General features: G+C 72.2%; 102 protein-coding genes, 1 tRNA gene and 7 pseudogenes (2 of these 110 cut by a window edge). 42 read left to right on the top strand and 68 right to left on the bottom strand.

The genetic code is table 11. The features are described 5' to 3' along the window. On the top strand, positions 1 to 887 hold the 3' portion of the coding sequence (locus OG875_RS18990) for a helix-turn-helix transcriptional regulator (RefSeq protein ID WP_330175418.1). The gene continues 109 nt to the left of window position 1, outside the view; only the last 887 of its 996 coding nucleotides appear in the window; the start codon falls outside the window, past its left edge; the stop codon is at positions 885 to 887. A gap of 50 nt (positions 888 to 937) precedes the next feature. Here the strand turns inward: OG875_RS18990 and OG875_RS18985 are convergent, their stop codons facing one another. Continuing rightward, positions 938 to 1219, bottom strand: a complete 282-nt coding sequence (locus OG875_RS18985; protein WP_330175417.1) for a hypothetical protein — start codon at positions 1217 to 1219, stop codon at positions 938 to 940. A 2-nt stretch (positions 1220 to 1221) separates the two neighbouring features. Further along, on the bottom strand, positions 1222 to 2598 hold the full coding sequence (locus OG875_RS18980; protein WP_330175416.1) for an amidohydrolase: 1377 nt from the start codon (positions 2596 to 2598) through the stop codon (positions 1222 to 1224). A 288-nt stretch (positions 2599 to 2886) separates the two neighbouring features. Between OG875_RS18980 and OG875_RS18975 the strand changes: the two genes are divergently transcribed. Next, entirely contained in the window at positions 2887 to 3063 is a 177-nt protein-coding gene (locus OG875_RS18975) for a thiazolylpeptide-type bacteriocin (protein WP_189109547.1), read from the top strand. A 143-nt stretch (positions 3064 to 3206) separates the two neighbouring features. Here the strand turns inward: OG875_RS18975 and OG875_RS18970 are convergent, their stop codons facing one another. The 13 genes from OG875_RS18970 to OG875_RS18910 all read right to left on the bottom strand — a co-directional run bounded on the left by OG875_RS18970 (position 3207) and on the right by OG875_RS18910 (position 23974). Further along, positions 3207 to 5183, bottom strand: coding sequence for a TOMM precursor leader peptide-binding protein (locus tag OG875_RS18970; protein ID WP_330175415.1), 1977 nt, complete (start codon positions 5181 to 5183; stop codon positions 3207 to 3209). After that, complete coding sequence (locus OG875_RS18965; RefSeq protein ID WP_330175414.1) at positions 5180 to 6016, bottom strand: ABC transporter permease; 837 nt, start codon at positions 6014 to 6016, stop codon at positions 5180 to 5182. The genes OG875_RS18970 and OG875_RS18965 overlap by 4 nt, the downstream gene beginning before the upstream one ends. Before the next feature lie 64 nt (positions 6017 to 6080). After that, positions 6081 to 7085 carry an ABC transporter ATP-binding protein gene (locus OG875_RS18960; protein WP_330175413.1) on the bottom strand — a complete coding sequence of 335 codons (1005 nt, stop codon included), beginning with the start codon at positions 7083 to 7085 and terminating at the stop codon, positions 6081 to 6083. Positions 7086 to 7130: 45 nt separating this feature from the next. Further along, positions 7131 to 8270, bottom strand: coding sequence for a metalloprotease (locus tag OG875_RS18955; protein ID WP_330175412.1), 1140 nt, complete (start codon positions 8268 to 8270; stop codon positions 7131 to 7133). Continuing rightward, the gene (locus OG875_RS18950) at positions 8267 to 9478 is read right to left on the bottom strand and encodes a lantibiotic dehydratase C-terminal domain-containing protein (protein WP_330175411.1); all 1212 of its coding nucleotides are present in this window, start codon (positions 9476 to 9478) and stop codon (positions 8267 to 8269) included. Before OG875_RS18950 ends, OG875_RS18955 begins: the two co-directional genes overlap by 4 nt. Continuing rightward, a complete protein-coding gene (locus OG875_RS18945) occupies positions 9475 to 12270 on the bottom strand; it encodes a lantibiotic dehydratase (protein WP_330175410.1) in 2796 nt (931 codons plus the stop codon). Before OG875_RS18945 ends, OG875_RS18950 begins: the two co-directional genes overlap by 4 nt. A gap of 29 nt (positions 12271 to 12299) precedes the next feature. Then, positions 12300 to 13943 (bottom strand): nitroreductase family protein, encoded by a 1644-nt coding sequence (locus OG875_RS18940; protein WP_330175409.1) that lies wholly within the window; start codon positions 13941 to 13943, stop codon positions 12300 to 12302. Between the two features lie 74 nt (positions 13944 to 14017). Then, on the bottom strand, positions 14018 to 15949 hold the full coding sequence (locus tag OG875_RS18935) for a TOMM precursor leader peptide-binding protein (RefSeq protein WP_443079140.1): 1932 nt from the start codon (positions 15947 to 15949) through the stop codon (positions 14018 to 14020). Next, positions 15939 to 18323 (bottom strand): TOMM precursor leader peptide-binding protein, encoded by a 2385-nt coding sequence (locus OG875_RS18930; RefSeq protein ID WP_330175408.1) that lies wholly within the window; start codon positions 18321 to 18323, stop codon positions 15939 to 15941. The genes OG875_RS18935 and OG875_RS18930 overlap by 11 nt, the downstream gene beginning before the upstream one ends. Before the next feature lie 5 nt (positions 18324 to 18328). After that, positions 18329 to 20122, bottom strand: a complete 1794-nt coding sequence (locus OG875_RS18925) for a BTAD domain-containing putative transcriptional regulator (protein WP_330175407.1) — start codon at positions 20120 to 20122, stop codon at positions 18329 to 18331. Positions 20123 to 20132: 10 nt separating this feature from the next. Continuing rightward, positions 20133 to 20381, bottom strand: a complete 249-nt coding sequence (locus tag OG875_RS18920) for a hypothetical protein (RefSeq protein WP_330175406.1) — start codon at positions 20379 to 20381, stop codon at positions 20133 to 20135. 231 nt (positions 20382 to 20612) lie between these two features. Next, positions 20613 to 23189, bottom strand: coding sequence for an ABC transporter permease (locus OG875_RS18915; protein WP_330175405.1), 2577 nt, complete (start codon positions 23187 to 23189; stop codon positions 20613 to 20615). Then, positions 23186 to 23974, bottom strand: coding sequence for an ABC transporter ATP-binding protein (locus tag OG875_RS18910; protein WP_330175404.1), 789 nt, complete (start codon positions 23972 to 23974; stop codon positions 23186 to 23188). Before OG875_RS18910 ends, OG875_RS18915 begins: the two co-directional genes overlap by 4 nt. An 896-nt stretch (positions 23975 to 24870) precedes the next feature. On the opposite strand from OG875_RS18910, the gene OG875_RS18905 reads away from it, so the two are divergent. Next, a complete protein-coding gene (locus OG875_RS18905; RefSeq protein ID WP_330177802.1) occupies positions 24871 to 26496 on the top strand; it encodes an MFS transporter in 1626 nt (541 codons plus the stop codon). A gap of 36 nt (positions 26497 to 26532) precedes the next feature. Here OG875_RS18905 and OG875_RS18900 read toward each other — a convergent pair whose 3' ends face one another. The 3 genes from OG875_RS18900 to OG875_RS18890 form a co-directional block, all read right to left on the bottom strand. Beyond that, positions 26533 to 27489, bottom strand: coding sequence for a cellulose-binding protein (locus OG875_RS18900; RefSeq protein WP_330175403.1), 957 nt, complete (start codon positions 27487 to 27489; stop codon positions 26533 to 26535). 241 nt (positions 27490 to 27730) lie between these two features. Then, positions 27731 to 30223: an SUKH-4 family immunity protein gene (locus OG875_RS18895; protein ID WP_443079139.1), complete on the bottom strand. Its 2493-nt coding sequence runs from the start codon at positions 30221 to 30223 to the stop codon at positions 27731 to 27733. 5 nt (positions 30224 to 30228) lie between these two features. Next, positions 30229 to 31206: an SMI1/KNR4 family protein gene (locus OG875_RS18890; protein ID WP_330175401.1), complete on the bottom strand. Its 978-nt coding sequence runs from the start codon at positions 31204 to 31206 to the stop codon at positions 30229 to 30231. A gap of 429 nt (positions 31207 to 31635) precedes the next feature. Here OG875_RS18890 and OG875_RS18885 point away from each other — a divergent pair, with 429 nt between their 5' ends. Both OG875_RS18885 and OG875_RS18880 read left to right on the top strand, forming a co-directional pair. Further along, on the top strand, positions 31636 to 32097 hold the full coding sequence (locus tag OG875_RS18885) for a YwqJ-related putative deaminase (protein ID WP_330177801.1): 462 nt from the start codon (positions 31636 to 31638) through the stop codon (positions 32095 to 32097). A 7-nt stretch (positions 32098 to 32104) separates the two neighbouring features. Beyond that, complete coding sequence (locus OG875_RS18880) at positions 32105 to 32593, top strand: SUKH-3 domain-containing protein (RefSeq protein ID WP_330175400.1); 489 nt, start codon at positions 32105 to 32107, stop codon at positions 32591 to 32593. A 73-nt stretch (positions 32594 to 32666) separates the two neighbouring features. Here the strand turns inward: OG875_RS18880 and OG875_RS18875 are convergent, their stop codons facing one another. Next, the gene (locus OG875_RS18875; RefSeq protein WP_330175399.1) at positions 32667 to 34022 is read right to left on the bottom strand and encodes a sensor histidine kinase; all 1356 of its coding nucleotides are present in this window, start codon (positions 34020 to 34022) and stop codon (positions 32667 to 32669) included. A 199-nt stretch (positions 34023 to 34221) separates the two neighbouring features. Here OG875_RS18875 and OG875_RS18870 point away from each other — a divergent pair. From OG875_RS18870 to OG875_RS18845, 6 genes are all read left to right on the top strand, one after another. Then, positions 34222 to 34292, top strand: a tRNA-Gln gene (locus OG875_RS18870). 118 nt (positions 34293 to 34410) lie between these two features. Continuing rightward, complete coding sequence (gene glmU / locus OG875_RS18865) at positions 34411 to 35859, top strand: bifunctional UDP-N-acetylglucosamine diphosphorylase/glucosamine-1-phosphate N-acetyltransferase GlmU (protein ID WP_330175398.1); 1449 nt, start codon at positions 34411 to 34413, stop codon at positions 35857 to 35859. Positions 35860 to 35969: 110 nt separating this feature from the next. Next, the gene (locus OG875_RS18860; protein WP_330175397.1) at positions 35970 to 36947 is read left to right on the top strand and encodes a ribose-phosphate diphosphokinase; all 978 of its coding nucleotides are present in this window, start codon (positions 35970 to 35972) and stop codon (positions 36945 to 36947) included. 198 nt (positions 36948 to 37145) lie between these two features. After that, a complete protein-coding gene (locus OG875_RS18855; RefSeq protein ID WP_330175396.1) occupies positions 37146 to 37736 on the top strand; it encodes a 50S ribosomal protein L25/general stress protein Ctc in 591 nt (196 codons plus the stop codon). 337 nt (positions 37737 to 38073) lie between these two features. Continuing rightward, positions 38074 to 38670, top strand: a complete 597-nt coding sequence (gene pth / locus OG875_RS18850) for an aminoacyl-tRNA hydrolase (RefSeq protein WP_330175395.1) — start codon at positions 38074 to 38076, stop codon at positions 38668 to 38670. A gap of 108 nt (positions 38671 to 38778) precedes the next feature. Then, positions 38779 to 39249 (top strand): hypothetical protein, encoded by a 471-nt coding sequence (locus OG875_RS18845; protein WP_330175394.1) that lies wholly within the window; start codon positions 38779 to 38781, stop codon positions 39247 to 39249. Between the two features lie 195 nt (positions 39250 to 39444). Here the strand turns inward: OG875_RS18845 and ppc are convergent, their stop codons facing one another. After that, positions 39445 to 42141, bottom strand: a complete 2697-nt coding sequence (gene ppc, locus OG875_RS18840) for a phosphoenolpyruvate carboxylase (RefSeq protein ID WP_330177800.1) — start codon at positions 42139 to 42141, stop codon at positions 39445 to 39447. A 342-nt stretch (positions 42142 to 42483) separates the two neighbouring features. Between ppc and OG875_RS18835 the strand changes: the two genes are divergently transcribed. The 3 genes and pseudogenes from OG875_RS18835 to OG875_RS18825 form a co-directional block, all read left to right on the top strand. Further along, positions 42484 to 43668, top strand: coding sequence for an acyl-CoA desaturase (locus OG875_RS18835; RefSeq protein WP_330175393.1), 1185 nt, complete (start codon positions 42484 to 42486; stop codon positions 43666 to 43668). Continuing rightward, the gene (locus tag OG875_RS18830; protein ID WP_330175392.1) at positions 43665 to 44357 is read left to right on the top strand and encodes a TetR/AcrR family transcriptional regulator; all 693 of its coding nucleotides are present in this window, start codon (positions 43665 to 43667) and stop codon (positions 44355 to 44357) included. The genes OG875_RS18835 and OG875_RS18830 overlap by 4 nt, the downstream gene beginning before the upstream one ends. Positions 44358 to 44470: 113 nt before the next feature. After that, positions 44471 to 44794: pseudogene (locus OG875_RS18825) on the top strand (Uma2 family endonuclease); the annotation flags it as partial. A gap of 12 nt (positions 44795 to 44806) precedes the next feature. Here the strand turns inward: OG875_RS18825 and OG875_RS18820 are convergent. From OG875_RS18820 to OG875_RS18810, 3 genes are all read right to left on the bottom strand, one after another. Continuing rightward, positions 44807 to 45439 (bottom strand): Uma2 family endonuclease, encoded by a 633-nt coding sequence (locus tag OG875_RS18820; protein ID WP_330175391.1) that lies wholly within the window; start codon positions 45437 to 45439, stop codon positions 44807 to 44809. A gap of 127 nt (positions 45440 to 45566) precedes the next feature. Beyond that, positions 45567 to 45929: a VOC family protein gene (locus OG875_RS18815; RefSeq protein WP_330175390.1), complete on the bottom strand. Its 363-nt coding sequence runs from the start codon at positions 45927 to 45929 to the stop codon at positions 45567 to 45569. Beyond that, positions 45929 to 46771 (bottom strand): trans-aconitate 2-methyltransferase, encoded by an 843-nt coding sequence (locus OG875_RS18810; RefSeq protein WP_330175389.1) that lies wholly within the window; start codon positions 46769 to 46771, stop codon positions 45929 to 45931. Before OG875_RS18810 ends, OG875_RS18815 begins: the two co-directional genes overlap by 1 nt. A gap of 269 nt (positions 46772 to 47040) precedes the next feature. Between OG875_RS18810 and OG875_RS18805 the strand changes: the two genes are divergently transcribed. Then, positions 47041 to 47538 carry a MarR family winged helix-turn-helix transcriptional regulator gene (locus OG875_RS18805; protein ID WP_330175388.1) on the top strand — a complete coding sequence of 166 codons (498 nt, stop codon included), beginning with the start codon at positions 47041 to 47043 and terminating at the stop codon, positions 47536 to 47538. A 413-nt stretch (positions 47539 to 47951) separates the two neighbouring features. Here OG875_RS18805 and OG875_RS18800 read toward each other — a convergent pair whose 3' ends face one another. Then, positions 47952 to 48728 (bottom strand): response regulator transcription factor, encoded by a 777-nt coding sequence (locus OG875_RS18800; RefSeq protein ID WP_330175387.1) that lies wholly within the window; start codon positions 48726 to 48728, stop codon positions 47952 to 47954. A gap of 256 nt (positions 48729 to 48984) precedes the next feature. Here OG875_RS18800 and OG875_RS18795 point away from each other — a divergent pair, with 256 nt between their 5' ends. After that, positions 48985 to 49428 carry a GNAT family N-acetyltransferase gene (locus OG875_RS18795; protein WP_330175386.1) on the top strand — a complete coding sequence of 148 codons (444 nt, stop codon included), beginning with the start codon at positions 48985 to 48987 and terminating at the stop codon, positions 49426 to 49428. Between the two features lie 18 nt (positions 49429 to 49446). Here OG875_RS18795 and galK read toward each other — a convergent pair whose 3' ends face one another. The 3 genes and pseudogenes from galK to galT all read right to left on the bottom strand — a co-directional run bounded on the left by galK (position 49447) and on the right by galT (position 53299). Further along, complete coding sequence (gene galK, locus OG875_RS18790) at positions 49447 to 50637, bottom strand: galactokinase (protein WP_443079268.1); 1191 nt, start codon at positions 50635 to 50637, stop codon at positions 49447 to 49449. A gap of 647 nt (positions 50638 to 51284) precedes the next feature. Next, a pseudogene (galE, locus tag OG875_RS18785) lies at positions 51285 to 52238 on the bottom strand (UDP-glucose 4-epimerase GalE); the annotation flags it as partial. 14 nt (positions 52239 to 52252) lie between these two features. After that, entirely contained in the window at positions 52253 to 53299 is a 1047-nt protein-coding gene (galT, locus tag OG875_RS18780; protein WP_330175385.1) for a galactose-1-phosphate uridylyltransferase, read from the bottom strand. A gap of 269 nt (positions 53300 to 53568) precedes the next feature. Here galT and OG875_RS18775 point away from each other — a divergent pair, with 269 nt between their 5' ends. After that, complete coding sequence (locus tag OG875_RS18775; protein ID WP_330177798.1) at positions 53569 to 55239, top strand: sodium:solute symporter family protein; 1671 nt, start codon at positions 53569 to 53571, stop codon at positions 55237 to 55239. 19 nt (positions 55240 to 55258) lie between these two features. Continuing rightward, the gene (locus OG875_RS18770; protein ID WP_330175384.1) at positions 55259 to 55558 is read left to right on the top strand and encodes a hypothetical protein; all 300 of its coding nucleotides are present in this window, start codon (positions 55259 to 55261) and stop codon (positions 55556 to 55558) included. Between the two features lie 33 nt (positions 55559 to 55591). Here OG875_RS18770 and OG875_RS18765 read toward each other — a convergent pair whose 3' ends face one another. Next, on the bottom strand, positions 55592 to 56311 hold the full coding sequence (locus OG875_RS18765; protein ID WP_330175383.1) for a helix-turn-helix transcriptional regulator: 720 nt from the start codon (positions 56309 to 56311) through the stop codon (positions 55592 to 55594). Positions 56312 to 56688: 377 nt separating this feature from the next. On the opposite strand from OG875_RS18765, the gene OG875_RS18760 reads away from it, so the two are divergent. Then, a complete protein-coding gene (locus OG875_RS18760; protein ID WP_330175382.1) occupies positions 56689 to 56991 on the top strand; it encodes a hypothetical protein in 303 nt (100 codons plus the stop codon). Positions 56992 to 56995: 4 nt separating this feature from the next. Beyond that, positions 56996 to 57712 (top strand): hypothetical protein, encoded by a 717-nt coding sequence (locus OG875_RS18755; protein ID WP_330175381.1) that lies wholly within the window; start codon positions 56996 to 56998, stop codon positions 57710 to 57712. Positions 57713 to 57746: 34 nt separating this feature from the next. On the opposite strand, the gene OG875_RS18750 is transcribed toward OG875_RS18755, so the two are convergent. From OG875_RS18750 to OG875_RS18735, 4 genes are all read right to left on the bottom strand, one after another. Beyond that, positions 57747 to 58991: a PP2C family protein-serine/threonine phosphatase gene (locus OG875_RS18750; protein ID WP_330175380.1), complete on the bottom strand. Its 1245-nt coding sequence runs from the start codon at positions 58989 to 58991 to the stop codon at positions 57747 to 57749. A gap of 197 nt (positions 58992 to 59188) precedes the next feature. Further along, positions 59189 to 61006: an outer membrane protein assembly factor BamB family protein gene (locus OG875_RS18745; RefSeq protein ID WP_330175379.1), complete on the bottom strand. Its 1818-nt coding sequence runs from the start codon at positions 61004 to 61006 to the stop codon at positions 59189 to 59191. A 137-nt stretch (positions 61007 to 61143) separates the two neighbouring features. After that, a complete protein-coding gene (locus OG875_RS18740; RefSeq protein WP_330175378.1) occupies positions 61144 to 63036 on the bottom strand; it encodes an outer membrane protein assembly factor BamB family protein in 1893 nt (630 codons plus the stop codon). Positions 63037 to 63293: 257 nt separating this feature from the next. Beyond that, positions 63294 to 65117 carry an ABC-F family ATP-binding cassette domain-containing protein gene (locus tag OG875_RS18735; RefSeq protein ID WP_330175377.1) on the bottom strand — a complete coding sequence of 608 codons (1824 nt, stop codon included), beginning with the start codon at positions 65115 to 65117 and terminating at the stop codon, positions 63294 to 63296. 405 nt (positions 65118 to 65522) lie between these two features. Between OG875_RS18735 and OG875_RS18730 the strand changes: the two genes are divergently transcribed. Next, positions 65523 to 66668, top strand: coding sequence for a PQQ-dependent sugar dehydrogenase (locus OG875_RS18730; RefSeq protein ID WP_330175376.1), 1146 nt, complete (start codon positions 65523 to 65525; stop codon positions 66666 to 66668). A 200-nt stretch (positions 66669 to 66868) separates the two neighbouring features. Here OG875_RS18730 and OG875_RS18725 read toward each other — a convergent pair whose 3' ends face one another. Next, positions 66869 to 67477, bottom strand: a complete 609-nt coding sequence (locus OG875_RS18725) for a TetR/AcrR family transcriptional regulator (protein ID WP_330175375.1) — start codon at positions 67475 to 67477, stop codon at positions 66869 to 66871. A 114-nt stretch (positions 67478 to 67591) separates the two neighbouring features. Here OG875_RS18725 and OG875_RS18720 point away from each other — a divergent pair, with 114 nt between their 5' ends. Both OG875_RS18720 and OG875_RS18715 read left to right on the top strand, forming a co-directional pair. Further along, positions 67592 to 67984 carry an ester cyclase gene (locus OG875_RS18720; protein WP_330175374.1) on the top strand — a complete coding sequence of 131 codons (393 nt, stop codon included), beginning with the start codon at positions 67592 to 67594 and terminating at the stop codon, positions 67982 to 67984. A gap of 51 nt (positions 67985 to 68035) precedes the next feature. Next, positions 68036 to 68722 (top strand): SDR family NAD(P)-dependent oxidoreductase, encoded by a 687-nt coding sequence (locus OG875_RS18715; RefSeq protein WP_330175373.1) that lies wholly within the window; start codon positions 68036 to 68038, stop codon positions 68720 to 68722. Between the two features lie 9 nt (positions 68723 to 68731). Here OG875_RS18715 and OG875_RS18710 read toward each other — a convergent pair whose 3' ends face one another. The 3 genes from OG875_RS18710 to OG875_RS18700 form a co-directional block, all read right to left on the bottom strand. Then, positions 68732 to 70009 (bottom strand): type II toxin-antitoxin system HipA family toxin, encoded by a 1278-nt coding sequence (locus OG875_RS18710; RefSeq protein ID WP_330175372.1) that lies wholly within the window; start codon positions 70007 to 70009, stop codon positions 68732 to 68734. Further along, positions 70006 to 71748 carry a DUF262 domain-containing protein gene (locus OG875_RS18705; RefSeq protein ID WP_330175371.1) on the bottom strand — a complete coding sequence of 581 codons (1743 nt, stop codon included), beginning with the start codon at positions 71746 to 71748 and terminating at the stop codon, positions 70006 to 70008. Before OG875_RS18705 ends, OG875_RS18710 begins: the two co-directional genes overlap by 4 nt. 178 nt (positions 71749 to 71926) lie before the next feature. After that, positions 71927 to 72388 carry an ATP-binding protein gene (locus tag OG875_RS18700; RefSeq protein ID WP_330175370.1) on the bottom strand — a complete coding sequence of 154 codons (462 nt, stop codon included), beginning with the start codon at positions 72386 to 72388 and terminating at the stop codon, positions 71927 to 71929. 161 nt (positions 72389 to 72549) lie between these two features. Between OG875_RS18700 and OG875_RS18695 the strand changes: the two genes are divergently transcribed. The 4 genes from OG875_RS18695 (at position 72550) to OG875_RS18680 (ending at position 74545) form a co-directional block, all read left to right on the top strand. Beyond that, positions 72550 to 73404, top strand: coding sequence for a helix-turn-helix domain-containing protein (locus tag OG875_RS18695; RefSeq protein WP_330177797.1), 855 nt, complete (start codon positions 72550 to 72552; stop codon positions 73402 to 73404). A gap of 11 nt (positions 73405 to 73415) precedes the next feature. Beyond that, positions 73416 to 73613: a DUF397 domain-containing protein gene (locus OG875_RS18690; protein ID WP_330175369.1), complete on the top strand. Its 198-nt coding sequence runs from the start codon at positions 73416 to 73418 to the stop codon at positions 73611 to 73613. Positions 73614 to 73919: 306 nt separating this feature from the next. Then, entirely contained in the window at positions 73920 to 74300 is a 381-nt protein-coding gene (locus OG875_RS18685; RefSeq protein WP_330175368.1) for a hypothetical protein, read from the top strand. Positions 74301 to 74344: 44 nt separating this feature from the next. Beyond that, positions 74345 to 74545: a DUF397 domain-containing protein gene (locus OG875_RS18680; protein ID WP_330175367.1), complete on the top strand. Its 201-nt coding sequence runs from the start codon at positions 74345 to 74347 to the stop codon at positions 74543 to 74545. Positions 74546 to 74696: 151 nt separating this feature from the next. Here the strand turns inward: OG875_RS18680 and OG875_RS18675 are convergent, their stop codons facing one another. Then, entirely contained in the window at positions 74697 to 75338 is a 642-nt protein-coding gene (locus OG875_RS18675; protein ID WP_330175366.1) for a hypothetical protein, read from the bottom strand. A gap of 89 nt (positions 75339 to 75427) precedes the next feature. Then, entirely contained in the window at positions 75428 to 75862 is a 435-nt protein-coding gene (locus tag OG875_RS18670) for a VOC family protein (RefSeq protein ID WP_330175365.1), read from the bottom strand. 318 nt (positions 75863 to 76180) lie between these two features. On the opposite strand from OG875_RS18670, the gene OG875_RS18665 reads away from it, so the two are divergent. Beyond that, positions 76181 to 76432: a DUF6400 family protein gene (locus tag OG875_RS18665; RefSeq protein WP_330175364.1), complete on the top strand. Its 252-nt coding sequence runs from the start codon at positions 76181 to 76183 to the stop codon at positions 76430 to 76432. Then, on the top strand, positions 76416 to 76649 hold the full coding sequence (locus OG875_RS18660; protein ID WP_330175363.1) for a hypothetical protein: 234 nt from the start codon (positions 76416 to 76418) through the stop codon (positions 76647 to 76649). The genes OG875_RS18665 and OG875_RS18660 overlap by 17 nt, the downstream gene beginning before the upstream one ends. 33 nt (positions 76650 to 76682) lie before the next feature. Here the strand turns inward: OG875_RS18660 and OG875_RS18655 are convergent, their stop codons facing one another. Together OG875_RS18655 and OG875_RS18650 are read right to left on the bottom strand one after the other, a co-directional pair. Further along, positions 76683 to 77237: a YciI family protein gene (locus OG875_RS18655; RefSeq protein WP_330175362.1), complete on the bottom strand. Its 555-nt coding sequence runs from the start codon at positions 77235 to 77237 to the stop codon at positions 76683 to 76685. Between the two features lie 46 nt (positions 77238 to 77283). After that, positions 77284 to 77454, bottom strand: coding sequence for a hypothetical protein (locus tag OG875_RS18650; protein ID WP_330175361.1), 171 nt, complete (start codon positions 77452 to 77454; stop codon positions 77284 to 77286). Positions 77455 to 77465: 11 nt separating this feature from the next. Here OG875_RS18650 and OG875_RS18645 point away from each other — a divergent pair, with 11 nt between their 5' ends. Continuing rightward, complete coding sequence (locus OG875_RS18645; protein WP_330175360.1) at positions 77466 to 77738, top strand: hypothetical protein; 273 nt, start codon at positions 77466 to 77468, stop codon at positions 77736 to 77738. 52 nt (positions 77739 to 77790) lie between these two features. Then, the gene (locus OG875_RS18640) at positions 77791 to 78420 is read left to right on the top strand and encodes a DinB family protein (protein ID WP_330175359.1); all 630 of its coding nucleotides are present in this window, start codon (positions 77791 to 77793) and stop codon (positions 78418 to 78420) included. Positions 78421 to 78618: 198 nt separating this feature from the next. On the opposite strand, the pseudogene OG875_RS18635 reads toward OG875_RS18640, so the two are convergent. From OG875_RS18635 to rsmI, 10 genes and pseudogenes are all read right to left on the bottom strand, one after another. Then, a pseudogene (locus tag OG875_RS18635) lies at positions 78619 to 78918 on the bottom strand (DUF6281 family protein); the annotation flags it as partial. A 174-nt stretch (positions 78919 to 79092) separates the two neighbouring features. Next, entirely contained in the window at positions 79093 to 79797 is a 705-nt protein-coding gene (locus OG875_RS18630; protein WP_330175358.1) for a DUF4276 family protein, read from the bottom strand. Continuing rightward, on the bottom strand, positions 79794 to 80993 hold the full coding sequence (locus tag OG875_RS18625; RefSeq protein ID WP_330175357.1) for an AAA family ATPase: 1200 nt from the start codon (positions 80991 to 80993) through the stop codon (positions 79794 to 79796). Before OG875_RS18625 ends, OG875_RS18630 begins: the two co-directional genes overlap by 4 nt. Before the next feature lie 99 nt (positions 80994 to 81092). Next, a complete protein-coding gene (locus OG875_RS18620) occupies positions 81093 to 81794 on the bottom strand; it encodes an alpha/beta fold hydrolase (RefSeq protein WP_330175356.1) in 702 nt (233 codons plus the stop codon). A gap of 49 nt (positions 81795 to 81843) precedes the next feature. Then, on the bottom strand, positions 81844 to 82059 hold the full coding sequence (locus OG875_RS18615; RefSeq protein ID WP_330175355.1) for a hypothetical protein: 216 nt from the start codon (positions 82057 to 82059) through the stop codon (positions 81844 to 81846). Between the two features lie 166 nt (positions 82060 to 82225). Then, complete coding sequence (locus OG875_RS18610; RefSeq protein WP_330175354.1) at positions 82226 to 83164, bottom strand: 4-(cytidine 5'-diphospho)-2-C-methyl-D-erythritol kinase; 939 nt, start codon at positions 83162 to 83164, stop codon at positions 82226 to 82228. Then, on the bottom strand, positions 83161 to 84027 hold the full coding sequence (gene rsmA / locus OG875_RS18605) for a 16S rRNA (adenine(1518)-N(6)/adenine(1519)-N(6))-dimethyltransferase RsmA (RefSeq protein ID WP_330177796.1): 867 nt from the start codon (positions 84025 to 84027) through the stop codon (positions 83161 to 83163). Before rsmA ends, OG875_RS18610 begins: the two co-directional genes overlap by 4 nt. A 229-nt stretch (positions 84028 to 84256) precedes the next feature. Next, positions 84257 to 85201 carry a TatD family hydrolase gene (locus OG875_RS18600; RefSeq protein ID WP_330175353.1) on the bottom strand — a complete coding sequence of 315 codons (945 nt, stop codon included), beginning with the start codon at positions 85199 to 85201 and terminating at the stop codon, positions 84257 to 84259. Between the two features lie 121 nt (positions 85202 to 85322). Beyond that, positions 85323 to 85784 carry a hypothetical protein gene (locus OG875_RS18595; protein WP_330175352.1) on the bottom strand — a complete coding sequence of 154 codons (462 nt, stop codon included), beginning with the start codon at positions 85782 to 85784 and terminating at the stop codon, positions 85323 to 85325. Between the two features lie 129 nt (positions 85785 to 85913). Further along, positions 85914 to 86828 carry a 16S rRNA (cytidine(1402)-2'-O)-methyltransferase gene (gene rsmI / locus OG875_RS18590; protein ID WP_330175351.1) on the bottom strand — a complete coding sequence of 305 codons (915 nt, stop codon included), beginning with the start codon at positions 86826 to 86828 and terminating at the stop codon, positions 85914 to 85916. A 369-nt stretch (positions 86829 to 87197) separates the two neighbouring features. Here rsmI and OG875_RS18585 point away from each other — a divergent pair, with 369 nt between their 5' ends. Both OG875_RS18585 and OG875_RS18580 read left to right on the top strand, forming a co-directional pair. Then, on the top strand, positions 87198 to 88916 hold the full coding sequence (locus OG875_RS18585; RefSeq protein ID WP_330175350.1) for a dolichyl-phosphate-mannose--protein mannosyltransferase: 1719 nt from the start codon (positions 87198 to 87200) through the stop codon (positions 88914 to 88916). Positions 88917 to 89156: 240 nt separating this feature from the next. Next, positions 89157 to 90791: a penicillin-binding transpeptidase domain-containing protein gene (locus tag OG875_RS18580; protein ID WP_330175349.1), complete on the top strand. Its 1635-nt coding sequence runs from the start codon at positions 89157 to 89159 to the stop codon at positions 90789 to 90791. A gap of 263 nt (positions 90792 to 91054) precedes the next feature. Here the strand turns inward: OG875_RS18580 and OG875_RS18575 are convergent, their stop codons facing one another. From OG875_RS18575 to OG875_RS18565, 3 genes are all read right to left on the bottom strand, one after another. Beyond that, a complete protein-coding gene (locus OG875_RS18575) occupies positions 91055 to 91516 on the bottom strand; it encodes a VOC family protein (RefSeq protein ID WP_330175348.1) in 462 nt (153 codons plus the stop codon). Between the two features lie 74 nt (positions 91517 to 91590). Further along, positions 91591 to 92202: a DinB family protein gene (locus OG875_RS18570; protein WP_330175347.1), complete on the bottom strand. Its 612-nt coding sequence runs from the start codon at positions 92200 to 92202 to the stop codon at positions 91591 to 91593. A 96-nt stretch (positions 92203 to 92298) separates the two neighbouring features. Further along, positions 92299 to 93042, bottom strand: a complete 744-nt coding sequence (locus tag OG875_RS18565; RefSeq protein ID WP_330175346.1) for a VOC family protein — start codon at positions 93040 to 93042, stop codon at positions 92299 to 92301. Between the two features lie 125 nt (positions 93043 to 93167). Between OG875_RS18565 and OG875_RS18560 the strand changes: the two genes are divergently transcribed. The 3 genes from OG875_RS18560 to OG875_RS18550 all read left to right on the top strand — a co-directional run bounded on the left by OG875_RS18560 (position 93168) and on the right by OG875_RS18550 (position 95010). Continuing rightward, positions 93168 to 93686: a YbaK/EbsC family protein gene (locus OG875_RS18560; RefSeq protein WP_330175345.1), complete on the top strand. Its 519-nt coding sequence runs from the start codon at positions 93168 to 93170 to the stop codon at positions 93684 to 93686. Beyond that, positions 93683 to 94534 carry a DMT family transporter gene (locus OG875_RS18555; protein ID WP_330175344.1) on the top strand — a complete coding sequence of 284 codons (852 nt, stop codon included), beginning with the start codon at positions 93683 to 93685 and terminating at the stop codon, positions 94532 to 94534. Before OG875_RS18560 ends, OG875_RS18555 begins: the two co-directional genes overlap by 4 nt. Positions 94535 to 94599: 65 nt before the next feature. Beyond that, on the top strand, positions 94600 to 95010 hold the full coding sequence (locus OG875_RS18550; protein WP_330175343.1) for an ankyrin repeat domain-containing protein: 411 nt from the start codon (positions 94600 to 94602) through the stop codon (positions 95008 to 95010). Positions 95011 to 95361: 351 nt separating this feature from the next. Here the strand turns inward: OG875_RS18550 and OG875_RS18545 are convergent, their stop codons facing one another. From OG875_RS18545 to OG875_RS18540, 3 genes are all read right to left on the bottom strand, one after another. Then, complete coding sequence (locus OG875_RS18545) at positions 95362 to 96321, bottom strand: SDR family NAD(P)-dependent oxidoreductase (RefSeq protein WP_330175342.1); 960 nt, start codon at positions 96319 to 96321, stop codon at positions 95362 to 95364. A 398-nt stretch (positions 96322 to 96719) separates the two neighbouring features. Next, on the bottom strand, positions 96720 to 96914 hold the full coding sequence (locus OG875_RS31025; protein WP_443079138.1) for a CysS/YqeB C-terminal domain-containing protein: 195 nt from the start codon (positions 96912 to 96914) through the stop codon (positions 96720 to 96722). Positions 96915 to 96916: 2 nt separating this feature from the next. After that, entirely contained in the window at positions 96917 to 97138 is a 222-nt protein-coding gene (locus OG875_RS18540; protein ID WP_330175341.1) for a hypothetical protein, read from the bottom strand. A 390-nt stretch (positions 97139 to 97528) separates the two neighbouring features. On the opposite strand from OG875_RS18540, the gene OG875_RS18535 reads away from it, so the two are divergent. Further along, positions 97529 to 98578: an aldo/keto reductase gene (locus OG875_RS18535; RefSeq protein WP_330175340.1), complete on the top strand. Its 1050-nt coding sequence runs from the start codon at positions 97529 to 97531 to the stop codon at positions 98576 to 98578. Between the two features lie 88 nt (positions 98579 to 98666). On the opposite strand, the gene OG875_RS18530 is transcribed toward OG875_RS18535, so the two are convergent. Next, entirely contained in the window at positions 98667 to 99908 is a 1242-nt protein-coding gene (locus OG875_RS18530) for an NAD(P)/FAD-dependent oxidoreductase (RefSeq protein ID WP_330175339.1), read from the bottom strand. A gap of 526 nt (positions 99909 to 100434) precedes the next feature. Between OG875_RS18530 and OG875_RS31020 the strand changes: the two are divergent. The 3 genes and pseudogenes from OG875_RS31020 to OG875_RS18520 all read left to right on the top strand — a co-directional run. Beyond that, positions 100435 to 101004: pseudogene (locus tag OG875_RS31020) on the top strand (lyase family protein); the annotation flags it as partial. A gap of 516 nt (positions 101005 to 101520) precedes the next feature. After that, positions 101521 to 102327 (top strand): annotated as a pseudogene (locus tag OG875_RS31015) (3-carboxy-cis,cis-muconate cycloisomerase); the annotation flags it as partial. Between the two features lie 230 nt (positions 102328 to 102557). After that, the gene (locus OG875_RS18520) at positions 102558 to 104117 is read left to right on the top strand and encodes an MFS transporter (RefSeq protein ID WP_330175338.1); all 1560 of its coding nucleotides are present in this window, start codon (positions 102558 to 102560) and stop codon (positions 104115 to 104117) included. Positions 104118 to 104160: 43 nt separating this feature from the next. On the opposite strand, the gene OG875_RS18515 is transcribed toward OG875_RS18520, so the two are convergent. The 4 genes from OG875_RS18515 to OG875_RS18500 all read right to left on the bottom strand — a co-directional run bounded on the left by OG875_RS18515 (position 104161) and on the right by OG875_RS18500 (position 106869). Then, positions 104161 to 104874: an AAA family ATPase gene (locus tag OG875_RS18515; protein ID WP_330175337.1), complete on the bottom strand. Its 714-nt coding sequence runs from the start codon at positions 104872 to 104874 to the stop codon at positions 104161 to 104163. A gap of 142 nt (positions 104875 to 105016) precedes the next feature. After that, positions 105017 to 105376, bottom strand: a complete 360-nt coding sequence (locus OG875_RS18510; RefSeq protein WP_330175336.1) for a hypothetical protein — start codon at positions 105374 to 105376, stop codon at positions 105017 to 105019. Positions 105377 to 105480: 104 nt separating this feature from the next. Beyond that, positions 105481 to 106125: a dihydrofolate reductase family protein gene (locus OG875_RS18505; protein WP_330175335.1), complete on the bottom strand. Its 645-nt coding sequence runs from the start codon at positions 106123 to 106125 to the stop codon at positions 105481 to 105483. Positions 106126 to 106461: 336 nt separating this feature from the next. Further along, the gene (locus OG875_RS18500; RefSeq protein ID WP_330175334.1) at positions 106462 to 106869 is read right to left on the bottom strand and encodes a RidA family protein; all 408 of its coding nucleotides are present in this window, start codon (positions 106867 to 106869) and stop codon (positions 106462 to 106464) included. A gap of 97 nt (positions 106870 to 106966) precedes the next feature. On the opposite strand from OG875_RS18500, the gene OG875_RS18495 reads away from it, so the two are divergent. Next, positions 106967 to 107362, top strand: coding sequence for a winged helix-turn-helix transcriptional regulator (locus OG875_RS18495; RefSeq protein WP_330175333.1), 396 nt, complete (start codon positions 106967 to 106969; stop codon positions 107360 to 107362). A 26-nt stretch (positions 107363 to 107388) separates the two neighbouring features. Here OG875_RS18495 and OG875_RS18490 read toward each other — a convergent pair. Then, a pseudogene (locus OG875_RS18490) lies at positions 107389 to 107484 on the bottom strand (VOC family protein); the annotation flags it as partial. A gap of 152 nt (positions 107485 to 107636) precedes the next feature. On the opposite strand from OG875_RS18490, the pseudogene OG875_RS18485 reads away from it, so the two are divergent. After that, positions 107637 to 107744 (top strand): annotated as a pseudogene (locus OG875_RS18485) (type II toxin-antitoxin system prevent-host-death family antitoxin); the annotation flags it as partial. Positions 107745 to 107805: 61 nt separating this feature from the next. On the opposite strand, the gene OG875_RS18480 reads toward OG875_RS18485, so the two are convergent. The 6 genes from OG875_RS18480 to OG875_RS18455 form a co-directional block, all read right to left on the bottom strand. Continuing rightward, positions 107806 to 108618: an alpha/beta fold hydrolase gene (locus OG875_RS18480; protein WP_330175332.1), complete on the bottom strand. Its 813-nt coding sequence runs from the start codon at positions 108616 to 108618 to the stop codon at positions 107806 to 107808. Positions 108619 to 108698: 80 nt separating this feature from the next. Then, positions 108699 to 109460, bottom strand: coding sequence for an SDR family NAD(P)-dependent oxidoreductase (locus OG875_RS18475; RefSeq protein WP_330175331.1), 762 nt, complete (start codon positions 109458 to 109460; stop codon positions 108699 to 108701). Positions 109461 to 109569: 109 nt separating this feature from the next. Next, positions 109570 to 110790 carry a serine hydrolase domain-containing protein gene (locus OG875_RS18470; protein WP_330175330.1) on the bottom strand — a complete coding sequence of 407 codons (1221 nt, stop codon included), beginning with the start codon at positions 110788 to 110790 and terminating at the stop codon, positions 109570 to 109572. A 45-nt stretch (positions 110791 to 110835) separates the two neighbouring features. After that, complete coding sequence (locus OG875_RS18465; protein WP_330175329.1) at positions 110836 to 111684, bottom strand: energy-coupling factor ABC transporter ATP-binding protein; 849 nt, start codon at positions 111682 to 111684, stop codon at positions 110836 to 110838. Further along, the gene (gene cbiQ / locus OG875_RS18460) at positions 111681 to 112442 is read right to left on the bottom strand and encodes a cobalt ECF transporter T component CbiQ (RefSeq protein ID WP_330175328.1); all 762 of its coding nucleotides are present in this window, start codon (positions 112440 to 112442) and stop codon (positions 111681 to 111683) included. Before cbiQ ends, OG875_RS18465 begins: the two co-directional genes overlap by 4 nt. A 1-nt stretch (position 112443) precedes the next feature. Next, positions 112444 to 112665 carry the 3' portion of an energy-coupling factor ABC transporter permease gene (locus OG875_RS18455; protein ID WP_330175327.1) on the bottom strand. 870 nt of this gene lie beyond the right edge of the window, so only the last 222 of its 1092 coding nucleotides appear in the window; its start codon lies off the right edge, out of view; it ends in the stop codon at positions 112444 to 112446.

The following is a 112665-nucleotide window of genomic DNA, read 5'->3' as shown; positions in this document are numbered from 1 at the left end:
TCCACACTCCGCCGGACGAGGCCAGGCGCAGTCTCGACCGGCTGCGGGAGCTGGGGCTGCTCCATCCCGACAGTACGCACAGTCAGGTCTCCCCCGCCGACCCCGGGGTGGCGCTGGCGCGGCTGACCGACGCGCGGCTCAACCAGTTGCACGAGGAGCTGCGCCGGGTCATGCGGGCCCGCGACCTGGTCGAGGGGCTGCGCGCGGAGCAGGGGTCCCGGCTGCCGCCGGTGCAGGGGATCGAGCAGTTGGAGGGCTTGACGGAGATCCGGAACCGGATCGACGACCTGGCGTTCTTCGCGCGCGACGAGATCCTGTCCGTGGAGCCGTACCGGAAGCTCTCGGCGGAGAACATCGCGCGTTCCCGCCCGCTGGATCTGCGCTGTCTGCGGCGCGGGGTGCGTATCCGCAACGTGGTGCTCGCCGCCGCGCTGGACGACGGGCCGACCCACGACTATCTGCGTGAGCTGGTCAAGCGCGGGGCTCAGATCCGGGTCGCGAAGAACATCACGGAACGGATCCTGGTGTACGACGGCCGTACGGCCCTGGTGCCGGTCGACCCGAAGAACACCGCGCGGGGTGCGCTGCTGGCGCACAAGAGCGGGCTCGTCTCCAACATCATCGCCCTGTTCGAGAAGATATGGGCGCAGGCGGACGACCTGGTCAGCGTCACCGGGGAGGGTTCCGGCGAGGTGGACGGGCTCGGTGAGATCGAGCGGCGGGTGCTGATCTCGATGTGCACGGTGGGCAAGGACGAGGCGGGCGCGCGCGAGTTGGGCATTTCGGTCCGTACGTACCGAAGACACGTGGCCGACCTCCTTCAGGCGCTGGGGGCCGCGAGCCGCGCGCAGGGCGCGCTGCTGGCCCGTGAACGGGGCTGGATCTGACAGCCCGTTGACACGTGTCGCGCGGGGGCATGCCGATCCGGGCACGGGGGTCAGTCCTGTTCCGTCCAGCCCCACAGTGCCGTGTCCGCCAGCACCGCGCGGACCGCGCCGCGGATGTCGGTGTCGCTCGTCCCGCCGTCCCGCGCGATCCACAGCCGCACCCGGTCCCCCATGACCTCCGGAACACATCTCAGATGACCCGGCAGCAGACCCAGCAGGCGGACGGCGGTCGTCTCGGCGGAGGGAGCCGTGTCGTCCACGCGGACCGTCACCATCTCCAGATACGCGGGGGTCTCCGCGAGGTCCGCGCACCCGTGCCACTGGGCCGTCATCGTCAACGCGTCTCCTTGAACAGCTGCCTGGCGGCCGTCGCCATGGCCGCGACACCCGCCGGCAGGGCGGTGCGTACGTCGGGGGCGAACTCCGCCGAGTGGTTGGGCGGCACCGGCCGCCCCGCCGAGCGCGCGGCGCGCCACTGACGGGGGGACACCGTACCGACCATCCAGTATGCCGTCCGTACACCTTCGACGGCGAAACGCGGGAAGTCCTCGGTGGCCATGGAACCCGGCCAGTCGGTGACCCGCTGCGGGCCGAATTCCCGCTCGTGGGCGGCCCGGACGGCCGCCGTCACCGCCGGGTCGGGCCGCAGGGCCGGGGAGCGGGAGACCACGGTGAGGTCGGGGTCCCTGGGGCAGCCGGAGGCGGCGCACTCGGCCCGTACGATCCGCGTCGCCGCCGCCACGGCCCGTTCCAGGGCCTGGTCGGTGGCGGCGCGGACGGTGATGCTCAGTTCGGCGTCGTCGGGGACGACGTTGCCCCGGCTGCCCGCGTGCAGGGAGCCGACGGTGAGGACGACCTGGTCGGAGGGGGCCGTCTCGCGGGAGACGACCGTCTGGAGGCGCATGACGGTCGCGGCGGCGGTCACGACGGGGTCGACGGTGAGCTGGGGGGTGCCGGCGTGGCCGCCGTACCCGTGGATGACGACGTCCAGCGCGGCGCTCGCCGCCATGATCGGGCCCCGGCCGTGGGCGAGGGTGCCGGCCGGCAGGGGCGCGGTGTGCTGGGCGAGAACGGTGTCGGGGGTGCCGAACCGCTCGTACAGGCCGTCGGCGAGCATCGCCTCCGCGCCCTCCAGGGTCTCCTCGGCGGGCTGGCCGACGACCAGCAGCGTGCCGCTCCAGCTCGCGGCCGACCGTGCGAGCAGGGTGAACGCGCCCGCGGCGGAAGCGAGATGGAGGTCGTGGCCGCAGGCGTGCATGGTGCCGGGGACGGTGCTCTCGTACGCGAGGCCGGTGCGTTCGGTGAGGGGCAGGGCGTCGAGTTCGGCGCGCAGCATGAGGGTGGGGCCGGGGCCGTTGCGCAGGACGCCGACGACGCCGTGGCCGCCGACCCCGTGGGTCACGGTGGCGCCGTCGCCCCGGAGGTGGGCGCCGAAGGCTTCTGCGGTACGGGCCTCGGCGCCGGACAGTTCGGGGTGGGCGTGCAGGTCGAGGTAGAGCGTGAGGGCGGCCCGCAGGGTGTCGCGGGGGACGGCGGCGGGGCCGGAGGCCGGTGCCTCGTGCGCGGGCGGCGCGGGCACGGCCTCGGCCACGGGCGGCGCGGGCACGGCCGGGCCCTCGTGCGCGGGCGCGGGCGGAAGGCCCGGCGCCTGCGCCGATGCGCGGGCGCGTCCGGGCGCTCGGGGCGCGTCCTCGTTCAGCGCGTCGATCATGCGCCGTCCACCTCCCTGGCTGGAGTCCTGCTGAGTTCCGTTTCGAGCCGACGTCCGGTTCGAGCCCCGCCGGAGCCCTCGCCGAAGCATTCCATGCTTGAGCATTTCTTGAGGTTCGAGCGTGCGACAGGGCACGCGCATCTGGCACGCGCTCCGCTGACACGGGGTGTCAGCGGAGTGACAGCGAAAGCCGGGCCCAACTGACAGCGGCCACCGGTGCAATGGGTCCATCGCAACGGGGCGCTGCCGGACAGGCCGGTGAAGCCCCGCTGACACAAGGAGAACCCCATGGCCCCGAAGACCGGTCTCGCCACCCTCGCCGACGAGATCCTGGAGCTCGAGTCGGAGACCTTCGAGATCTCGGACTACTCGGACGCGGTCGAGGTCGTCCTCGCCGGTTCCACGTCGTCCTCCTCGACGTCGACCTGCTCCAGCACCACCAGCACCACCTCCTGCTCCGCCTGATCCGGCTTCGCAGCGAGCCGCCGGCCCCTTCCTCCGTGGGAATCACCCACCAGGGGAGGGGCCGGCTGCCGTGCTGCCCGGAACCGCCGAGTGCCGGGTGCCCGGGAACCTCCCCGGGCACACCGCTCAGGGCCACGCGGTGCCTAGGGAAACGGATGCGGGACCGCCTTGACGTCCGGCTCCGGGAGGTCGTCCGGGCGCCGCCCGGCCGCCCGCAGCGCCGTCCGCAGCCGGGGCATCAGCAGGGCCCGCTGCCGGGTCCACCCGAAGTCCAGCGGCAGCAGACCGGGCACGGTGGTGCTCACCGTGTGCAGTCCCATCCGGCGCTGTTCCGGCGTCGTCTGGTCCACGGCGATCACGTCGTATCCCGCGCCCGCCAACTCGTCGCGCAGCAGCCGCAGATCGTCCAGCAGGTCCCCGGTGCGCGGGCGCAGCGGCGCCCAGTCGGCGTACGTCTCGTCCAGCGACCGTACGGCGGTGGGCTCCAGGTACTCCCGGGCGTGGTGCGTCATCTCCGGCAGGCCGTACAGCTGCGCGTGGTCCTTCAGGTGCAGGACCTTGCGGTAGTCGGCCGCCATCTCCCGCAGCTCGCCCTCGCGTTCGGCGACCTGGTAGGGCAGGTGGGGGATGTAGGTGAGGACTTCGGAGAGCGCCGCGTCGACGGTGCCCTCCGGGTCGAACCCGGCGGCGGCGCTGAAGGAGAGCGTGCCGAGTCCGCCGTCGCGGCGCACCGCGAGGGCCGTGACGACGGGGACGGCGAGGTCCATCCGGGTGTCGAAGGCGTGCACGTCGTAGCCGTGCAGGGCGGCCCGGTCGAGCATGGTGCGGATGGTGCCGCCCCGGCAGGAGCCGAGGTCGATCTCGGTGAGGCGGGCGCGGCCGTACCAGGCGAGGAGGAACGCGTCGCGTTCGATCAGCTCCAGCAGGCCGAAGAGGATGGCCTCCTCCAGACTCCCGCCGGTGGCGCAGCCGTTGGAGCATTCGAAGACGAAGTTGTCGGCGTCGACGCCCGCGCTGTAGTGGGCGAGGCGGGCGGGTACGAGGATCGGGCGGTCGTCGCGCAGCGAGTGGCCCCAGACCCAGGGGATCGGCCGGTCCGGGTCGAACGGGCTGACCAGGTGGTCCTTCTCGTACGTCGCGTCCGCGTAGAAGCCGCAGTCGGCCGGGTTGAGGGCGTCGGCGGCGAGGTTGGTGTACGAGTCGAGGACCGGGCTGGTGCCCCGGCGGCGGTGGGTGCCCGCGTACCGTTCGAGCCCTTCCAGGAACGCGAGTCGGCGGCTGGTGGAGTAGCTGTTGGCCTGGCCGCTCCAGGTGACGTCGTTGAGCCCGGCGTACCCGCGTACGAAGTGGGTGCCGGCGACGGGCGCCGTGGTCGTGGAGGCCGGGTTGATCCAGGTGTCCGAACCGAGCGCGCCGCAGACGGGGTTGGCGAGCGCGGCGGTCGGCAGCGGGTACGCGCCGAGCGGGCGCAGCCGGTAGCCGTCCGGGTCGGGCTTGGGGCGGGCGACGAGATCCATGCGCGCGTCGTCGGCGGTGTCGGGGCGCTCGGGGACGCAGGAGGGGCAGAGCGGTTCCGGCAGCAGCGGGAAGGTCGCGGTGGCGAGGGTGCCGAGGTCGACGCGGGTGACCTGCGGCAGCGCGCGGTCGGCGGCGGTGTCGGCGGGCGGGGTGAACCCGCCGGTGCGGACGGCGAGATACGCCGCCCAGATCGCGTCCACCGCGTAGTCGGTGAGCAGCGGCCAGTCCTCGGCGCCGTGCGGTTCGTGGCCCAGTTCCAGCGCCTCGCGCTCGGAGCGGCTGCGCAGCCGCTGCCAGCGCATGGCGAGGCACTGGCCGCAGGCGCGCTGGTCCGTGCCGCCCCAGGGGCCGATCAGCGCGGCCCGCGCGGTGAGCTGGACGTTTGCCTCCGGGCGCAGGACGGCGTACGGGTCGGGGTGTCCGAAGCCGAGGACGTCGGCGCCGCCGAGCGGCACGACGAGCGGCGCGGGCAGCTCCCCCGGGCGGGCGGTGGCGGCGTCGTACCGTACGGTCAGCGCCTCCTGGAGGCGCGCGCGGCCCCGCTCCAGGGGGGCGCCGTCGGCGACGGCGACGCTCTCCCCTTCGGGCGTCCGTGTCGTCATGACTGGTCGCTCCAGCGGAAGGTCTTCAGCGCGATCGCGCAGAAGACGACGGCGAAGGCCGCGATGCCGCCGCAGGCCACCAGGATCTCGCCGCTGCCGCCGTCGCCGGTGATCGCGGCGGAGACACCGTCGTTGAAGTAGCGCAGCGGCAGTACCAGCGACACGTTCTGCATCCAGCCCGGCATGGCGTCGAGCGGGAAGAACGAGCCGGACAGGAACGCCATCGGCACCATCAGGCAGTTGGCGACGGCGGCGACGGCCTCGGGCGTCCTCGCGAACGAGCCGACGATGACCCCGACCGCGAGGAACGCGGTGATGCCGAGCACCAGGACCGGTATCACCAGCGGCCAGCTGCCCGCCGGTTCGAGGCCGAAGAACGGCAGCATCGCGACGAGCACGAACATCGCGGCCTGCACCGCGCCGACGGCGAGCGCCAGCACGTAACGCGAGCCGAGGACGGCGGGCAGCGGGGTCGGTGTCATCCGGATCAGCCGCAGGATGTCGTCGCGGCGCCACTGCATGATGACGAACCCGACGCCGAACACGGCGGCGTTGGCGACGCCCCACGACAGCACACCGGGCGCGATGTAGTTGATGTACGGGCGTCCGCTCTCCTCGACGGTCATGCCGTGGAAGATCAGTCCGAAGACGATCAGGAAGAGGAGGGGGAAGGCGAACGTGAAGAAGAGCGTCGTCCTGTCCCGGGTGTACGCCTGATAACCGGCCCGGGTCAGCGCGGAGTACGCGCTGGTGGCGCGCGGGCGGGTGCCTGTCGCCGTGGGCGTCGTGGGGGGTGTGGCGGGCGGGGGGCTCGCGGCGCTGGTGCTGCTCATGGTCGTTGCTCCGTCTCTGGGGTCTCGGTCGCGCGTCGGCGCCGGGTGTCGGGCGTGGCCTCGGTCACGGCTGCGCCTGGGGCTGCGGCTCCGGCTCCGGCCGGGACTCCGACTCCTGCTGCTCCTGCTGCTCCTGCTGCTCCTGCTCCGACAGCTGCGCGCCGCCGGTCAGTTCGAGGTACACGTCCTCCAGGCTGGCCGTGCGGGTCTGTACGCCCCGCAGCCCGGCGAGCGCGTCGACCGCCGCCAGGACCGGGCCCGTGTCCTCGGTCTCCAGCACCACCGAGTCGCCGTCCACGGTGGCCCGCAGCACCCCGGCGATGGCCTGTGCGTCGGCGAGCGACAGCCGGTCGGCGGGGACCAGCAGCCGGGTGACGGGGCTGCCGGCGGCGACGAGCCTGGCCGGGGTGTCCAGCGCGACGATCCGGCCGTCCACGACGATCCCGACCCGGTCGCAGAGCGCCTCGGCCTCGTCCAGGTGGTGCGTGGTGTAGACGATGGTCCGCCCGGCGCCCTTGAGCGCGCGCAGCACCTGCCACAGGGCGCGGCGGGCCTGCGGGTCGAGCGCGGCCGTCGGCTCGTCCAGGAAGATCAGCTCCGGGTCGTGGACCAGGGCGGAGGCGATGGCGAGGCGCTGGCGCTGGCCGCCGGAGAGGTCGTCCACCCGGACGTCGCCCTGTTCGGTGAGGCCGACGGCGGCGAGCCCGCGCGCGGCGGCCTCCCGGTCGCACCGGTAGAGCGCGGCGACCGTCTCCAGGTGCTCACGGGCCGTGAGCCGTACGAAGAAGGCGGACGCCTGGGTCTGGACGCCGAGCCGGGGCAGCAGTTCGGGGTCGCGGGGCCAGGGGTGCCGGCCGAGGACGGTGACGGTGCCCGAGTCGGGGCGGCGCAGCCCTTCCATGATCTCGACCAGCGTCGTCTTGCCCGCGCCGTTGGGACCGAGCAGCCCGAAGAACTCGCCGCGCGGGACGGTCAGCGAGATCCCGTCGACCGCGCGCTTCTCCCCGTACCGCTTGTGGATCGAGTCGAGGACGACGGCGGCGGCGTCGTCGGTGGGTGTGGGGGTCATGCGGGTCTCCTTGACAGCGGGGCGTGGTGTGCGGGGCGTACGGGCTCAGGTGGTGAGGAAGTGGAGGAGCAGGGCGACGACGGCCGCGACGAGCCCGGCGAGGACGAGCAGCGAGCCGGCCGTGTAGCCGAGGAAGGCGGTACGGGCGCGGCGCGGGTACGTCTTCGCGGCCGGGTCGCGCCGTACGGCGAGCCGTACGTACTCCCGGCTGGAGGCGGCGAGTCCGGTCGCGCCGCACAGCTGCGAGGCGATCTTGTACCCGTCGAGCGGCGGGAACGGGACGAGCATGGCCAGTGCCTGCACGCTGCCGAGGAGCAGCAGTCCGGCCAGCGCCTCGCCGGTGGCGTCGTCCACCGGGACGAACAGCCACACCGCGCAGAACGGCAGCAGCACCGCCAGGTTCATCACCGCGCCCGCGGCGGCGGTCGCGATCCGGTGCCAGCGGGTGCGCAGATAAAGGTAGTTGTCGACCGTGCAGTACATGATCACGACGGGCAGGCGCCAGCGCAGTCCGATCTCCGCGACCTGTCCGCCGTACCGTCTCGCCACCACTCCGTGGGCCAGTTCGTGCAGCGCGGTGCTGAACCAGAGCAGGACGGCGGAACCGGCGAGCAGGACCGGGTTGGTGAAGAGGGCGACCGCCCCGTCGAGGAGTTCGCCGAGGCGCGCGACGGCGACCGTCTCCATGGCGGCGATCAGCAGGAGCAGCGGGACGACGACGGGCGCGGCGAGCAGGAAGCCGACGGTGCGGTGGAGGCGTTCGGCGGTGGCGTTCGCGTCGGCGACCAGGGGGAGCGTGCCGCGCAGCAGGGTGCGCTTCGGCGGGTCGGCGGGGATGGCGGCCGGTTCGGCCGGGGCGGCCGGGGGGCCGCCCGCGAGCAGTCCGCGGGCGCCGAGCATGCCGAGCAGTTGCTGCCAGTTGGCGTCGCCCAGGCGTTTGCCGTACTCCGCCGCGTAGGCCGCGCCCAGGTCGTCCAGGCCGCGGGTGCCGTCCATGCGGGCGATCAGGAAGTGCTCCTTGGCCCCGACCTCGTAGGACTTGCCGCTCTCCGGCTCCTTGACGAGGTGCACGGTGCGGGGGCCGAGCAGGAACGCGTCGCTGACCAGCACGCCGGGGCGCAGCTCCGGCCGGTACCGGTCGGCCGGGGCGCCCCCGGCGGGGGCGCGGCCCGTGGGGGCGGTCATGGCGCGGCCACCGCCTCCGCCTCCGTCTCGCTGTCGGTCCTGGTTCCGGTCGCGGCCCCGGTCCGGGTCGCCGCGCCGGTCTCCGTGCCGGTCGCCGCGTCCGTCGTCGTCTCCGTGTTCGCGCCGGTCTTCACGTCCGGCTCCGCGTCCGTCTCCGGGGGCGCGACGGACTCCCGCAGCGTCCGGGCCAGGACGTGCGAGAGATACGCCTCGTCGCGGATTGTCACATGAAGCCGGTTGTTGGTCATGTGCATGTACGGGGACAGGAGCAGCGGCAGCGCGACCGCCGGGTCCGTCACCCGCTCGTCCCGCTCGCCGTCCCAGGACCGGAACACCAGGTCCCCGTTGGCGGCCGACTCACGTGCCCGGGTGTTCAGTTCGGCGCAGTGTTCGGCCCAGCCCGCGAGGAAGGCGGGCAGCCGGCCGGGTTCTCCGGCGCCCACGGCGGCCCGGACGCGGGCGAACCGGTCGGTGAGGCCGGGGGCCATCGCCGCGTAGTTCTTGTCGTACTCGGAGGTGCCGATGAAGCCGGTGCCGGGGAACGCGGTGTGCCAGAACTCGTAGTAGCTCTCCAGATATCCGGCGAGCTCCCGGTCGTCGGGCAGGAAGGTCCCCGACATGACCATCATCAGCTGGGCGGAGGTGCCGAGCAGCACGGTCCGCAGATGCAGGTTCTTGGTGCGCAGGGCCTCGATGACGAGATCGCTGGAGTGCCGGAAGTGCCACTCGGCCAGCTCGATCCCGGCGGGGCCGCCGTACTTGCCGTACTCCGGCTCGTACGGCTCGGCGCTGCGCGAGTTGTTGGGGCGCAGATTCATCCGGCCCTGGTCGTCCATGTAGTGGCCGCGCTCGCTGCCGGGGAACTCGATGTCGAACAGCGTGTTGTAGAAGTCGTTGAGGAAGCCGGAGTCGACCTCGTAGAGCGCGGGGCGCTCGGCGAGGAACGCGTCGATCGCCCGCTCGGTGCGGGCGCGTACGGCGGCGGCCGCCGCCTCGCCGGACGGCTTGAGGCGCAGCCGTACGTGCGGGCCTTCGAGCCAGTAGTTGATGAAGAAGTAGGAGTCGATCAGTCCGTCCGCCTCCAGCTCGGCGACGAGCGGGCGCACGCACTGGAGCAGGAAGGGCCGGGGGTTGGCGGCGTAGAAGACGTGCGTGGCCTGCCAGGCGCCGGGGGCGGACGCGGGTACGGGGGTCACGGGGCCGGTCATGGGGCGTCCCTCCGTGCGGGATCGGCGGACACGGGGTCCGGGGCGGGTGCGGGGGATGCGGGCGGGGCGGCGGTACCGGCCAGGGTCTCGACGGCCAGTTCGGCGACATGGCGGCCCCGTGCGGAGACGGCGTGCAGCCCGTCCTCGTCCGGGAGCGTCTCGCGGAACACCACCCGTGCCTCGTCCGTCTTGAGGAGCGCCTCGAACGCGGAGAGCGAGAGGGCGCTGTCGAAGTCCAGGTACTGCGGCTTGGCGCCCGTCGCGCCGCGCGCCCCGCTGTCCGAGACGGTCACGAAGACCCGGTCGGGCAGCCCGGTCGCGCGCCGGAAGCGGTGCCAGCCGAGGAACCACTCGTCGTCGGAGATCCCCGGTGCCTGGAGCGGGAGCCGGGCGGCGGGCGCGCTCCAGCTGCGCCTGCTCAGGACGACGCTGCCGTGCCGTACGCGCGGCCTGCGGGTGACGCCGCCGGCCGGCTCGCCCTCCGGGACGCCGCCCCACACGTTGAGCGGGGCCATCGAGGTCGGCGACAGGAGCAGCAGGGTGCGGGGCAGTTCGGGCAGGGCGAGCGGCACGAGATAGCCGAGGTAGACGGGGACGACCTCGCGGTCGAGCCGGGCCGAGCGCAGCACCAGCCGGTCGGCGGTCTCGTCGTGGACGAGGAACAGGTCGTCCAGCTGGATGCGGTACTCCTCCGGCAGCGTGCCGCTCTCGCCGGGGCAGACGATCTCGTACTCGGTGAGCCGCCCGTGCAGATTGAGATTGCTGGTCACCGGGCCGCCGGTGACCTCGGCGAACACCGCGCCGGGCGGGCACACCAGGTCCGCGCCGGCCAGCAGGTCGGCGTCGAGCCCGTCGAAGCACGGGGTGAAGCGGCTGAACGGGAAGGACAGGCCGCCGTACGAGCGGTTGAGCACCACCAGCGGGTCGTGCGGGCGGTCGGCGAGCTGGATGTGGTGGCTCATGGGGGCGAACGCCGGTGCGGCCGGGGCCAGTTCGGCGGCGACCTCGGCGAGGAAGTCCGCGTCCAGGTGCACGTCCGCGTCGGCGGCGCTGTCGTCGGCGGTGCTCGCGGCCCAGAGGGCGCGCATCCGTTCCACGAACAACTGCCGTGCCGTGTCGAGGGCCTTGAGCTGCGGCAGCCCGAGCCAGTTGACCTCGGGCACGTACTGCCCGTCCGCGTCGAACGCCGTCCGGCTCGCGGTGAACGTCATGTACTGGTCGAAGAAGTCCTCGTGGAAGTCGTGCACCAGCTTGAGGAGGTCGTCGCAGCGTCCGCCCTGCCCGTACCGGGCCAGGAAGAAGCCCTTGAACGTGACTCGCTGAGGGAGCGTCAGATCGAACGCGGGCAGCACGCTCTCCACCCGGCCGAGCGGCCGCGCCGTCAGCGCGCGCCAGGCCCCGAGGTCCATCACCGTCCCGCGCCCGGCCGCCGCGTCCTCGTACAGCAGGGTCTGCGGTACGCGCGGCTGTTCGGCGCCGAGCGCGGACTGGATGTCCCGCAGCGTGGTGCGCAGGGCGTCGATCACCTCGCGGCGCCCGCCGGGCGCGGACCCGGCGAACCGGTCGGTCAGCGCGACGGCCTCGTCCAGCCGCCCGGCCAGCTCCGCGGCCCACGGCCGGTCCAGCGCGCGCAGCGAGCGCTGGAAGGCGCGCAGCGGGTCGGTGTCGTGAACGGCCGTGCGCAGCGCGGGTACTTGGACCATGCCCAGGTCCAGGAGCGCGGCGAGGTACTGCTCCGCCTCGTCGGCCCCGGCTCCCGCGTCCTTCGCGAGCCAGGCGGCCAGCTCGCCGTAGCGGGGCGCCGGGTGCTCCTCGAAGAAGTCCAGCAGCCGGTCCAGGGTGCCGCTGCGGCGCAGGAAGAACAGCCGGTCCTTGACGGCGTCGAAGGTGACGGCCGTGTCGTCGTCGCCGGTGGTGACCCAGCGGCGTACGTACCGCACCCGGTCGTCGTCCTTGCCCCACCCGGAGGCGGGGGCGACGGGCAGGTCCGCGCGGCGTACCGGATCGGCGACGACGCACTCGGCGAGCCGGCCGAGCGCGACGACGTTGAGCCGCGCGTGGCCGGTCCACTCCTCGGCGACCCGCACCTCGAATCCGCCGGGCCGGTCCGCCCCCTCGTCGAACTCGCCCAGCGCGACCCCGGTGAAGGTGGAGAACGGGCTGGTCTTGCAGACGGTGCGGTAGAGGTACGAGAGCAGGGAGCGCTCGATCTTCCGGCGGCGCTTGTCGGGCCTGCCGTCGCCGCCCTGCGCGACGAAGGCGTCCAGCTGCGATTCGAGCGTCGGCGAGGCCAGCAGCAGCCCCTTGCGCAGCCGCTCCTCCCCCGCGATCCCGCGCAGCGCGGCGCGCGCCCCGGCGCTCTCGCCCGCGAACAACCCGGCTCCGGCGGCGCGCAGTCCGGCCAGTTCGCGCCGGTCGCGCAGCCAGTGCGCGAAGGTCTCGCCGGTGGCCGCGTCCCGCCCGGCGACCAGCGCCAGCGCGGCGTCCGGCCGTCCGGGCAGCCGGTTGTTGAAGACCTCGCGGCGCAGCTTCAGCAGGGCGCGCCGGTCGGCGGCCTCGCCGGGCGCGGCGTCCGCGCCGTCGCCGGTCCGCCCGACGAGGTCGTGCAGCAGGTCGCCGACGTGTTCCCCCGCCGCCCTCAGCCGCTCCTCCTCGGCGAGCACGGTGTCCGCCCAGCGGCGGCTCTCCGGGCAGCGCAGGGCGCGGACGGTGTCGATCGGCAGCCCCGCGACGCGCAGCATGAACGCGCGTCTCGGGTCCTGCCCGTGTGCGTGGTGCGCCTGGTCAGGCATCGTGCTTCCCCATCCGGTTGGTCATCGGCTCAGGCGATCTCGTACCGGAAGTCGGCGGGGGCGGGGCGCTCGTTGCCGACCATCATGATCAGGAGCGGGGCCTCGCCGGTGGCGTCGAGCCCCAGCTCCTCGATGTACGAGACGTTGTCGAAGCCGAGCGCGACGCCGCAGCCCAGGTCGAGCCCGGAGCACGCGGTGTAGAGGGACTGCGCGACGGCGCCGATGGTCGCGTTGACGAGGCGGTAGCCCCGGTCGCCGACGGCGTCGAGGACGGCGGAGGTGCGGATCGTGGGCACCAGGACGGCGCCGGCCTGCTCCAGGTTGTAGTTGGAGAGGAAGTAGTTGCGCTGGAGGAACTCGCCGGGGCGCCCGGCCTTGACCAGCCGCAGGTCACGGGCGTCGGGGTCGTACTCGTAGGCGCCCGGCTCCAGTCCCTCGACGTGGTTGACGAACGCGTACAGCTTCGTGAGCCGGACGCCGTCCGCCGCGCCCGTGCCGGTGTCGCCGCCGAGCCGGGAGCCCGCGTCCGCCGCGCCGAGGCAGGCCGCCAGTTGATCGCCCGTGACGGGGCGGGCGGCGTCGAAGCGGCCGAAGCTGCTGCGGCGGCGGCGCAGCGCGGTCCGCACGTCGACGGGCATGGGCCGCGCGGAAGGCAGCGGCGCCCCCGGCCGCATGGGGTCGGCCGGGGGCGCGGCGGCGGGTGCCAGCGCGCCGGGGGCGGGGCGCTCGGTGGCGTGCTCGGCGGTCGTGGCCTGCATCTTCAGCAGCGCGTCGAAGGTCAGGACCTCGCGGGAGCGCTCGATGTCCCGGTGGCGCACGGAGACGTCGGCGGGGGCGGCCTCGGCGGAGTGTGAACTCGCCTGCTGTCCAGTCCACTTGAGGGGGATGACCGCGAACACCCCTTCTTCCTCGGGCCGTACGCCGAGCAGCTTCTGGAGGCGCGCCTCGTCGAACCACATCACCGGTTCGACGGACAGCCCGCGCGCGCCGGCCCACATGCGCCAGGTACCGACGGCCGCGCCGAGGTCCATGCTCACGGCGTGGAACGAGAAGCTGTTGTACTTGAAGGCGTTCTGCCAGTACTTGATGCCCAGGACCAGGTACTGGTCGGTGTCCGCGCCGGGTCCGCCGAGCGCGGCGCGCACCTCGCCGGAGACGTCTCCGGTGAGCAGCCGCTGCATGGTGTGGTGGCGGGTGGAGTAGTAGTGGACGCCGGGGGTGACGGGGCCGCCCGGTCCGGAGACCCAGTAGACGCTCACGGGGTAGAGGCCGCCGCCGGAGGCGGAGCCGCGCGACCAGTTGGCGAGCGGGTAGAACGGCAGGGCGCTGAGGTCGGTGTTGGCCTGGACACCGAGCCGGCGGCCGGTGAGTCCGTAGGAGTCGAGGAGCATCCCGGACAGCGACGTCAGGTCGAACGCGCCGTCGGCCGGGGGCTGTTGCGTCCCGGCGTCGAACGGGGCGTCGTCTGCGGGCCGTTGGGCCCCGGCGGCGAACGCGTGGTCCAGGCGGGCGTCCGCCGGGTAGCCGGAGTCGGGCAGCGGCAGGCTGTCGACGCCCGGGTAGTACTTCGCCTTGCGCGGCCCGTCGGACCAGTTCGGCACGAAGTCGGCCGGTGCCATCGGGACCCGGCCCCGCTGCATGATCGCGGCGGCGTAGTCATGGGCGTACCCCATGGTGGGACTCCTCTCGGGGATGCGGGTCAGGGTGCGGGTCGGGGGTTCGGGGCCGGCCCTCGGTGCTCAGGGGCTCAGGGGAAGGGGTGCGGCGTCAGGTTCAGTTCGGCGTCGGTCAGGTCGTGGTCGCGAATCCCGGCCTCGCGCAGGGCGGTGCGCAGCCGGGGCATGCCGAGCGCGCGCTGCCGGGTCCAGCCGAAGTCGATGGGCAGCAGCCCGGGGACGAGCACCGAGACCGTCGTCAGACCGAGATCGCGCTGTTCGGGCATGGTCTGGTCGACCACGACCACGTCGAACCCCTTGTCGGTGACCGCCTCCACGCACCGGGCGAGGTCGTCGCGAAGGTCGTCCGAGACGGGCGGCACCGATCCGTCGCCGTACGCCTCCGCGAGGGAGCGGGTGCGGGTGCGGGGCGCGCCGGGCACGCCGATCAGGAAGTGGGCGTTGTTCCCCATCTCCGGGATGCCGTAGGCGAGCGGGTGGTCGTGCAGGGCGGCGACCTTGTCGTAGTCGGTGGCCATGGCGCGCAGCCGGGCCTCGTCGCGCCGGGTGCGGCCCTGGAGGTTGACGGCGTCGGTCGCGATCTCGCAGAGCGCCCCGGCCAGCGCGGACTCGGGGTCGAGTCCGGCGCCCGCGCCGAAGCACATGCGGCCCGGTCCGCCGTCGGGGCGGACGGCGACGCCGGTGACGACGGGGACGGGGAAGGTGATCCGGGTGTCGAAGAAGCGGGCCTCGTAGCCGTACATCTCCAGCCGGTCGACCATCTGCCGGGTGGCGGCGCGGGTGCTGGTGCGCGGGTCGAGTTCGGGCAGGGCGGCGCCGCCGTACCAGGTGAGGAGGAACGCGTCGCGTTCGACGACCTCCATCAGGCCGAAGTAGACGGCCTCCTCCATGCAGCCGCCGGACGCGCAGCCGTTGGAGCTCTCCTGCACGAACCGGTTCTCCAGACCGGGCGCGTGATAGTACGTCAGCACCTCGGGGACGAGGACGGGCCGGTGGTCGCGGAGCGAGTATCCCCAGACCCAGGGCAGTTCCCGGTCCGGGTGGAAGGGCGTGACGCGCGGGTTGGCGCGGTGGAACTCCTCGGAGTACAGGCCCACTTCGCGCGGGTCGACCACCTGCTGCCCGGCGGCGCGCAGCCCGTTGAGCGAACCCCGCGTGCCCGCCGTCTTGGCACGGGAGCGCATCCCGGCGTACCGCTCCAGACCTTCCAGCACCCCGATGCGCACGCTGTGCGCGAAGGTGTCGGCGTGGCCGCCCCAGAACGTCTCGCGCAGATAGTCGCCGCTGCGCATCGAGAAGCAGCCGATGGTCGCGGAGGTGGAGGGGGACGAGATGTCGTGCACGACGGAGGGGCCGAGGGAGCCGCAGACCGGGTTGGCGTACGGCTCCACGGACAGGTCGTACGCGCCGATGTCCCGGACCCGGAAGCTGCCCGGCCGGTGCTTGGGCGCGGAGTCCAGGGTGAGGACGGCCGCCTCGGCGGTGTCGTCCTCACCGCGCCCGCAGTGCGGGCACTCCGGGTCCGGCACCAGGGGGTAGTGCCGGACCTGGAGGGTCTCCAGGTCCACGAGGTGGACCGCCGGGAAGGGGCCGGCCGACGGCGCCTCCCCGGCGAGTCGGGCCGCCACGAGCCCGGCGAGGGCGTCGGCGGAGAACGGGGTGATGTACGGCGACTCGCCCGCCGCGCTGGTGCCGGAGCCCAGCTCCAGGGCCTCGCGCAGGGCGACGGAGCGCACGCCCTGCCAGCGGCGGGCGAGACAGCGGGCGCAGGGACGGTCGTCCGCGCCGGGGGCGGTGAAGGGGCCGACGACGGCGTGGCGGCCGTAGAACCGTACGGGCACCCCGCCGTCCCGCCGGGCCGGGCGCTCGTCGGTGAAGGCGTCGCGGACGCCGAGCGGCGCGACGTCGAGCACGGGGGCGGGCCCGCCGGGCGCGTCGAGACTGCGGCGCATCAGTGTGGCGAGGTCGCGGGCGGACCGCTCCCAGGGTGCGTCAGCCGGCATCGGGTGCGCCCTCCGCGTCGGCGCCGCCGGTGGAGGCGGTGGTGAGCAGGACGCGTGCGGTGCTGATGCCGCCGGAGGGCAGGTCGGCGGGGGTGGTGTCGATGTACAGCACGTCGCGCCCGGCGGCCCGCAGCCGGTCGAGGACCGCGTCGAACGTGGTGGCGGTGGCGTCGGCGGCGACCGGTCCGGCGGTCACCGGGACGGTCGCGGCGGCGAGGTCGCGCATCAGCGGGTCGCCGAGGTCGACGGCCGACTCCGGCTCCTCGGCGGCGAGTTGCACCTGGCCGAGGAGGTCGCGCAGCGCGGCGCACGCGGCGCCGGTACGGGACAGCCCGGCGGCCACGGCCCAGCGGCCCCGTCCTCCGGTGCCGTCGGCGCCGTCCGTCTCGCGGGCGAGGACGACATGGGCGCCGGAGTGCTCCCGCTCGCCGAGGTCGACGAGTTCGGCCCCGATGCCCACGTTCGGCACGGACTTGAGCAGGAACACCAGCTCCGGGTCGGCGTCCGGCTCACCGGCCGCCGGGGAGGTGACGAGCGCGCCGGGCGCCTCGCCGCGTACCGCCCGCAGCAGCGCGCCGTGGGCGAGCGCGGAGAGCAGCCCGCGGCCCGCCGCCTCCTGGGGGCCGGGGCCCGCGCCCGCGCCGGCGGTGGTCGGCTGGTGCAGGCGGTCGGCGTTGTACGGGCCGAACGGCCGTACGGCGGCGGCCGGTACGCGTACCGGCTCCTTGGTGAGCAGCGACGTCGCGGTGACCCAGGCGCGGACCGCTTCGGTGCCGGTCGTGGTGCCGCTGCCCGTGGTCAGCCGGTCGGGGCCGAGCGCGGGGATGCCGTCGGCGGGGTCACCGGCCCCGGGGACGACCGGGACGACGTGCTCGACGTACGTCTCGGCCGCCGCGTACAGGGCGCGCAGCCGGGCGCCGGCGAGGTGGTGCACGTCGAAGGCGGCGACGGCGCGGCGCGGGCCGTGGCCGACGGCGAGTTCGACGCGGCTGATCTTGAGGGGGGTCTGGGTGAGGCTCTCGTCGTCGTACCGGGCGAAGATGCCGGTGAAGGGGCGCACCAGGACCGAGCTGATCCGGTTGAGCCCTTCGACCAGGGCCTCCGCCTCGCCCGCGCTCTCCACGGTCGGGGTGACGGGGAGGGTCAGCCCGCCGGGGAGGGCGGGGCGCGGGGTACGGGCGGCGGGGGCGCACAGCGCGCAGCGGGGGTGCGGCTGGACGGGCTCGGCCATCACGTCGAGGGATTCGAGGTCCTGGACGAGGACCTGGCCGTCGGTCTCGGCGGGCAGGACGCCGGTGGTGAGGCGGAAGACCTCGTAGCCGAGGAGGTTGCCGGACATGGCGGCGACGGGGCCGGTCGGGGCGGACCGTCCGGAGGCGCCGGCGACGGCGCCTCCGGCGACCTCGCTCCAGATGTCGGCGGCCGTTCCGGCGTCGGTGTTGCCGCCGAGGCGCAGCACCGCGCAGGACCAGCAGCCGGCCGAACCTGCCCTGCTGAGCGGCCCGGTGACCGAGCGGCGGCCGAACGTCCAGGCGGGGATGAGGGTCGTGCCCTCGGGCACGCCCGCCGACAGCAGGGCGTGGGTGCGCGGGGAGGCGTCGGCGCCGGTGACGACGACGATGTCGTAGCCGTCGAGCGCGGGCCAGCCGGGGTGCGCGGGGAGGGTGTCGAGGGTCACCGGGCAGTCCTGCGCGGCCAGTTCGGCGATCTCGGCGGTCAGGACCGGGTCGCCGGCCGTCTCCGCGCCCTCGACGGCGAGGTGGGAGCCGCCGTTGCGGACGAGGCTGAGGGCGCACCAGCGGGCGACGGGGCCGGTGCCGAGGATCGCGACGCGGGTGGTGCGGTAGCGGAGGAAGCGGGCGGGGGCGCCGTCGGCGTAGTGGTCGGCGTACGCGATCTGGGCGGCGAAGCGGGTGCCGACCGCGTCGGTGAGGGTGTGGGCCCCGGCGGGAGTGCCGGGGGCCGCCTCGGGGGCGGCGGTCTCGTCCTCGGGGATGTCACGGGCGAAGCCGCGCTCGTACAGCGTCTTGACCAGTTCGGCGGCCATGGCGCGCTGCGCCGGTCCGAAGCCCTGGCAGATGTCGCCGAGCCGGTGGTGGCCCGCCAGGTGCGGCACCATCAGCGAGGCGAAGCGGTAGGCGCTGCGGCCGGTGAGGTGGAAGCCGCCGTCGGCGTTGTGGAAGAGGACGCCGCCGGGGGTCTCGGTGAAGAGGACGTCGCGGCGGACCCGGGGCCGGGTGCCGGCCAGGGCGTCGAAGGCGGACGCGGCGGCGGGCGCGGGGGTGGACGCGGCGGGCGCGGGCACGGCGGTGGGCTCCGCCGGTGCCTCCTCAGGCGCGACGGCCGTCGGAGTCGCGGTCGCTTCTTCAGCCATGGGATTCACACCTTCTGTATCGGTCTGGATCGATACGGCGCGGTTCTGCGCGCGTACACACGGAGCAGTTCGTGCACCCGGTACGGGCCGGGCGGCCCTTCTTCCAGCAGTCCGGCGTCGGCGAGCCGGTCCAGGACGTCGTCCGCCTCGGCGGGGGACATCCCGAGCACCCGCACCCCGTCCTCGGCCGTGAAGTGGTCGGGAATCTGCGCGGCGACCTTCAGGAAGGCGTCGGCGAGCGGCGGTTCGAGCCGGTCGAGCGCCTCCCCCAGCACACGGTGCACGGACAGGTCGGGCGAGTCGGCGAGCGAGAGCCGGGCCAGCGGGTCCTCCGCCAGCCAGCTCAAGGAGTCGGCCAGCCGCAGCGCGGGCCGGGTGAGCAGCCGGGCCGACATGATGCGCAGGGCGAGTGGGTGGTGGCCGCAGGCGGCGGCGAGTCGGCGGGCCGCCTCCGGTTCCGCCCCGACGCGTTCGGTGCCGAGGACGGCGACCAGCAGCGCGTACGACTCCTCCTCGGTGAAGGTGCCCAGCCGCAGCACCCACCCGCCGTGGGTGGCGACGAGCCCGGCGAGGCCGCGCCGGCTGGTGACGATCGCCGCGCCGTCCGCGCCGGACGGGAGCAGCGGCCGTACCTGGTCGGCGTCGACCACGTCGTCCAGCACGAGCAGGGCCCGCTCGCCGGGTGCCTTCTCGCGCAGCACGGCCGCCACCTCGGCCGCCGCGTCGTCGGACCTGCGCGGCGTACCGTCCGGGCCGACCATCCGCACCAGGAACAGACCGGCCGGGAAACGGTCCCTGACCTGGTGGGCGAGGTGCCGGGCCAGCGCGGACTTCCCGATGCCGGGGGCGCCGGACACCAGGAGCGTGACGGGGTCGTGGCCGGGCGCGGTCAGCCGCTCCAGGAGCGCGGCGCTCTCGGCGGCGCGCCCGGTGAAGGAGTGGACGGCCGTGACCGGTTCCACCGTCGCCGCCGGGGCCACGGCGGGGGCGACGGTCTGCCGCTGTTCACCGCCGCCGGAGACGTACGCGGAGTCGCCGGGGCGCCGGTCGTCGGCCGGTCCCAGGTCCTCACCGCGCAGGATGGCCATCTCCAGCCGGCGCAGCGCGGGTGAGGGGTCCACCCCCAGCTCGTCGTGGAGATAGTCCTTGACCAGCCGGTACTCGGCGAGCGCCTCGGTCTGCCGGCCGGTGCGGTACAGGGCCTCGATGAGCTGCTCCCGGAACCGCTCGTGCCCGGGGTGGGCCCGGCTGGCGCTCCACAGCTCCACCAGCGCCTCGCCGCAGCGGCCGAGCCGCAGTTTGAGGTCGCAGGCCCGTTCCAGGGTGCGCAGCCGCTCCTCGACGAGCCGGGGGACTTCGTCGCGGTGCAGCACGTCGGAGCGTACGTTGGCCAGGACGGAGCCCTCCCACAGTGCCAACGCCCCTTTGAGGACGTGCAGTTCGCTCTCCGGGTCGGGGAGTTCGGCGGCCCGCCGCACCTCCTCGCGGAAACCGATCAGGTCGAGATGGCGGGGCCCGGCCGTGATCCGGTAACCGCCGGGCACGGCCTCGATCGGGGTCTCGGTGACGCCGTGCTTGGTGAACAGCCGGCGCAGCCGCAGCACACAGGTCTGGAGTGCCGCGCGGGAGGTGGCGGGCTGTTCCTCGCCCCACATCGTCCGCTGCAAGTAGTCCGCGGAGACGACCGAGTTGGCATGCAGAAGAAGTGAGGCGAGGAGAATGGTGGGTTTCGACGGCTGGAGGACGACGGTGTCGGAGCCGTCGGTGATGCTGAGCGGCCCGAGGAGCTGAAACCGCACGGACCGGTCCTCAGTCCCAGCCGTTGACGAGCTTGCAGACGGTCGGGATCTCGCCGGAGACCGGCGCGGAGGTGGTGGCGCCGTCCGTCTGACACAGGGTCAGCGGGTCGGGGGCCGGGGCGGGTTCGGGGTCGGCGGCGGAGGCGGCGCCCGCGGAGAGGGTCAGCGCGGCGGTGCAGAGACCAAGAGCGAGCGCGGTGCGCGCGGTACGCGAACGGACGCTGGTTTTCCCGGAGTTGCCGTGCGGGACACCGAACACAATTCCCCCTGTTGAATCGTTCCGTAGGACCGGTTCGCTTCCGGTGGGACGACCATGGCAGCGGGTGTCTCGAAATGGGGTGCGGGGGCGTGTCAGCTTGCTGCATCTACGCGCGCAGCTTGTTGTCAGCACCGCCCTGAACTGGGAGAACGCGATCGGCTCCGGCGGGTGCGAGACGCACCCACCGGAGCCGAAAACCTACGGTGATCCACCTGTCCCGAGCGGAAGGACTCAGTCCGTCGCGATGGCGTTCAGCACGTTCATCCGGCCGGCCCGGAAGGCCGGGACGAGCGCGGCGAACAGTCCCACGAAGGCCGAGGCCACGAACACCCCGGTGATGGTCGGCCACGGGATCTCCAGCACCCCCAGGCCCTCCAGCGCGAGGATCTTCTGCGCGGCGGTGCCCCAGCCCATGCCCAGACCGAGGCCGAGCAGCGCGCCGAAGAGGGCGATGACCACCGACTCCAGCCGGATCATGCGGCGCAGCTGACGGCGCGACAGGCCGATGGCCCGCAGCAGCCCGATCTCCCTGGTGCGCTCCACGACCGACAGCGCGAGGGTGTTCACCACGCCCAGCACCGCGACGATGATCGCGAGTCCGAGCAGCCCGTAGACGATGTTCAGCAGCTGGCCGATCTGGTCCTTCAGATCCTGCTTGAAGTCCGTCTGGTCCTGCACGCTGTACTGCGGGTACGGGGCGAGCGAGTCCTTGAGCGCCGCGTACGCCTCCTTCTCCTTGCCGTCCTCGGCCGCCGCGAACATCAGCAGGTTCTTCGGCATCAGGTCGGCCGGCAGATACCGCTCGACGGTGGAGAGGGCCACGTACATGGAGCCCTTGTCGATCGACACGTCGTCGGAGGTGATCGCCGCGAGGGTGAGTTGGGCGTTCTCACCGCCCTTGAACGCGACGGTCAGCTCGTCCCCGACCCTCAGCGCGTGCTCCTTGGCGAAGCCCTCGCCGACGGACATCGCGTCCTTGCCGTAGGCGGCGGACAGGTCGCCCGCGACGGTCTCCCGGCGCAGATCCTCCGCGTACGTCGGGTCGGCCGCCGTCAGGTCGTCGCCGGTGGTCGTGCCGTCGGGCAGGGTCAGCGTGGTCTCGATCTGCTTGTACTCGGTGACGTGCGCGATGTGGGGTGTCCCCTCCATCGCCTTCTGGGCCTGCGGGACGATCGGCTGGCCGGTGCCGGACTCGACGATGAAGTCGGCCCCGACCGTGCGGTCCAGTTCGTCCGTCGCGGAGGCGACCATGGACGAGCCGACCACCGACAGACAGGCCACCAGGGCCAGACCGATCATCAGGGCGGCGCCGGTGGCTCCGGTACGCCGCGGGTTGCGCAGCGCGTTGCGCTCGGCCAGCCGGCCGACCGGGCCGAAGCCCCGCAGCACGACCGCGCTCAGCACCCGGACGAAGAACCCGGCGAGCAGCGGCCCGACGACGACGAAGCCGAGAAGCGTCAGCACCACGCCCGCACCGAGGAACAGGGAGCCCTCGCTCGCCTTCCCGGACCCGGCGGCGGCCAGCAGCGCGGCGGTGCCCCCGGCGGTGAGAAGCACGCCGATCGTGCCCCGGACCCGTCCGGCGCGGCCGTCGGCCGGCGTACCGGCGTCCCGCAGCGCCGCCATCGGCGAGACCTTCCCGGCCCGGCGGGCCGGTATGTACGCGGCGAGCACGGTGACGATCACGCCGAGCGTCAGCCCGATCACCGGGGTCGTCCAGTTCACGGTGAGGTCCTGGGTGGACAGCTCCATGCCCATGGACGACATGAGTTCCATCAGGCCCACGGCCAGTCCGACGCCCGCGGCGACACCGGCGACCGAGCCGACGACACCGAGCAGCACGGCCTCCAGCAGCACCGAACGGTTGACCTGCTTGCGGCTGGAGCCGATGGCCCGCATCAGACCGATCTCGCGGGTCCGCTGGGCGACCAGCATGGAGAAGGTGTTGACGATGAGGAAGATGCCGACGAGGAAGGCGATCCCGGCGAAGCCGAGCATGGCGTACTTCATCACGTCGAGGAACGAGCCGACGCTGTCCTTGCCCGCGTCCGTCATCTCCTTCTGCGTCTGGAGCTTGTACGCGCCCCCGAGCGACCCCGCGAGGTCCGCCTTCAGCTCCGTGTCGCTCACCCCCTGCTCCGCCACCACGTTGATCTGCGTGAACAGGCCGGTCCCGCCGAGGAGTCCGCGCTGGGCGGTCGCGGTGTCGAAGTAGACGACGGCGGCGCCCGGGTTGGTCACCTTGAAGGTGGCGATGCCGACGATCTCCGCCCGGAGGTCACCGGTGACGGTGATGGTGCGCAGTTCCTCGCCCAGCGCCAGGCCGTGCTTGTCGGCGGTGTCGGCGTCGACCATGACCTCGGTGGGGCCCCGCGGGGCGTGCCCGGAGGTGATCTCCATCGAACGGAGGTCGTTGGCCGTCCAGTTGCCCGCGATGGTCGGGGCACCGGTGGTCGACCCCATGTTCTTGTTGTCGGAGTCGACCACCGTGACGCTCATGCTGCCGACCGCGCCCTCGGCGGACTTCACGCCCGGCGACTTCTCGACGCGCTCGACCAGGGAGGCGGGCAGCGCGGCCGGCTTGCCGGTCCCCGGCGGCATGTCGTCGGCCGCCGCCGCGCCCTTGGGGCTGACCGTGACGTCGGAGGACGTCGCGGCGAACAGCTTGTCGAACGTGGTGTTCATCGTGTCGGTGAAGACGAGGGTGCCCGAGACGAAGGCCACCGACAGCAGGACGGCGACGGCGGAGAGCGCCATGCGGCCCTTGTGCGCGAGGAAGTTGCGCAGGGAGGTCTTGAGGACGGTCACGACGTCCGCCCGCGTGCGTCGAAGTTCTTCATCCGGTCGAGGACCTGCTCGGCGGTCGGGTCGCGCATCTCGTCGACGATCCGGCCGTCCGCGAGGTAGAGCACCCGGTCCGCGTACGAGGCGGCGACCGGGTCGTGGGTGACCATCACCATGGTCTGCCCCAGGTCGTCCACCGAGGTCCGCAGGAAGGTCAGCACCTCGGCGCCGGCCCGCGAGTCCAGGTTTCCGGTCGGCTCGTCACCGAAGATGATCTCGGGCCGGGCGGCCAGCGCGCGGGCCACGGCCACCCGCTGCTGCTGCCCGCCGGAGAGCTGGGTGGGCCGGTGCTTGAGCCGGTCGGCCAGACCGACGGTCTCCACGACCCGCCGGAGCCATTCGCGGTCGGGCTTGCGGCCCGCGATGTCCATGGGAAGCGTGATGTTCTCCAGGGCGTTCAGGGTCGGCAGCAGGTTGTACGCCTGGAAGATGAAGCCGATCCGGTCCCTGCGCAGCTGGGTGAGCTTCTTGTCCTTGAGCTTGGTGATCTCGGTCTCGTCGAGGTGGATCTCCCCCGAGGTCACGGTGTCGAGCCCGGCGAGGCAGTGCATCAGCGTCGACTTGCCGGAGCCGGACGGGCCCATGATCGCGGTGAACTGCCCCCGGGCGATGTCCACGTCGACATGGTCGAGCGCGAGAATCCGGGTCTCCCCGGAGCCGTACGCCTTGACGACCTGGCGTGCCCGCGCGGCGACGGCCAAGCGCCCTCCCGTGCCCCCATGCGTGGGGATGGTCATAGCCGTTGTCACGGTAAGTCTCCTAAGTCCGTTGAAATTCAGGCGTCGTGAGGCACGGTGCGCGCCTCGCGCGAAGCTGTGGTGGTTGGTTGTGCGGTGGTGGCAGGTGGTGCGGTGATCCGGCGTACGGTGACGCGGGTCGCGGGTGGCGCGGTCGTACGTGGTCGGTGGTGTGTCCGTGGTGCGGTCGTGCGTGGTCCGAGGTGCGGTCGTACGTGGTCGGTGGTGCTGCCCGGCCGGCGTACGGTCCTTCGCGGCGTCCGGCCCGGCGTACGGTCCGGTCCGGGCGGCGCAGGTCCGATTCTGGTCGCCCCGGGCCCTCCGGCGCGCTGGGGAAAGGCAGACACTTCCCCTCTGGTTTGCCTCGGGATTTCCTGGTGGTAGCCCCCCTCGGACCCCCGCTCCCCCGCACCGCCCGGCCCCCCCGACCGGCCCCCCGCGGTGTAGGACAAACGTAAGGAACGCGCCCCCTTCTTCTCGTCCTCCACGGGGACGAGCCGGCCCTGGCCGGAAGTAGGGAGACACCCCTAGGGTCTGTCGTCCGGATCAGGCCGGATCGGTGAGCGCCCGCCGCGTCGGCGGCCGATGTCACGTCGGTGCCGTGGATCGTGACGGCGGAGGAGGGAGGCACGGCGGAGGCCGTGCCTCCCTCCTCCGCCGTCAACGGCGGTGGGGCGTGGTGCCGGGGCACGCGAGCCCGGCTAGATCCAAACGACAGGCGCCGAGGGCTCTCCGCCTCAGGAGGGAGGGCGCGTGAGGGTCGCCGGCCGGGGCCGTCCCGCGCCCTGCCGTGCCCCGGGGGCCGGGTGAGAGGGTGTCCACGGGAGATACCTGCATAGGGAAGGAATCCTGTGACCGGCCCCACCACCCCACCGGAGCCCCGCCGCGGTCCCGTCGTCGCCGCCCTGATGCTCGGCATGGCGCTCGCCGCGCTCGACGGCACGGTCCTCGCCACCGCCGTCCCGCAGATCGTCGGGGACCTCGGTGGCTTCTCCGTCTTCTCCTGGCTGTTCTCGGGCTATCTGCTCGCCGCGACCGTGACGCTCCCGGTGTACGGCAAACTCTCCGACACCTTCGGCCGCAAACCGGTGCTGATCGCGGGCATCGTGCTGTTCCTCGTCGGCTCGGTGCTCTGCGCCACGGCGTGGAGCATGGTGTCCCTGATCGCCTTCCGCGTCGTCCAGGGTCTGGGCGGCGGCGCGATACAGGGCACCGTGCAGACCATCGCCGCCGACCTCTACCCACTGAAGGAACGCCCCAAGATCCAGGCCAAGTTGTCCACCGTCTGGGCCACGTCCGCCGTCGCGGGGCCCGCGCTGGGCGGACTGCTCGCGGGGTACGCGGACTGGCGCTGGATCTTCGTGGTCAATCTGCCGGTGGGCCTGCTCGCCCTGTACCTCGTCGTCCGCCACCTGCACGAGCCCGGCCGGACCGCGCCGGGCCGGGAGCGCGCCACGCGGCCCGCCGTCCAGGGCCGGGGCCGTACGGAATCCCGCACCCCCGCCCGTACGCGACCCTCCGCCCCGGCCCGGACCCGGCCCCGGACCCGGATCGACTGGGCCGGGGCGCTCACCGTCTTCGCCACCGGCACCCTCCTGGTGACCGCCCTCGTCCAGGGCGGCGTCGCCTGGCCCTGGCTCTCCGCCCCGTCACTCGCGCTCCTCGCGGGCGCCGTCCTGCTCGCCGGCCTCACGTTCCTCGTCGAGCGGCGCGCGGCCGAGCCGATCATCCCCGGCTGGGTCTGGCGCCGCCGCCCCGTCGTCGCCGTCAACCTGGCGCTGGGCGCGTTCGGTCTGCTGATGATCGCCCCGACCGTCTATCTGCCCACGTACGCCCAGACGGTCCTCGGTGCCGGCCCCGTGGCCGCCGGCTTCGTCCTCTCCGCGATGACCCTGACCTGGCCGATCAGCGCGGCCCTCTGCGACCGCGTCTACAACCGGATCGGCTTCCGGCGCACCGCCATCACCGGCATGTCCTGCGCGCTGCTGGTCCTGCTGGCCTTCCCGCTGCTGCCCTTCCCCGGCCAGGCGTGGCAGCCCGCACTGCTGATGCTGCTGCTCGGCGGGGCACTCGGACTGTTCCAACTGCCGCTGATCATCGCCGTCCAGGGGACCGTCGGCTGGGCGGAGCGCGGTACGGCGACCGCGTCGATCCTGTTCTGCCGTCAGCTCGGCCAGAGCGTGGGCGCCGCGCTGTTCGGCGCCCTGGCCAACGGCGTCCTGACCGGCCGGCTCGCCGGCGCGCCCGGCGCGGATCTCCCCCGCGACCTGGACTCCGTCGCCCACGCCCTGGGCGACCCGGGCGCCCTCACCGACCGCGCGGCGGACTTCCTGCGCCACGCGGTGGACTCGGCGGTCGACGCCGTGTTCCTGGGCGCGGCGGGGGCGGCCGTGCTCTGTCTCCTGGTGCTGCTGTTCGTGGCGCCGCGCCGTTTCCCGGTCCACCAGGACCCCGCGCCGGAACCGGCCCCTCCGGCGCCACCCGTACGGCGGCCGGCCCCGCACCCGGCCCCTCCCGAAGACGCCGCCTCCTGAAGAGGGTTCACCGCCTCCGCGTCCTCCTGAAGAGGCTCAGTCCCGGGTCCCGTTCACGGTGCCGGTCCCGGTCCCGGTCTCCGGCTCGTCCTCCCGGTCCGGTTCCGGGGGCATCCGGCCCGTCAGCGCCGCCAGGCTGTTGCGGACGTGCGTCATCCGCGCCCGTACCTCGTCACGGGCCTCGTCGTGCTCCCGCAGGACCCGCTCCGTCTCCCGTACGGTGCGCTCCTCGTCGGCCCGCGCCCGCGCGATCAGTTCCTCCGCGCGCGCCGCCGCTTCCTCCCGGATGCGCCGGGCGTTCTCCTCGCCCTCCGCGAACAGGCGTCTGGCCTCCGCCAGCCGGGAGTCCGAGCGGCTCTCCAGCTCCGACTCGCGCGCCACCGTCCGCGCCTCGGCCTCCGCGATGGCCCGGGTCGCGGCGGCCAGCCGCTGCGCGTGCTCCCGCGCCAGTTCGGTGAGCAGTTCCTCGGCCCGCCGGCGTATCCCGTCGAAACGGGCCAGCGCCGCCGCCCTTATCTCCTCGGTCTCCTGGCGCGCGGCCGTCCGCCGCTCGTCGGCCGCCGCCCGCGCCTCCGCCACGACCCGGGTCGCCTCCGCGTCCGCGTCGGCCGTGACCTCCTCCGCGACCGCGCGGGCCGCCTCGCGCACCCGGCGGGCCTCACCGTCCGCCGCCTCGCGCAGCGCCAGTTCCTCCTCCCGCACCGCCGCGCGGGCCTCTTCCGCCTCCTCGACGGCCAGCGCGAGGATCCGCTGGGCGCGCCTGCCCAGCGACTCGTACGTCTGCTCCGGCATCTCCTCGACCTGCCGGCGCAGCACCTCCGCCTCGGCCCGCAGCCGCTCCGCGAGATCGGCCAGCGCGCGCTCCCGCGCCTCGGCGTCCTCGTGGTCGCTCAGCAGTTCCGTGAGCCGCCGGTCCACCTGCTCACGCCGGTAACCGCGGCCCCAGGCCGAAACGGAGTCGAAGCCGTGCGCCGATGCCCGTGCGGCAGCCATCCCCTGAAGCCCCTCTCCGACCTACGGTGTGAGCCGGACGTCCCCGCGCAACGCCTCACCCGTTCATCCTGCTCAAGGATGCGGCATGTGACGCCGCACACCTGTTTCCGCTTCCGCGCCGAGGGCCCGGCCGACGTGATCCGGCCATCTCCCCACACGGGTACGGCGGAGGCGCCCCCTCGTTCGCCCGGGGGGCGCCTCGCGCCGTGGTGATACGCGCCGGCGCTTCAGCGCCGTACGGTCAGAGCAGTCCGTCCCACATCTGCTCCAGCAGCACCGACCACCAGCTCTCCGGCGACGACAGCGCCGCCGGGTCGACGGCCGCGAGCTGTGCCTGGAAATCGACGGTCCAACGGCCTGCCTGTTCCGGATTCAGTCCGAAACGCAGCCGCCACATACGCCCCAGCAGGGCCATCGAGCGGGTGAATTCCGGCAGACCGGTGTTGACGAACTGCGGCGGGACCGTCTGCCCGCCCGGACCCGTCTCCACCGACACGGCCATGATGTGCGCCGTGCCGTACTGGACACAGATGGCCCGCCCGAAGTCGCTGCCCACCACCAGGTACGAGCCCGCGTCCGCCGCCGGCCGCACCTGCCGCTGCGCGGCCAGCTCGGCCAGCGTCGGCACCACCGGCTGGGGCGGCTGCGCCCAGAAGAACGGACCGAAGTCGGCAGGCAGCCCCGCCCACACGAGCGTCCGCGCGACGATCTCCGGCACCCCCTGACGGGACACCGCCCGCTGGTCGAACCGGCACAGGCCCTGCGGCCCGAACGCGCCCGCCAGCTCCTGCGCGATCGCCTCCGGCGGGACCGGCTGCGCGGGCGGCACCTGCGGCAGCGGGGCCCGTACCGGCGCCGGACGCGCCGGACCGTCCGCGACCTGGTGCAGCTCGCCCTGGTGGGTCAGCAGATGCCGCATGCCCTGCTGGCGGCTGGCGTGGTCCCGGCCGTAGGGGGCGACGCTGGTGATCCGCACCTGCGGCCAGGTCTCGCGGATCATGCGCGCGCAGTAACCGCCGGGCAGTTCGCAGGACTCCAGCTCGGTGTGGAGTTCGAGCACCTGCTGCGGCGGCACGTTCATGGCGCGCAGTTCGTGCAGGATCTGCCACTCCGGATGCGGGGTACCGGGCGCCGAGCGGCGGATCAGCTGGGCCTCGGAGCCGTCGGGCGCGCGGTAGCGGAGCACGGCCTGGTAGCCGGGCCCGACCGTGGGCGCGCCGGTCTGCCGCGGGTAGCCGTACGCACCCGGCGGGGCGGCCGGGGGCGCGCCGGGAGGACCCGGAGGGCCGGGCGGCGGACCGGGTACGGGGCCGGGCCCGGCCAGCATCGTCGCGGCGTGGTGGACCCCACCGGGCGGCGGCATACCGGGAACACCGGGCGGACCCGGAGGACCCGGCGGCATACCGGGTCCGGGTACGGGACCGGGCCCGGCCAGCATCGTCGCCTCGTGGTGCGCCCCACCGGGCGGGGGCGTACCGGGAGGACCAGGAGGGGCCGGCGGACCGGGCGGGCCGGGATGGCCGCCCTGGCTCGGGCCGGCCAGCATCGTCGCGGCGTGGTGGACCCCACCGGGCGGCGGCATACCGGGAACACCGGGCGGGCCGGGAAGACCCGGCGGCGTGCCCGGAGCACCGGGCGGACCCGGCGGCGGCGGAACACCCGCACCGCCCATGCCACCCGCACCACCGGAACCGGCCTGCGGGGCGAGCTGCGTCGGCTGGTACCCGTCGGCCGGCACCCCGGCGCCACCCGTACCGGACCCCCGGCCCGTCGGAGGAGCGGGCGGCGGACCGGGCGGGCCCGGCGGCTGAGGCGGCTGAGGCGGACCCGACAAGCCGCCGCGCGGCGGCGTCACCCCGCCCGGACCCGCCGGAGCACCCTCACCCGGTACGCCGGAACCACCGGACGACGGCGAACCCACGCCGAGCCCCGGCGCGAAGGACGTACGCGGCAGCTGACTGCCCCCCGACATCAGCGCCGTCGGCGCCTCGGCCGCCAGCCCCGGCGGCGGAGTGTCGTCGTCGTCCGCCCCGGACAGCGGCGGCGCGAAGACCGTCGCCGGAAGCCCCACGGAACCGTCGTCGTTGGCGGCGTTGGTGTCCGTACCGGCCCAGGGCGTGGCGTCCGCCGCCGGGACCGGCACCGGACCGTGGTCACCGCTGCGGTCGGCGTCCGGCCACGGCGAACTGCTGCTCTGCGACGCCGAGACGACCGGGGCCGAGGCGGCCGGGCCCGAGGCGGCCGGGCCCGAGGCCACCGGGGCGGCACCCTGCCCGTACCCGCCGCCACCGCCGGAGGACCCCGTGCCCGCGCCCGCGCCGGAACCACCGGCCGTGCCCGCACCCGCGTCCGGCGACCCCGGGACACCCATCCGGTCCGCCGCCTCCTGCAACCACTCCGGCGGTGTCAGCAGGAACGACGTCTGATGCAGATCGATCCGCTGCGGCGCCCGCGCCGGCTCCGCCGCCTGCGCCCGCGCCCCGTACTCCTCCTCGTACCGCCGGATCACCTCACCCACCGGCAGCGCCGGCCACAGCGTCGCCTCACCGCTGTCCCTCGCGATGACCAGCCGCTGCGCCCCGCCGTCCGACCGCGGACCGTCCTCCCGGTCCTCCGCCCACACCACGAACCCCAGCTCGAACTCCCGCACCCGCACCTCACGGTGCTGATACGCGGGCATCTCGCCGTTGACCCACTCGTCCGCGCGCTCCTGCGCCTGAGCGAAGGTCACCATCGCGCTCATCCCTCCACCGGGACGGCGCGGGCGAAGCCACCGTCCACCATCAGGTTCGCCACCGTGTCCAGCTCCGGCGGACTGCCCGCCAGCCTCATGAGGAAGGCGTCGAAGTCGTCACCGCAGGGCAGCAGCAGCCGCTCCACCCGCTCCCGCACACTCAGCCCGTCACGGTCGCGCGCGTCGTCGTACGCGCAGAACCACACCGAACCGTGCCGCTCCCCGCGCACCTTCACCGCCAGGATGCCGCCCTGGACGAACGCCACGCCCAGATAGTCCTTGGTCAGATGGTCCCGCAGACACTTGTTGACATACAGCAGGTCGTTGACCGCCGCCTCCTCACGCACGGTGAAGAACGGCTGATCCACCAGCAGCCCCAGCTCCGGGTCCAGCGCGGCGCCCACCGGGGCGCAACCGCCCGCCGCCTTGAGGAAGGTGCGGTACGCGCCGGGCAGCCGGTACCCGAGATCCTCCTCCACCCCGAGCAACTGCTGCTCGGACACCGACACCTCGCCCTTCGGCAGCCCGAAGTGCGCCGGCCGCGTCTCCTGAAGAGGACGCGTCCCGCGCTTGTCGTGATCCACCGCCGTCGTCGCCAGCCCGCCGTGGTGCCGCAGCAGTGCCTTGACCTCCACCGGTACGAGCAGCAGCCGGCGCGACCGGGGGGCGTGATGCCAGGTCCAGCCGTGCGGGGTGGCCACCGCGGGGATCGTGTCCCACAGCTCGTGGCCCTCGGCGTGCAGCGCGGCGTTCGCGGACACGTAGTCGGTCAGCCGCAGTTCGTCAACGCCGAAGCCCTCCGGCGGCTCGGCGATCTCGGCGGCGGCGCGCGCGTACGGCGAGAAGTCCGGGAAGCCGTCGCCGTCCACCGGCACACCCCTGGGGTGGCGGGAGGCCCGGACCGGGTCCGGGAAATGCACGACCTGCCCGGCATAGGCCGCGTTCGGTGGCGCGGCTTGCTGCCCGAGCCGACCTGTCGTCATGACGGATGCCCCCTGCTGGCTTCTGACTTGTTCGAGACAGCCTATGCCGTGAGGCAACAGGGGACGCCGCCCCTCCGGGACACCGCCGGACCGCTCCGAACCACCCGTTCGGGTACCGGTGACAACCGGTCACCGCAGGTCACACAGGAGCGACACCACCCCCTGATACCGCCCCGGCTTCCCCACGACGTGTCACATTTGGCAGGCTGTCCCCCGCAACTCTGGGGATTGCGTGGGGATTCCGTAGGGAGGGACAGCGCTTTGCACACAGCACAACAGGACACATCGGGAGATCCGCGCCTCGATGCGCGCGACCACTCGGGAAGACCGGCGGGACGCCCCGCCACGGACACCGCCGGCCGCCCGGCCGCGCACGCCGATCCGCGGACCGGCGGCGCCCAGGCCCGCGAACCCGCCGGGGACCCGCGCCTGAGCTGGAGCAGCACCGAACCGCACCGCCCGCCACCGCTCCGGCAGCGCCGTGACGGCATCCTGCCCGCCGTCGCCGCCGCGCTCTCCGTACGTGGGGAAAATCTCACCTGCACCGCCGGGAAGGCCGACCAGCCGCCCGCCCTGCACGCCCTCGTCCAGGACTTCCTGGACACGCTCACCAGCGGCCAGCGGGAACGGTTCACCGGCCGCTGCCCCGAAGCCATACTGCTCTCCCGGCACCTCACCGCCGTCGAGGGCGCCCGCTCCAAGCGGGCCCAGCGCAAGCCCCTCACCCACGGCGAGGCCCGCCGCTCCCTCAAGCACGGCAAACTCACCGCACGCCGCATCCGGGAGGACGGCGACCCGCTGCACGGCAGTTACGCGCCACCCTGCCGCTCCTGCACGGCGATGCTCGCCCACTTCGGCGTACGCCCCGTCGACCCGACGCAGAAGGGCTGAACGACCCGTGCCCGACCTCACCACCACCCGCTTCCCGGTCGCCGTCGACGTCGCCCTGCGCGACGCCGGCTGGCGGCCGGGGCGCTGGGACATGCGACAGGCCGAGGAATGGGCGGACACCCTGCGCGCCCACATCACCCCCGCCGGGCACGTGCACGCCGTGTTCCCGGCCGTGGTCGAGATCTGGGCGGAGTTCGGCGGACTCTCCGTGACCGGACCCGAACCGGGCCGCCAGATCGCCCCGACCACCGTACGGTTCGACCCCCTGGCCGGCATCCACCTCGCCCGCACCCTCGGCGACCTCGGACGCTCCCTCGACACGGAGATCAGCCCCATCGGCGAGGAGGGCGACGCCCAGGCCGTCCTGGCCGTCGACGCCTCCGGACGCGTCTACTCCATCGACCACACCGGCGACTGGTACCTCGGCCCGCACATCGACCACGCGCTGGCGGCACTGGTCACGGGCGCGCAGCCGCAGCGCCTCACGTCGGACTGACCCGCGCGCACGCCTCCTGAAAGAGGGCGGCACACCACGTACGTACGCACACCCCCGCCGGACCCGCGCCCCGCTACGCCGCGACCGCCCCGTGCGGCAGCACCGCCGACACCCGGAAACCGCCCGCGTCCGTCTCCCCCGACACGAACACCCCGCCCAGCGCGTGCACCCGCTCCCGCATCCCCACCAGCCCGTTGCCGCCGCTCGGCAGCCCCGCGTCCGCCACACCCTGCGCCGGCCCGTTCTCCACCTGCATGGCCACCTCGGCCTCGCGATGCGCCAGCCGCACCATCACCTTCGCGCCCACCGCGTGCTTGTGCACGTTCGTCAGCGCCTCCTGGACGACCCGGTACGCGGTCTGCTCCACCTCCGGCGCGTACAGCCGCGACTCCCCCTGCACCGCCAGCTCCACGACCATGCCCGCGTCCCGCGACTGACCCACCAGCGTCTCGATGTCTTCCATGCCCGGCCCCGGCCCCGCCGCCGCCGCGGCTGCCGCGGCGGCTGCCGCCGCCACACCCACCGAGGCCAACGGGACCGTCGCCCGGCCCGCGCCCGCGTCGCGCCCCGCGTCGACCGCCTTGCGCGCCGCCTGCTGCTCGCCGGCGCGCAGCACGCCCAGCATCTCGCGCAGCTCCGTCAGTGCCTGCCGCCCCATGTCGCCCACCAGCGCGGCGTTCTTCACCGCCTTCTGGGGATCCTTCAACGCCACGGCCTGCAACGCGGCGGCGTGCACCACCATCAGACTCACCCGGTGCGCCACCACGTCGTGCATCTCCCGCGCGATCCGCGTCCGCTCCTCCGTGCGCGCCCACTCCGCCCGCTGCTCGGCCCGGTCGGCCAGCAGCGACAGCTCCTGCTCCAGGCTGTCCGCCCGCTCCCGCAGGCTCTCCATGAGCCGCCGCCGGGCGCCCACGTACAGACCGAGCAGCACGGGCGGCGCCGTCAGGGCCAGCGCCATGAAGACGGCTATCAGCGAGATGTACCAGGGCGTCGACGCCGCCAGCTCCGTCCCCATGACGTCCTGCCGCGTCCGTACGAAGGCCACGATCAGCGTCCCGACCATCGCCATCCCGGCCAGCGCGCCGATGATCCGGCGGGGCGCGTCGGAGGCGGCCAGCGTGTACAGCCCCACCACGCTCAGCAGCGCGCCCACCTCGGCGGGCGTCACCGCCACGGAGACCAGCACGACGGCCATCGGCCACCGCCGCCGCAACAGCAGCACGGACCCGACCAGCACCCCGAAGACGACCCCCACGGCCACCGGCAGCTGCGCGCTGCCCGCGAACCGCACTCCCTCGAACGCGCACTCCAGGGCCGACAACCCGGCCAGCCCCACATCCAGTACGGCACCGCGCCGCCGCTTCCACCACCAGAACCCGCGGGCGGTCGAACCCTCGGCTTCCTGATGCACCCCCGTAGTGGTCATGCGTCCAGCCTACGGGCGCCCGCGAGTCAATTTCCGGCGACTGCGACCAGCGCGCGGACGGCCCGGTCGCGGACCGGTGAACCGACCTGAGAACGGAGGCGGGAACCGAGCCGTTCCGTCGCGTCGGAGGCCGGTGGTGCGGCATAGTAGGGGCTGCGCTTTCGCCCACTCCGGAAAAGCGGACATCGCTGGCGAACCATCCCGGATCGTCTAAGGGCAGGACAAATGGTTTTGGTCCATTGAATGAGGGTTCGAATCCTTCTCCGGGAGCCGCGCGGTTCGGGTCCTGACCTCCTCGGTCAGGACCCGCCTTCGTTTCCGCCCGGAAACACCCCGGTATCCTGCGGATGTACGTCACGCCAAGCACCCGAAGCCGAAGGGCAATCCCGTGAGCGCCAATCGCCCGGCCGCCGTCGTCGTTCTCGCAGCGGGTGAAGGCACCCGTATGAAGTCGAGGACGCCCAAGGTTCTGCACGAGATCAGCGGGCGCTCGCTCGTCGGTCATGTCGTCTCCGCCGCGCGGGAGCTGGAGCCGGAGCATCTCGTGGTCGTCGTCGGGCACGCGCGGGAGCTGGTGGAGGGTCATCTGACCGCCTCGTACGGCGGAGTGCGCACCGCGTTCCAGGCGGAGCAGAACGGCACCGGGCACGCCGTCCGGACCGCGCTGGAGGAGCTGGGGCAGACCCCGGACGGGACCGTCGTCGTCGTGTGCGGCGACACCCCCCTGCTGTCCGGTACGACACTGGCCGCGCTCACCGCGCGGCACGCCGAGGACGGCAACGCCGTCACGGTGCTCAGCGCCGAGGTCCCGGACGCGACCGGGTACGGGCGGATCGTGCGGGACGGGGCGACCGGCGCCGTCACCGGGATCGTGGAGCACAAGGACGCGACGGACGAGCAGCGCGCGGTGCGGGAGATCAACTCCGGGGTGTTCGCGTTCGACGGCGCGCTGCTCGCGGACGCGCTCGGCAAGGTCCGTACGGACAACAGCCAGGGCGAGGAGTATCTGACCGACGTCCTCGGCATCCTGCGCGAGGCCGGGCACCGCGTCGGCGCCTCGGTCGCGGCCGACCACCGAGAGATCCTGGGTATCAACAACCGCGTCCAGCTCGCGGAGGCCCGCCGGCTGCTCAACGCGCGGCTGCTGGAGCGGGCGATGACCGCCGGGGTCACGGTCGTGGACCCGGCCTCGGTGCTGATCGACGTGACGGTGACGTACGAGCCGGACGCGGTCGTGCACCCGGGTACGCAACTGCTGGGCGCCACGCATCTGTCGGAGGGTTCCGAGGTGGGCCCCAACTCCCGGCTGACGGGCGTGACGGTCGGCGCGGGCGCCCGGGTCGACAACTCGGTTGCCGTGGACTCGGAGGTGGGCGAGGGTGCCTCGGTGGGCCCGTACGCGTACTTGCGTCCCGGCACGAAGCTCGGCGTGAAGGCGAAGGCCGGCACGTTCGTGGAGATGAAGAAGGCGACGATCGGCGACGGTTCGAAGGTGCCGCACCTGAGTTACGTGGGTGACGCGACGATCGGCGAACAGACGAACATCGGCGCTGCCAGCGTGTTCGTGAACTACGACGGGGAGTCGAAGCACCACACGACGATCGGTTCACACTGCAAGACGGGTTCGGACAACATGTTTGTGGCGCCGGTCACTGTCGGGGACGGTGCCTACACCGCCGCCGGGTCGGTCATCACGAAGGACGTCCCGTCGGGCTCGCTGGCCGTGGCGCGGGGCCAGCAGCGGAATATCGAGGGTTGGGTGGCCCGTAAGCGACCCGGCAGCGCCGCCGCGCAGGCCGCCGCCGCCGCTGCCGAAGCACTCGCGGTCGAAAGCTGACCGGAAAGAGGCGTCCTTTCGGGCGCGTACCGTGCTAAGTGCTCACGTTCGGCTGGCTCGCAGGGACACGCGGGTGCAGCAGCAATCAACACGTCTGAGGAGACTGTGCTGTGACCGGGATCAAGACGACCGGCGAGAAGAAGCTGATGCTCTTCTCCGGCCGCGCACACCCCGAGCTGGCCGAGGCGGTCGCCCACACACTCGGTGTCGGGATAGTGCCGACCAAGGCCTTCGACTTCGCCAACGGTGAGATCTACGTGCGCTATCAGGAGTCGGCCCGCGGTGCGGACTGCTTCCTGATCCAGAGCCATACCGCTCCGATCAACAAGTGGGTCATGGAGCAGCTGATCATGATCGACGCGCTGAAGCGGGCCTCCGCGCGGAGCATCACCGTGATCGTGCCCTTCTACGGATACGCCCGCCAGGACAAGAAGCACCGTGGGCGGGAGCCGATTTCGGCCCGTCTCATCGCGGACCTGATGAAGACGGCCGGCGCGCACCGCATCCTGACCGTGGATCTTCACACGGACCAGATCCAGGGCTTCTTCGACGGCCCGGTGGACCATCTGTTCGCGCTGCCGATCCTGGCGGACTACGTGGCGACGAAGGTCGACCGGACCAAGCTGACGGTGGTCTCGCCGGACGCCGGACGCGTGCGGGTCGCGGACCGCTGGTGCGACCGGCTGGACGCGCCCCTGGCGATCGTGCACAAGCGCCGGGACAAGGACGTGGCCAACGAGGTCACGGTGCACGAGGTCGTGGGCAACGTCGAGGGCCGGGTCTGTGTGCTGGTCGACGACATGATCGACACGGGTGGCACGATCTGCGCCGCCGCCGAGGCGCTGTTCGCGCACGGCGCCGAGGATGTCATCGTGACGGCGACGCACGGTGTGCTGTCGGGTCCGGCCGGGGACCGGCTGAAGAACTCGAAGGTGAGCGAGTTCATCTTCACGGACACGCTTCCCGACCCGGGCAATCTGGAGATGGACAAGATCACGGTGCTGTCGATCGCGCCGACGATCGCCCGCGCGGTGCGTGAGGTCTTCGAGGACGGTTCGGTGACGAGCCTCTTCGACGAGCAGGCGTAACGGCCCCCGGAGACGGGGTCTTCGTAGATCGATTTCTGAGGCGGCCTTCCCGCCGGGTAAGCTCGTGGAGTTGCTCGGCGAGGGAGGCCGCTTTCATCTGCGGCTGTCCGTTATCGACGCGCTCTTCGTAGCAGGCTGTCGTGGCCGGGTGACCAGTAGTCCATCGTCACCGACGCGTCATCCACGAGGAGTGCAGCCATGGCTGAGGTCAAGATCGCCGCTGAAGTCCGGTCCGAGTTCGGCAAGGGCGCCGCCCGCCGTACCCGCCGTGAGAACAAGGTTCCCGCGGTCATCTACGGTCACGGCGCCGACCCGGTCCACGTGACTCTGCCGGGCCACGACCTGATGATGGCTCTCAAGACGGCGAACGCCCTGCTGAGCATCGACATCGAGGGCCGCAAGGAGCTCGTCATCCCCAAGGCCGTCCAGCGTGACGCCCTGCGGGGTCACATCAAGCACGTCGACCTGCTGGCGGTCAAGCGCGGCGAGAAGGTCTCGGTCGAGGTCGCGGTGCACACCGAGGGCGAGCTGGCGCCGGGTCCGTTCCTGCTGGAGAACGTGCTCAGCACGCTCACCGTCGAGGCCGAGGCCACGCACATCCCCGAGTCCGTGACGGTCTCCGTCGAGGGCCTGGAGGCCGGTGCCTCGATCCTCGCGAAGGACGTTCCGCTGCCCGACGGCACGACGCTGGTGACCGACGAGGAAGCGGTCGTCATCCAGGTGCTGGCCGCGCAGGCGGAGGAGCCGGCCGCGGACGACGCCGCGGACGAGGCCGCCGGCGACGCCTGAGTTCCGGCCGCCCGGGTTCCACGGGGATCCGGACCGCCGGTCGGCGAGGGGCCGGACCGGATCATGGGTCCGGCCGGGGTGTTCCGAGCGGATTCCGTACGGGTTCCGCTCGGACTCGTACGGCCTTCCGGACCGGCTCCCGTACGACGTCCGTACGGGGTGCCGCACGGACATCCGTACGGATTCGGCGCCGACCGACCGCGGTACGACCGCCGTACGACACTGTCCTACGACCGGCACTGTCTGTCGTACGGCCCTGAGAAACGCTTTGCCCGACGGGGTGGCGGGCCGGTGCCCGTCACCCCGTTCTTCTTCGTCCTGAGGAGACACAGCGCAGATGACGACCGATGCGACCGCCCCGTGGCTGATCGTGGGCCTGGGCAATCCCGGCCCCGACTACGCGGCCAATCGCCACAACGTCGGTTTCATGGTGGCCGATCTTCTCGCGGGCCGGATCGGCGGCTCGTTCAAGCGCGCGCCGAAGGCCCAGGCGCAGGTGCTGGAGGGCCGGGTGGGGCCCATGGGGCCGGGGAGCCGGCGTGTGGTGCTGGCGAAGCCGCTGTCGTACATGAATCTGTCCGGCGGTCCGGTCACCGCGCTGCGGGACTTCTACAAGGTGCCGACGGCGAACATCCTGGCGATTCATGACGAGTTGGACATCGACTACGGCACCCTGCGGCTCAAGCTGGGCGGCGGCGACAACGGCCACAATGGCCTGAAATCGATGACGAAGTCGATGGGCCCCGACTACCACCGGGTCCGGTTCGGGATCGGCCGGCCGCCGGGGCGGATGCAGGTGGCCGACTTCGTACTGAAGGACTTCTCCTCGGTGGAGCGCAAGGAACTGGACTTCTTCGTGGACCGCGCGGCCGATGCCGTGGAGTCCCTGGTGACGGAGGGGCTGGAGCGGGCGCAGGGCGCGTACAACTCCTGACAACAGCGCATATGGTCCGCGAAAACCCAGGTGCCCGGCGGCCCCTCAACCACCATTCCCCGGGGACAAGTTGACCTGCCGCGTCCGGATGGCCAAGGATCGCGGTCCATGAAGCCGAGCTCGTCGCAACTGGCCCTGTCGGTGGGGCGCCGTGCCGCCATGGCGTGCGTCGCCGCGCTGTTGCTGGCCGGCGGTTTCTGGACGTCGTGGGACACGGCGCAGCATGTGCTGCTGTCCAAAGGCCGTGAGCACGGCACGCTGTCGGTCGCCGAGTGCGGTGAGACGGTGTGCAGGGGGACGTACGACGCCGAGGGGCCGCCCGCGCCGCGTGCCGGGACGCCCATAGAGCGGTCGGTGGCGGTGAAGAAGGGCGGGGCGTACGAGGTGGTGCGCAAGCCCGGTACCGAGGAGTTGGTGCGCGCGGGCTCGTCCGGCGCGCTGCTCGCGTGGGTGCCGCTCGGCGGGGCGCTGTTGCTTGCGGCGCCGGTGGTCGGCGGCGGGCTGCGGCTGACGCGTACGGCGTGGGTGACGGCGCTCGCGGGCGCGGCGCTGCTGCTGGGAGCGTTCTTCGCGCTCTGAGGCCGGGGCTTTCGGGCGCACCGGCCTCGCGCACCGGAAACCGGCCCCCCACTCGCGCACACCGGAAACCACCCCGACTCCCGCGCACCGGACGGCGATCCGTCCGGCGCGCGAGGTCGGCGTACGAGGGCCCGCGTGCGAGGCCCGGCACGCGAGAGTCACACGAGGGCACCCACGCGGGAAGAACGCCCCGCCTCAGCCGGTGTTGCGCAGTCCCGCCGCGACACCGTTCACCGTCAGCAGCAGTGCCCGCGCGAGCAGCGGGTCCGGTGCCTCCTCGCGGGCCGCCGCCGCGCGCTGGCGCGCGAGGAGCGAGACCTGGAGGTAGGAGATCGGGTCGAGATAGGCGTCGCGGATGGCGAAGGTCTGCCGCAGCACCGGGTTGGAGCCCAGCAGTTCCTCGTTGCCGGTGATCCGCAGGACTTCGCGGACCGTGAGGGCGTGTTCGGCCTCGATGGCGGTGAAGACGTGCTTCAGCTCGTCGGGCACGAGGGTGTCGACGTAGTGCCGGGCGATGCGCAGATCGGTCTTGGCGAGTGTCATCTCCACGTTGGACAGGAAGTTCTGGAAGAAGTGCCAGTGCTCGTGCATCTCGTCCAGGACCGGGTCGAGACCCGATTCGCGCAGCGCCTTGAGCCCGGAGCCGACCCCGTACCAGCCGGGCACGATCTGCCGGGACTGGGTCCAGCCGAAGACCCACGGGATGGCGCGCAGCCCGTCGAGTCCGGCGCCGGAGTCCGGGCGCCGGGAGGGGCGTGAGCCGAGGTGCAGGTCGGCGAGCTGGTCGACGGGCGTGGCGGCGAAGAAGTACGCGGGGAGGTCCGGGTCCTCGACCAGGGTACGGTACGCCTGGTGGGCCGCGTCCGAGACGGTGTCCATCGCGGCGTCCCAGCGAGCCAGTGCCTCGTCGGACTGGCGGGGCGCGGTGTGCAGGGCGGACGCCTGGAGGGTGGCGGCGACGGTGAGTTCCAGGTTCTCCCTGGCGAGGGCCGGGATCAGGTACTTGTCGGAGATGACCTCGCCCTGCTCGGTCACCTTGATCTCGCCCTCCAGCGTGCCCCAGGGCTGGGCGAGGATCGCGTCGTGCGAGGGGCCGCCGCCGCGGCCGACGGTGCCGCCGCGGCCGTGGAAGAGGCGGAGCCGTACGCCGTAGCGGTGGGCGACGTCGCGCAGCCGGCGCTGGGCGCGGTGGATCTCCCACTGGCTGGTGGTGATGCCGCCGAACTTGGAGGAGTCGGAGTAGCCGAGCATCACTTCCTGGACGTCGCCGCGCAGGGAGACCAGGCGCCGGTAGGAGGGGTCGGCGAGCATCTCGTCGAGGATGATGTCGGCGGCGCGCAGTTCGTCGGTGGTCTCCAGCAGCGGCACGATGCCGATCTTGGCCCAGCCGGCGTGCAGGTCGATCAGTCCGGCCTCGCGGGCGAGGACGGCGGCGGCGAAGACGTCGTCGGCCCCCTGGCACATGGAGATGATGTAGGACTCGATGACTTCGGGGCCGAAGCGTTCGAACGCCTGCTTGACGGTGTGGAAGACGCCGAGGGTCTTCTCGCCGGCCGCGTCGAGGGGCGCCGGGGTGGGGGCGAGGGGGCGGCGGGAGCGCAGCTCCTTGGCGAGCAGCTTCTGCCGGTAGTCGCGGGGCATGTCCGCGTACCGCCAGGACTCCTCCCCCAGCCGGTCGAAGAGCTGGCCGAGCGCGTGGTGGTGGGCGTCGGCGTGCTCGCGTACGTCCATCGTGGCGAGCTGGAGCCCGAACGCGGCGAGGGTGCGGATGGTGCGGTCCATGCGGCCGTCGGCGAAGAGTCCGCCGCGGTGGGCGCGCAGGGAGGTCTGGATGAGGGTGAGGTCGTCCAGGAGCTGGGCGGTGCCGAGGTAGTCGCGGCCGGGGGTGTGGGCGGTGCCTCTGGCCAGGCGTTCGCGGGTGTTGACGAGCTTCTGGCGGATGCAGGTGGCCTTGAGGCGGTACGGCTCCTCCGCGTTGAGGCGCTTGTAGCGGGGGCTGATCTCGGGGAGCCGGTCGAGGTCGGTGGCGAGCGAGTCCAGGAGTTCCTGGGTGGCGCCGGCGTACCGGATGGAGTTGGAGAGCTGGCCGCGCAGCTGGTCGATCAGTTCCAGCGCGTCGGTGATGCCGTGCTCGTGCTGGAGGATCAGCACGTCCCAGGTGACGGTGGGGGTGACGTTGGGGTTGCCGTCCCGGTCGCCGCCGATCCAGGTGCCGAAGCTGAGGGGGCGGGTGCCGGGCGGCAGTTCGACGCCGACGCGTTCGAGCTCGGCGACGAGGTCCTCCAGGACGTCGCCGACGGCCTCGGCGTGGAGTTCGTCGAGGTAGTAGATGGCGTTGCGGGCCTCGTCGGCGGGCTCGGGCCGGACGACGCGCAGTTCGTCGGTCTGCCAGATCAGGTCGATGGACTCGGCGAGCCGCAGGTCGTGGCGGCGCCGGTCGGTGGCGATGACGGGCTGTTCGAGCAGTTCGGCGATGCGGCGGAGCTTGTTCAGCACGGAGCGGCGTGCGGCCTCGGTGGGGTGCGCGGTGAAGACGGGGCGCACGCTGAGGTTCTTGACGGTGGCGCGCAGATGCTCGGGGTCGGCGTCCTTGAGGCGGTCGGCGGTACGGGCGATGAGCCCGCCCTCGGCCTCCCGGCGCTGGCGCATCTCGCGGCCCCGGTGGACCTGTTCGGTGACGTTGGCGAGGTGGAAGTAGGTGGAGAAGGCGCGTACGAGCTTGGCGGCGGTCTCCAGGTCGGTGTCGCCGAGCAGCGCGGCGGCGGCTTCGCCGTCCTCACGGGTGAGGGCGCGGACGCGCTCGACGAGGTCGAGGAGTTCGGGGCCCTCCTGGCGTACGAGCGTCTCGCCGAGGAGGTCGCCGAGCCGGCGGATGTCGGAGCGCAGCTCCACGTTCGAGTCCGGGTCGTTGACGTGCGGGTCGGCGGCGTGGGACTCGGCGGCGGGCGGCCCGGTGACGGGGTCGGTGGTCGGCCGGTGGGCCGTCGGAGTCTGGTCGGCACTGCTCACAGGTGCGGCTCCTTGCAGTGTTTGAGCACGTCGGGAGGAGAAGGTTCTGGAGAGACTGTTCGACCGGACCGCGCTGTCCGACGTCACAAGGATAGGTGTCCTTCGCGCGTCGTTATCCACAGGCCCCTTGTCGCGTGCCTCCTCGCTGCCATACTTACGTTGCCGTAGGTTACGCGCCCGTAGACGGGCAGATTGCCGCATTCCACACCTCCAGGGGACACACCCATGTCGACAAGCCCTGACGTTCTCGGCGACTCCTCACAGGCCCAGCCTGCGCCGGACGATTCCTCCGCTCCCACCGCTTCCCCCACCCCCACCCCCACTCCCGCCTCGCCCGCCGGCTCCGCCGCCACCCCTTCGACTCCGTCCGCCGCCGCCGCTCCGGCTGCCGGCGGGGCCGCCGAGGTGACCGGCGACGTGACCGCCGACGCGCGCACGGTCGGGACCGCGACCGCGACCGCCGACGTTGCCGCCGACGCGCCTGTTCCCTCCGCGACGCTCGGCGGGGAGAGCAAACGCTCGCTGGAGCAGATCACGCTGCTCCTGTTCATCGTCGTCCCGTTCATCGCCCTGCTCGGCGCCGTTCCGCTGGTCTGGGGATGGGGGGTGAGCTGGCTCGATCTGGGTCTGCTCGTGGCGATGTATTTCATCGGCTGCCACGGCATCACCGTCGGCTTCCACCGGTATTTCACGCACGGCTCCTTCAAGGCGAGCCGCCCGCTGCGGATCGTGCTGGCCGTGGCCGGGTCGATGGCCGTGGAAGGTCCGGTGGTCCGCTGGGTCGCCGACCACCGCAAGCACCACAAGTTCTCGGACGCGGAGGGCGACCCGCACTCGCCGTGGCGGTTCGGCGAGACGCTGCCCGCGCTCATGAAGGGCCTGTGGTGGGCGCACATCGGCTGGCTCTTCGACGAGGAGCAGACACCGCAGCAGAAGTACGCCCCCGATCTGATCCGGGACCCGGCGATCCGGCGGGTCTCGCGGCAGTTCCTGCTGTGGGCGTTCGTGTCGCTGGCGATCCCGCCGCTGGTGGGCGGGCTGGTGACGATGTCGTGGTGGGGCGCGTTCACCGCGTTCTTCTGGGGCTCGCTGGTACGGGTGGCGCTGCTGCACCATGTGACGTGGTCGATCAACTCGATCTGCCACGCGGTGGGCAAGCGGCCCTTCAAGTCCCGTGACCGGTCCGGCAATGTGTGGTGGCTGGCGGTCCTGTCGTGCGGTGAGTCGTGGCACAACCTGCACCACGCGGACCCGACGAGCGCGCGGCACGGTGTACTGAGGGGGCAGATCGACTCCAGCGCCCGGCTGATCCGGTGGTTCGAGATGTTCGGCTGGGTGCACAGTGTGCGCTGGCCGGACGCCCAACGGCTGGAAGCCCGGCGGAAAATTGACCAACCCAACGCGGCATGATTGGCGACGTGGCGATCGACGGCGGTAAGAGCGACACCGACAAGAGCCGGACCCCCAGCGCACCCCGGCGCTCCCGCCGGGTCAGGATGACGGGCAAGGAACGCCGCGAGCAACTGCTCGACATCGGCCGCACCCTGTTCGCCGAGAAGGGGTACGAAGGCACGTCGGTGGAGGAGATCGCGTCGAAGGCGGGCGTCTCCAAGCCGGTGGTGTACGAGCACTTCGGCGGCAAGGAGGGGCTGTACGCGGTCGTGGTCGACCGTGAGATGCGCCAGCTGCTCGACATGGTCACCAGTTCGCTGACCGCCGGCCATCCGCGCGAGCTGTGCGAGCAGGCGGCGTTCGCGCTCCTCGACTACATCGAGGAGTACACGGACGGTTTCCGCATCCTGGTCCGCGATTCGCCGGTGGCGCAGTCGACGGGCACGTTCGCCTCACTGATCAGTGACATCGCCACGCAGGTCGAGGACATCCTGGGCATGGAGTTCAAGGCCCGGGGCTTCGACCCGAAGCTGGCCCCGCTGTACGCGCACGCCCTGGTGGGCATGGTGGCGCTGACGGGCCAGTGGTGGGTCGACACCCGCCGCCCGAAGAAGAACGAGGTGGCCGCGCATCTGGTGAACCTGGCCTGGCACGGCCTGGGCAATCTGGAGGCGAAGCCACGGCTCATAGGGCACCGCAAGGTGTGAGAGCGATGAGAGCAGGCCGGGCCGGCCCCGTTGTCACTCTTTGTGATGACGCGGCCGGATTCCGGCCGCTACGGTGTGATGAGAGGCCCAGAATCGCGTCCATGGGAGGAATCTTGACCGCCGAGCCCGTCAAGGCCGCGCATCGCTGGCCGGTGCCCCCGCAGGACGGCTACACCGTGGACGATCTGTTCACGCTGCCCGATCTCCCGCCGCACACAGAGCTGATCGACGGGAGCCTTGTTTTCGTGAGTCCGCAGCGCGCTTTCCACAGCAAGGTGATCGACCTGCTGGTGAGCGGCCTACGCGGCACCGCACCGCCGGACATGAAGGTCGAGCGCGAGATGACCGTACTGCTCGACACCCGTAACGGCCCGGAGCCCGACATCTCGGTGGTCCGTGCGGAAGCGGTCACCGGTCTCGAACAGACCCGTTTCCGGCAGGACCTCGGCTCAGCTACGGGTGATCGAGTCGCCGATGACGAATCCCTTTGCGGGACCGTCCGCGATGACGGCGTCGGCGCCGTACGGCACCCGGTGCTCGTCGGTGTAGGTGGCCTTCTCGCTGTCGGGGCAGGTCAGCAGGGAGACGGTGCCCTCGCCGTCGAAGTCGTCGACCAGGACGTACAGCTCGATCCCGGCGCGGGCGTACTCACGGCGCTTGCGGATACGGTCGCGCTCGGTGTTGCGGTTTCCGGGTGAGACGACTTCTACGACCATGACGACGCCGGCGGCATCGACGCCGAGGTCTTCCTCGTCGGGGATCTCGTCCAGGTCCAGTGGTGCGACAAAGAGGTCCGGGATCCAGGACTTTCGACCACGGATAACGTTGATTTCCTGGTAAGCGGCAAAATCTCCCCCCTCCAGATAGGCCTCCAGCGCCCGGCGGAATCGGTTGATGAGCACCCCGTGACGGCGGCGACCGGTGGGCGACACTTCGATTGACCCCTCGATGATCTCGGCCTGATAACCCTCGGGGAGTTCCATGGCCTTCCACGCCTGCCACAGAATCTCGTCAAGGCCGAGGCCGGAAGTCGGCTTGTCGTCCGTCGTCACCGGCATCACCTCATGTGCGAGAGCGGTCATCGTGAAGCACCTCCTCCTTCAGTGTGGGCATGGGTTTCGTCGCGGCACAAGCGACACCGCAACCGTACGAGGCCATGTCGTTCCCGTACGCCCATATGGGCGTTGATCATCAGAAAGAGTGACGACGTCAGATCACCGGCTCCAGGAACTCCAGCCGGTTGCCGACCGGGTCGTCGGAGTAGAAGCGGCGGTGGCCCGGCAGGTTGTCGTCCCAGGTCACCTGGGCGCCCCGGTCCGCCAGGCGGGCCGCGTAGGCGGCGATGCCGGTGACCCGCAGTCCGGGGTGGGCCTTTCGCGCCGGGCGGAAGTCCGGATCGATGCCGAGGTGCAGTTGTACGGGCCCGGCCCGGAACCAGCAGCCGCCGCGTGCCGCCAGCGCCGGTGGTTTGGGGATCTCGGTCATGCCGAGGACATCGGTGTAGAACGCGCGCAGCGCGTCCTCCGAGCCTGCCGGGGCGGCCAGTTGGACATGGTCGACGGCCGTGAGCATCAGGCTCGCCTCCGGGCCACCGCGAAGATGCGGCGGAAGGGGAACACCGTGCCGTGCGGGCCGGGGGGATACGCCTCGTGGAGCAGGGCGCCGTACTCGGTGAGGAACTCCTCCGCCGCCTCCGGGTCGTCGGCGAGTGCGGTGAGGACCGGGCGCAGGGCCGTGCCCTTGACCCAGTCGAGGACCGGGTTCTCACCGGGGAGCACGTGGAGGTACGTGGCCTCCCACGCGTCCGTGTCACAGCCGAGGTCGGTGAGGCGGGCGAGGTAGCCGGCCGGTTCCAGGACAGGGACCGGACGTTGGTCGTGGCCGTCGCGACCCCCCTGGCCGCCGAGGCGTTCGCGCCAGCGGGGTGTCTCGCGCAGTTCGCCGAGCAGCGCGTGGCTGGGGGCGGTGAAATTGCCGGGGACCTGGAAGGCGAACGTACCGCCGGGGGTGAGCGCCCCGGTCCAGGCCGCGAAGGACTCGGGGTGGCCGGGCACCCACTGGAGGGCGGCGTTCGAGACGATCAGGTCGTACGGCTCCTCGGGGATCCAGTCCGCCGCGTCCGCGCGCCGGAAGTCGAGCCGACCGCCGCCGGGGGTGGGGCCCGCGTACTCCCTTTCCGCCCGTTCCAGCATCTCGCGCGAGAGGTCGAAGCCGGTGATGTGCGCCGTGGGCCACCGTTCGGCGAGGAGCCCGGTGACATTGCCGGGGCCGCAGCCGATGTCGGCGATCCGCGGGGGCCGGTCCCCGTGCGGGAGTTCGGGAATCCGGCCGAGCAGGTCCAGGAACGGGCGGGCCCGGTGCCCGGAGTGGCGGAGGTACTGCCCCGGGTCCCAGGCCGGCGCGGAGGCGGCCACCGATCCGGCCGCTGGTCCGGAATCCGGTCCGGAATCCGGTCCGGAATCCGGACCAGGCGCCGGCCCGTCCGCCGGTCCGGGTTCCGCAGCAGCCGGCGGCGTACCCGCCGGCCTACCTGGTGGCGTAGGTGTCGTACGCATGGTGGACCCCCTCGGGATACGGCACGAACGGGCGGTTTCCCGTCCGCGCCCGACCGTGCCCAGCCTGCCTCCGATCATATCTTGACGTCAAGAGACTTCATGTCGAGGGACCCTTTACACTGATCGTCATGGAGGACGAGGTCGACCGTCTGGTCGCAGCATGGCGCCGGGAGCGGCCGGACCTCGACGTGGAACCACTCGAGGTGCTCAGCCGCGTCAGCAGGCTCGCGCGCCATCTCGACCGGGCCCGGCGTCTCGCGTTCTCGGAGCACAGTCTGGAGCCGTGGGAGTTCGACGTCCTGACCTCGCTGCGGCGGGCCGGGCCCCCGTACCAGCTCTCCCCCGGCCAGCTGCTGACCCAGACCCTGGTCACCTCGGGCACGATGACCAACCGCATCGACCGGCTCGCCAAGCGGGACCTGGTCGAACGGCTGCCCGATCCCAGCGACCGGCGCGGGGTCCTCGTACGGCTCACCCCCGAGGGCCGCGACCGTGCCGACCAGGCGCTGGCCGGTCTGCTCGCCCAGGAGCGCGCGATCCTCGCCGAGCTGTCACGCGGCCAGCGCGGCGAACTGGCCGACCTGCTCCGCCGCCTGACCGCGCCCTTCGACAACGTCCCCGGCTAGGTCCGGTCCGGCGGATCCTCGCGGATCGGCCCGGGGCGGCCGGTGCGGTGCGTCGCAAGGCGCAGGATCATGCTCGTAGCGGGCGTACGCGCATGGCTACGCCAACGGCGCGAGGTGCCGCGCCGGGCGCTCCGGGCCCGGGAATTTCCGCCGGACAGGGCCCGGGACGTGCTGCGAAAGCAGCGCCGTCCGCCCGCAGAGGTGCGGCGTGCGCCCGGCGCGGAGCGGCTGCCGCCCCGCCGGTGCGCCTGCGACCGCACGGCGGAGGACCGGTCTCGTACCGGGCCTGCGCGGCCGGCCGGCCCCGACAACACCGCGAGCGTGCGGGCGCGTCGGGACATCCGCCACACGCCCCCGGCCCGGTCCGGTCCAGTCCGACCCGGTCCGGTCCGGCAGGATCCGGACGCCGGGCCCTACCCCACCCGCACCGCGTCCGGGCCGCCCAGGTCCGCCGGGCCCACTCCGGCGCGGCGGGCCAGGGCGACCGCCGCGAGCGTCGAGTGGACGCCCAGCTTTCCGAGCACGTTCTGCATGTGGGTACGGACCGTGTGCGGGGACAGGAACAGGCGTTCCGCCACCGCCTTGCGCCCCAGGCCCGCCACCATGCAGCGCAGCACCTCCATCTCGCGCGGCGTGAGCGAGTCGACCAGCCGCTCGCTGTCCGTGCGGTGCTTGCGCGCGGCGGTCAGTTCGCGCAGGACGTTCGTCAGCAGCGCGGGCGGCAGATGCGTCTCGTCCCGCAGGACGCCCCTGATCACCGCCAGCAGCCGCTGCAACGAGCAGTCCTTGGCGACCCAGCCGGACGCCCCGGCCTGGAGCGCGAGGGCCGCGCGGCTCGGATCGTCCTTCTCGGCGAGCACCACGCAGCGCACGGACGGCTGTCCCGTACGGACGCCCGCGACCAGCGAGATTCCGTCCACGAGCCCGAGTCCGGCCTCGCCGCCGTCCGGGACGGCGCGGGCCACCGGGCCGCCTCCCGGCGCCGGGCCGGCGGTCGCGCCCAGGTCGGCGTCGACCAGCATGACATCGAACATGTGCCCTTCCGACGCGGCCCGTTCGAGGCAGCGCAGCGCGGCCGGGCCGCTGCCCGCCGCCGCGACCTCCACGTCCGGCTCCGCCGCGAGCGCGGCTGCCAGTGACTCGGCGAATATGCGGTGGTCGTCCACCACGAGAACCCTGATACGCACCAATTGACACCCCCAGATGTCGGGCGCGGGACGACGCGGGTACGGCGCCCGGAGGGGTGAGGTTCGCGTCGCGCGGACACTGTGCCGCCACGGCCGCCGCCGTGCGGCTGCCCACCCACCCCGGGCGTCGTACCCGACTGTCTCGCTTCCCTGATCAGCACCGGCCCCCACCGGTGCTGTGCATCAGCGTACGGGCGGTCGCCCGGAGCGGAAGACTATTTGCAGAACTGATCGGGGGCCGGTGGTTAGGGTGGGGCGCATGTTGCGTTTGGAGACAGAAGTCGACAAAGACCGGCGCACGATGCTGGGCGAGTTGCTGCGGGAGACCAACTCGGCCCGCTCCCCCGTCCTTCGGGAGATGCGGGGCACGGCCGAGGACGAGGAGTTCCCGCTGCACGTGTGGCTGGTGGACCCGTCGACGGGCGCGCTGGCGGGCGGGCTCACCGCGCATGTGTGGGCGCGCTGGCTCCATGTCGATCTGCTGTGGGTGGACGAGCGGCACCGGGGCAGCGGGCTCGGTACGCGGCTGCTCTCCGAGGCCGAGGACCTCGCCCGCGCGCGGGGCTGTCTGCACGCCCGGCTGGAGACCTGGGACTTCCAGGCGCCGGCGTTCTACCGGCGCCAGGGGTACGACCTGGCGGGCCACATCCCCGACTACCCGCCCGGCGTCACGGAGTTCTTCTTCACCAAGCGCCTGGTCTGAACCCGCCCCGGGGGCGGGTCAGTTGATCCGATGCGCTCCCCGGGACGGGACCGCCGCGAAGACGCGTGGCGCCCGGTGCCCGGCCGACGCGAACGCCTCCCGGACCGCCTTCGTCACCGTCTCCGCGTCCGCCGTCTCCACCAGCACGATCGCCGAACCGCCGAAACCGCCGCCCGTCATCCGCGCGCCCACCGCGCCCGCCGCCGTCGCCGCCTCCACCACGAGGTCCAACTCGGCGCAGGAGACCCGCAGATCGTCGCGGAGCGAGGCGTGACCCTCGACCAGGACCGGGCCCACCGCCCGTACGTCGCCCTCGTCGAGCAGACCGATGACCCGCTCCACCCGGTGGTTCTCGCCGACCACGTGGCGTACGCAGCGCCGTACGTCCTCCGGCTCCCCCGCCAGCTGTTCGAGCGCGGCGGGCAGGCGCGCGTAAGGGATCTCGCGCAGCGAGCGCGCGCCGAGCGCCCGCGCACCCGCCTCGCATGCGGCGCGCCGCGCCGCGTACGCGCCGTCGCCCAGGGCGTGCTTGACCTGGGTGTCGACCACCAGCAGCCGCAGCCCGACGGCGGCCAGGTCGAACGGGACCTGGCGCAGCGAGAGATCACGGGTGTCCAGGTGCAGCGCGTGCCCGTCCGTGCAGCAGACGGACGCCGTCTGGTCCATGACCCCGCACGGCACACCCACGAACGCGTTCTCGGCGCGCTGCGCGAGCACCGCCAACTCCGGCCCGGACAGGCCGAGTTCGAACAGGTCGTTCAGCGCGAGCGCGACGACGACCTCCAGCGCCGCCGACGAGGACAGCCCGGCGCCGGTCGGCACGGTCGAAGCGAGATGGATGTCGGCGCCGGTGATCGCGTGCCCGGCCTCGCGCAGCGCCCACACGACGCCCGCCGGATACCCGGTCCAGCGCGTGACGGAGCGCGGCCTCAGGTCTTCGACCGCCAGGCGCGCCACCCCGCCCCGTACGTCGGCGGAGTGCAGGCGCAGCACACCGTCGGTGCGCCGCGACACCGCCGCGACGGTGGTGTGCGGCAGGGCGAGCGGAAGCACGAAGCCGTTGTTGAAGTCGGTGTACTCGCCGATCAGGTTGACCCGTCCGGGCGCGGCCCAGACCCCGTCGGGCGCCGCCCCGTACAACTCCCGGAACCGCACGGCGACCGCCGCAGCGGCGTCGGTACGCCCCGCCGGCCCATCACCACCCGCCACGCCGATCCCCGCGCCGCCCACCGCCCGGCCACCGGAGCCCGCCTGCCCGCCAGCGCCCGACTCTCCGTCCGCGCCGATGCCTGTACGCCCCGCCGCCTGCCGGTCAGCGCCCGTCGCGCCGATCCCCGCACCGCCCACCGCCCGGCCGCACGGGCCCGCCTGCCCATCACCACCCACCACTCCGATCCCCGCACCGCCCACCGCCCGGCCACCGGAGCCCGACTCTCCGTCCCCGCCGATGCCTGTACGCCCCGCCGCCTGCCCGTCACCACCCGCCGCGCCGATCCCCGCACCGCCCACCGCCCGGCCACCGGAGCCCGCCTGCCCGCCAGCGCCCGACTCTCCGTCCGCGCCGATGCCTGTACCGCCCACCGCCCGGCCGCCACCGCCCGACTCTCCGTCCGCGCCCACCGCGCCGATGCCTGTACGCCCCGCCGCCTGCCGGTCAGCGCCCGTCGAGCCAATCTCCGTAAGCGCCGCCGCCCGCCCGTCAGCGCCCGGCTCTCCGTCGTCGCCCGCGCCGGATCCCGCGCCGGTGCCCTCGTCGCTCACCGGCCGTTCTCCCCCTGCCCGGCGGGCCCCCGCCCCCCGGAGCCCCCGGAGCCCCCGGAATCCCCGGAGGCTCCGAACTCTCCGGACTCCCCGGACTCCCCCCGCGCGAACGCCCACGCGTCCCCCACGATCCCCGCCAGGTCCGCGCGGCGCGGCTGCCAGCCCAGTCGTTCGCGGGCCGTGGCGGCGGAGGCGACCAGGGTCGCCGGGTCGCCGGCCCGGCGCGGGGCCGTGACCTCCGGCACCGGGTGCCCGGTGACCGTACGGACGGTCTCGATGACCTCGCGGACGGAGAACCCGCTGCCGTTGCCCAGGTTGCAGACCAGGTGTTCCCCGGCGGTCGCCGCCCGCAGCGCGAGCAGATGCGCGTCGGCGAGGTCGGCGACGTGGATGTAGTCGCGTACGCAGGTGCCGTCCGGGGTCGGGTAGTCGTCGCCGTACACGGCGATGGACTCCCGGGCGCCGAGGGCGACGCCCAGCACCAGCGGGATCAGATGGGACTCGGGGTCGTGCCGCTCGCCGTGACTCCCGTACGCGCCCGCGACGTTGAAGTAGCGCAGCGAGACGGCCGCCAGACCGTGGGCCACGCACTCGCCGCCGATCATGTGGTCGACGGCCAGCTTCGAGGCGCCGTAGGGGCTGGTCGGCGCGGTCGGGTCGGTCTCGGTGATCGGGGTGGAGACGGGCTCGCCGTACGTCGCCGCCGTCGAGGAGAAGACGAGCGTGCGCACCCCGGCGTCCCGCATCGCCGCCAGCAGCGCCATCGATCCGCCGACGTTGTTCTCCCAGTACTTCTCGGGCCGCGCGACCGACTCGCCGACCTGCGAGAACGCCGCGAAGTGCAGCACCGCGTCGTACGACGGGTCGAGCCACTTCGCCGCGTCGTGCACCCGGCCCTCCACGAACGCGGCTCCCGCCGGGACGGCCTCCCGGAAGCCGGTGGACAGGTCGTCCAGCACGGTCACCTCGTGCCCGGCCTCCAGCAGATGCGCGGCGACCACGCTGCCGACGTACCCCGCGCCGCCCGTCACCAGATACTTGCCACTCACGCCACTGACGCCGCTCACGCGCTCGCTACCTCTCGCAGTCTCTCGGCCGCGGTCTCCGGCGGGACGTCGTTGATGAAGACGTCCATGCCCGATTCGGATCCCGCGAGGAACTTCAGCTTGCCGGACGTCCGGCGGATGGTGAAAAGTTCCAGGTGGAGGGCGAAGTCCTCACGCCCCGGTGCCCGGAACGGCGCCTGGTGCCAGGCGGCGATGTACGGGGTCGGCGGCTCACCCTCGCCGAAGATCCGGTCGAAGCGCCGCAGCAGTTCCAGATAGAGCGAGGGGAACTCGGCGCGCGCCGCCTCCGTCAGCCCCCGCAGATCGGGCACCCGGCGCAGCGGGTAGAGGTGCACCTCGTACGGCCAGTGCGCCGCGTACGGCACGAAGCCCACCCAGTGCTCGCCCTCCAGGACCACCCGCCCGCCCGCGCGTTCGCGTGCGAGGACGTCGTCGAAGAGGTTGCGTCCGGTGGCCTCGCGGTGTCCGGCCGCCGAGCGGGACATCCGTTCGGTTCGGGGAGTGACGAAGGGGTACGCGTAGATCTGCCCGTGCGGATGACCAAGGGTCACGCCGATCTCGGGTCCGCGGTTCTCGAAGCAGAACACCTGCTCCACCTGCGGGAGTTCGGCGAGTTCGGCGGTGCGGTCGGTCCACGCGTCGAGGACCAGACCGGCCCGTTCCTCGGTCAGGTCGGCGAAGGAGGCGTCGTGGTCGGAGGTGAAGCAGACGACCTCGCAGCGTCCGGCGTCGCCGGCGAGGGACGGGAAGCGGTTCTCGAAGACGGCGACGTCGTAGTCGCTGTCGGGGATCTCGCTGTGCCGGCCCCCGGCGGTGTCGGTGGGGCAGAGCGGGCATTCGCCGGGCGGCGGGTGGTAGGTGCGGCCCTGGCGGTGCGAGGCGACGGCGACCGAGTCGCCGAGCAGCGGGTCGTGGCGGATGCCGGAGGTGGTGGCGACCGGTTCGAGGGGCCGCCGGTCGACGGCGTCGCGGACGGTGTCGTCGCGGGAGTCGTAGTAGATCAGCTCCCGGCCGTCGGCGAGCGCCGTCACCGTCTTCTTCATCGTCTTTCCTCCGGCCGCACCCGGGCTCGCGCCCCGAACCCATACTCAAACACAACTAAACATAACTAATCATGAGCCAACACTCACGTCAATGACTGCGCGTGACCAGAGCACTCGCGCACGCGCCCAGAGCACTCGATCACGATCGAACAAAGAACACCAACACAAGTGTTCAGTTTCGGTAATCGCGGGCGTAGGTTCCGACGGAGTCAACGGCGCCACCGACGTAACGTTCACGCGACGAATCGGGTACTCCCATGCAGCCCCCCATGCATCACCTGGCCGAAGGTCTTCGGCTGCCCACCAACGGACTCGACTACGCGATCCTGGCGATCTATTTCATCGTCGTCCTCGGCATCGGCTTCGCCGCGCGCGCGAGCGTCCGGACGAGCCTCGACTTCTTCCTCTCCGGCCGCTCGCTGCCCGCCTGGGTGACCGGCCTCGCCTTCGTCGCCGCCAACCTCGGCGCGACCGAGATCCTCGGCATGGCCGCGACCGGCGCGCAGTACGGCGTGGCCGTCGTCCACTGGTACTGGATCGGCGCCATCCCCGCCATGGTCTTCCTCGGCCTGGTGATGATGCCGTTCTACTACGGCTCCAAGGTGCGGTCCGTCCCCGAGTTCCTGCTCCAGCGCTTCGACAGGTCGGCGCATCTGCTGAGTTCGGTCCTCTTCGCCTTCGCCGCCATCCTCATCGCGGGCGTCAACCTCTACGCCCTGTCGATCGTGGTCGAGGCGCTGCTGGGCTGGCCCCAGTGGGTGTCGATCGTGGTGGCCGGGTTCTTCGTCCTCGCGTACATCACCGTCGGCGGTCTGTCGTCGGCGATCTACAACGAGGTCCTCCAGTTCTTCGTCATCCTCGCCGCGCTCATCCCCCTCACGATCCTCGGCCTCAAGCGGGTCGGCGGCTGGGACGGGCTGACCGACTCGCTCACCGCGAGCAAGGGCGAGAACTTCCTGAGCGCGTGGGGCGGTACGGGCATCGGCGACGCCAACCCGCTCGGCGCGAACTGGCTGACGATCATCCTCGGCCTCGGTTTCGTGCTGTCCTTCGGCTACTGGACGACCAACTTCGCCGAGGTGCAGCGCGCGCTGTCCGCGAAGAACCTCTCCGCCGCCAAGCGCACGCCGCTCATCGCCGCGTTCCCGAAGATATTCATCGTCTTCGCGGTGATGATCCCCGGTCTGGTCGCCGCCGTGATCGTGCCGAAGATAGGCACGGCGGGCTCGGACCTCACGTACAACGACGCGATACCCCTGCTCATGCAGGAGCTGCTGCCCAACGGTGTGCTCGGGATCGCCGTCACCGGTCTGATGGCCGCCTTCATGGCCGGCATGGCGGCGAACGTGTCGTCCTTCAACACCGTCTTCACCACCGACATCTGGCAGAAGTACGTGGTGAAGGACCGGGAGGACGCCTACTACCTGCGCTTCGGCCGGCTCATCACCGCCATCGGCGTCCTGGCCTCCATCGGTACGGCCTTCATCGCCGCCAGCTTCTCCAACATCATGAGCTACCTCCAGACCCTGTTCTCCTTCTTCAACGTGCCGATGTTCGTGGTCTTCATCATCGGCATGTTCTGGCGGCGCGCCTCGATGAAGTCCGGCGCGTGGGGTCTGGTCGCCGGTACGACGGCGGCGATGGTCAACTACTTCTGGATCTACAAGCAGGGCGTCATCGACATCCCCAGCGACCAGGGCGCCAACTTCGTCTCCGCGATCGTCGGCTTCGTCGCCGGGGCCGTGGTGATGGTCGCCGTCACGCTGTTCACCGCGCCGAAGCCGGAGTCCGAACTCGCGGGCCTGGTCTACGGGACGACGTCCCCCGGCATGAGCGAGCCGCCCGCCGAGGGCGACGACGCGTGGTACCGCAGGCCCGCGCTGCTCGGCTGGGGCGCGATCGTGCTGGCCGCGCTCTGCTACCTCCCGTACTCCTTCTGACCCGATAGGCGGCCTCACCATGTCCGACCTGCACAAGGAAGTCTCCGAACTGGAGGGCAAGTCCGCCACGGCGGCCCGCCTGTTCGACATCCGTCTGATCATCGGCGGCCTGTTCACGCTGTACGGGGTGATCGTCACCGTCGCCGGTGTCTTCGCCTCCGAGGCGGACCTGAGGAAGGCGGAGGACGTCAACATCAACCTCTGGACGGGGCTGGCGATGCTGGCGCTCGGCCTGTTCTTCCTGGGCTGGATGAAGCTGCGCCCGGTGGAGATACCCCCGCCGTCCGACCCGGCGACCGGGCCCGGCGCCGCGGAGTAGCCAGGCACTGGGGCCGGGCGGGGTGTACGAGAACTACTCGTGCCCTCCGCCCGGCCCCTTCGGCGCTTCCGGGGGCGCGTCGGGCGCGGTCACGACGGCCCGGTCCAGCAGCCCCGTGCGCGCGGCCAGCGCGGCGGCCTCCAGCCGGGAGCCGACTCCGAGCTTCATCAGGACCCGCTGCACATGCGTGCGGGCGGTGCTCGGCGCGATGCCCATCCCGGCGGCGATCAGCCGGGTGTCCTCGCCCTCGGCGACCCGCACCAGCACCTCGACCTCGCGCGGGGTGAGCATCCGCAGCAGCCGCTGCCCCTCGTCGTCGGGCTGGGCCACCGGGTGGAGCAGTTCGGTGAACGCGCCCTGCAACAGCCCCGGCGCCACGGCCGCGTCGCCCGCCCGCGCCTTCACTATGGCCCGCTCGACACCCTCGATGCGCTCGTCGTGCCGTACGTAGCCGCAGGCGCCGGCCGCGAACGCGGCGGCGATACCGCGCGGGTTCGGCACCGGGCCGAGGACCAGGACCGCCACCTGGGGGCGGTCGCGTCTGATCCGGACGATCGGGTCGAAGGCCCCGGGCTCGGCCGGAGCCGCCGTCCCCATCAGGCACACCTCGGGTGCCCGGCTGATCACCAGATCGGCGGCGCCGGCCGTCGGCGCGGCGGCGGCGAGCACCCGGTGCCCGCGCAGCTTGAGAGCCGAGGCGAGCGCCTCGGCGAGCAGTCGGTGGTCGTCAACCACCATGAGCCGTACGCCCATTGAGCAACCCCATCCCCGGCTCCGGGCCCCCCGGCCCCTGATCCGGCAAGCTACACGCTCGGCCGGGGTCGCGCGCCCCCGTACGGCGAAGTAGGCGCGTAGTTGTCGAATTGACAACCATTCACGGCGAACCCGGGTGGCGGAACGATCATCGAAGGCCCCGGAAGCCTTCCCGCGCCCCGTGTTCGCCTTCCTCGGCGCCGGCTGACGAAGGGGTGCCGGGGGCGGCTGTCGCGGGTCCGGGGTGTCACTCGTGCGGGCGAATTCGGTCTGCCGGAACCCGAGGTCAACGCCCGGTCGGGTGTCGTCACGCACCGGAACGGCGGACGGACTTGACCATACTGAGCCGCCACAACGCCCAGCGTGAAGGGGTAGCGATGTCCGAGATGGTGCTGGCGGCCCAGGCCGTCGTCGCGGGAGTGACGGTCGGAATGACGGAGACGGTCCAGCGTGTCGCACGGGACGCGTGGGGCAGAGTGGCTCCCGTGCCGCGCCGTCAGCGAGACGTCCCGGACGGCGGGGAACAGTCCGCCGGCGAGCCCGGCGAGCCCGGCGAAGTGGACGAGCCCCTGAGCGGCACCGACGGCGTCGGCCGGTTCGGGCCGTGCACCGTCACCATCCACGAGGCCAGAGGCACGGCGATCGGTGACCACATCCGGCAGGAGAACCATTTCCACTGACCGGGTGACGGACGTGACGGAGCAGCACTCCTGCGGGTGCGCGGGCGGTCCGCAGACGGTCAACGTGTACCGGCCCCGGGGGATCGCCGTCGGGGCTCACATCTGCCAGCACAACATGCCGAGTTCGGGGAAACAGACCGTCGCTCTGGTGAAGGCCGTCGTGGTCACGGTGGCCGTGGTGGTCTCGATCGTCCTCGTCGCGGGCAGCGGCACCCCCGTGGAGCCCGTTCGGCGCGACACGACCGACGCGAGCCACGCGACCGACCGGAGAACGACGCCCCCGCTTCCGGGGCCGCTTCCGAAGCCGACGACCCCGGAGAGCCCCACCCCGAGCCCCTCGTCATCACCGTCGGCCCTCCCACCGGTCCCCCCGCCCGCACCCGCGCCCGCGCTTTCGACGCAGGCCCCGCTGCCGACCACCGCGCCGATCGCCGACGTGCCGGACACACGTCCCACACCCGGGCCCACGTCGACGCTGGCCTGTCCGCCGCGGGAGCGGTACCGGGTGACCGGGAGGGGCCAGATCTGGGACATCCGGGGGCAGCAGCTCGGCGAGGTGGCCTCGGGCACCCTGTTCTTCCGCGAGGAGCCCGCCAGTTACCCGTCCCCCGTGGACGACCGCTACTACGGCACCGTCAAGGACGTCATCACCGGAAGCCCGACCGGCTACGTCCTGAGGAAGAAGCTCGCGTTCGTCGATACCGTCGAGTACTGCGGCTGATCCGCGACAGCACCGTCCCCGGGTCCCGTCCGGCCTAGATTTCCAGGGTGGCGAGGTGGTCGGCGGTGCCGCCGTGCCACTCGACCAGGAAGATGGTCGCGTCGTCGCTGGTGTTCCCGCCCCTCTCCCGTTTGAGCGCGTGGGACAGGTTCCGCGCCAGGTGCTGTACGCCTCGCACGGTCGGGCTGACATGTTCGATGACGTCGATCATGCGCTCCTCGCCGAACTGCTCCTGGCCCGCGTGGTGTTCCTCCACGAGCCCGTCGGTGTAGAACATCACCCGGTCGCCCCGCTGGAGATCGAGGGTGAAGGTCACGGGTTCGGCGCCGCCGAAGCCGACCGGCAGGGTCCCCGGGTTCTCCAGGACGCGCACCACCCGGTGGCCCCGGATGAGAAGCGCCGCCGGGTGCCCCGCGTTGACCCACTGAAGGCAGCCAGTCCCGATGTCCAGGCGGATCATCTGGGCGGTGACGAACTGGTCCGGGCCGAACTGCTCGTCGATGGCCTTGTCCATGAAGGCGTACAGCCCGGCGAGGTCGACGTCCGAGCGCCGGGCGTGCCGGTAGGCGCCCACGGCGACGGTCGCCAGCACGGCCGCGTTCAGACCGTGGCCCATCGCGTCGATGATGGCCACGTGCAGGATGTCGTCGTTGAGGGCGTAGTCCACGCTGTCGCCGGCGACGGAGTAGGCCGGCTCCAGGACACCCGCGACGGAGACCTGAGGGGTGGTCATCGACATCGGCGGCAGCAGGGACCACTGGATCTCGGCGGCCAGACTCATCGGATGGCGCCGCCGGGTCTGGAAGAACCGGTCGGTGTACGCGCCCTTGGTCACCACCATGTCGGCGACCAGACCGGCCAGCCGCCGCAGCAGCCGCCGGTCGTTGTCGTCGACCGTGTCCAGGGTCAGCGCCAGCACCCCGACCTCGTCACTGCCGTCCAGCAGCGGGAGATACAGCCGTACACCGTCGTCCCGCACTTCCTCGGCCGGGGTCTTGCGCAGAAAGGTCTCACCCGCGAGGGAGCCGTCGATGGGCAGCGGCTCGCCGACGATGAGTCCCCTTCCCGGCAGAGGGACCAGTTCGAGCTGCTCGTAGCACTGGAGCAGGATCGACAGGTCCCGGCCGCCGATGCGGCGCACTTCCTCGGCCACGAGTGGAGCCATGAGCTGCGGCGGCATCTCGTGGGCCCGGTCCAGCAGCTGCCCCAGCAGCCGCTCGCCGAATCCCTCCGACAGGTCCAGTTCCACTCTGCGGCCCTGGGACCGGCCTTTCTCCACCGTGTGCTTCCCTCTCGCCCGCCCGGCAGGTCATGCCCCGCCGGGCTCGTCTCGGCCAACGGTCCCAGCAGACCACGAGGTGCGCGTGAGCTGTCCGTCCCGCCACGAGTGTCGGGAAACGAGAGCCCCCGGGGAGGAACAGGGCCCGTTCGGGCGCCCTGTCCTCCCCGGGGGCGGTGGGGTCGTACCGGCCGGGGCTACTTCGTGGTGAACGCCACCACGAGGTACTCCTCACGGTCCTTGCTGTACTCCGTCGGCTTGCTGATCAGCGTCTCGGACGTGTACATGCGGCCGTTGCCGTACAGCACCTCCGCGCCGTCCAGCGAGAAGCTGGTCTCGGCCTCGCGGACGGTCTTGTCTGCCGGGTTCTCCAGGAGGACCGTCTCCTCGAAGGTCCCGCCGTCGATGGAGACGATCTTGCCGCCCGCGTCGTACGGGGGCCACTTGTACGCGATGATGTTCGACCCGTCCATGCGCAGCGGGTACATCGCGTAGCGCTCGCCCGCGTCGGCCCGGTCCGTGGTGGCCTTGCCGGTCGCGAGGTCGAAGGAGACGATCTCGTTGGTCTGGCCGTACGCGTCGCCGGTGCCCTCGTGCTCCTCGGTCGGCACGTAGATGCGGTCGTTGCCGACGGCCAGCTTCGTGCACTGCTCGACCTCGGTGGCGGCGCACCGCGCCGCGTACCTGTCCGCGTCCACCGAGATCTTGGCGCGCAGCTTGCCGGTCTTCTCGTCGATGGAGAAGAAGTCCGAGATCCCGCTGCCGTCGCCCGCCGTGTCGCCCACGTCGGCCGCGACGACGAGGGGCTTGGTGGAGACGACGGAGACGTACTCGACGCCCGCGGGCATCTTGAAGGTGGACAGGGGCGCGCCGTCGGCCGGGTTCACGTTCTGGATGAGGACCGACGGGTCGTCGTACGAGCCGCACTTGCGCGCCGCGACGAGTCCGGCGCCGCCGCCGTACCCCATGTCGTAGCAGCCCTCGGCGTTGACCTCGGGCTTCCACAGGTTCTCGCCGGTGGCCAGGTCGAAGGCCGCGCCGCCCTCGGTGCCGCCGACGGCCACGGTGGTGCCGCTGAGGGTGACCTCGCGGAAGGCGGCCTTGTTGTCACCGGCGTTGCCGCCGGTGACGGACTTGGTCCACAGCAGCTTGCCCGCCGCCAGGTCGATCGCGCCGACCTCGGTGCAGGAGACGAACTTCTGCTTGGCGGTCGGCTTGCTCGCGGCGAAGACGACGGCGGTCTTGTCGTCCTCGGTGGTGTGCCGTGAGGCGGCGCAGATCTGGCCGGGCAGCGGGATGGTCCAGAGCTGCTTGCCGGTGTCGGGTTCGTGGCCGACGATCTGGTTGAGCCCGGACTTGACGTACGCCTTGTCGGTGATCCAGGAGCCCGACACGTCGGTGATGTCGGTGACCTTGGGCTGCGGCAGCTGGAAGGCGACCTTGGACTTGGTGTTCGCCGGGGGCTTCTCGGTGCCGCCGCCGAGGGACGTGCCGCCCTTGTCGCCGCCCTTGTCGCCGTCGGTGGAGCCGGACGTCCCGGCCTGGTCCTTCTTGTCGTCGCCGCCGGAGGCGACGTAGACGCCACCGCCGACGATGAGGACGACGGCGACGACCGCCGCGATGATGATCTTCGCCTGGGCGCTGATCTTCTTGCCGCCGGGGGTGCCGGGGCCGGGCTGACCGGGCTGGGTGTACGGCTGGCCGGGGGCCTGCGGGTAGCCGTACTGCGGCTGTCCCTGCTGCGGGTAGCCGTACGGCGGCTGGCCCGGCTGCTGCTGGGGATACCCGTACTGCGGCTGGCCGGCGGGCTGCGTGGGCTGCTGCGGATAGCCGTACTGACCGGCGCCGGCCGGCGGGGTCTGCGGGTAGCCGTAGCCGGGCTGACCGGACGGTGGCGGCATCGGGGCGCCGAATCCGCCCGGCGGCGGCTCGATCGGCGCGCCGAACCCGCCGGCCGGCGGCTCGCCGGGCCCTCCCTGCGAAGGGTCGTTGGGCGGCTGGGGTGGCTGCGTCATGGCGTACTTACCTCAGGGGGAAGGGTGCGGGTACGGGGAGCGGAGGGGACGCGGGTGACGGGGGACGGGCGGGACGGACCGGCCCCGGGTTCCCGGCGGGCGCGGGCGGCCCGCGCGCCGGGAACCCGGGGTGCTCGTCACTTGCCGAACACCATCATCGTCTTCGTCTCCATCTCCGCCTTGTCGTCGCTGGCGCTGACCCGGTCGCTGGTCACGTAGAACCGTCCGCCGACGTAGTCCAGTTCGGGGGAGAAGAAGGAACTCTCGATCTGGGCCGTGGACTTGGGGTTCTGGAGCACCACCTTGGGGGTGCCGCCGGTCGGCGCCAGGGTGGCTATCGCGCCGCCCTTGTCGTACGACGCCCGGTAGTGCAGGACGACGTTCGCGCCCTCCATCCGCAGCGGCGTCATGACGCGCCCGGCCGGGGACTTGGCCCGCCACTTCTCCTTGCCGGTGTCCAGGCCGAAGGCGACGACCTCGTTGGTGCCCGCCGAGCCGGTCTCGCTCGGCGCCGTCGCCATGTAGAAGGTGGTGGCGTCGGCGGCCATGCCGGTGCAGCCGTCGAGGTTGGCGCCGAAGACGATGAAGCTCCCGCCGCAGTCGGGCTGGAACTTGTCCTTGCCGCCGTCGATCTGGGACCGCACGGTGCCGTTCTCGTTGAGGGCGACGATGGCCCAGGACTTCTTGTCCGGCTCGGTCAGCGACAGGACGATGGGGTCGCTCGAATAGACCTTGTCCAGCTCCCACTTGGGCTGGAGCTTGTACGTCCACTTGGCCTTGCCGGTGACCGGGTCGAGCTCCTGCACCTGGTTCTGCTGCTTGTCGATGTCCGCGGAGGGGCAGCTCTCGGCGGCGATCATCCGGGGGCCGCCGGAGATCGCGTCGGGCTGGCAGTTGCCCGCGACCTTGTCGAAGAGCGGCTTGCCGTCGCTCATCCGGTAGGCGTTGACGGCGCCGGTCCGGGCGGCGCTGACGGTGTCGCCGTTGATCGCGAGGGTGATGTCGGAGAGGAAGTCGAAGGAGTGCTGCTGCTTGACCTCCTGCTTCCAGCCGCCCTTGCCGGTCTTGAGGTCGACCTCCTGGAGGACCGTGCACTCGGACTTCTCCGTGACCCCGTCCTTGATCCCGAGGACGATCCGGCCGTCCGCCGTGGGCGCCGGGGGCGCGGCGCACATCTCGGCCGGGAGCGTCATGCTCCACTTCTCCTTGCCGTCCGCGGCGCCGTACCCGACGATCTTCTTGTACATCGCCTTGGCGACGATGTCCCCGGCGAACCAGGGGCCGTACACGTCGGCGCCGTTCTTCGGCAGGTCGACATCGTTCTTCTGGAGCCAGAGGACCCTCGACTCGCCCTTCTTGCGCCCGGCGTTGAGGTCGTCCTGCGCCTCGCGCCCGCCGCCCGTGCCGTCGCCGCTGTCGGGCTCCTCGGTACCGGCGGGCTTGCCGTCCTTGTCCTTGCTGACGTTCTTCTTGCCGCCCCCGCCGTCGTCACCGCTCACGGCGAACCAGACGCCGCCGCCGACGACGAGCAGTCCCGCGACGGCCGCCGCCACGACGATGCCCGGCTTGCGCGTGAAGAAGTTGCCGCCGCCGGTGCCGCCGGGCGGCGGGACGGGCGCGCCGGGGAACTGCTGGGGCGGGTAACCGCCGCCTCCGCCGTACGGGTTGGGCCCGGAGACGTACGGACCGGGCTGCTGGTACGGGCCGGGCTGCTGACCGTAGGGACCGGGCTGGTTGTACGGTCCGGGCTGCTGGCCGTACGGTCCCGGCTGCTGGTACGGGCCGGGCTGGCCGGGGGGCTGCTGGCCGTACGGGCCGGGCTGGTTGTACGGTCCCGGCTGGCCCGGGGCGGGCGGCGTCTGCGGGTAGCCGTAACCGGGCTGGCCCGGCGGCGTCTGCGGCGGCCCCTGCGGGTAGCCGTATCCCGGCTGCGGTCCGGGCGGCGGGCCCTGGGGCGGGCCCTGCTGCTGTCCCGGCTGTTGGCCCGGCTGCTGTCCCGGCGGCGGTGGCTGGTTGGGCGGCTGGGTCATCAGCGCTGTCCCCCTTGTCGTACGGTCCTTCGTCCGGTCGGTCTCCCCCGCGATTCCGCCGGCCGAGAACCGGCCGTCGAACGGCGGCCGGGGCCGGGCGAAATGGAGCGATTCGGGCTTGGAATCCGCAGTGTCACGTCAGTCGAGCGGGCCTTCTTTGTATCACTCGCACCCCAGTACGGGCCGGGCCGGTCATCCCCTGTTCCCAAGGGAGGACCGGCCCGTGATGCTGTCGTTACGCGCTCTGCGCCGGGGCGCTACGCGTCCTCGGCCAGCTCCATCCAGCGCAGTTCCAACTCGTCGCGCTGGACGACGAGTTCACGCAGCTCGCTGTCGAGTTTCGCCACCTTGTCGAAGTCTGTGGCGCTTTCGGCGATCTGCGTGTGCAGGGTCGTCTCGCGCGTCGACAGCTTGTCCAGCTGCCGCTCGATCCGCTGGAGTTCCTTCTTCGCGGCGCGGTTGTCCTTCGCCGAGACGGCGGGCGCGGCGGCCGGTGCCGGCGTACTCGCGGCGTTCGCCGGGGCGACGGCCGGGGCTCCCGACTCCACGACCTTGCGCCGCCGTTCCAGGTACTCGTCGATACCGCGCGGCAGATGGCGCAGGGCGGCGTCGCCGAGGAGCGCGTACACCTTGTCCGTCGTCCGCTCGACGAAGAACCGGTCGTGGCTGATCACGACCATCGAACCGGGCCAGCCGTCGAGAAGGTCTTCCAGCTGGGTGAGGGTCTCGATGTCGAGATCGTTCGTCGGCTCGTCCAGGAACAGCACGTTGGGCTCGTCCATCAGCAGCCGCAGGATCTGGAGCCGTCGCCGCTCACCGCCGGACAGGTCCCCGACGGGCGTCCACTGCTTGTCCTTGCCGAAGCCGAACTGTTCGCAGAGCTGCCCGGCGGTCATCTCCCGCCCCTTGCCGAGGTCGACCCGGTCGCGGATCTGCTGGACGGCCTCCAACACCCGCAGGGTGGGCTTGAGTTCACCGACCTCCTGAGAGAGGTACGCCAGCTTGACGGTCCGGCCGACGCTCACCTTCCCGGCCGTGGGCTGGACGTCGCCCTGGGTACGGGCCGCCTCGGCGAGCGCGCGCAGCAGGGACGTCTTGCCCGCGCCGTTGACGCCGACGAGACCGATCCGGTCACCGGGACCGAGCTGCCAGGTCAGATGCTTCAGCAGCACCTTCGGCCCGGCCTGGACGGTGACGTCCTCCAGGTCGAAGACCGTCTTGCCCAGACGGGCGTTGGCGAACTTCATCAGCGACGAGGTGTCGCGGGGCGGCGGCACGTCGGCGATCAGTTCGTTGGCGGCCTCGATGCGGTAACGCGGCTTGGAGGTACGGGCCGGCGGGCCGCGCCGCAGCCACGCCAGCTCCTTGCGGACCAGGTTCTGCCGCTTGGACTCCTCGGTGGCGGCGATGCGTTCGCGCTCGGCGCGGGCGAACACGTAGTCGGAGTAGCCGCCCTCGTACTCGTGCACAGCGCCGCGCTGCACGTCCCACATCCGCGTACAGACCTGGTCCAGGAACCACCGGTCGTGGGTCACGACGACGAGCGCGGAGCGGCGCTCGCGCAGATGGCGGGCGAGCCACGAGATGCCCTCGACGTCGAGATGGTTGGTCGGCTCGTCCAGGACGATCACGTCCTGCTCGGCGATGAGCAGCTTGGCCAGCGCGATCCGGCGCCGCTCGCCACCGGACAGCGGTCCGATGACGGTGTCCAGGCCCTGCGGGAACCCGGCCATCTCCAGCCCGCCGAACAGCCCGGTCAGCACGTCCCGGATCTTGGCGTTGCCCGCCCACTCGTGGTCGGCGAGATCGCCGATCACCTCGTGCCGGACGGTGGCCGCCGGATCGAGCGAGTCGTGCTGGGTGAGCACCCCGAGGCGCAGCCCGCCGCTGTGCGTGACGCGCCCGCTGTCGGCCTCCTCCAGCTTGGCGAGCATCCGGATGAGGGTGGTCTTGCCGTCGCCGTTCCGCCCGACGACCCCGATCCGGTCCCCCTCGGAGACGCCGAGGGAGACACCGTCGAGCAGCGCACGGGTGCCGTACACCTTGGTGACTGCCTCGACATTGACCAGATTGACGGCCATTTCACTCCAGCTGAGGGACGTGCTTACGGAACGGAACGATCGACCCCCCAGGGTAGTCGGCGCGGGGAGCGGGGTGCGGGGGCGGTCCGGTTGATGGGCGCGGGGCCGTGACCGGGGCGGGTAGCGCAGGGGCCGAAGGGGCAGCGCCGGGGCCACGGGCGCCCGGGACAGGGGACGGCCGGGGCAAGGAAAGGAACGGCCGGGACAAGGGACGGCCGGGGCTACGGACGGCCGGAAGCGAGCGGACGACTATTGGTCTAGGCCAAACCCTTCCGTCTCTGTATTCTCATGCGTGGCCGGCGGCACACACGTCCCCCACCCCGGGCTGTGCCGGCCCGCGCGACGCCCACCCCACACTGCCCCCGAGCAGCCGGGTCCCGATTCGCCGCCTCCAGGAGGTCACCGGTGAGAGTTCGCACCAGATGCACGGCAGTCATCGGCACCATCGCACTCTTCGCTTCCCTCGCACTGACCACGGCCTCGGCCGACGAGTCCGCCGCCCCGCGCCCGGCGGCCGGCGTGAAGCTCACGGAAGTGGGCACAGCCACCAACCCGATCGCGGGCGCCGCCGGACCCCGCGGCACGGTCTGGATCGCCGAACGCGCGGGCACCGTACGGGTCCTGGGCCCCCAGGGCCTCGGCGCGCCGGTCCTCGACATATCCGACGAGACAACGACCGACGGCGAACGCGGCCTGCTGGGCGTCGCGTTCGACAAGAACTTCGCGCGCTTCTACATCTCGTACACGGACCTCGAAGGCACCAGCACCATCGACGAGATCGCCGTACGCAACGGCAGGCTCCAGCCGCAGACACGACGCACCGTCCTGACCCAGACGCAGCCGTACGAGAACCACAACGGCGGTGACATCAAGGTCGGCCCCGACGGCTACCTCTACATCGCGCTCGGCGACGGCGGCGCGGGCGGCGACCCGCACGGCAACGGGCAGAACCTCGACACCCTGCTCGGCAAGATCCTCCGCATCGACCCGGCGGGCGCCAGGCGCGGCCAGGCGTACGCGATCCCGTCGGACAACCCGTTCGTGAACGACCCGACCGCCAGGGACGAGATCTGGGCGTACGGGCTCCGCAACCCCTGGCGCTTCTCCTTCGACTCGGCCAACGGCGACATCCTGATCGGCGACGTCGGCCAGAGCGACTGGGAGGAGATCGACTGGGCCCCGGCGCGGAACAAGGGCGGCGAGAACTACGGCTGGTCCTCGATGGAGGGCACCCACCCGTTCCGGGGCGGCACGGAGCCGGCGAACCACGTGCCGCCGGTGTTCGAGTACGACCGCACGGGCCTCGGCTGCTCGGTGACCGGCGGCTACGTCTACCGGGGCAAGGCGATCCCGTCCCTCCGGGGCCAGTACGTCTTCAGCGACTACTGCGACGGCACGGTGCGCACGCTGAAGATGCGCAACGGCACGGTGACCGGCCAGGGCGACCTCGGGGTCAACGGCGGCGAGGCCATCTCGTTCGTGCAGGACGGCGCGGGTGAGCTGTACGTGCTGGGCATCGGCGGCTCGATCTCCCGTATCGATCCGGCGTAGTCACGCCCGGAGCATGACGTCGGGCCCGGTGCCGAGCGGTCGGCACCGGGCCCGACGCACGTCCGGGGCCGGGGCGCCCGCGCCACCCGCGCCACCCGCGCCACCCGCGCCACCCGCGCCACCCGCGCCACCCGCGCCACGATGCCCGCGGCCTGCCCCCGGCCGCCCACCGGGCCGGGTCGTGAAGGACGGAAGACGCCTCAGGAGAGCGGCCAGTGACGCAGGGCGGTGTCCGCCAGCTCCTGGAGTTCCTCGCGGCCGGCACCGCTCGCGGCCTGCACGGCGAGGCCGTGCGCGAAGGTCGTGACGTAGCGGGCCAGCAGCCCCGGATCGGCGTCCGCGGGCAGATCCCCCTCGTCCACGGCCCGCCGGAACCGCTCCGCGACGCGCGCGCAGCCGTCGTCGCGCCAGGCGACGAGCAGGTCACGGACCTCCCGCCCGGAGCCGCCGACAGTCAGGGCGCCCTGGACACCGAGGCATCCCCGGGGCCGGTCCGGGCGGGTGGTGGTGCGTACGGCCCCGGCCAGGATCCCGGTGGCCACACCGTGGGCGGTCGGCTCGTCCAGAGCGCGGACCAGATAGCCGCCCGGCCCCTCGGAGTAGCGCTCCAGCGCCTTGCGGAACAGCTTCTCCTTGTTGCCGAACGCCGCGTACATGCTGGTGGTGGAGATACCCATCGCCTGCGTCAGGGCAGCCGTGCAGGCCCCCTCGTAGCCGTGCTCCCAGAAAACGAGCATCGCGCGCTCAAGCGCCTCGTCGGCGTCGAATCCTCGCGGCCGGCCGACGTTGCCGCTCCGTTTCGTCTCCACACGGTCATGCTACTCCTTCCGCATCGATCACTACAGAAGTGCTACATTCAACTTCGGTAGCGATCGCTACACAATCCGGAGGGGGCGCACCCGCGCCCTGAAGGGGGTCACCTCATGTCCGACAGTGAGCTGCGCGCGTTCTACCTGCGCTACATCGAGGCTCTCAACGCCCACCGGTTCGACGGGATGGCCGAGTTCATCAACGACCGGACCACCCTGAACGGCGAGCCGGCCACCCGGGACGATCTCCTCGCGGTCCAGCGCCACGACGTGGACGCGGTCCCGGACCTCCACTGGGAGCTGAAGGACCTGCTCTTCGACGGCGACCGCCTGGCCGCGCGCCTCGTCAACACGGGCACCCCCGCGAAGGAATGGCTCGGCGTGGCTCCTACCGGCGCCTCGTTCGAGATCACCGAATACGCCATCTACCAGGTCCGCGACGGGCGGTTCGCTCACATGACCGCCCTGCACGACGCGGGCGAACTGCACCGCCAGCTGACCGGCTGACCTCCGGACCATCCACCGCCCACCCGGACCACCTCACCCCTGGGGACAGACATGACCATCACCCTGATCACCGGCGCCAACAAGGGCATCGGCTACGAGACGGCCCGCCAGCTTCTGGCCCTGGGCCACGTCGTCTACATCGGCTCGCGCGACCCCGAGCGCGGCGAGAAGGCCGCGGCGGCGCTCGGCGCGCGAAGCGTGCAACTCGACGTGACCGACGACGCGTCGGTGACCCGCGCCCTGGCGGCGATAGAGACGGCCGAGGGCCGTCTCGACGTCCTGGTGAACAACGCGGGCATCCTCGCGGACGGACCCGTCGACGGCCCGGCGGCCCTCCTGGCCTTCGACACCAACGCGGTGGGCGTCGTACGCGTCACCGAGGCCGCGCTTCCCCTGCTCCGCGAGTCCTCCAACCCGACCGTGGTCACCGTGTCGAGCAGCCTCGGCTCGTTCTGGGCGGTGACCAATCCGGACCGGCCGGAGTACGGCATGCCGCTGGCGCTCTACTCCGCCTCCAAGGCGGCGGCCACCATGCTCACGGTCCAGTACGCCAAGGCCCACCCGTCCATCACCTTCACCGCGGTCGAACCCGGCGCCACGGCCACCGACATGACGGCGGCGTTCGGCATCGGCCGGGCGGTGGAGGAGAGCGCCGCGGTCGTCGTCCGCCTCGCGACCGCCGACACGAACGCCCAGACGGGCACGCTCCAGGACGAGAACGGGGTGCTGTCCTGGTGACTTGGGGGGTCAGCGTTCGGGCAGCAGCCGGTCCGTGGCCGTGGAGATCCACGACCCGACCGCCTCGCGAAGCCGCGGGTTGCCGGCCAGCGGCTCTTCGTGGGCGGGCCACTGCTCCCGTACGGCCCGCACGGTCTCCTCGGCCACGGCGGTGAGTTGGGCCCCGGCGGGCGTGAACCGGCGGTCCAGTGCCGCTTCGAGCCGCCCGAAGGCACCGAGCGACACGCGCTCGAACCGCTTGGTGCCGCCGAACTTCAGCCCCAGGTCCTCGGGTTCGTCGCGGGGCGCGTACGGAACGGTCGAGACCAGGTCGTACACCGGGGAGAGTGACGGGGTGCGGCCGTCGCGGTAGATCAGTGACCAGTTCTTCAGATGGGCGTCGCCGTTGCCGACGGCCAGCGAGAACGCGATCCGCCGTACGGCCTCACGGAGCGAGGCCACGTCGCGGCCTCGGTAGGAGAGCGCGGCCACCGTCTCGAAGGTCGACTGGTACTTGTCCCGCGCGTACTTGTCCCGCACCTGCGCGAAGTCCTCGATGTGGATCCGCGCCCCGCTCCCGTCCGACGTCCGGTCGAACCGCCGGACCGCATAGGCCCATCGCTCGTCGTTGGGCCACATGCGGTCCGGCAGCCCGTCGAGTTCGTCCCGGTGCAGCAGCCGGATGTCCGGCACGTCCAGCCCGACGGCACGGGCGAGCGACATCATCGCGAACTCGTTGCGAGGCACGTCCGCGTGGCGGTAGTCGGGGAACTTGACCAGCCAATCGCCCAGTTCCCCGCCGATGGGCACCGTGAGCCGGTCGCCCCGGGCGAGCATCGAGAACTTCAGCGCGACACCCGCGAGTGAGAAGCGCCAGGGGGACGTGCCGGCCACGTCGTCCCGTCTCCCGGCGCTCCCCGCCGAGAGGTCACCTGGCTCCTGCCACTCGAAGTCGTCGTCGGGTCCCTCCGCGCGGAGTACCTGGACGGCGCCGGGCAGGTCGTGGCCGACCTGTGCCAGCAGTTCGGTCTCCCGGTCGAGGGAGACGCCCCGGTCGTCGGCGATCCACTCGCGGAGGGGGCCTTCGGGCAGCAGGTTCGAGAACCACGGCGGCAGTTTCAGTGCCGACGAGTACGGCGCCCCGGGACTCTCCTCGAACCGCAGGCCGAGCACGGACCGCGCCGGGTCCGTGAGGTACCGCTCGGCCGTCACGAAACGCGTGTGGTCGCCCTTCTGGCACAGCGTGCCGACGCGCTGCCCGTGGAGCAGCACGGCGTAGTAGTTCTCGGCGAGGGCGGTCGTCTTCATGGGCGGTCCGTGTCCTCGGTGTCCTGGAACTGGTTGTCCTGGAACTCGGTGTCCTGGAACTCGTCGTCCAGGTCGAGCGAGTCGAGGGCGGGGGTGTCCTCGTAGTCCCACTCGGTCATACGCGCGACGAAGCCGGCCAGTTGACGGGAGATCCGCCGCTGCCGGGCTTCGAGGAAGGCTTCGGGGTCCCGGTCCGCGAGCGCGGCGGTGTCGCGGTCGAGCAGATGGGAGGCGAGTACGGCGTCCCAGGTCGCGTCGTCCAGTCCGACGGGCTGGTGGGCGAGGGCGCCGGGGATCTCGGACACGGGGTCGTCGTCGCTGGGGAGAAGGAGCCTGTTGGCACACCCCAGTCTCAGCACCGCGTTCCCGAGTCCGGGGTAGATCATCGGCGTGGCGTTGAGGGCGGCCCGGTCCTGCTGGAGAACGGAATCGAGATCGTGCGCGTCAAGAACCCGGCCGGTGACGAACGAACGGGGACGCAGCGACCACCAAGCGCTGAGGACGATCTTCGTCGCCGCTTCGGGGGGCCGGAATGGGTGGATCTGGGGCAGCGGGGGCCTGGCGGCGGGGAGGGCGCCGAGCAGAGCTCGCAGCGAGCCGTCCTCGTCCCCTGGACCAATCTTGGCGGTGAGGAACACTCGGAATGCGCGGTTGTCAGTGATCGGTCCACCAAGACAGAGCCTCCAGAACACGCGGCGCAGGAGTCGCAGGCTGTTGGGGCGCGGCCGGGGGAAGTGCGCGAGGAATCGGGTGAGGAGCACCAGCAGCGTGCGATAGGGCAGCAGGGAGACGTGCGGGACGGCCGCTTCCCGGATCAGGAAGTCCACCGCCCGTACAAGCGCCTCCTCACCCTCGGCGTAGGCGGTACGCCGGTCCTCACCGGGAAAGTCGGAGGGGTCCGCCCCTCCCTCGGTGGCATCGAATTCGTGCCGGGCGTCCCTCCCGGGGTCGGGCCCCCGCCGGGCCAGGATGGCGGCGAGGACGGTGTCGGCATCGATCCTGCCGAACCCCGTGCGGGCCGCGACGTTGTCGGCGATCCCACCGAGCGTCAGCTCTTCCCGGCCCTCCCCGCCGTCGCCGGAGTACAGCGCGGAGAAGACCTCGGCACGGTTCAGCCTGCGACCGTGGCTGTTGACCCGGTCGAAGACCTCGGTGAGGACTTGCCGGTCGTCCCCCCGGACGAGATAGGCGGGCACCTCGTACCGCTCGATCGCGAAGGCCACGCGCACAGCTTCGTCCAGCAACTCGGTGACGTCGTCTCCCACGCGACTGAACCAAGTCACCAGCTTCGGAAGGTCGAAGAGGAGGGGAAGAGGCACGCGGTGCGTGTCCCGCGGCCCCGGGCCTTCCACGAATTCCCGCGCGACGAGGTCGTAGGAGACGTTGAAGGGACGGTACGAGTGCGCGTCGGCGCTCAGCGCGTTGGCCAGGCTGGTGACGCGCTGCTGACCGTCCACGACCCACAACGACTCACCGGAAACCGGGCTGGTCAGCCGGAGCCGGCCGAGCCGGAACTCCTCCTCCGACTCCTGTCCGCGTACGGCGAAGAGGAGGTTCCCGATGGGATACCCCTTGACGATGCTGTCGAACAGCCGCACCACGTCCTGGCTCTCCCAGCGGAAGTCCCGCTGAAAGTGGGGTACGCGGAGCTGCCCGCTCCAGGCAAGCCGAACCAGATCGCCGATCTTGTACGCGGTCACGGCGGGCCGCACGCTGAGCCCTGAGGGATCGGTGGTCATGGCTGCTCCAAGCCGCGAGGGCGTGCTGATCCGTTGCCTTTCGATCCTTCCACGGATGGAACGTCGATGCCGGGGACGGCCCGGCGGGTCGCACGGGGCGAGCGCCCGGCCCGGACGAGCCCGGCGGCGAGGGTGGCCAGAGCGGCGGCGGCCAGGAGGAAGTCGGCGACGAGGTGGGTCACGGGGTGGCGCCTTGGCGGGCAAGGGTGAACCAGACGGCCTTGTACGCGGGCGAGCAGCCGCCGTAGACGGTGAGCCCCCAGGCCCGGGTCAGACTCTCCACGAGCCGCAGCCCCTGCCCGCCTTCGGGGACGTCGCCCCGGGCCGGGTCGGTGTTGCCGGGTACGGGCAGGTCCCACGGGTTGTTGTCGCAGACGTACACGGTCGCCTGTTTCCGGTTGACGACGGCCTCGACCCGGATGACCCGGCTCCGGGTGTGCCGGTGCGCGTTGCTGACCAACTCGGTGACGCAGAGCCGGGCGTCGTCCACGAGGGGGGTGTACCCGCTGATGTGGAGGAGGGTGCTCAGGAAGTCCCGGGCGAGTCGGGGCGCGTGGGCGGTGTTGGGGACGACGAGCCGGTAGCTCTCACCGCCGTGTCGGGGCGGCGGGGTGGTGGGCGTGGAGGTGGTGGGGGGCATGGCGGGGTCTCCCTACGTAGGGCAGTTGAGTGCGCGATGGCACTGCCCATGACCGTAGAGTTAATAGATGTACCGGTGCAACACGCTCACTCAATCCGGTGAGGTGAGTGGAACCGCAGGAGGGTTCCGGGCGAGACTGGTCGCAAACAGGGGAAGGTGACATGCCGCCAAGAGAGAACCCGACGGCCCGCCAGGTGCGCCTGGGTCTGGAGTTGCGGAAACTGCGCGACCGCGCGGGAAAGACGGCTCGCGAGGCAGCCGGGCTGCTTTCGACGGATCAGGCCAGGATCAGCCACATCGAGGCAGGCCGCATCGGCATCAGCGAGGAGCGGATCCGTCGGCTTGTGGCCTTCTACGCCTGCGACAACTCCGAGCTGATCGAGGCGCTTTGCGCCATCGCGGGCGAGCACCGGGGCCAGTACTGGTGGGACGACTACCGAGGCATCCTCGCGCCCGACTTTCTGAACCTCGCCGAGTTGGAACATCACGCGGTCCATCTCCGCTATCTCCAGCCGGTCACCTTTCCCGGCGTTTTGCAAACGGAGGACTACGCACGCCGCCTGTTCGACAGCGTCCTGCCGAAGCTTCCCGCCACCGAGGTAGGAGCCCGAGTCGAACACCGCATGAGGCGCAAGGCCATCTTTGAGCGCGAGCAGCCCCCTGAGTTGGAGGCGATCGTCCACGAGGCGGCACTCCGCATGCGCATCGGCGGACGGAAGGTCGCACGCGGCCAATTGGAACACCTCATCGAGATGTCCGAGCGGCCCGAGATCATGCTCCGGATCATCCCTTTCACCAACGAGGACTTCATCGACCTCACCCAAACAGTGATGTACGCGGGCGGCGTCGTCCCCCAACTCGACACCACCCATGTTGATGCGCCCGCAGGGGGACTCTTTCTCGACGCCGCCGCCGAGCTGGACAGACACCGGACGTTGCTGGACTTCGCCGAGCAGGCTTCACTGGAACCTGCCGAGTCACGCAGCTTCATTCACCACATCGCCCGGGAACTCTGAAAGATCGAGGCATGAGCAGAGAGATCAACTGGCAAAAGTCGTCCTTCTCCGGTGAAGGGCCGCAGTGCGTCGAGATCGCCGCACGCAACGACGACATCCTTGTCCGCGAGAGCGACGACCCGAACATAATTACGACCACCACCCGCGACAAGTTCGCCGCCTTCATCGCGGGCGTCAAGGCGGGCGAGTTCGACCACCTCGTGCACTGAGCCGTCGACTTACCCGCCCTGACCTGCGGGAGCCAGAGCCCCACCGTCCACGCGACGGTGGGGCTCTCGCCATCTCCGAACAAACATGCCCCGGTGCACACTTGCCGATCGCCGGTCCGTGACGCTACGGTCACTACGCGTCGCACCGGCGCAGCCGACTCGGCAGGTCAGCGCCCGGTGGCGGCGCCGTAAGGGGCACCCCTGCCCGCCCGCTCCTCATGCCGGCGGGCGGGCAGGGGTGGCCGCGCCACCACGGCGGAAGGCCCATCCATGCACCAGCCCGCAGCTTCGCCCTGCCCTCGAACCGTGCCCGGCGTCGAGGTCCGGTACTGGTACGAGCACGTCACCCACCACCCGCTCACCGCCGGGGGCCCGGACGTCGAGAAGGCCGAGCATCACACTGCGGACACCCCGGCTGAGGCCATTCGGCTGATCCGCAAGGCCGTGCACGCCCTCGCCGCCGCGCTTCCGCCCAAAGAGCGCAAACGCGCCCTAAGTTGGGCCGAGGGCGGCGGCTGTGTCCGTGCGATCGCCGCCCTGCACCGGGGCGAGACCTGCGGGTTCTCGCTCGGTAACCGGGGCGCCTGGCTGGAGTGGACGGTCCGTCCGTACCACGAGTTCCGTACGCCGGAGGGACGTCGACTCCCCCTCGTCCCGGCCGACGTACCGGCCGGAACGCCCCACTGAACGCAGTCCAGACAACGCGACACTCACAGAAGGCGAGACGGTCCATGACCAAGCCCGTCATCAACTGGCAGAAGTCCTCGTTCTCCGGCGACTCCGAGTGGGATTGCATCGAACTCGCCTCCGTCAACGGCCAGATCCACCTGCGTGAGAGCGAGGCGCCGGACACCGTCGTCGCCACCGACAAGGCGAAGCTGCGCGCCTTCCTGCTCGGCGTGAAGGCCGGCGAGTTCGACCACCTGATCTGACCGACCAGGACGAACCGAGTCGCACGGCCACGGACCCGACCCGGCCACCGCCGCCCGTCCGGGCCGCGCGAGCAGGTGCCGGTGGCGCCACGACACAGCCACCGGCACCGGCACCCCCGCCCGCACCCCATCCGCACCGAGCCGCCCGCCGCTACGGCAGGCAGATCTCGTGCAGTTCCCCGGCGAACGCGTGCCGCGCGTGCGTACGCATGCGGGCCGCGTACGTCACGTCCTCCGCGAGCGCCGAATAGCCGTCGCCCGCAACGGAGATGACGCCCGCGGTGTCCGCCAGGTAGACGTCGAAGCCCGGGTACATCAGCTCGGCGCACGGCAGGTCGTCCACGTCCAGGGCGAGCACCGGGTACTCGCCGGCCTCGTCGGGCTCACCCGTCACCAGGACCCGCCGGGAGTCCGAGCCGCCGGGCAGAAGGAAACACTCGCCGAAGCGGCCCGAGAGCCCTTCGAAGCACTCCCCCCAGCCGTCGCCGAACTCGTCGCGGGCGATCTCCCCCAGCGTGCGCGGCGTGAAGCGCAGGTCCGCGTCGTACCAGCCGAATCTGCGCAGGAGGCCCGCGTCGTACGCCAGCCAGCGGCGCAGGCTCGGCGGCAGCGGGCGACCGCTCGGGAACACCGTCCCGGCGATCACGTCAGCGGGCACCGGCTCCGCCGGTCCGGCCCGCCAGGGGCCCGCCCACTGGTTGTAGTCGAGAACCGGGCGGTGCGGGTCCGCCTCGACGGCGGCCATGGCGCGCTCGGTGAGGGGGACGCCGTGGGCGTCGGGCAGCGGAAGCATCGGTCGGAGATGTCCTTGTTCGCCGGGGCCGTTGGAGGGTCGGACGCCGCGAGGCTATCGGCGGCCACCGACAGTCCCGGCGGCGAACGTCACCCGGAACCCGTGACCGACGTCCCGCCCCACTCCTCCGGGGCCACGTCCACGAGGGTCTCCGAGAAGGTCCAGCGGTGGCCCGCGAGGTCCTCGGCGGTGTACTGGCGTTCGCCGAACGGGAAGTCGGCCGGTTCGGTGACGATTCGCGCGCCGCTCCGCCGGGCCCGTTCACAGTGGGTACCGGCGTCCTCCACGCGCACGGTCACCGAATGGGTGACCTCGCCGGGGCGCGGCGGTCGCCGGTCCCCTCCCGTGTCGGCGACGATCACGGCGCCGTCCCCGACGCCGAGCTGCGCGCGGTGGTCCTCGCCGATCCGTACGCGCTCCACGAAACCGAAGGCCGCGCCGAGCCAGGCCACGGCCTCGCGGACGTCGGGGTAGGTCAGGACGGGGATGACCGTCGACGCCGGGACGGAGCGGTTCGTTCTCATGGGTCACTCCCACAGGGGTTCGAGGACTCCCGCAGGTACGGGGTCTCCCAGGTCCGGGTCTGCCGCAGTGTGCGGGGCGGAGGTGCTCGGCGCACCGCCGACACTCCGCCGAACCCGGGCGAGGCCCGCAAGTCGGTGAAGTACGTCACACGAGCAGGGCCCGCACCACGCGGCCCACCGACAACGTCCCACCCCCGGCGGCCGATCCGGGCGGACGGTCGCCAGGGGCCCGGCGGCCGGACTTAGGGCACCCTTCCCTGGGGCCGCGGGGACCTGGTACAGATGGTGGCGTTCCATCGGCACAGCGAAAGTCTCGCCATGAACCAGGACGAATCAACCGGACTCATACCCTTCTCCATCGACCTGACCTTCGACGAAGCCCGTCGGCGGACCGAGGTCGTGGCCGCGCTCGGGGACACCTGGGACCCGGTCGCCGCCCTGCGGGGCGAGGACGAGGCGTACGCGCTCCTCTACTCCGGTCTGGACGCCGAGCAGCGGCGTACGTACGACATGCTCGTCGCGGCCGGGGTGCTGCCGGAGGACGGGCCGGGCCGTGCGCCTTCCCATTGACCCGCAGGCGGACGCCTCGCGCCGGGCGTGGGTGGACTGCCCGGTGTGCGAGGACGCGCGGAGCTGCGGGACGTGCGCCGGGCGGAGCAACTGCCAGGAGCACTGGCGCTATCTGATCGCCAACAGCGGGCCGGTGCTGCATCTCCAGTGCCCGAGCTGCACGCACATGTGGTCGCTGAACACCCGCCCCGGCATTCCGCGTCCGCGACGGTCGTAGAGCCGGAGCCGGAGCCGGTCCGCTGCCGGACTTTCAGACGCGCCCGCCGAACTGCCAGGCGTGGACCTCGATCTGCGCGTACCCGCCCGGGGTGAGCACGGCGCGGGCAGTCGCCCGGTCCGGGGCGCGGAGGAGGACCGCCGTACCGACCCGCGTCCTGTCGTCGTCGGACATCAGCGGGCCGTACGCGATCAGCTCGTCACGGTCGTCCGGGGCGGCGAGGTCGACCGCCGGGTCGGCGGGGCCGAGCCCGAGCACGAGGTACCGGTCGCCCCCGTCGCGGCCACCGGGGAAGTCCCACATGGTGCGGCCCAGCGCGTTGCGCCAGCGGCGGATCATCACGTCCCGGTACACGCCGGCCTGGTAGCCGGGCTCGTCGAAGGCGAACGCGCGGGCGGCGGCGGGACCGGGCAGGTCGAGGATGTGGACGCTGCCGGTGGCGACGTCCGCGTCGGTGTCCGAGAGGGTCGGCCCGCGGGCGATCATCTCCTCGGCGTACCGGTCCATGTACGACCAGTGCTCCTCCAGCAGCTCGTCGCGCAGAGTGCCCGAGCCGGACCGGTCGCGGTGGTGGATGAAGAACTCCATGCGGACAGTCTTCACCAGCCCCCGTCCCGGCCGCCGACCGGTTCGCTCACAGCGCCGCGAGGGGATCCGGGGCGCCGGCCGGGACGGGTTCCACCACCTCCCAGCGCTCGGCGATCAGGCCGTCCTGGACGCGGAAGAGATCGGCGACGGCGATGTCGGGCGCGCCTCCGGGCAGGGAGCGCCGCGAGAACATCGTGACGTGGTCGCCGTGCGCCACGAGCCGATCCGGTGGTGGGCGCGCTGTACGGCGAGTTCTTCGCGGGGGACGGGCACGCGGGGCCGGTCCTGGTGCCGGGGGCGGAGGTGGCGGCCTCGATGATCTTCCGCTTCCGGGGGCGGGAGGTGCGGCTGTTCTCGACGGTCACGGCGTTCGGAACGCCCCAGGACATCACCGTCGAGGAGATCTCGATCGAGTCGTACTACCCGGCGGACGCGACCGGCGCGGCGCTGCTGCGGGACCTGGCGGACGAGGCGGCGGGGGCGGCGGAGTCCGGGTCCTGAGTCGGGGCCGGGGTCGGGTCCGACGGCGGCGCCGGGTGGCAGACTGCGCGGCATGGTGGAAGAGAACGACATGGCGGACCAGCAGCTGGCGACCATGAAGGCGGACCTGGTCCGCTACCTCCAGAGCGCCCGTGACTCCCTGCTCTGGAAGCTGGACGGCCTCTCGGAGTACGACGCCCGCCGCCCGCTGACGCCCACCGGGACGAATCTGCTGGGGCTGGTGAAACACGCCGCCGCCGTGGAACTCGGCTACTTCGGCGACACGTTCGGGCGGCCGTACTTCGCTCCGGACGAGGTGCCCGCCTGGTACGGGGAGGAGGCCGAGGCCAACGCGGACATGTGGGCGACGGCGGAGGAGTCGCGCGAGGAGATCGTGGGCTTGTACCGCGCGGCGTGGGCACACGCGGACCGTACGATCACCGATCTGCCGCTCGACGCGGTCGGCGTCGTCCCGTGGTGGCCGGCGGACCGGGCGGAGGCGACGCTGCACCGCCTCCTGGTCCACATGATCGCCGAGACCGACCGGCACGCGGGCCACGCCGACATCGTCCGCGAACTGATCGACGGCGCCGTGGGTCTGCGCGAGGACCGCGCCAACCTGCCCCCGGCCGCCGACCCGGTCTGGGGCACGTACCACGACCGCGTGGAGTCGGCGGCCCGCAGGGCGGGCGGCGAGGACTGACCGGCCGACTCTCCGTCGGGCGGCAGCCGGCCCGCCGTCCGCCGGCAGAACGCGGTCGCGGTCGCACCGGGGTGCGTAGTGGTCGGCGCGGGACACAGCCGGAGTTCGGACAGCCGCGCCCCGCGTCTCGTGGCAGGGACCGTCGATCAGTTTCCGCACGTCGGGCGGCAGTTCCGAGCCGGAGTACGCGGCCACGAATACGGCCTCCTCCGGTGTGTCCCCGACGGCGATGGCCACCTTCGGGGAAATGCCGTCCACCTGATACGCGGTCTCCGTCTCCGTGATCCCCGCCTCCGGTGCCTCGTCCCGGCCGTTGCCGCCGGTGTCGTCGCACGGGGGTTTGGTGGCGGTACCGAGCTTGCCGGCAATCACGAAGTCCACATTCGCGACGTCCCGATACGTACGCCCCTCATAGGTGAACTGAAGCGCACAGGCCGCCGCCCGCTCACCGCCCCCGCTGCTGCTGTCGGCCGCGCACGCACCGGCCGACACCACCATGGCCACCGCCACCGGCACACCGGCAACTCGTCCGGTCCGACTCATGGACGTCATCCTCAGTAGATGCTGCGAAGGGCGAGGACGTCTCCCTTACCGAGGGTCTGCGTCTCCAGCCAAGAAGGCACTTTCGCGTTTCCGCCCCAACAGCCGCCGTACGCAAGCGAAACGGCGAGGCTAGCCCTTTTTCTTCTTCCCGGAGCCGGAGCCGGGAGAAGAAACGGGAGCGGCGACGTCCCGCACGCCGGACACGAACGCGTGGAAGCTCGGCGACCGGTTGTCGGTCAGGCTCAGCTTCGGACCGATACGTCTCCCCCACTCCGGCTTCGATGGCATTCGAATGCCATGGGCTCGGAGGATTTTTTCAAAGGCATCGGAACACTTCCCGGACACGGAATCAGGATTGTGCTTGTAATTTCGCGGCACATCCTGCGTGACCTTGGGAAAGGCCGCTTGCACGGCCGGCCAGTCCCCGAAGTACCAGCTTTCCAGCTCTCGGATCGCGATCCGGTTCAGCACATGGAAGGCCCCGGCCGTTCCCGGCCGCTTTGCGCGGGTGGTCAAGCCTGCCTGTGCCGCCATGGAATCAAGTTTCCTTTTGAGGTCGGTACAGTCGTCGTTGTCCTGGTCGACCAGGACAACGACACGAATGTCCTCACCCCTCCGGCGGGCCGCGGCGTAACCGTTCAGCCTGTCCGGGAGCTTCTTCAGCAGGTCGTGTTTTCCCTGGAAGCGCCGGACCTTGACCCGCACGGTGTCGTCCGTGAATATCCTGGCGAGGACCGGCTTCAGCGCCTCGTCCGCCGACTCCTCCTCGACCAGCAGCTCAAGTGAGATCACCGGCTGGGGTACGCGGCGGCGCAGGACGACCTTGCGGGTCACTCGTCCTCACCCACCTCGACAACAGGCGTTTTCGGCTCTGGAAGATCGTCGAGGTAGTTCTCCTGCCAGAGGCTCCCCAGCAGCGCGCCGTTGTCCAGCATGTCGGTGACCATACGGAGTTCATTCGGGCGAATGACCCTCGTATATCCGTCATCGCCTCGATAGAGCGCAATGACTTCATCCGGTCTGCACGCGTTCACGAATTCATGCGAGTGTGTCGTGACCAGTACCTGAGACTTCTTGCTGGACTGTCGGCATTGCTGGGCGAGCCCCGGCAGCACGGAGTTGTAGAGATGATTCTCCGGTTCCTCGATACCGATGAACGGCGCGGGAGCAGGGTCATGAAGAAGAGTCAGATAGGAAAGCAGCTTGAGCGTCCCGTCGGAGGCGTTACTGGCCAGCACCGAATCCGCGAACGGGCTGTCCTTGATGAAGAGGACAAGCCTGCCGTCCGGCGAGGTGGAGTAGTCGACACGCTCCAGCGTGGGGACCGCTTCCTTCAGAGCCTCTATCACCGATTGAAGCCGCTCGGGATAATTCTCCTTCAGATACTGGAGAACATTGCTGATGTTGTCGCCCGACTGGGAGAGGCGTTCCTGCGGTCCGGCGGTGGGCGACTTACGCTCCTCGGCGACCGACAGGTATGAGAGGTACCAACCGGAGATGAACCGCCTCAGAGCGGCGACCCGTGGATGGGATTTGAACTGCCCCAGCGCGTTGACGGCCAGCCGGTCCGGCCCGTCGAGGTCCTCCCGGGAAATCGCCCCGGTCTCCTCGTCCACCACGTCTCCTGACCCATGGTGGAAGTCGAGAATGTTCTGCGGTCGACCCTGCCCCCGGGCCGTGGTCCAGCGGAGGAACTCCCGGCTGACGACCGGACGTCCGCGCACTTCGTCAATCTCCAGGCGGTAGGTGAGCAGCCTCTCCCTCGGCGTCTCGCGGTAGGAAATCTGGATGGCGATGGGCCCATCAGCCCCACGTGACCTCAACTGTGACAGCCCGCCCCGCCGATCCCACGCGTTTCTGACGCCAAGGGTGAACGCCGTCTCCAAGAATGCGAAGACATCGAAAAGGGTGGATTTTCCGCTGCCATTGGGGCCGATCAGCACCGTGAAGGGCTTGAGCTTCTTGATCTCGATGTTCTGCAACGCCCGATAATTTTCGATCTTGATCGCTTCGATCACCGGTGGGCGCATGGCCACTCCTCGCCGCTCTCTTTTTCGGGGTCGCATCGCAGATCATCGTAGGACCAGGACGACCCCTACCCCGCGTAAACCCTCCCTCGGGCCACCCCCTCAGAGCCCGCCCAGGATCGCGGCGAGTTCGCGTGGCTGGGAGAACATCGGCCAGTGGCCCGTGTTCGTCGTCACCAGCTGCCAGGTGTCGCTCTTGAGCAGTTCCGCCACGTCCGGGCTAGGTTCCGGCCAGTCCATGAGGCATTTGATGTAGGTCGCCGGGAGGTCCGACAGGGGGCGGGCGAGGGTCGCCCGGTCGGTGAGGGTCGCGCCCGGGTGCGGGGTGGAGCCGGCGACCAGGCGGGTGATCCCGTCCGGGGTGAGGTCCTGGCCGTCGAAGTCGGCCGCCGTCAGGGGCGGCCAGAAGCCGCCGGTCGCGGCGATCGACGCCTCCACCGCCGCCCGGCCGTCCGGCCACACCGAGACGAACGACTCGCCGTCCGCCGGGACGTTCGCGTCCACGAAGACCACGCGGGACAGCCGGTCCCCGATGCGCTCGGCGGCCTGGCCGACGGGAATGCCGGAGTAGCTGTGGCCCACCAGGACCACGTCACGCAGATCGAGGCGCTCGACCGTGTCCACGATGTCCCGGACATGGGACTCCAGACCGATGGGGGTCTCCCCCGCCTCGTGCTGCCGCTCCCCGAGGCCGGGCAGCGTCAGCGCGTACGGCTCGTGCCCCGCCGCGCGCAGCTCCGCCACCACCTCGTCCCACGCCGCCGCACCCAGCCACGCACCTGCCACCAGCACGAATCGAGTCATGGCCGCAAACTAGCGCAGGGGTCCGACAACGGCCTCGCGGCGCCGGTCGTCAGCGGCCGATTCCGACGGCGTAGGCGAGACCGCCGACGACCAGGACGCTGCCGACGAGCCGGACGATCACGACGTTGAACAGCCAGGTGCGCCGGCCGCCCGACCTGCCGAGGACCGTCTGGTTGCTCTGCTGATTGGCGGTGGCGAAACGGCGCGCGTGGATGACGAAGATCGAGGCGAACGCCGCGAAGAGCAGACCCATGAGGACGTGCATGTGACTCCCTCTCGTCCCGGTACCCGATCGTCAGCGGTGCCCGTCGAGCGCGACGGCGTGGCGTGCCCGGCGCGCCCGGCAGGCCGGGCTGTTTCGGTACGCGTGCCCCCGAGGCTCGACACGACTCCCCTCGAACCTGCGTCTCCCGTCGGAACGGTCCGATCCGTCAGGACACCACCCGCGCCCCCGGTGCCGGGGCCGAAGTCGCGCGTGCCGTACGGCAGTTGCCCGACGCCACCAGTGCCTCGGCGATCGTCTCCGCCGACTCCGCGTCCTTCGTCAGGAACGCCGTCGTCGGGCCCGAGCCCGAGACCAGGGCCGCCAGCGCGCCCGCCGACATGCCCGTGGTGAGTGTCGCGGCGAGGGACGGGCGCAGGGAGAGCGCCGCGGGCTGGAGGTCGTTGACGAGGGTGGCCGCCAGGGCCGTCGCGTCGCCCGTGCGCAGCGCGGTCAGCAGGGCGGGGTCGGCGGCGGGGGGCGGGACGTCGGCCGTCGCGGTGAGGCGGTCGAACTCCCCGTACACCGCGGGCGTCGACAGCCCCCCGTCCGCGACCGCGAACACCCAGTGGAACGTGCCGCCGACGTCCAGCGGTGTCAGCCGCTCGCCGCGCCCGACGCCGAGCGCCGCGCCGCCGAGCAGGCTGAACGGTACGTCGCTGCCCAACTCGGCGCAGATGGCGAGCAGTTCGGCCTCCGACGAGCCGAGCGACCAGAGCGCGTCGCACGCCAGCAGGGCGCCCGCGCCGTCCGCGCTGCCACCCGCCATGCCGCCCGCGACGGGGATGTCCTTGTCGATGTGGATGTGGACGCGCGGCTCGATGCCGTGCCGGGCGGCCAGCGCGATCGCCGCGCGCGCCGCGAGGTTGGTGGCGTCCAGCGGGACCTGGTGGGCGTCGGGCCCGGCGCAGGTCACGCGCAGTTCGTCGGCCGGGGTGACCGTGACCTCGTCGTAGAGGCCGACCGCCAGGAAGACGTTGGCGAGGTCGTGGAAGCCGTCGGGGCGCGCGGCGCCCACCGCGAGCTGGACGTTGACCTTGGCCGGTACGCGTACGGTCACCGAGTCCCGGACCACGGCCCGCTCGGCCGACGTGTCGGTGTCGCTCACGCGCCCGCTCCCTTAGATTCCGCGATCCGCGCGAATTCCTCCACCGTCAGCGACTCGCCCCGCGCCTGCGGCGAGATTCCGGCCGCGACCAGCGCCGCCTCGGCCGCCGGGGCCGATCCGGCCCAGCCCGCGAGCGCCGCCCGCAGGGTCTTGCGGCGCTGCGCGAACGCCGCGTCCACGACCGCGAAGACCTCGGTGCGCGAGGCCGTGGTGGCCGGCGGCCCGGGGCGGCGGACGAGCGAGACGAGGCCGGAGTCGACGTTCGGGGCGGGCCAGAACACGTTCCGGCCGATGGCCCCGGCCCGCTTGACCTCCGCGTACCAGTTGGCCTTGACCGACGGTACGCCGTACACCTTGTTGCCGGGCGCCGCCGCGAGCCGGTCCGCGACCTCCGCCTGGACCATGATCAGGGTGCGTTCGATGGCCGGGAAGTGCTCCAGCATGTGGAGCAGGACGGGCACGGCGACGTTGTACGGGAGGTTCGCCACCAGGGCCGTAGGGGTCGGGCCCGGCAGTTCGCGCACCCGCAGCGCGTCCGCGTGCACCAGCGAGAAGTGGGCGGCGCGGCCGGGCAGCCGGGCCTCGACGGTGCGCGGCAGGGCGGCGGCGAGGACGTCGTCGATCTCGACGGCCGTGACGTGCTCGGCCGCCTCCAGCAGCGCGAGCGTCAGCGAGCCGAGCCCGGGGCCCACCTCCACGACCACGTCGTCCGGGCGGACACCGGCGGTGCGCACGATGCGGCGGACGGTGTTGGCGTCGATGACGAAGTTCTGGCCGCGCTGCTTGGTGGGGCGTACGCCGAGGGCCGAGGCCAGTTCGCGTACGTCCGCCGGTCCGAGCAGCGCGTCGGAGGCGGGGGACACGCCCGGCGCGTCGTCGGGGGCGGCGTCCGGCGCGTCCGTGGGGGCTTCGGGGGGCTCTGTGGTGCTCACACGAGCAGCCTACGGCCGCCGCCCGGCCCCGCGTCGCGCCCCACCCGGCCCCGTGCCCTCCGGCGCCCGCGCCCCGTGTCGCCGACCGTCCGTGCCGCTCGGTCCGCCACCCGTTCCGCGCTCGGTCCGCCGCCCGGACCCGCGCGGCCCGCCGTCCCTGTCAGGACCGGCCGTCCCCGTAGCCGAAAGCGCGTGCCGTGTTGGCCGAAATCGCCGTCGCCATCGCGTCCTCGTCGATCCCCCGGACCTCCGCCATCGCCCGCACGGTGAGCGGAATCAAATAGGGCGCATTGGGCCGTCCCCGGTACGGAACGGGCGTCAGAAAAGGTGCGTCCGTCTCGACCAGAACGAGTTCCAGCGGGGCGACGGCCAGCGCCTCACGCAGCACACGCGCGTTCTTGAAGGTCATATTTCCCGCGAAGGACATGTAGTAGCCCGCCGACGCGCAGATTTCGGCCATTTCCGCGTCGCCCGAATAACAGTGGAATACCGTCCGCTCCGGAGCGCCTTCTTCCGCGAGAACGCGCAGAACATCGGCGTGCGCCTCACGGTCGTGGATCACGAGTGCTTTTCCGTGCCGTTTGGCGATCTCGATGTGCGCCCGGAAGGAGCGTTCCTGCGCGGCCTTGCCGCCGGGTCCCGTACGGAAGAAGTCGAGCCCGGTCTCGCCGACGGCCTTCACCTGCGGCAGCGCCGCCAGCCGGTCGATCTCGGCGAGCGCCTCGTCCAGCGCGGCGTCGCCGCCCGCCTCGCGGACGCCCTGGCGCGACCAGCCGTCGGGGTCGCCGTGCACGATGCGCGGCGCCTCGTTGGGATGCAGCGCGACGGCCGCGTGCACGGAGGCGTACGCGGCGGCGGTGTCGGCGGCCCACCGGGACCCCTTCAGGTCACAGCCCACCTGGACGACGGTCGGCACTCCCACGGAGGCCGCCTTGGCGAGGGCCTCCTCGACGGTGCCGTCCTGCATGTCCAGGTGGGTGTGCGAGTCGGCGACCGGCACCCGGAGCGGTTCGGGTGCCGGAGGCGCTTCGTCGGCGCGGGTGGCGCGCTTCGTACTCTGCGTACTCCGCGCGCTCTTCGTGCTGTTGGCGCTCTTGGGGCTCATGGGCACGATCGTACGAGGACCGCGCCCCGGAGCCCCACGGGCGGACCGGGTTCGGGCCGCCGACCCGGACGGCAACGGCTGCGGGCTGCGGCTGCCGCTGCCGCTGCCGACCGGGTACGGGCTACCGGCGGTGGAAGGGGTGCAGGAGGTCCGAGAGGTGCCAGTGGTGCCCCGGCTTGGCGGGCCCGGCGGGCGTGGCGGCGTTGCCCGCCTTCGCCGGGGAGACCGGGGACGCCGGGGACACCTTCGGCGCCCTGTTCTTCGGTGCCTTCGGGGCCTTCGGGGCCTTTGCCGCCTTGGGCACCTTGGGGACGGGGGTGCTCTGCCGGCTCATCAGGGCGTGCACCGAGGAGACCTGCCCGGAGCGCATGATGCGCACCACGTGGTTCCCGCAGTTGGCGCAGGTGGGGCTGGACAGCGGGGAGGGCACCCGTATCCCGTCCGCCTTGTAGACGACGAATTGACCGCCGGAACCGTCCGTGTGGTGCTCTATGTCGTACGCCTGCTCCCAGCCGTGCCCGCATCGCATGCAGCAGAACGCATATGCCTCGTGGGCGACGGCGTTGCCCGTGATCTCACTCATGCCGAGCTCCTTTCCACTTCGTCCAGTGGACGCCCATTCGGGCGGGAGCGCAGCAGCGCTGTCGATTAATGGCGGGCTTTTGGTCAGCTCATTCCTCAAGGCCCCGGAAAGGGCCCCGCGCTTTGCGTTTCAGGAAAGTCCTTTACTGTCACGGGGGCTTGACCCGGCGGAGTTCTTTGCCGCCACGACCGCATCGAACACCACACGTTTGGGCAGCCCCGCTTCCAGGGCGACGGCGGCGATCGCCTCCTTCCGCCGCTCCCCCGCCTCCTCCCTCACCCGCACCATGCGCACCAGCTCCACGGGGTCCGTGACGGGGGCGCGTTCGGGGGCGCCCTCCACGACGACGGTGATCTCCCCGCGTACGCCGTCGGCCGCCCAGACGGCCAAGTCGGCGAGGCCGCCGCGCTTCACCTCCTCGTACGTCTTGGTCAGCTCCCGGCAGACGGCGGCCCGCCGGTCGGCGCCGAAGACCTCGGCCATCGCCGCGAGGGTGTCGTCGAGCCGGTGCGGCGCCTCGAAGTAGACGAGGGTGCGGCGTTCGTCGGCGACCTCACGGAGCTTGGCCAGCCGCTCGCCCGCCTTGCGCGGCGGGAACCCCTCGAAGCAGAACCGGTCCACCGGCAGCCCGGACAGCGCCAGCGCGGTCAGTACGGCGGACGGGCCCGGCACCGCGGTCACCTTGATGCCGCGCTCGACGGCCGCCGCCACCAGCCGGTAGCCGGGGTCGGAGACGGACGGCATCCCCGCGTCCGTGACGAGAAGCACACGGGCGCCGCCGGCCAGCGCCTCGACCAGTTCGGGCGTACGGGCGCTCTCGTTGCCCTCGAAGTACGAGACGACACGGCCGGTCGTCGTCACACCGAGCGCCTGGGTGAGCCTGCGCAGCCGCCGGGTGTCCTCGGCGGCGACGACATCGGCCCCGGCCAGTTCGGCGGCGAGGCGCGGCGGGGCGTCGGAGGTGTCGCCGATGGGGGTCCCGGCGAGGACGAGAACGCCGGCCGGGGTTGCGGGGGGCGTTCCGCGGGAGGGCTCAGTAGTCACGTACGCCATCCTCGCAGGGGCCGCGCCGGGCCCGCCCCGGCGCCCGCACAACCCCTCTTCGGCGGGCGCGCCCCGGCGCCCGCCGAACCTCCGCCCGACCCACCTCCGACCGCCGCCCCGGCGCCCGCCCGACCGCCGCCCCGGCGCCCGCCCGACCTCCGCCCGACCCCGCCCGACCCCTCTTCGCCGGGCCCGCCCCGGCGCCCGCCGAACCTCCGCCCGACCCACCTCCGACCGCCGCCCCGGCGCCCGCCCGACCCACGTCCGCCCCCGCCCGGCCCCTCTTCCGGAACGTCACGGCCCCCGGCCCCGCGCCGTGTCCGCGGGCGCGTGCCCCCGTCCCACAGCGGCGTTCCCTACGATGGCGCGGTGACCAGTACTGCGCCAGAAGCCCTCCAGGGTCGGGACGCCGAGGAAAGGCCGCCGTCATGGCCCCAGCGGCTGCGGCGGTTCGGCTATGCGCCGAGACCCGTGATCGGGCTGCGCGAGCGGCTGGTCCCCCCGTACACGGAACCCTCCGAACGCCTCTGGATCGTGCTCGGTGTCCCGCCGCTGCTCGCCGACCGGGTGGTGCGCTGGTCCGCTTGGCTCGGGCCCGCGCTGGTGGCGCTGGTCGCCGGGCTGCTGCGGTTCTGGCATCTGGGCAGCCCCAAGGCGGTGATATTCGACGAGACGTACTACGCGAAGGACTCCTGGGCGCTGGTCAACCGGGGGTACGAGGCGAGCTGGCCCAAGGACATCGACAAGCTGATCCTGGCCGACCCGTCGAAGATCCCGGTGCCGGCCGACCCCGGCTATGTGGTGCATCCGCCGGTCGGCAAGTGGGTCATCGGGCTCGGCGAGCTGATGTTCGGCTTCGACCCGTTCGGCTGGCGCTTCATGGTGGCGGTCCTCGGCACGCTCTCCGTCTTCATGCTCTGCCGCATCGGCCGCCGGCTGTTCCGCTCGACCTTCCTGGGGTGTCTGGCGGGCGGGCTGCTCGCCGTCGACGGGCTGCACTTCGTGATGAGCCGCACGGCCCTGCTCGACCTGGTCCTGATGTTCTTCGTACTGGCCGCGTTCGGCTGTCTGCTGCTGGACCGGGACTGGGCGCGGCGGCGGTTCGCCGACGCGCTGCCCGTGGACGCGGACGGGCTGCTGCGGCCGAGTGCCGCCGTCGGCGACCGGCTGCGGCTCGGGTGGCGCCCGTGGCGGATCGCCGCCGGGGTGATGCTGGGGCTGGCCTTCGCGACGAAGTGGAACGGCCTCTACATCCTGGCCGCGTTCGGGCTGCTCACGATCGCCTGGGACATCGGCGCCCGGCGCACCGCCGGGGCGGCGCGCCCGTACCTCTCGGTGCTCCGGCGGGATCTGCTGCCGGCCTTCGTCTCGACGGTCCCGGTCGCGCTCGTCACGTACGTCGCCAGCTGGACGGGCTGGATCGTCACCGGCAAGGGCTACTTCCGGGACTGGGCCGCGACGCGGGACGGCGGCTGGTGGTTCTGGTTGCCGGACTGGCTGCGCAGCCTGTGGCACTACGAGGTCACGGTCTACGACTTCCACGTCAATCTGACGTCGGGCCACACCTACCAGTCCAACCCCTGGAGCTGGATCGTCCTGGGCCGCCCGGTCTCGTACTTCTACGAGGACCCGAGGGGCGGCACGGAGGGCTGCGCCGCCGACCCGGGCGACAAGTGCGCCCAGGAGGTGCTGGCGATGGGTACGCCGCTGCTCTGGTGGGCGGCGTGCTTCGCGATCCTGTACGTGCTGTGGCGCTGGTTCTTCCGCCGCGACTGGCGGGCGGGCGCCATCGCCTGCGGGATCGCGGCGGGCTGGGTGCCGTGGTTCTTCTACCAGGAACGCACGATCTTCCTCTTCTACGCGGTGGTCTTCGTCCCGTTCCTCTGTCTGGCGGTGTCGATGATGATCGGCGCGATGCTGGGCCCACCGGGCTCCGACGAGAGACGCCGGACGGTCGGCGCCGTGGGGGCGGGCGTGCTGGTCCTGCTCATCGTGTGGAACTTCATCTACTTCTTCCCCCTCTACACGGGCCAGACGATCCCGCTCGGGGAGTGGCAGGACCGGATGTGGCTGGACACCTGGGTGTGAACCGGGTTCACCGGCGCGGGTGTTGAGGCGGTCGACGGCGCTCGGCGCGGGTGCTGGGAGGCGGTCGGCGAGGGGTGCTGGGGCCGGCCGGCCGGGGTGTGGCGTACCGTTCCGGCCGATTCGTCGCGGTCCGATAACGGGCGGCCCTTTGCCCCCACCCGTCCCGTAGAGTGCGATTAGTTGCCCCGTGAACACGTTGAGACACGTGTCCGGGGCACTCCTGGGGAGGGGGACGCGCTCATGCGCAGTGGGGCCAAAGTCGCCATCGTGGGCGGTGTGTTCATCATGGTGGCCGGTGGGGTCGGCTACGGGGCGTACCAGGTTCTCGGCGGGGGCGGCGACGGCGACGACGGTACGGAAGCCCGGTCGGCGTCGGCGGAGATCCGGACCGGGCCGCCCGGCGCGGACGAGATCGCCGACACGGCGGCGGAGTTCCTCGCCGCGTGGGCCGACGGGAAGGACCCCGAGCGCGCCGCCGCGTACACCAACAACCCGGACGCCGCGAAGGCCGCCGTCGCCTCGTACGCCGAGGAGGCGCACATCACGGGCGCCGTGATCACCCCCGGGAAGGCGACGGGCGCGACGGTGCCGTTCACCGTGAAGGCGACGGTGACGTACGAGGGCGTGAGCAAGCCCCTCGCGTACGCCTCCGAACTGACCGTCGTACGCGGGCTGACCACCGGGAAGCCGCTGGTCGACTGGCTGCCCACCGTCGTCCACCCCAAGCTGACGAAGACCTCGCGCCTGGTCACGGGCGAGGCGGCGACACCGCCGATCAAGGCGCTCGACCGCGACGGGCGGGAGCTGACCGCCGAGAAGTACCCGTCACTCGCGCCGGTGCTCGACCAACTGCGCGACAAGTACGGCGAGAAGGCGGGCGGCAAGCCCGGCGTCGAGACCTGGATCGAGGACGACGACGAGAAGCTGCCCCGTACGACCCTGGTGACGCTCGCCAAGGGCCGGAGCGGCGAGCTGCGGACGACGCTCGACGCGAGGGTGCAGGCGGCGGCGGAGACGGCCGTGAAGAAATACCCGCAGGCGTCCGTGGCCGCGGTGAAGCCGAGCACCGGCGAGATCATCGCCGTCGCCAACAACCGTGAGGACGGCTTCAACGCGGCGATGCTCGGCAAGCAGGCACCGGGCTCCACGATGAAGATCGTGACCGCCGCGATGCTGCTGGAGAAGGGGCTGGTCGGCGCGGACCGGCCGGCGGAGTGCCCGAAGACGGTGCTCTACCAGGGCACGTCGTTCCACAACCTGAAGAACTTCGAGATCCAGGACGGCACCTTCACGCAGAGCTTCGCCCGCTCCTGCAACACGGCCTTCATCAAGCTGATAGACGACACGGGGGACGACCACGCGCTGCCCGCCGAGGCGCGCGAGGTCTTCGGGCTCGGGCTGAACTGGCAGACCGGCATCCCCTCCGCCGACGGCAGCGTGCCGGAGGCGGACGGAGGCGGGGCCGCCGCCCAGTACATAGGCCAGGGCACGGTCCAGATGAACGTCCTGAACATCGCGTCCGTCACCGCCACCGCCAAGGACGGCCGCTTCCGCCAGCCGATCATCGTCCCGCGCCAACTCGACAACCGCCAACTGGCTTACGCACAGCGGCAGTTGCCCCAGTCGGTGGGCCAGGCCCTGCGCGAGATGATGCGCCAGACCGCCGCGTGGGGCACCGGCCGGGCGGCGATGGCCGGACTGGGCGGGGACAAGGGCGCGAAGACGGGTTCGGCGGAGGTGGACGGGCAGGCCACGTCGAACAGCTGGTTCACCGGCTTCCAGGACGACCTGGCCGCCGCCGCGAGCGTCGAGTCCGGCGGCCACGGCGGGGACGCGGCGGGCCCGGTGGTCGCCGCCGTACTCGCGGCGGGGTGAAGAAGGCTACGCCGGGCTGAACGGGGCTCCGTGGGATCCGGCCGCGTGAAAGGCTCCGGCGGCCCCACGGCCAGGCGGAGAAGTTCCGGCGGACCCGGCGGCCCCACGGCCAGGCGGAGAAGTTCCGGCGGCCCCGGCGGCCCCACGGCCAGGCGGAGAAGTTCCGGCGGACCCGGCGGCCCCACGGCCAGGCGGAGAAGTTCCGGCGGACCCGGCGGCCCCACGGCCGGGCGGAGAAGTTCCGGCGGACCCGGCGGACTCGCTCAGTCCAGGCAGAATTCGTTGCCCTCGGGATCTGCCATCACGATGAAGCCGCTGCTCATCGGGGGTGCGGGCTCGTCGCGTCGCAGGCGGGTCGCGCCCAGCGTCACCAGGCGCGCGCACTCGGTCTCCAGCGCCGCCATCCGCTCCTCCCCCTCCAGTCCGGGTGCGGCGCGGACGTCGAGATGGACCCGGTTCTTGGCGACCTTGTCCTCCGGCACCTGCTGGAAGAAAAGCCGGGGGCCGTGCCCGTCCGGGTCCTCGACGGCCGAGCGGGTGTTGCGCTGGTCCGCCGGTACGCCGATGCCCGCCAGGAAGTCGTCCCAGGCGGCCAGCGGGTCGGCGCCCTCGGGCACGTCGACGCCGGGCGGGCCGGGGTGGACGTAACCGAGCGCGTCGCGCCAGAAGGACGAGAGCGCCGCGGGGTCGTGGGCGTCGAAGGTGATCTGGATGTGGCGGCTCATGGCGAGGCTCCGTTCGTGGTGGGCCGGTTTCAATGACGGCCGGTTCATGAGGGGCGTGGGCGCGTGGGCGCGGTTCATGGGCGCGTGTGCGCGTGGAGGTCGCGCAGCAGGCAGACCTCCGACAGGTGGTGGATCAGCTCGCGGTGGATGTGCAGCACCAGATCGGCCATGGTCAGCTCCGGATAGGGCTCCTTCTCCCCGACCGGAACCCGGAGCCCGTCGTCGCCGAGACCGGCCACCCCCGCCAGCCAGAGGTCGAGCTGCGCCTGGAGCTGGCCGAGCGCGCCGGCCGCGCTCCCGGCGTACTCCCAGGTCGTGTACGACGCCGGGGGCGCGCCGAAGTGCGCCGCGTTGCGGGCGGCGAGCACGCCGACGATCACGTGGCCGAGGCGCCAGGCGATCGTCGTGAAGGCCGCCGGTTCCGGGCCGGGGAACTCGTAGTCCATGGTGAAGTCCCCGCCGCCGAATCGCATGCGGGCGTCCGCGCGGTCGCGCGGCCGGACGGTCCAGGCGTCCGGCACCGGGGACCAGAAGTACTCGTCGTCGGTGAGTCCCTCCAGCCGGGCCCGGAGCTGATGGTTCCAGTGGAACTCCCACTGTTCGCGCAGCGTCAGGTTCCAGTCGGGTCGGTGGGAGACGTCCGGTCCGTCGAGTCCGTCAAGTCCGTCGAGTCCGTTGGCGTTCATGCCGCCACCGTGACAGGCAACGCGGTCAGGATCGGTCCGCGATCCGCATCCGCGATCCGCATCCGCGATCGGCATCCACGCTCCGCTCGCTCCGCGTCAGCGCGGAGCGAGCACGCAGAACGCGTTGCCCTCCGGGTCCGCGAGGACGACCCACGGGACATCGCCCTGGCCGAGGTCGACATCGGTGGCGCCGAGGCTCCGCAGCCGTGCCACCTCCGCCGCCTGGTCCTCACGGCGGTACGGCGCCACGTCGAGATGGACCCGGTGCCGCTCGGTCGCCCCGCCGGGCGTGTGGAAGAACTCCAGATACGGGCCGGTGCCCTTCGGGGACCGCAGCCGCGTGAGATCGTCGCTCTCCTCGTGCGGGGTCCAGCCCAGGGCGTCGCCCCAGAACCGGGCCATGGCGCGCGGATCCGCGCAGTCGACCACGACGGCGGCGATCGGCCCGGTGTCCCGGTACATGTCCCGGGGCTCCAGCACGCAGAAGACATTGCCCTCGGGGTCGGCCAGCACCGTCCACGGAACATCGCCCTGGCCCACATCGGCGGGCGTCGCACCGAGATCCCTCAGCCGCGCGACCAACTCCGCCTGATGAGCGAGGGAGTTGCTGGCGAGGTCGAGGTGCATGCGGTACTTCACGGATTCGGGGTCGGGGACCTGGACGACATCGAGACGGATGCCGACGGGGTCCGGCCAGACGAAGTCCGCCGGTCCGACCCTCGACACCCCGTCCCCGTCACCGTCACCGGAAACACCCCAGCCGAGCGCCTCCCCCCAGAACCGGGCCACCGCCGAGTCGTCCCGGGCCTTGACGTTCACCTGCACCAGTCCCAGTGTCATGCCGCCAACCTAATACCCGGGTGACGGCGGGAACCGGTCACCCGCCGACGGGTACGACCAGGCGCGCCCCGTCCCCGGCGAAACCGGCTCGCCCGTGTCGTTCGGCTCCCGCTAGCGTGCCCGGCATGAGCAACCCCGGTGGTACGCCCCCCACATCCCGCACCCCCGCCCATCCCCGCTTCGCCGAAGCCCTGCGTGGGCTGGGGCTCGATGACGTCCTCGGGGCGGTTCGGGGGTTTCCGGACGGGACGCGGACGGCCGCCGAGGCCGCCGCCGCGGTCGGCTGCGGGCTGGGCGAGATCGTCAAGTCGCTGGTCTTCGAGGCCGACGGTGTCCCCGTCCTGGTGCTGGTGGACGGGGGCTCGCGGGTGGATGTGGAGCGCGTACGCGAGGAGTTGGGCGCCGGGGCGGTCACGCGGGCGCGGGCCGATCTCGTACGGGAGACCACCGGGTACGCGATCGGCGGTGTGCCGCCCTTCGGGCACCGCAGCCGTACGCGGGTGCTCGCCGACCGGGGGCTGCTCGACCACGAGGTGGTGTGGGCGGCGGCCGGGACCCCGCACACGGTGTTCCCGATGGACCCCGAGAGCCTGGTCACGTACGCGGGCGGCAGCCTGGTGGACGTACGCGAGCGCCCGGCGTGACGCCGCTGGTCGCGGCGGCCGTGCTGCTGGCGGCCGTCACACACGCCTCGTGGAACGCGATCGCGCACGGAATCCGCGACCAGCTGGTCGCCTTCACCCTCATCGCGGGCGGCGGGGCGCTCATCGGCGCGGTCGCCGCGTGCTTCGCGCCGTTCCCGGACGCCGGCGCGTGGCCGTATCTGGTCGCCTCGGCGGTGCTGCACCTCGGCTACCAGGCGCTGCTGATGCGGTCGTTCAGCCTCGGCGACTTCGGCCAGATGTATCCGATCGCCCGCGGTACGGCGCCCCTGCTGGTGACGGTCCTGGCGGCGGTCTTCGTGGGCGAGTCGCTGGACCGCTGGCAGGCGGCCGGCGTGGCGGTCGCGTCGGCCGGGCTGGTCGGTGTCGCCCTGTGGGGGATGCGGAGCGCGGCGGCGAAACCCCGGTGGCCCGCGCTGGTGGCCGCCCTCGCGACAGGGGTGTCGATCGCCGCGTACACCGTCGTGGACGGCGTGGGCGTCCGCGAGTCGGGCACGCCGCTCGGCTACATCGCCTGGCTGATGCTCCTGCAAGGTTCGCTGATCCCGCTCTACGCGCTGTACGCGCGCCGCGACGGCCTCCTCGAACGGCTGCGCCCGCACGCCCGGCTCGGCCTGCTCGGTGCGGCGCTGTCCGTGGGGGCGTACGCCCTCGTGCTGTGGGCACAGACACGCGCCCCGCTCGCGCCGATCGCCGCGCTGCGGGAGTCCTCGATCATCGTGGGCGCGGCGATAGGGGCGGTCTTCTTCAAGGAGCGCTTCGGCACACCGCGCCTCGCGGCGGCCGGGCTGATGGTCGTCGGCATCGGCCTGATGCTGCACGTGAGTTGAGTCGATCGAGTCGGTCGGGGCGGTCGGGGCGGTCGGGGCGAGGGACAGGGACGAGAAGGAGAGTCATGAACAGAAGACGGCGCAAGAAGCTGGCACGGCGTCTGGTGTGGGCGGCGCGGCTCGGACACACGGCGGAGGTCGGCGCACTGCTGCGGGCGGGCGCGCCCGCGCAGACGTACGACTCCGAGGGCTCGACGCCCCTGTACGCGGCGGCGGTGCACGGCGACGCCGCCGCCGTACGCCTGCTCCTGGCGGCGGGCGCGCTGCCCGACACCGAGAGCGGGCAGGGCGACGAGGGGACACCGCTGTGCGGGGCGGCGTGCTGGGGCCATGACGGCGCCGTACGCGAACTGCTCGCGCACGGCGCCGATCCGGGGCTGCGCGAGGACGGCGGCGACGGACGCTCGCCGCTCGAATGGGCGCGGGCGGGGCCGTATCCGGAGACCGTACGGCTGCTGGAGGAGGCGGGGGCCTGAACGAACGGCGAGGGCTGCGACTGGCTTCGTTCGTCTGTGAGTTCGCCTCCGGCGACGGGGGTGCGGTCGGGGTTCTCACGGGCGGGCGACCGGTCGCCACGGACGAGATGGCGATATCACCGGCCGGGTGGTCTCCGCCGCCACGACCTCCGTGCGTTTCCGTGGTCATCGCTGTGCCTTCCGCCGGGGCATCCGGCCGCCGGACCACCCCGGCGCCACCCGCGCCGCCATTTACGTCCCCGTCCTGGAGGAGTGCCTGATGACGCGCGCGCCGCCACCGGTCGGCGGCGGCGGGCCGTCGCGGATCGACCTCTGAGAACACGCGCCCGCGCGCCCGTCCGAGCCCACGAGTCAGTACGTCTGGGCGGGTCCGGCCGGGGTCAGCAGGTCGAGGGAGACCTGCCACAGGCGCTCGGCCGCCACCGGGTCCAGGGCGTGCGCGGCCACGCCCCGGCGGTCGCCGTCCCGCTGCGGGAGTGCCTCTTCGCAGTCCTCGAAGTACCGGCCGCCGACGCCGTCGAGCCCCGGCCAGGTCGCCACGAGGACGGAGGTGGCGGCGCCCTGTTCCGGGGACTTGAACGTGTAGCCCGAGGCGACGGCCTTGTCCAGGTCGTCCTGGCTCATGTGCCGGGTCAGGTTGGACAGGACCGCGCCGGGGTGGACGGCGTTGGCGGTGATGCCGTCGGCGGCCCAGCGCCGGGTCGCCTCGACGGCGAAGAGCACCTGGGCCGTCTTCGACTGCCCGTACGCGAGGCGGGTGTCGAACGGCCGGCGGCGGAAGTCGATGTCGTCGAAGTCGATCCCCTGGTCCAGATGCCCGACCGAGCTGAGCGAGACGATCCGGGCCCGGTCGGCGGCGGCGAGCGCCGGGTGCAGGCCGGTGGTGAGCGCGAAGTGGCCGAGGTGGTTGGTGGCGAACTGGAGCTCCCGGCCGTCCGGAGTCCGCAGCTCCGGCGTGTACATCACCCCGGCGTTGTTGATCAGCAGGTCCAGCGGCCCCCGCCACCCGGCGGTGAACCGGGCCACGGACGCCAGGTCGGCGAGGTCGAGCGGCACCACGGGCAGGTTCCGGTTGCCGGTGGTGGCGCCGATGTCCCGCGCGGTCCGCTCGCCCGCGTCGGGGTCCCGTACGGCCAGGGTGACCTCGGCGCCCGCACCGGCGAGGGCGCGGGCGGTCTCGACGCCGATGCCGGAGGAGGCACCGGTCACGACGGCGCGGCGGCCGGTGAGGTCCACCCCGGCGACGACCTGGGCGGCGGTGGACTCGGCGTCGAAGGGGGTGGTGATACGGCCGGTGGAGTCGGTGGTCATGGCGCTGCCTGCCTCTCTCGGACCCTCTCGGGTCCTTGACGGGTCCTCGCGGGTTCCCCGCAGGTCCCCGGCTCTCCCCCGCAGGGGTCCGCACCGGTCGGCGCGGGTCGGCGCATGACCGTGCGCGGGGTCCGCGGGGCGCGCCCGACCGTGACCGTCCCCCCGTGAACGGTCACGGCCGGCACTTCCGCCAGCCAACCACCGCGAGGCGTCGCGGGGCGGCGGGGCGCGGCCGGGTGTCACCCGGAGAGTCCGGGCCGGTGCTCCGGGGACCGGGGAGTACGGGGCCCGGCCGGGTCACCGGGAGAGGACGGCAGGGTGGGTGGCGAGGTGGGTGGCGGGCCCGGTCCCGGTCATCGGGAGGGTTCGCCCGGAACGGGTGGCCGGACCGGTCCCGGTCATCGGGAGCGGCCGTCGGGCAGCCGCCAGTGCCGGCGCTTGTTCTCGTCGCGTACCACCGGCCCCAGCCGGTTCGGCTCGTCGCGCAGCGCCCGCGCCCGTACGTCCCCCGCGCCGCCCCGCCCGTTGTGCGCAGGGCGTGCGCGCGGGCGCTCAGCACGGCTTGCGCGCCCGCCGGGAGCCCCGGCGCGCATGGTCAGCCGGCCGACGACGCGTGCTCGCGTACGGCGTCGGCCGCCCAGGCCACCACGAGGCCGAGCACCGTCATGACCGTGTAGCCCGCCACCTCGTGCCCGTCCGGTATGAGGAAACGGGAGAAGCCGAAGAGCGTCGGCAGCCGGTCCACCCACTCGCTGAGCAGCCCGCTCACGCCCGCCGCGATCAGCACGAAACCCAGAAAACCGAGGATTGACTTCATGCTCCGAGGCTAGGAAGCGGGGGCGGGGCCGGGCATCGGCCGAAGGGATCGACGGGCGTGACCAAAGTATCGACCCGGGGTGGGCGGAGCCCCGGTTCCGGCCGGGGTGCCGGGTGGGCGGAGCCCCGGTTCCGGCCGGGGTGCCGGGTGGGCGGAGCCCCGGTTCCGGCCGGGGTGCCGGGTGGGCGGAGCCCCGGTTCCGGCCGGGGTGCCGGGTGGGCGGAGCCCCGGTTCCGGCCGCCGGGTCCCCGATCCGGCCCGTACGAGCCCGCCCGCCCCGCATGCCCGGCTCGCACGGGCCGGCACCGCCCCTTGCCTTGGACCGCACTCCAACTCCTAGAGTGCCCGGCATATGCCCCAGAAGTCGCCTGACCAGCAAGGGAGCACGACATGCGTTACCGCACACTCGGCCGCACCGGTATCGAGGTGAGCGCCCACTGTCTCGGCACGATGATGTTCGGGTTCATCGGCAACAAGGACCACGACGACTGCGTGCGCGTCATCCACGCCGCGCTCGACCGGGGGATCAACTTCGTCGACACGGCGGACATGTACTCCGCCGGTGAGTCCGAGACGATCGTGGGCAAGGCCCTGAAGGGCCGCCGCGACGACGTCGTCCTCGCGACCAAGGTCCACTTCCCGATGGGCGAGGGCCGCAACCGGGGCGGCAACTCGCGGCGCTGGATCGTCAGGGAGGTGGAGGAGAGCCTCAGGCGGCTGGACACGGAGTGGATCGACCTCTACCAGATCCACCGGCCCGACCACACCACGGACATCGAGGAGACGCTGTCCGCGCTGACCGATCTGGTCCGGCAGGGCAAGATCCGCGCGTTCGGCTGTTCGACGTTCCCCGCCGAGGAGATAGTGGAGTCGCACGTGGTCGCCGAACGGCGGGCGCTCCAGCGGTTCCGGACCGAGCAGCCGCCGTACTCGATCCTGGCGCGCGGTGTCGAGAGGTCGGTGCTGCCGGTCTGCGAGCGTTACGGGATGGGTGTCCTGACCTGGAGTCCACTGGCGTCCGGTTTCCTCACCGGCAAGTACCGCAAGGGGAGTTCGGTCGACCTGAGCAGCGGCCGGGCCGCGCTCATGCCGGCCCGCTTCGACCCGGCGCTGCCGGTGAACGTGGCGAAGCTCGACGTGGTCGAGCAGTTGGTGGAGCTGGCGGACGACCTCGGCTGCACGCTGCCCGAGTTGGCCGTGGCCTTCGCCGCCGCGCACCCGGCAGTGACGTCGGTCATCATCGGGCCGCGCACGAGTGAGCAGTTGGACGGGCTGCTCAAGGGCGCCGAACTCACCTTGGACGACGCGGCACTTGACCGCATCGACGAGATCGTGGCCCCGGGGACCGACGTCTACCACCCGGACGGCGCCTGGCGTCCGCCCGTACTGGCGGACGCGGCACTGCGCCGCCGCCCGGTCGGTGACCGAGCGGCGGCGTGAGCACCGTTCCCGTCACGTGACGCCGCACGTCGTCGTCATACGGCCCGGTACGTCGTCGGGAACCACTGAGCTGACGGCACGTCAGTTGTCAAGCGACCTGCGGGAGAACTGACTTGAGCGTGGTGGGCGGCGCGAGCACCTGGTCCTTCGGGACGCGTGCCGCCACCATCCGCCAGTAGCGGTCGAGTTGGGAGGGCGCGTTCACACACAGCACCCCCGTGATGTGCTGCCCGTCCGTGTAGAGGGCGACGAACCTGCGCTCCACGAGCGTCCCCGCGACGATGTGCGGGCCGCCGATCGCGAGCCCCGCGAACTGGATCTCGGCGCCGTACTGCTCCGAGCGGACGTACGGCAGCGACTCGAAGGGCATCGCGTCCTCGCCGTCCGCCAGCAGCGTGTCGGCGGCGGCCACCGCCTGCCGGTCCTTGTCGCTCCGGTGCTCGGCCCGCATCACCTCGCCGAACATCGGGTTGCACCAGCGGGCCACGCTCCCGGCCGCGACGACGCGCGAGGTGCGTTCGGCCGCGCAGGTGGCGTCCAGGAGAACGCCGTCGGTGACGTCCAGGCCACTGCCCAGCAGCCACTCCGTACGCGGCACCCGGCCCGCCGCGAGGACCACCACATCGGCCGGTACGAGCGTGCCGTCGGCCAGCAGGACCCCGTCGGGGCGGAGCGAGACGGCCGGGGAACCGGTGGCCAGGACCGTGCCGTGGTCGCGGTGCAGAGCGGCCAGCTCACGGCCCATGGCGGTGCCGAGCAGGCGTTCCATCGGGGCGGTCCGCGCCTCGACGAGGGTGACGTCCAGACCACGGGCCCGGCAGTCGGCCGCGATCTCGCAGCCGGTGAAACCGGCGCCGATGACGGCCACGCGCGGATTCCGTCCGAGCGCGGCGTCCAGGGCGGGGCCGTCGTCGGCGGTCAGACGTTCCTCGAAGGTACGGAGCGCGTAGACGGCCGGGTGGCCGCCGCGCAGCGCGTGGGGTCGGCGGGCGGCGGCGCCGGTGGCGATGACCAGCCCGTCGACGTCCAGGATCCGGCGCCCCGACAGCCGCACCCTGCGGCGGGTGGCGTCGGTGAGGTCCAGCCCGACGGCCGTGCTGTTCGGCAGCGGCTCGACATCGGGGCCGGGGGTGGAGGTGCGGCCGGGGGCGGGGTCGTCCGGGCCGGGCTCACCGGTCCCGGGCGGGAAGCCGCTGCCCGCGTCGACCAGCGTGAGCCGCCCGTCGTAACCCCGCAGGCGCAGGGCCTCCGCGGCTCGTATCCCGGCCCGGGAGGCGCCGACGACGGCGATGTGACGGAGAGTTCCGTCGGTGCCGTGCGTCCCGGTCATCGTTCTTCGCCGACCCGGAGCACCGGCACGGCGGGGTCGATGGTCATGAGGGACCCCTTCCTGCTCGTTGCTCGTTTGCTGCTTCGTCGATGGTTCGAGGCTGATTCGCTGATGGTTCGATGGCGCTTCACCGACGGTTCGATGCTGCTCCGATTCGTTTCCGGGCAGCGCTCGTTCACTGCTTGGTCTCTTACCCGCGCCCTGTGAAGACGCCCTAAAAGTCCCCAGAGGTCCCCGGGTGTCCGGGCTCGCTCGCCTCGCAGGTCATGGCTCTGCGGGAGACCCTGGGGACGACGGCTCGGGGCACCCCTGCCGTACGTTTCGGCCCTTCCCGCCGCTTCGACCGAGGGGACGGTTCTCCTTGTCTTCCGCTGACCCCACCGGAACCGCCGCCCGCACCACCTCCGGAACCGGAATCGGCACCGCTCCCGCGCCCGCGCACTCGGCCGACGTGGGGCTGCTTTCGCCCGGCCGGGCGGGTTCCGGCGCCGAGGCGGCGACCGGCGACGACGCCTTCCTGCGGGCGATGCTCGACGCCGAGGCGGCGCTGTCCCGCGCGCAGGCGGCGGTGGGGCTCACTCCCCTGGCGGCGTCCGACGCGATCACGGCGGCCGCGCTGCTGGAAGGGGCCGAGGGGGTCGACGTACGGGACCTGGCGCTGCGGGCGGCGCGCGCCGGGGGCGACCCGGTGACCCCGCTGGTGGCGGATCTGACGGCGGCGGTGGACGACGCGGAGGCCCGCACGGGCGAGAGCGCGGGCGTGGGTGTGGGCGGGGGCACGGACGCCGGGCGGTACGTGCACCGGGGCGCGAGCGGCCAGGACATCGTGGACACGGCGATGATGCTGGTCGCCGCCCGTACGGTGCCCCTGATCCTGGCGGATCTGGACCGTACGGCGGACGCGCTCGCCGCCCTGGCCACCGCCCACCGCACCACTCCTATGGCGGGGCGCGCGCTGACGCAGCACGTGGCGCCGACGACGTTCGGGCTGAAGGCGGCGGGCTGGCTGTCGGCGGTACGGGACGCCCGCACCCGGCTGGCCGCCGTCCGGCTGCCGGTCCAACTGGGCGGTGTTGCGGGCACGTTGGCGGCTTTCGCGCGGCCGGACGAGACGGTGACCGGGACGCCGGGGCGTACGTCGAGCGCCGCGTCCGGCGAGCCGGTGTACGACCTGACGGGCGCGCTGGACAGCACCCTGGACACGCCTCCCGAGCCGCTGCCCGACCGCCCGCCCGTCGCCGGGAAGGACCCGAGGATCGACCCGGATGCCGGCCCGGACCCCGAGGCGCACGCCGGGACGGACTCCGGGGCCCACCCCGAGGCCGCCGCCCCGGCGGCCGTCCCCGAGAGCGGAGCGGAAGACAGGGCGGAAGCCGAGGCGGAAGCCAGGGCAGAGGCCGGAGCGGACACCGAGCCGGACGGGGAACCGGGTTCCCCCGCCCCGGCCGAACCGCTCTACGACCTGGCGGGCGTGGAGCCCAGCGCCTCGGCGGACGCCGACGACCGGACAGCGGGGAAGGACCGACCCGACGTACGACATCAGGCCGCCCGGCCCGCGCCGCCGGAGGCACCCGACGTCGGCGCCCACCCCGGCGGCCATCCCGACACGGGGGTACGTCTCCTCGCCGCGTACGCCGCCCAGCTGCGCCTCGCCGAACCGACCCTGCCGTGGCACACCCTCCGTACCCCCGTCGCCGACCTCGGTTCGGCGCTCGCCCTCACGGCGGGCACGCTCGGGAAGCTGGCCGCCGACGTACTCGTCCTGTCCCGGACCGAGATCGGCGAGGTCGCCGAGGCGCGCGGCCCCGGCGCGTCCGGGCCGCCGCACCGCCGTGACCCCGTACGGGCCACCCTGATCGCCGCCGCCGCCCGGCAGGCGCCCGCGCTCGCCTCCGTACTCCTCGGAGCGCTCGTCGCCGAGGACGAGCGCCCCGCCGGCCCCTGGCACGCCGAGTGGCAGCCGCTGCGCGCGCTGCTGCGGCTGACCGGCGGAGCCGCCCGGGACGCCGCCGAACTCGCCCACGGCCTGCGTGTCTTCCCCGACCGGATGCGGGCCAACCTCGGCCTCACCCACGGGCTGCTCGCCAGTGAACGGCTCACGGCGGCCCTGGCCCCCGCCGTCGGCGCGGAGCGCGCGAGGCACGTGGTCGGCGCCGCCGCCCGGCTCGCCTCCGGCGCGGGCATCCCGCTCGCCCAGGCGCTCACGGAGACGGACCCGGCGGTCGCGGAGCTGATCGGGGACGCGCGTATGCGCGTCCTGACCGACCCGGCCGGCTACACGGGCTCCGCCCCGGCCCTCGTGGACCGCGCGCTCGCCGCACACGCCGCGGCCGAGAGCGCGCGCGCCCGTGCCACACTCACCGACCCGGCCCCGGGCTCCGGGCCCGAACCAGGAACAGGGCCCACGCCGGGAGCCTGACCCGCGCGAGCAACCGGGCCCGCACGAGCAATCGGGCCCGAGCCGGAAGCCGGGCCCGCGCCCCACCCCCGCGACCGGCCCGGAAACCCCCCGCTGACCAGCGCGTCCGTCGGTCCACCCGTCCCCGACGCCAAGTCGCGCGCCCGGTTCGCCCCACTTAGAGTCGGATCCGGTGAACGACGACGCTCCCTGTCCGAGGGCGCGCACCACCCCGTTCCACCACCCCCCACATGACTGATTCCGCGTCCCCACCGCCGAACAGCGCGAAAGCCGCCGACGCCCCCGAGAAGGACGGCGGCGGCAACGGCATCGCGCTGGCCGTCATCGCGTCGTGCCAGTTGATGGTGGTGCTCGACATCACCATCGTGAACATCGCGCTCCCCCACATCCAGCGCGCGCTCGGCTTCTCGACCCAGAACCTGTCGTGGGTCGTCAACGCGTACACCCTGACCTTCGGCGGTCTGCTGCTCCTCGGCGGGCGGCTCGGCGACATCCTGGGACGGCGCCGGGTCTTCATGTTCGGTGTGGCGCTGTTCGCCTTCGCGTCTCTGCTCGGCGGTCTGGCGCAGGACGCCTGGCAACTGCTGGCCGCCCGCGCCGTCCAGGGCGTCGGCGGCGCGATCGCGTCGCCGACGGCGCTGTCGCTGATCACCACGACGTTCCGCGAAGGGCCCGCCCGCAACCGGGCGTTCGGGGTGTTCGCCGCGGTCTCGGCGGGCGGCAGCGCGATCGGGCTGCTGCTCGGCGGCATTCTGGTGGAGTGGCTCGACTGGCGGTGGATCTTCTTCGTCAACGTGCCGATCGGCCTGCTGATCATCTTCCTCACCCCCCGCTTCATCAAGGAGTCCGTGCCGCGCCCCGGCCACTTCGACATCGTCGGCGCGCTCACCGCGACGGTGGGCATGATCGCGCTGGTGTACGGGTTCATCCGGGCCTCCGAGGAGGGCTGGACGAACGTACTGACGCTCGGGTCGTTCGCGGCGGCCGTGGTGCTGCTGGTGCTGTTCGTCGTCATCGAGCGCCGTTCGCGACAGCCGATCACCCCGCTGTGGATGTTCCGCGACCGCAACCGGGCGGGCGTGTACGGGATGATGCTGAGCCTGTCCGCCGCGCTGTTCGGGATGTTCTTCTTCCTGACGCTGTTCGTGCAGGAGGTCCTGAACTTCAGCCCGCTCCGGGCCGGTCTCGCCTTCCTCCCGGTGAGTGTGGTCATCGCGATCGGCTCGGGCCTCGCGTCGCAGTTCCTGCCCCGCTGGGGCCCGAAACCGTTCATGGTCGTCGGCTCGGTCCTGGCCGCCGCGGGCCTCGCGTGGCTGACCCTGACGGACGCGCAGAGCACCTATGTGGGCAGTCTGCTCGGGCCGATCATGGTGTTCGGCCTCGGCATGGGCTTCCAGTTCGTGTCACTGACCCTGATGGCGGTCTCGGGCGTCGAGGCGGACGACACGGGCGCGGCGTCCGGCATCCTCAACGCGACGCAGCAGGTGGGCGGTTCGCTGGGGCTGTCGATCCTGGTGACGGTCTTCGGCACGGCCAGCAGGGACGAGTCGAAGACCCAGGTCCGCGACTTCCTGGCACACGCGACCCCGGCCCAGAAGGCGACGTTCCAGAAGACCGGCACCCTGCCGAAACACTTCACCGACCAGGTCCTGACGTCGGGCGTGTCCCAGGCGTTCATCGTGGCGGCGGTGTTCGCGGCGGTCTCGGTGGTGATCGCCCTGTTCGTGATCCAGGTCCGCCGGTCGGACCTCGAACGCCTCCAGGGCGGGATGCCGGCGCCGGGCGTGTGACGGGGAACGCGGGCCGGCCCGGAGCGCTTCCCGAGCGGCCCGCCTACGGTTCGACGATGTGCCGCAGATAGGCGTGCGGGTCGGCGAGGTAGCGGCGCCAGTGATCCACGACGCCGAGCTCCCGCCAGGCGACCCTCCGCATACCGTGCTCACCGACCTCGATGATGTCCGCACCCGGCAGCGCGGTCAGCAACGGGGAGTGCGTGGCACAGATGACCTGGCCGCCCTCCTTTGCCAACCGGTCGACGTGCCCGATCAGTTCGAGGCACGAGGAGAAGGAGAGCGCTGCTTCCGGCTCGTCGAGAACATAGAGCCCGGGGTGCAGGAACTTCCCGCGGAACGCCGCGAGAAAGCCCTCACCGTGGCTGACATGGTCCGGTGAGAACCCCTCTCTCCCCAGGGCGTCCAGCGCGGTCTCGGCACGCAGGAAGAAGCCCTTGCGGGCCGACCAGTTGGAGACCATACGGCTCCCGCGCCCCGGGACGGCGTCGAATTTCATACGCTCGCCGAGGGTCGACCTGCCGCGCGGGGAAGCGTAGCGCCAGTCGTGGGAGCCCCCGTAGGAGTCCAGGCCGAACCCCTCTGCCAGCGCCTCGACCAGGGTCGACTTCCCCGAGCCGTTCTCACCGACCAGAAAGGTCACCGGTGCGGTGAACCGCAGCCCCTCGTCGAGCAGCTGTCGGACACAGGGCACCGACCAGGGCCAGCTTTCCCCGTCGTACGAGGAGAGAGAGGCATACGCGCGTTCGACAATCACGGGACCAGTGTCACCCGGACCCGGAAAGCGAACACGCACCGCGCAGCCGGCGGTGCCTGACGGCGCGACCCGTGGTGGGTCCGCTCCCGCCGCTCGCACCCAGGGGGTGACGCACGCGCGCCGGTCCACGACCGGATGCTCGTCAGTCGAGCTGGATGCCGCTGTTCGCCCCGCTGCCGTCACCGTCCGCCTCGACGTCCCCGGTGTCCGTGGCGGTCGCCCGGACGGGGCCGCCCGAACCGGTGTGCTTGATGCCGGTGTTGGACTGGCCGCCGTTCCGTACGGTGTTCCTGCCGGTCCGGGTGGTCTCATAGGTGCCGGGCTGCTGAGGTGCTCCGCCACTGATGAGGGCGTACCCGATACCGACCACGCCGGCCGATGCCCCGACGACGCTGGCCACACCGTCCGCCGTTCCGAGATCCACCACCGTCCAGACCACGACCATCGCCAGGATCAAGGCGCCCGAGCCGACGACGAGTGCTGTTCTCTTCCATCCCCGCATGGGCGAATTCTCGCCCAATACACCACGTATGTCAGGCTGTTGACGAATTCAGGGCCGCCACGTGCGCAGCGTGTCCGGTGCCCGGAGCTGGCCCTGAGGGCCGGTCACTTGCGCCAGAACAGGTGGTGCCTCACTCCGCTCGGGCTGGGAACGACTTCGAGGTGGAACCGGTCGAGCAGCTCGTCGGGGGACTCCCAGAGCCGTACTCCGGATCCGAGCTCCAGCGGCGAGACCGCCACGTGCATGGTGTCGACCAGGTCCGCGTCGAGAAACTGCCGGATGGTGGTCGCCCCGCCGCCGAGTCGGACGTCTTTGCCCTGTGCCGCCTCCCGGGCCTGTTCGAGGACCGTGGCGGGGTCACCGTCGACGAAGTGGAACGTGGTGTCGGAGAGCGTGATCGAAGGGCGCTCGTAGTGGGTCAGGACGAACACCGGGGTGCGGAACGGGGGCTCGTCACCCCACCAGCCCTGCCACTCATGGTCCTGCCAGGGCCCGCGCTGGGGCCCGAACTTGTTGCGGCCCATGATCTCGGCGCCGATGTTGCGCGCGTAGTCCCGCGTGAGGTAGTCGTCCAGGCCCCGGCTCCCCCCGGGGTCGGTGCGCATGGGCCAGCTCGCCGTGGCACCGGCCCAGGCGAACAGCCTCCCGGGGTCGACATGACCGAACGGCCTCTCGAGGGTCTGGTCCTCGCCGGCACCGATGCCGTCACTCGAGATGTTGAAGTTCTGGACTCTCAATAGCTGAGCCACGCGTTCCTCCTGTGATGGGGCGACAACAGTGGTGGGACTCTCCGGGCCGGGCGAACTCATCGCCACCTCCACCATCGGTCAGAGAATCGGCTGAGCCGCCTACTGACCTGTGAGGTTTGCGCGGTTTGAGCAGGCTTTTGCGGTGAGGGGCATTCGCCCCCCGGAGCCTTTCACTGTCTGCTCGGTTCATCGAGGAGGCTTGAAGGAGCTGTCACGGATGGCGGGCGGCCCATACGGTGACGTGTTCGGCGCACGGTGACCACGAGCGCCCAACCACCCGCGTGGTCGGGCGCTCCGCAGGGTCGGGCGTTCCGCGCGTGGGCTCGGTGGGCGCGCTCAGGCGAGGACGGCCGTGGCCTCGATCTCGACCAGGTGCTCGGGCACGTCCAGCGCGGCGAGTCCCAGCAGGGAGACGGGCGGTACGGGGGTGACTCCGAGCTTCGCGAACGCCCGAGCCGCCCCCTCCAGGAACAGGGGCATCTTGTCGGGGGTCCAGTCGACCACGTAGACGGTCAGCTTCGCCACGTCGTCGAAGGTCGCTCCGACGCCGGCCAGTGCGGTGCCGACGTTGAGGTAGCACCGCTCGACCTGGGCCGTGAGGTCGCCGGCGCCGACGGTGACCCCGTCGGCGTCCCAGGCCACCTGCCCGGCGACGAAGACCAGCTTCGATCCGGTCGCGACCGAGACCTGGCGGTAGACGTCGATCTCGGGCAGTCCGGTGGGGTTCGTCAGGGCGATGGGCATGCTGCTGCCTTTCCTTGCTCTCTTGTGGTTACTCGGGAACCGTAAGAGAGTTTCCTCTGACGTGGAAGAACGCACTTTTCGGTGACTGGAGAACCTGATGGTGACCAAGCAGGTCAGTGGCTCGCCCGACGACGCGGACCTGAGGCGGGCGGACTCGCTGGCGCGGGAGATCTTCTCGGACGTCGCCAACAAGTGGGCGCTCCTGATCATCGAGGCCCTGGGGGAGGGCACCCTGCGTTTCGGCGAGTTGCGGAACGAGGTCGAGGGCATCAGCCACAAGATGCTCACCCAGAATCTGCGCATGCTGGAACGCAACGGCCTGGTCGAACGGACCGTGCACCCCGTCGTACCGCCACGGGTCGAGTACACCCTCACCCAGCCGGGTCAGGCCCTGCGCGCGACGATCGACGGTCTGTGCGAGTGGACGCGTCGGCATCTCGGTCTGATCGAGGCGTCGCGCCAACGCTTCGAGTCGGAGTCGGTCCGCACCTGAACGGCCGGCCGGGATGGGCCCGGTGGCTACGGGCGTACGATCCGCGCCACCAACTCCGGTACCCACTCCACGTATTCGACCTCCGCTCCGCCGGGGTGGCGCGCGTACAGGAAGCGGCCCGTACCGCGCCGCCCCGCCGCCCCGTACCGCCGCCCGTACCGCACCGCACCGCCGCGCCAGCGTCACGGCCCGGCGTGCTCCCAGTGGTGTAGACATGAGCCCGTTTGGTACGTCTGGGTGCATGACGCAGCCCGTGCCCACAGAAGTCCACGCGTGGGAAGAACGCGAGATCAATCGGATCGTCGACGAACGCGTCGCGAATCCCGCAGTCGGCGTGCCGATCGAGGGCGTCATGAGGGAGACGCCGGCGCGCGGGGAGTGACCGCGCCACCCGCATGGCCGGGCACTCCCCCCGCCCCGGCCCACGACGCTCGGGCGCAGCCCTACGACCCCGCCAGCACCTTCCGCAGCACCTCCGCGAACTCCCCCGGCGCCTCCACGAAACCGCCGTGGCCGCCCGGGAATTCGGTCGGGGTGACGTCGAGCCGGGCGGCCAGTTCCGTGGACGTACGGAAGGTGAGGAGCGGGCCCGAGGTCGCGCCGATGCCGATCACGACGCGGGACGGGGCGGCCGTCAGGGCGGCGGTGTCGGGGACGTAGCGCGTCGTGCCGCGCAGTTCGTGGGCGAGGAAGCGGGCGCCGTCCGCCATGTCCTGTTCCGAGGGCTCCTCCGGCGGCCCGGCGGGGGCGCCCTCCTCGGCGTCCGTCATGCCCGAGATCGCCATGAACTTCATGAACGCCGGGCCCGGCCCCTCCCGGTGGAACGTCTCGACGATGTCGTCCGTCTCCGCCCGCCGCTCGGCCGCGTCCGGCAGCACCTCCAGGACCGGGGGCTCGTGCGCGACCAGGGTCCGTACCCGCGCCGGGTGCCGGGTGACCAGCGCGAGGCCGGTCACCGCGCCGCCGCTGCTGCCGAGGACGTCGGCCGACTCCGCGCCGAGGTCGTCCAGGATCGCGGCGATGTCGTCGGCGCGCAGGTCGGGGGTGGAGTCCTGCTCGGGGTCGTCCAGGGTGCTGGCGGAGATGCCTCTGGGGTCGTGCGTGACGACGGTGTACGACTCGGCGAGCGCCTCGGCCAGCGGCGCGAAATGCACGGCGCTCATGGGCGCGCCGGTCAGCACCAGGAAGGGGCCGGAACCCCGTACCTCGTAGTACAGGTGCGCGCCGGGAACGTCGAGCGTGTGGGTGGTGACCATGGTGGAGCCGTCCTTGCGATCGGAGCACGGTCAGCCGCAGTCGCGGGTGACACACGTACGACCCCGCAGGCGGCCGAAACTCATCGCTCCGGCGGGAGAGGCGGCTCCGCGAGAGCGGCCCGCAGCCCCAGGTTCGCCGTCAGGATGCCGCCGTCCACCGGCAGGGTCACGCCCGTGATCCAGCCCGCGTCGGCCGACGCCAGGAACGCCACCGCCGAGGCGACGTCGTCCGGCCGGCCCACCCGGCCCGCCGGGTAGTGCGGTGCCGCGCGTTCCAGGTTGGCCTCGCGGCCCTGCCAGGCGTCGGTGTGGATCGTGCCGGGGGCGACGAGGTTGACCCGTACCCCGCGCGGCGCCGCGTGCCCGGCCAGTGTGCGCGTGAGGCTCGCGAGGCCCGCCTTGGCGGCGCTGTACGCGTGGTTGCCGAAGTCCTGCTCACCGTTGACGGAGCCGATGTTGACGATCGCGCCGCGCCCGGTGGCGGTCAGGTGCGGCAGGGCCGCCCGCGCGCAGCGGAAGGCGCCGGTGAGGGTGAGATCGAGGTCGCGGGCCCAGTGCTCGTCCGGTTCGTCCTCGAAGCGCGGGGCGTCCGGGGAGCAGGAGTACGCGTTGTTGACGAGGACGTCGAGCGAGCCGAACCGTTCGGCGGCGTACGCCACGGCCGCCTCGACCGACGCGCGGTCGCCGACGTCGCACACGTACGGCTCCGCCCCGTCGATCGCCCCGGCCGCCCGTTCCGCGCGCGCCCCGTCCACGTCGGTGACCAGGACCCGCGCGCCCTCGGCGGCCAGCCGCCGGGCGATCGCCTCGCCGATGCCGCGCCCGGCTCCGGTGATCAGCACGCCGTGGTTCTCGAATCGCGGTCCCGTTCCTGTTCGCGCGCCCGCTTCCGCTCCTGTTCGTGCTCCCGCTTCCGTTTCCGCTCCGGCTTCCGATTCCGTCATGCGGTGATCATGTCGCCGACCGGACCGCGCGCACCAGGGCCTGGGCGCGCGGATCGGCCGTGACGCCCTTGCGCATGCCGTTGGTGACGTAGCCGAAGGCGATGCCCGACTCGGGGTCGGCGAAGCCGAGCGAGCCGCCGCGCCCCGGGTGGCCGAACGAGCCGGGGCCCAGCATCGGGGCGCCCGAGCCGTGCAGCATGAAGCCGGGGCCGAAGCGGGTGCCGACCACGAGCACCCGGTCGGGGCCGGCCGACTCCTCGGTGCGGGCGAGCGTCAGCGTCGCCGGGGCGAACAGCCGGTCGCCGCCCCGGTAGCCGTGGCCGGGGCCGTCGACCGGGCCGATCATGGCCGCGTAGCAGCGCGCCAGGGCCCGCGCGGTGGAGATCCCGCCGCTCGCGGGCATCTCGGCGGCCCGGTACTCGGGGCTGTTCTCGTCGGGCAGCGGGTCGATCACACCGAACGCCCGCCGGGTGAGCGAGTCGGGGTCCCGGTACGCCTCCGAGACCGACCGTTTCGCGCGCAGCCGCAACTCGCCGCCGGTTCCTGCGGGTTCCTCGATCTTCCCGATCCGGCCCACCCGGTGCGCCTCCTCGGCGGGCAGCCCGATCCAGAAGTCCAGGCCGAGCGGGCGGGCGATCTCGTCGGCGATCCACCGGCCGACGGAGCGCCCGGTGACCCGTTTGACGAGTTCGGCGACCAGCCAGCCGTAGGTGTGGGCGTGGTAGCCGTGGTCGGTGCCCGGTTCCCACGCGGGGCGCTGCGCGGCCAGCGCGCGGGCGCCCGACTCGCCGTCGAGGGCCTCGGCGGGGGTGAGCGGCCGGTCGAGCACGGGGACGCCCGCGCGGTGCGACAACACGTGCCGTACGAGGACCCGTTCCTTGCCCGCCGTCTTGAACTCCGGCCAGTACGTGCCGACCGGGGCGTCCAGGTCGATGCGCCCGCGCTGGTGCAGCAGCAGCGGTACGGCGGCGGCGACACCCTTCGTCGCGGAGCGGACGACCTGCGCGGTGTCGACGGCCCACGGCTCGGTGCCGTCCACGTCGCGGGTGCCGGCCCACAGGTCGACGACCTTGTGGCCGTCACGGTAGACGGCGACGGCGGCGCCGCGTTCGCCGCGTTCCTGGAAGTTCCGTACGAACGCGGCCCTGACAGGTTCGAAGCCGTCGGCCACCGTGCCCTGGACATCAGCGACGTCGATCATCCCGCTCCCGCTCCCCATCCCGCTCATGTCTCCATGGTGCACGGTTCGCGGGTAGGGCGGTGCCACCGGGGTTCAGCGTGACGCGACCGACCCGGGGCCGTAACCGGAGCCGGGCCCCGGGCCGCGACCGGGGCCGCGCCCCGGGTCGAAGCCGGGGTCGAAGCCGAACGGCAGCTCCAGGCGGTGCGCGCCCATCAGCGCGGCGTCGGCGAGCAGTTCGCGGGTCGGCCCGTCGGCGGCGATGACGCCCTCGCTGAGGATCACGGCGCGCGGGCACAGTTCGAGCGCGTACGGCAGGTCGTGGGTGACCATCAGCACCGTGACGTCCAACGCCCGCAGGATGTCGGCGAGTTCGCGGCGCGAGGCCGGATCGAGGTTGGACGAGGGCTCGTCCAGGACGAGGATCTCCGGCTCCATCGCCAGCACCGTCGCGACGGCGACCCGGCGGCGCTGGCCGAAGGAGAGATGGTGCGGGGGCCGGTCGGCGTACTCCGCCATGCCGACGCGGGTGAGCGCGGTGACCACCCGGGCCTCCAGCTCCGCGCCGCGCAGCCCGGAGGTGGCGGGGCCGAAGGCCACGTCCTCGCGCACCGTGGGCATGAACAGCTGGTCGTCGGGGTCCTGGAAGACGATGCCGACGCGGCGGCGGATCTCGGCGAGGTGCTGCCTGGCGACGGGCAGTCCGGCGACGGTGACGGACCCGGCGCCCGCCGTGTGGATGCCGTTGAGGTGCAGGACGAGTGTGGTCTTGCCCGCGCCGTTGGGGCCGAGCAGGGCGACGCGCTCGCCGCGCCCGACGGTGAGGTCGACGCCGAATAGGGCCTGGTGGCCGTCGGGGTACGCGTAGGCGAGCCCGCGCACCTCCAGGGACGGCGGCACGGGTGTCGGCTGCGGGGACTGCTCGGGGAACGGCGTGCTCATAGGGCCCAGCCAAGCAGACAGACCGCGAGCGCCGAGAGCGGGAGTGCCGCGGCGGACGTCCACTGCGCGCGGGAGGCCGTGATCTCGTCGATGACGGGCATCGTGCCGGTGTAGCCGCGGCTCATCATCGCCAGATGGACCCGCTCGCCGCGCTCGTAGGAGCGGATGAACAGGGCCCCGGCGGATTTGCCGAGCACACCCCAGTGCCGTACGCCGCGTGCCTCGAAGCCGCGCGAGCGGCGGGCGATCGACATCCGGCGCAGCTCGTCGGTGATCACGTCGCCGTAGCGGATCATGAAGGACGCGATCTGGACGAGCATCGGCGGGAGCCCCAGCCGTTGCAGGCCCAGCAGCAGGGCGCGCAGTTCGGTGGTGGAGGCGAGGAGTACGGAGGCGGCCACGCCCAGGGTGCCCTTGGCCAGCACGTTCCAGGCGCCCCAGAGGCCCGGCTCGCTCAGCTGGAGGCCGAGGACCCGGACCTGGTCGCCGGGGACCACGAACGGCATCAGTACGGCGAAGGCCACGAACGGCACCTCGATCAGCATCCGGCGCAGCAGGAAGCCCGCCGGGACGCGGGCCAGCGCCGCGACCCCGGCGAGCAGTGCCGCGTACAGGCCGAAGGCCCACACCGCCTCGCGCGGCGTGGCGACGACGACGAGCACGAAGCACAGGACGGCGGCGAGCTTGCAGTGCGGCGGCAGCGCGTGGACCGGGGAGTGGCCGTGCCGGTAGAGCTTGTGGGCGTGGCCCGCGCCCATGTCAGGCCCGCCCGGGGGTGGCTGCCGACGGGGACGCCCCGTCGCCCTCCGTGCGGCGGCGGTGGACCGCGTAGAAGATCCCGCTGCCGACGACGACCGTGGCGCCGACGCCGATGACGCCCGCGAGGCCGCCGGAGAGGCGGGAGTCGGCGATGTCGCCGACTCCGTAGTCGGCGAGGGGAGAGTCGGCGGCGGCGTGCTCCTCGACCTTCCGGTCGAAGCC

The organism is Streptomyces sp. NBC_01498 (assembly GCF_036327775.1).
Taxonomy (GTDB): Bacteria; Actinomycetota; Actinomycetes; order Streptomycetales; family Streptomycetaceae; genus Streptomyces.
The sequence above is the reverse complement of the archived record's forward strand: the minus strand, read 5'-3'. Positions and strand labels throughout refer to the sequence as shown.

Bases quoted from the DNA above. Each gene is read 5' to 3' on its own strand.
- OG875_RS18985 (WP_330175417.1), bottom strand. From the start codon at position 1,219: ATGACGGCCCAGTGGCACGGGTGCGCGGACCTCGCGGAGACCCCCGCG.
- OG875_RS18980 (WP_330175416.1), bottom strand. From the start codon at position 2,598: ATGATCGACGCGCTGAACGAGGACGCGCCCCGAGCGCCCGGACGCGCC.
- OG875_RS18975 (WP_189109547.1), top strand. From the start codon at position 2,887: ATGGCCCCGAAGACCGGTCTCGCCACCCTCGCCGACGAGATCCTGGAG.
- OG875_RS18970 (WP_330175415.1), bottom strand. From the start codon at position 5,183: ATGACGACACGGACGCCCGAAGGGGAGAGCGTCGCCGTCGCCGACGGC.
- OG875_RS18965 (WP_330175414.1), bottom strand. From the start codon at position 6,016: ATGAGCAGCACCAGCGCCGCGAGCCCCCCGCCCGCCACACCCCCCACG.
- OG875_RS18960 (WP_330175413.1), bottom strand. From the start codon at position 7,085: ATGACCCCCACACCCACCGACGACGCCGCCGCCGTCGTCCTCGACTCG.
- OG875_RS18955 (WP_330175412.1), bottom strand. From the start codon at position 8,270: ATGACCGCCCCCACGGGCCGCGCCCCCGCCGGGGGCGCCCCGGCCGAC.
- OG875_RS18950 (WP_330175411.1), bottom strand. From the start codon at position 9,478: ATGACCGGCCCCGTGACCCCCGTACCCGCGTCCGCCCCCGGCGCCTGG.
- OG875_RS18945 (WP_330175410.1), bottom strand. From the start codon at position 12,270: ATGCCTGACCAGGCGCACCACGCACACGGGCAGGACCCGAGACGCGCG.
- OG875_RS18940 (WP_330175409.1), bottom strand. From the start codon at position 13,943: ATGGGGTACGCCCATGACTACGCCGCCGCGATCATGCAGCGGGGCCGG.
- OG875_RS18935 (WP_443079140.1), bottom strand. From the start codon at position 15,949: ATGCCGGCTGACGCACCCTGGGAGCGGTCCGCCCGCGACCTCGCCACA.
- OG875_RS18930 (WP_330175408.1), bottom strand. From the start codon at position 18,323: ATGGCTGAAGAAGCGACCGCGACTCCGACGGCCGTCGCGCCTGAGGAG.
- OG875_RS18905 (WP_330177802.1), top strand. From the start codon at position 24,871: ATGCTCGGCATGGCGCTCGCCGCGCTCGACGGCACGGTCCTCGCCACC.
- OG875_RS18900 (WP_330175403.1), bottom strand. From the start codon at position 27,489: ATGGCTGCCGCACGGGCATCGGCGCACGGCTTCGACTCCGTTTCGGCC.
- OG875_RS18895 (WP_443079139.1), bottom strand. From the start codon at position 30,223: ATGGTGACCTTCGCTCAGGCGCAGGAGCGCGCGGACGAGTGGGTCAAC.
- OG875_RS18890 (WP_330175401.1), bottom strand. From the start codon at position 31,206: ATGACGACAGGTCGGCTCGGGCAGCAAGCCGCGCCACCGAACGCGGCC.
- OG875_RS18875 (WP_330175399.1), bottom strand. From the start codon at position 34,022: ATGACCACTACGGGGGTGCATCAGGAAGCCGAGGGTTCGACCGCCCGC.
- OG875_RS18855 (WP_330175396.1), top strand. From the start codon at position 37,146: ATGGCTGAGGTCAAGATCGCCGCTGAAGTCCGGTCCGAGTTCGGCAAG.
- pth (WP_330175395.1), top strand. From the start codon at position 38,074: ATGACGACCGATGCGACCGCCCCGTGGCTGATCGTGGGCCTGGGCAAT.
- OG875_RS18845 (WP_330175394.1), top strand. From the start codon at position 38,779: ATGAAGCCGAGCTCGTCGCAACTGGCCCTGTCGGTGGGGCGCCGTGCC.
- OG875_RS18835 (WP_330175393.1), top strand. From the start codon at position 42,484: ATGTCGACAAGCCCTGACGTTCTCGGCGACTCCTCACAGGCCCAGCCT.
- OG875_RS18830 (WP_330175392.1), top strand. From the start codon at position 43,665: ATGATTGGCGACGTGGCGATCGACGGCGGTAAGAGCGACACCGACAAG.
- OG875_RS18820 (WP_330175391.1), bottom strand. From the start codon at position 45,439: ATGACCGCTCTCGCACATGAGGTGATGCCGGTGACGACGGACGACAAG.
- OG875_RS18815 (WP_330175390.1), bottom strand. From the start codon at position 45,929: ATGCTCACGGCCGTCGACCATGTCCAACTGGCCGCCCCGGCAGGCTCG.
- OG875_RS18805 (WP_330175388.1), top strand. From the start codon at position 47,041: ATGGAGGACGAGGTCGACCGTCTGGTCGCAGCATGGCGCCGGGAGCGG.
- OG875_RS18795 (WP_330175386.1), top strand. From the start codon at position 48,985: ATGTTGCGTTTGGAGACAGAAGTCGACAAAGACCGGCGCACGATGCTG.
- galT (WP_330175385.1), bottom strand. From the start codon at position 53,299: ATGAAGAAGACGGTGACGGCGCTCGCCGACGGCCGGGAGCTGATCTAC.
- OG875_RS18775 (WP_330177798.1), top strand. From the start codon at position 53,569: ATGCATCACCTGGCCGAAGGTCTTCGGCTGCCCACCAACGGACTCGAC.
- OG875_RS18770 (WP_330175384.1), top strand. From the start codon at position 55,259: ATGTCCGACCTGCACAAGGAAGTCTCCGAACTGGAGGGCAAGTCCGCC.
- OG875_RS18765 (WP_330175383.1), bottom strand. From the start codon at position 56,311: ATGGGCGTACGGCTCATGGTGGTTGACGACCACCGACTGCTCGCCGAG.
- OG875_RS18760 (WP_330175382.1), top strand. From the start codon at position 56,689: ATGTCCGAGATGGTGCTGGCGGCCCAGGCCGTCGTCGCGGGAGTGACG.
- OG875_RS18745 (WP_330175379.1), bottom strand. From the start codon at position 61,006: ATGACGCAGCCACCCCAGCCGCCCAACGACCCTTCGCAGGGAGGGCCC.
- OG875_RS18740 (WP_330175378.1), bottom strand. From the start codon at position 63,036: ATGACCCAGCCGCCCAACCAGCCACCGCCGCCGGGACAGCAGCCGGGC.
- OG875_RS18735 (WP_330175377.1), bottom strand. From the start codon at position 65,117: ATGGCCGTCAATCTGGTCAATGTCGAGGCAGTCACCAAGGTGTACGGC.
- OG875_RS18720 (WP_330175374.1), top strand. From the start codon at position 67,592: ATGTCCGACAGTGAGCTGCGCGCGTTCTACCTGCGCTACATCGAGGCT.
- OG875_RS18715 (WP_330175373.1), top strand. From the start codon at position 68,036: ATGACCATCACCCTGATCACCGGCGCCAACAAGGGCATCGGCTACGAG.
- OG875_RS18710 (WP_330175372.1), bottom strand. From the start codon at position 70,009: ATGAAGACGACCGCCCTCGCCGAGAACTACTACGCCGTGCTGCTCCAC.
- OG875_RS18705 (WP_330175371.1), bottom strand. From the start codon at position 71,748: ATGACCACCGATCCCTCAGGGCTCAGCGTGCGGCCCGCCGTGACCGCG.
- OG875_RS18700 (WP_330175370.1), bottom strand. From the start codon at position 72,388: ATGCCCCCCACCACCTCCACGCCCACCACCCCGCCGCCCCGACACGGC.
- OG875_RS18695 (WP_330177797.1), top strand. From the start codon at position 72,550: ATGCCGCCAAGAGAGAACCCGACGGCCCGCCAGGTGCGCCTGGGTCTG.
- OG875_RS18690 (WP_330175369.1), top strand. From the start codon at position 73,416: ATGAGCAGAGAGATCAACTGGCAAAAGTCGTCCTTCTCCGGTGAAGGG.
- OG875_RS18680 (WP_330175367.1), top strand. From the start codon at position 74,345: ATGACCAAGCCCGTCATCAACTGGCAGAAGTCCTCGTTCTCCGGCGAC.
- OG875_RS18675 (WP_330175366.1), bottom strand. From the start codon at position 75,338: ATGCTTCCGCTGCCCGACGCCCACGGCGTCCCCCTCACCGAGCGCGCC.
- OG875_RS18670 (WP_330175365.1), bottom strand. From the start codon at position 75,862: ATGAGAACGAACCGCTCCGTCCCGGCGTCGACGGTCATCCCCGTCCTG.
- OG875_RS18665 (WP_330175364.1), top strand. From the start codon at position 76,181: ATGAACCAGGACGAATCAACCGGACTCATACCCTTCTCCATCGACCTG.
- OG875_RS18655 (WP_330175362.1), bottom strand. From the start codon at position 77,237: ATGGAGTTCTTCATCCACCACCGCGACCGGTCCGGCTCGGGCACTCTG.
- OG875_RS18640 (WP_330175359.1), top strand. From the start codon at position 77,791: ATGGTGGAAGAGAACGACATGGCGGACCAGCAGCTGGCGACCATGAAG.
- OG875_RS18625 (WP_330175357.1), bottom strand. From the start codon at position 80,993: ATGCGCCCACCGGTGATCGAAGCGATCAAGATCGAAAATTATCGGGCG.
- OG875_RS18620 (WP_330175356.1), bottom strand. From the start codon at position 81,794: ATGACTCGATTCGTGCTGGTGGCAGGTGCGTGGCTGGGTGCGGCGGCG.
- OG875_RS18615 (WP_330175355.1), bottom strand. From the start codon at position 82,059: ATGCACGTCCTCATGGGTCTGCTCTTCGCGGCGTTCGCCTCGATCTTC.
- OG875_RS18600 (WP_330175353.1), bottom strand. From the start codon at position 85,201: ATGAGCCCCAAGAGCGCCAACAGCACGAAGAGCGCGCGGAGTACGCAG.
- OG875_RS18595 (WP_330175352.1), bottom strand. From the start codon at position 85,784: ATGAGTGAGATCACGGGCAACGCCGTCGCCCACGAGGCATATGCGTTC.
- OG875_RS18580 (WP_330175349.1), top strand. From the start codon at position 89,157: ATGCGCAGTGGGGCCAAAGTCGCCATCGTGGGCGGTGTGTTCATCATG.
- OG875_RS18575 (WP_330175348.1), bottom strand. From the start codon at position 91,516: ATGAGCCGCCACATCCAGATCACCTTCGACGCCCACGACCCCGCGGCG.
- OG875_RS18570 (WP_330175347.1), bottom strand. From the start codon at position 92,202: ATGAACGCCAACGGACTCGACGGACTTGACGGACTCGACGGACCGGAC.
- OG875_RS18565 (WP_330175346.1), bottom strand. From the start codon at position 93,042: ATGACACTGGGACTGGTGCAGGTGAACGTCAAGGCCCGGGACGACTCG.
- OG875_RS18560 (WP_330175345.1), top strand. From the start codon at position 93,168: ATGAGCAACCCCGGTGGTACGCCCCCCACATCCCGCACCCCCGCCCAT.
- OG875_RS18550 (WP_330175343.1), top strand. From the start codon at position 94,600: ATGAACAGAAGACGGCGCAAGAAGCTGGCACGGCGTCTGGTGTGGGCG.
- OG875_RS18545 (WP_330175342.1), bottom strand. From the start codon at position 96,321: ATGACCACCGACTCCACCGGCCGTATCACCACCCCCTTCGACGCCGAG.
- OG875_RS31025 (WP_443079138.1), bottom strand. From the start codon at position 96,914: ATGCGCGCCGGGGCTCCCGGCGGGCGCGCAAGCCGTGCTGAGCGCCCG.
- OG875_RS18540 (WP_330175341.1), bottom strand. From the start codon at position 97,138: ATGAAGTCAATCCTCGGTTTTCTGGGTTTCGTGCTGATCGCGGCGGGC.
- OG875_RS18535 (WP_330175340.1), top strand. From the start codon at position 97,529: ATGCGTTACCGCACACTCGGCCGCACCGGTATCGAGGTGAGCGCCCAC.
- OG875_RS18530 (WP_330175339.1), bottom strand. From the start codon at position 99,908: ATGACCGGGACGCACGGCACCGACGGAACTCTCCGTCACATCGCCGTC.
- OG875_RS18520 (WP_330175338.1), top strand. From the start codon at position 102,558: ATGACTGATTCCGCGTCCCCACCGCCGAACAGCGCGAAAGCCGCCGAC.
- OG875_RS18510 (WP_330175336.1), bottom strand. From the start codon at position 105,376: ATGCGGGGATGGAAGAGAACAGCACTCGTCGTCGGCTCGGGCGCCTTG.
- OG875_RS18500 (WP_330175334.1), bottom strand. From the start codon at position 106,869: ATGCCCATCGCCCTGACGAACCCCACCGGACTGCCCGAGATCGACGTC.
- OG875_RS18495 (WP_330175333.1), top strand. From the start codon at position 106,967: ATGGTGACCAAGCAGGTCAGTGGCTCGCCCGACGACGCGGACCTGAGG.
- OG875_RS18480 (WP_330175332.1), bottom strand. From the start codon at position 108,618: ATGGTCACCACCCACACGCTCGACGTTCCCGGCGCGCACCTGTACTAC.
- OG875_RS18470 (WP_330175330.1), bottom strand. From the start codon at position 110,790: ATGAGCGGGATGGGGAGCGGGAGCGGGATGATCGACGTCGCTGATGTC.
- OG875_RS18465 (WP_330175329.1), bottom strand. From the start codon at position 111,684: ATGAGCACGCCGTTCCCCGAGCAGTCCCCGCAGCCGACACCCGTGCCG.
- cbiQ (WP_330175328.1), bottom strand. From the start codon at position 112,442: ATGGGCGCGGGCCACGCCCACAAGCTCTACCGGCACGGCCACTCCCCG.